The organism is Blastococcus sp. SYSU DS1021, assembly GCF_054050995.1.
In genome coordinates, this window is the sequence record NZ_JBJHAL010000009.1 from 1 (window position 1) to 111,011 (window position 111,011).

At 74.5% G+C, this 111,011-nt stretch carries 109 protein-coding genes, 3 tRNA genes, 1 other RNA gene and 1 riboswitch (1 of these 114 running past the window's edge); of the genes, 67 read left to right on the forward strand and 46 right to left on the reverse strand.

The genetic code is table 11. The features are described from left to right. Nucleotides 1-176: 176 nt before the first annotated feature. The 6 genes from ACI8AP_RS08505 (at nucleotide 177) to ACI8AP_RS08530 (ending at nucleotide 4,981) form a co-directional block, all read left to right on the forward strand. Entirely contained in the window at nucleotides 177-536 is a 360-nt protein-coding gene (locus ACI8AP_RS08505) for a histidine triad nucleotide-binding protein (RefSeq protein ID WP_456588904.1), read from the forward strand. 61 nt (nucleotides 537-597) lie between these two features. After that, nucleotides 598-1,419 carry an enoyl-CoA hydratase/isomerase family protein gene (locus tag ACI8AP_RS08510; protein ID WP_456588905.1) on the forward strand — a complete coding sequence of 274 codons (822 nt, stop codon included), beginning with the start codon at nucleotides 598-600 and terminating at the stop codon, nucleotides 1,417-1,419. Nucleotides 1,420-1,672: 253 nt separating this feature from the next. After that, nucleotides 1,673-2,695, forward strand: a complete 1,023-nt coding sequence (locus ACI8AP_RS08515; RefSeq protein ID WP_456588906.1) for a PhoH family protein — start codon at nucleotides 1,673-1,675, stop codon at nucleotides 2,693-2,695. Nucleotides 2,696-2,700: 5 nt separating this feature from the next. Next, nucleotides 2,701-3,204 (forward strand): rRNA maturation RNase YbeY, encoded by a 504-nt coding sequence (gene ybeY / locus ACI8AP_RS08520; protein ID WP_456588907.1) that lies wholly within the window; start codon nucleotides 2,701-2,703, stop codon nucleotides 3,202-3,204. After that, nucleotides 3,201-4,562 (forward strand): hemolysin family protein, encoded by a 1,362-nt coding sequence (locus ACI8AP_RS08525; RefSeq protein WP_456588908.1) that lies wholly within the window; start codon nucleotides 3,201-3,203, stop codon nucleotides 4,560-4,562. Before ybeY ends, ACI8AP_RS08525 begins: the two co-directional genes overlap by 4 nt. An 86-nt stretch (nucleotides 4,563-4,648) precedes the next feature. Further along, a complete protein-coding gene (locus ACI8AP_RS08530) occupies nucleotides 4,649-4,981 on the forward strand; it encodes a cytidine deaminase (protein WP_456588909.1) in 333 nt (110 codons plus the stop codon). On the opposite strand, the gene ACI8AP_RS08535 is transcribed toward ACI8AP_RS08530, so the two are convergent. After that, nucleotides 4,978-5,565, reverse strand: a complete 588-nt coding sequence (locus ACI8AP_RS08535; protein WP_456588910.1) for a hypothetical protein — start codon at nucleotides 5,563-5,565, stop codon at nucleotides 4,978-4,980. The two genes, ACI8AP_RS08530 and ACI8AP_RS08535, sit on opposite strands and share 4 nt — an antisense overlap. A gap of 129 nt (nucleotides 5,566-5,694) precedes the next feature. On the opposite strand from ACI8AP_RS08535, the gene ACI8AP_RS08540 reads away from it, so the two are divergent. The 9 genes from ACI8AP_RS08540 (at nucleotide 5,695) to ACI8AP_RS08580 (ending at nucleotide 13,332) form a co-directional block, all read left to right on the forward strand. Continuing rightward, complete coding sequence (locus ACI8AP_RS08540) at nucleotides 5,695-5,895, forward strand: hypothetical protein (protein WP_456588911.1); 201 nt, start codon at nucleotides 5,695-5,697, stop codon at nucleotides 5,893-5,895. A gap of 81 nt (nucleotides 5,896-5,976) precedes the next feature. Beyond that, a complete protein-coding gene (gene era, locus ACI8AP_RS08545) occupies nucleotides 5,977-6,891 on the forward strand; it encodes a GTPase Era (protein WP_456588912.1) in 915 nt (304 codons plus the stop codon). Between the two features lie 2 nt (nucleotides 6,892-6,893). Next, nucleotides 6,894-7,685 (forward strand): DNA repair protein RecO, encoded by a 792-nt coding sequence (recO, locus tag ACI8AP_RS08550; RefSeq protein ID WP_456588913.1) that lies wholly within the window; start codon nucleotides 6,894-6,896, stop codon nucleotides 7,683-7,685. Further along, the gene (locus tag ACI8AP_RS08555) at nucleotides 7,675-8,439 is read left to right on the forward strand and encodes an isoprenyl transferase (RefSeq protein WP_456588914.1); all 765 of its coding nucleotides are present in this window, start codon (nucleotides 7,675-7,677) and stop codon (nucleotides 8,437-8,439) included. The genes recO and ACI8AP_RS08555 overlap by 11 nt, the downstream gene beginning before the upstream one ends. A 72-nt stretch (nucleotides 8,440-8,511) precedes the next feature. Continuing rightward, nucleotides 8,512-9,387 carry a hypothetical protein gene (locus ACI8AP_RS08560; protein WP_456588915.1) on the forward strand — a complete coding sequence of 292 codons (876 nt, stop codon included), beginning with the start codon at nucleotides 8,512-8,514 and terminating at the stop codon, nucleotides 9,385-9,387. A gap of 69 nt (nucleotides 9,388-9,456) precedes the next feature. Next, nucleotides 9,457-9,732 carry an antibiotic biosynthesis monooxygenase gene (locus ACI8AP_RS08565; protein WP_456588916.1) on the forward strand — a complete coding sequence of 92 codons (276 nt, stop codon included), beginning with the start codon at nucleotides 9,457-9,459 and terminating at the stop codon, nucleotides 9,730-9,732. A gap of 23 nt (nucleotides 9,733-9,755) precedes the next feature. Next, complete coding sequence (locus ACI8AP_RS08570; RefSeq protein WP_456588917.1) at nucleotides 9,756-10,136, forward strand: HNH endonuclease; 381 nt, start codon at nucleotides 9,756-9,758, stop codon at nucleotides 10,134-10,136. Nucleotides 10,137-10,208: 72 nt separating this feature from the next. Next, on the forward strand, nucleotides 10,209-11,606 hold the full coding sequence (locus tag ACI8AP_RS08575) for a glycine--tRNA ligase (protein WP_456588918.1): 1,398 nt from the start codon (nucleotides 10,209-10,211) through the stop codon (nucleotides 11,604-11,606). Between the two features lie 274 nt (nucleotides 11,607-11,880). Beyond that, the gene (locus tag ACI8AP_RS08580; RefSeq protein ID WP_456588919.1) at nucleotides 11,881-13,332 is read left to right on the forward strand and encodes an aldehyde dehydrogenase; all 1,452 of its coding nucleotides are present in this window, start codon (nucleotides 11,881-11,883) and stop codon (nucleotides 13,330-13,332) included. A gap of 106 nt (nucleotides 13,333-13,438) precedes the next feature. Here the strand turns inward: ACI8AP_RS08580 and ACI8AP_RS08585 are convergent, their stop codons facing one another. After that, nucleotides 13,439-14,512, reverse strand: coding sequence for a type IV toxin-antitoxin system AbiEi family antitoxin domain-containing protein (locus ACI8AP_RS08585; RefSeq protein WP_456588920.1), 1,074 nt, complete (start codon nucleotides 14,510-14,512; stop codon nucleotides 13,439-13,441). A 222-nt stretch (nucleotides 14,513-14,734) separates the two neighbouring features. Here ACI8AP_RS08585 and dusB point away from each other — a divergent pair, with 222 nt between their 5' ends. From dusB to ppdK, 3 genes are all read left to right on the forward strand, one after another. Continuing rightward, complete coding sequence (dusB, locus tag ACI8AP_RS08590) at nucleotides 14,735-15,898, forward strand: tRNA dihydrouridine synthase DusB (RefSeq protein WP_456588921.1); 1,164 nt, start codon at nucleotides 14,735-14,737, stop codon at nucleotides 15,896-15,898. After that, the gene (locus ACI8AP_RS08595) at nucleotides 15,895-16,335 is read left to right on the forward strand and encodes an Rv0361 family membrane protein (protein ID WP_456588922.1); all 441 of its coding nucleotides are present in this window, start codon (nucleotides 15,895-15,897) and stop codon (nucleotides 16,333-16,335) included. The genes dusB and ACI8AP_RS08595 overlap by 4 nt, the downstream gene beginning before the upstream one ends. Nucleotides 16,336-16,493: 158 nt before the next feature. Further along, nucleotides 16,494-19,196: a pyruvate, phosphate dikinase gene (ppdK, locus tag ACI8AP_RS08600; protein WP_456588923.1), complete on the forward strand. Its 2,703-nt coding sequence runs from the start codon at nucleotides 16,494-16,496 to the stop codon at nucleotides 19,194-19,196. A gap of 85 nt (nucleotides 19,197-19,281) precedes the next feature. Here ppdK and ACI8AP_RS08605 read toward each other — a convergent pair whose 3' ends face one another. Beyond that, nucleotides 19,282-20,154 carry a metal ABC transporter substrate-binding protein gene (locus ACI8AP_RS08605; RefSeq protein WP_456588924.1) on the reverse strand — a complete coding sequence of 291 codons (873 nt, stop codon included), beginning with the start codon at nucleotides 20,152-20,154 and terminating at the stop codon, nucleotides 19,282-19,284. Further along, nucleotides 20,151-21,437, reverse strand: a complete 1,287-nt coding sequence (gene aztD, locus ACI8AP_RS08610) for a zinc metallochaperone AztD (protein WP_456588925.1) — start codon at nucleotides 21,435-21,437, stop codon at nucleotides 20,151-20,153. Before aztD ends, ACI8AP_RS08605 begins: the two co-directional genes overlap by 4 nt. Before the next feature lie 209 nt (nucleotides 21,438-21,646). Between aztD and ACI8AP_RS08615 the strand changes: the two genes are divergently transcribed. Genes ACI8AP_RS08615 through ACI8AP_RS08630 form a run of 4 tightly spaced genes read left to right on the forward strand, consistent with a single transcriptional unit; the run spans nucleotide 21,647 to nucleotide 25,197 of the window. Next, nucleotides 21,647-22,270, forward strand: a complete 624-nt coding sequence (locus tag ACI8AP_RS08615; protein WP_456588926.1) for a YdcF family protein — start codon at nucleotides 21,647-21,649, stop codon at nucleotides 22,268-22,270. Between the two features lie 10 nt (nucleotides 22,271-22,280). After that, entirely contained in the window at nucleotides 22,281-22,760 is a 480-nt protein-coding gene (locus ACI8AP_RS08620; RefSeq protein WP_456588927.1) for a hypothetical protein, read from the forward strand. Next, nucleotides 22,760-24,646 (forward strand): DNA primase, encoded by a 1,887-nt coding sequence (gene dnaG, locus ACI8AP_RS08625; RefSeq protein ID WP_456588928.1) that lies wholly within the window; start codon nucleotides 22,760-22,762, stop codon nucleotides 24,644-24,646. Before ACI8AP_RS08620 ends, dnaG begins: the two co-directional genes overlap by 1 nt. Beyond that, entirely contained in the window at nucleotides 24,643-25,197 is a 555-nt protein-coding gene (locus ACI8AP_RS08630) for a hypothetical protein (RefSeq protein WP_456588929.1), read from the forward strand. Before dnaG ends, ACI8AP_RS08630 begins: the two co-directional genes overlap by 4 nt. A gap of 13 nt (nucleotides 25,198-25,210) precedes the next feature. Here ACI8AP_RS08630 and ACI8AP_RS08635 read toward each other — a convergent pair whose 3' ends face one another. After that, the gene (locus tag ACI8AP_RS08635) at nucleotides 25,211-25,420 is read right to left on the reverse strand and encodes a hypothetical protein (RefSeq protein WP_456588930.1); all 210 of its coding nucleotides are present in this window, start codon (nucleotides 25,418-25,420) and stop codon (nucleotides 25,211-25,213) included. A 137-nt stretch (nucleotides 25,421-25,557) separates the two neighbouring features. Between ACI8AP_RS08635 and ACI8AP_RS08640 the strand changes: the two genes are divergently transcribed. Then, a tRNA-Asn gene (locus ACI8AP_RS08640) sits at nucleotides 25,558-25,630 on the forward strand. Between the two features lie 121 nt (nucleotides 25,631-25,751). Here ACI8AP_RS08640 and ACI8AP_RS08645 read toward each other — a convergent pair. After that, the gene (locus ACI8AP_RS08645; protein ID WP_456588931.1) at nucleotides 25,752-26,036 is read right to left on the reverse strand and encodes a dihydrofolate reductase family protein; all 285 of its coding nucleotides are present in this window, start codon (nucleotides 26,034-26,036) and stop codon (nucleotides 25,752-25,754) included. A gap of 185 nt (nucleotides 26,037-26,221) precedes the next feature. On the opposite strand from ACI8AP_RS08645, the gene ACI8AP_RS08650 reads away from it, so the two are divergent. Together ACI8AP_RS08650 and ACI8AP_RS08655 are read left to right on the forward strand one after the other, a co-directional pair. Continuing rightward, on the forward strand, nucleotides 26,222-26,833 hold the full coding sequence (locus ACI8AP_RS08650; RefSeq protein WP_456588932.1) for a TetR/AcrR family transcriptional regulator: 612 nt from the start codon (nucleotides 26,222-26,224) through the stop codon (nucleotides 26,831-26,833). Next, nucleotides 26,830-27,969, forward strand: a complete 1,140-nt coding sequence (locus ACI8AP_RS08655) for an FAD-dependent monooxygenase (protein ID WP_456588933.1) — start codon at nucleotides 26,830-26,832, stop codon at nucleotides 27,967-27,969. Before ACI8AP_RS08650 ends, ACI8AP_RS08655 begins: the two co-directional genes overlap by 4 nt. Nucleotides 27,970-27,989: 20 nt before the next feature. Here ACI8AP_RS08655 and ACI8AP_RS08660 read toward each other — a convergent pair whose 3' ends face one another. Continuing rightward, entirely contained in the window at nucleotides 27,990-28,394 is a 405-nt protein-coding gene (locus ACI8AP_RS08660) for an MmcQ/YjbR family DNA-binding protein (RefSeq protein ID WP_456588934.1), read from the reverse strand. Between the two features lie 90 nt (nucleotides 28,395-28,484). Here ACI8AP_RS08660 and ACI8AP_RS08665 point away from each other — a divergent pair, with 90 nt between their 5' ends. Together ACI8AP_RS08665 and ACI8AP_RS08670 are read left to right on the forward strand one after the other, a co-directional pair. Continuing rightward, nucleotides 28,485-28,862, forward strand: coding sequence for a nuclear transport factor 2 family protein (locus tag ACI8AP_RS08665; RefSeq protein WP_456588935.1), 378 nt, complete (start codon nucleotides 28,485-28,487; stop codon nucleotides 28,860-28,862). Nucleotides 28,863-28,957: 95 nt separating this feature from the next. Then, the gene (locus tag ACI8AP_RS08670) at nucleotides 28,958-30,649 is read left to right on the forward strand and encodes a flavin monoamine oxidase family protein (protein ID WP_456588936.1); all 1,692 of its coding nucleotides are present in this window, start codon (nucleotides 28,958-28,960) and stop codon (nucleotides 30,647-30,649) included. Nucleotides 30,650-30,730: 81 nt separating this feature from the next. On the opposite strand, the gene ACI8AP_RS08675 is transcribed toward ACI8AP_RS08670, so the two are convergent. Both ACI8AP_RS08675 and ACI8AP_RS08680 read right to left on the reverse strand, forming a co-directional pair. Then, entirely contained in the window at nucleotides 30,731-31,642 is a 912-nt protein-coding gene (locus ACI8AP_RS08675; protein WP_456588937.1) for a hypothetical protein, read from the reverse strand. A 94-nt stretch (nucleotides 31,643-31,736) separates the two neighbouring features. Further along, nucleotides 31,737-32,480, reverse strand: a complete 744-nt coding sequence (locus ACI8AP_RS08680; protein WP_456588938.1) for an SDR family oxidoreductase — start codon at nucleotides 32,478-32,480, stop codon at nucleotides 31,737-31,739. 80 nt (nucleotides 32,481-32,560) lie between these two features. Here ACI8AP_RS08680 and ACI8AP_RS08685 point away from each other — a divergent pair, with 80 nt between their 5' ends. Further along, nucleotides 32,561-33,034: an RrF2 family transcriptional regulator gene (locus ACI8AP_RS08685; RefSeq protein WP_456588939.1), complete on the forward strand. Its 474-nt coding sequence runs from the start codon at nucleotides 32,561-32,563 to the stop codon at nucleotides 33,032-33,034. A 126-nt stretch (nucleotides 33,035-33,160) separates the two neighbouring features. Here ACI8AP_RS08685 and ACI8AP_RS08690 read toward each other — a convergent pair whose 3' ends face one another. The 3 genes from ACI8AP_RS08690 to ACI8AP_RS08700 all read right to left on the reverse strand — a co-directional run bounded on the left by ACI8AP_RS08690 (nucleotide 33,161) and on the right by ACI8AP_RS08700 (nucleotide 37,296). After that, nucleotides 33,161-34,141, reverse strand: coding sequence for an ADP-ribosylglycohydrolase family protein (locus ACI8AP_RS08690; protein WP_456588940.1), 981 nt, complete (start codon nucleotides 34,139-34,141; stop codon nucleotides 33,161-33,163). A gap of 41 nt (nucleotides 34,142-34,182) precedes the next feature. Further along, on the reverse strand, nucleotides 34,183-35,868 hold the full coding sequence (locus ACI8AP_RS08695; RefSeq protein ID WP_456588941.1) for a ribonuclease J: 1,686 nt from the start codon (nucleotides 35,866-35,868) through the stop codon (nucleotides 34,183-34,185). A 120-nt stretch (nucleotides 35,869-35,988) separates the two neighbouring features. Further along, nucleotides 35,989-37,296 carry a class I SAM-dependent methyltransferase gene (locus tag ACI8AP_RS08700; protein WP_456588942.1) on the reverse strand — a complete coding sequence of 436 codons (1,308 nt, stop codon included), beginning with the start codon at nucleotides 37,294-37,296 and terminating at the stop codon, nucleotides 35,989-35,991. A 189-nt stretch (nucleotides 37,297-37,485) separates the two neighbouring features. Between ACI8AP_RS08700 and ACI8AP_RS08705 the strand changes: the two genes are divergently transcribed. Next, a complete protein-coding gene (locus ACI8AP_RS08705; protein WP_456588943.1) occupies nucleotides 37,486-38,154 on the forward strand; it encodes a hypothetical protein in 669 nt (222 codons plus the stop codon). Between the two features lie 24 nt (nucleotides 38,155-38,178). Here ACI8AP_RS08705 and ACI8AP_RS08710 read toward each other — a convergent pair whose 3' ends face one another. Further along, complete coding sequence (locus tag ACI8AP_RS08710; RefSeq protein WP_456588944.1) at nucleotides 38,179-39,336, reverse strand: AI-2E family transporter; 1,158 nt, start codon at nucleotides 39,334-39,336, stop codon at nucleotides 38,179-38,181. Between the two features lie 378 nt (nucleotides 39,337-39,714). Between ACI8AP_RS08710 and ACI8AP_RS08715 the strand changes: the two genes are divergently transcribed. After that, a complete protein-coding gene (locus ACI8AP_RS08715) occupies nucleotides 39,715-39,975 on the forward strand; it encodes a hypothetical protein (RefSeq protein ID WP_456588945.1) in 261 nt (86 codons plus the stop codon). A 111-nt stretch (nucleotides 39,976-40,086) separates the two neighbouring features. Beyond that, complete coding sequence (locus tag ACI8AP_RS08720; protein ID WP_456588946.1) at nucleotides 40,087-41,370, forward strand: phospholipase D-like domain-containing protein; 1,284 nt, start codon at nucleotides 40,087-40,089, stop codon at nucleotides 41,368-41,370. Between the two features lie 40 nt (nucleotides 41,371-41,410). Here the strand turns inward: ACI8AP_RS08720 and ACI8AP_RS08725 are convergent, their stop codons facing one another. After that, a complete protein-coding gene (locus ACI8AP_RS08725) occupies nucleotides 41,411-42,175 on the reverse strand; it encodes a metallophosphoesterase (protein WP_456588947.1) in 765 nt (254 codons plus the stop codon). A gap of 333 nt (nucleotides 42,176-42,508) precedes the next feature. On the opposite strand from ACI8AP_RS08725, the gene ACI8AP_RS08730 reads away from it, so the two are divergent. After that, nucleotides 42,509-44,104 carry a sulfite oxidase gene (locus ACI8AP_RS08730; RefSeq protein ID WP_456588948.1) on the forward strand — a complete coding sequence of 532 codons (1,596 nt, stop codon included), beginning with the start codon at nucleotides 42,509-42,511 and terminating at the stop codon, nucleotides 44,102-44,104. On the opposite strand, the gene ACI8AP_RS08735 is transcribed toward ACI8AP_RS08730, so the two are convergent. Next, the gene (locus ACI8AP_RS08735) at nucleotides 44,071-44,985 is read right to left on the reverse strand and encodes an alpha/beta fold hydrolase (protein WP_456588949.1); all 915 of its coding nucleotides are present in this window, start codon (nucleotides 44,983-44,985) and stop codon (nucleotides 44,071-44,073) included. The two genes, ACI8AP_RS08730 and ACI8AP_RS08735, sit on opposite strands and share 34 nt — an antisense overlap. Before the next feature lie 159 nt (nucleotides 44,986-45,144). Then, nucleotides 45,145-46,692 (reverse strand): phosphatase PAP2 family protein, encoded by a 1,548-nt coding sequence (locus tag ACI8AP_RS08740; protein WP_456588950.1) that lies wholly within the window; start codon nucleotides 46,690-46,692, stop codon nucleotides 45,145-45,147. Nucleotides 46,693-46,930: 238 nt separating this feature from the next. Here ACI8AP_RS08740 and ACI8AP_RS08745 point away from each other — a divergent pair, with 238 nt between their 5' ends. From ACI8AP_RS08745 to ACI8AP_RS08755, 3 genes are read left to right on the forward strand one after another with little or no spacing between them, the layout of a single operon-like run. Next, the gene (locus tag ACI8AP_RS08745; RefSeq protein ID WP_456588951.1) at nucleotides 46,931-47,260 is read left to right on the forward strand and encodes a hypothetical protein; all 330 of its coding nucleotides are present in this window, start codon (nucleotides 46,931-46,933) and stop codon (nucleotides 47,258-47,260) included. Beyond that, on the forward strand, nucleotides 47,257-48,063 hold the full coding sequence (locus ACI8AP_RS08750) for a TIGR02587 family membrane protein (RefSeq protein ID WP_456588952.1): 807 nt from the start codon (nucleotides 47,257-47,259) through the stop codon (nucleotides 48,061-48,063). Before ACI8AP_RS08745 ends, ACI8AP_RS08750 begins: the two co-directional genes overlap by 4 nt. 15 nt (nucleotides 48,064-48,078) lie before the next feature. Then, nucleotides 48,079-48,486 (forward strand): TIGR02588 family protein, encoded by a 408-nt coding sequence (locus ACI8AP_RS08755; protein ID WP_456588953.1) that lies wholly within the window; start codon nucleotides 48,079-48,081, stop codon nucleotides 48,484-48,486. A gap of 78 nt (nucleotides 48,487-48,564) precedes the next feature. Here ACI8AP_RS08755 and ACI8AP_RS08760 read toward each other — a convergent pair whose 3' ends face one another. Then, nucleotides 48,565-49,590 (reverse strand): acetamidase/formamidase family protein, encoded by a 1,026-nt coding sequence (locus tag ACI8AP_RS08760; protein ID WP_456588954.1) that lies wholly within the window; start codon nucleotides 49,588-49,590, stop codon nucleotides 48,565-48,567. 181 nt (nucleotides 49,591-49,771) lie between these two features. On the opposite strand from ACI8AP_RS08760, the gene bluB reads away from it, so the two are divergent. Genes bluB through ACI8AP_RS08775 form a run of 3 tightly spaced genes read left to right on the forward strand, consistent with a single transcriptional unit; the run spans nucleotide 49,772 to nucleotide 52,820 of the window. After that, the gene (bluB, locus tag ACI8AP_RS08765) at nucleotides 49,772-51,472 is read left to right on the forward strand and encodes a 5,6-dimethylbenzimidazole synthase (protein ID WP_456588955.1); all 1,701 of its coding nucleotides are present in this window, start codon (nucleotides 49,772-49,774) and stop codon (nucleotides 51,470-51,472) included. Continuing rightward, nucleotides 51,469-52,014 carry a bifunctional adenosylcobinamide kinase/adenosylcobinamide-phosphate guanylyltransferase gene (locus ACI8AP_RS08770; RefSeq protein ID WP_456588956.1) on the forward strand — a complete coding sequence of 182 codons (546 nt, stop codon included), beginning with the start codon at nucleotides 51,469-51,471 and terminating at the stop codon, nucleotides 52,012-52,014. Before bluB ends, ACI8AP_RS08770 begins: the two co-directional genes overlap by 4 nt. Continuing rightward, the gene (locus tag ACI8AP_RS08775; protein ID WP_456588957.1) at nucleotides 52,011-52,820 is read left to right on the forward strand and encodes an adenosylcobinamide-GDP ribazoletransferase; all 810 of its coding nucleotides are present in this window, start codon (nucleotides 52,011-52,013) and stop codon (nucleotides 52,818-52,820) included. Before ACI8AP_RS08770 ends, ACI8AP_RS08775 begins: the two co-directional genes overlap by 4 nt. 36 nt (nucleotides 52,821-52,856) lie before the next feature. Here ACI8AP_RS08775 and ACI8AP_RS08780 read toward each other — a convergent pair whose 3' ends face one another. Next, nucleotides 52,857-53,921 carry an AraC family transcriptional regulator gene (locus tag ACI8AP_RS08780; protein ID WP_456588958.1) on the reverse strand — a complete coding sequence of 355 codons (1,065 nt, stop codon included), beginning with the start codon at nucleotides 53,919-53,921 and terminating at the stop codon, nucleotides 52,857-52,859. A 61-nt stretch (nucleotides 53,922-53,982) separates the two neighbouring features. Here ACI8AP_RS08780 and ACI8AP_RS08785 point away from each other — a divergent pair, with 61 nt between their 5' ends. Together ACI8AP_RS08785 and ACI8AP_RS08790 are read left to right on the forward strand one after the other, a co-directional pair. Beyond that, nucleotides 53,983-55,482 carry a flavin-containing monooxygenase gene (locus ACI8AP_RS08785; protein ID WP_456588959.1) on the forward strand — a complete coding sequence of 500 codons (1,500 nt, stop codon included), beginning with the start codon at nucleotides 53,983-53,985 and terminating at the stop codon, nucleotides 55,480-55,482. 44 nt (nucleotides 55,483-55,526) lie between these two features. Further along, on the forward strand, nucleotides 55,527-56,462 hold the full coding sequence (locus tag ACI8AP_RS08790) for an alpha/beta hydrolase (RefSeq protein WP_456588960.1): 936 nt from the start codon (nucleotides 55,527-55,529) through the stop codon (nucleotides 56,460-56,462). A gap of 54 nt (nucleotides 56,463-56,516) precedes the next feature. Here the strand turns inward: ACI8AP_RS08790 and ACI8AP_RS08795 are convergent, their stop codons facing one another. Continuing rightward, nucleotides 56,517-57,293 carry an esterase/lipase family protein gene (locus ACI8AP_RS08795; RefSeq protein WP_456588961.1) on the reverse strand — a complete coding sequence of 259 codons (777 nt, stop codon included), beginning with the start codon at nucleotides 57,291-57,293 and terminating at the stop codon, nucleotides 56,517-56,519. Nucleotides 57,294-57,322: 29 nt separating this feature from the next. Then, a complete protein-coding gene (locus ACI8AP_RS08800; RefSeq protein WP_456588962.1) occupies nucleotides 57,323-57,628 on the reverse strand; it encodes a hypothetical protein in 306 nt (101 codons plus the stop codon). A 186-nt stretch (nucleotides 57,629-57,814) separates the two neighbouring features. Here ACI8AP_RS08800 and ACI8AP_RS08805 point away from each other — a divergent pair, with 186 nt between their 5' ends. After that, nucleotides 57,815-58,075, forward strand: a complete 261-nt coding sequence (locus tag ACI8AP_RS08805) for a hypothetical protein (protein WP_456588963.1) — start codon at nucleotides 57,815-57,817, stop codon at nucleotides 58,073-58,075. 43 nt (nucleotides 58,076-58,118) lie between these two features. On the opposite strand, the gene ACI8AP_RS08810 is transcribed toward ACI8AP_RS08805, so the two are convergent. After that, the gene (locus ACI8AP_RS08810) at nucleotides 58,119-59,306 is read right to left on the reverse strand and encodes an acyl-CoA dehydrogenase family protein (protein WP_456588964.1); all 1,188 of its coding nucleotides are present in this window, start codon (nucleotides 59,304-59,306) and stop codon (nucleotides 58,119-58,121) included. Between the two features lie 164 nt (nucleotides 59,307-59,470). Between ACI8AP_RS08810 and ACI8AP_RS08815 the strand changes: the two genes are divergently transcribed. Next, on the forward strand, nucleotides 59,471-60,505 hold the full coding sequence (locus tag ACI8AP_RS08815) for an NAD-binding protein (RefSeq protein ID WP_456588965.1): 1,035 nt from the start codon (nucleotides 59,471-59,473) through the stop codon (nucleotides 60,503-60,505). Here the strand turns inward: ACI8AP_RS08815 and ACI8AP_RS08820 are convergent. The 4 genes from ACI8AP_RS08820 to ACI8AP_RS08835 form a co-directional block, all read right to left on the reverse strand. Beyond that, entirely contained in the window at nucleotides 60,502-60,648 is a 147-nt protein-coding gene (locus tag ACI8AP_RS08820; protein WP_456588966.1) for a hypothetical protein, read from the reverse strand. The two genes, ACI8AP_RS08815 and ACI8AP_RS08820, sit on opposite strands and share 4 nt — an antisense overlap. A 43-nt stretch (nucleotides 60,649-60,691) precedes the next feature. Further along, nucleotides 60,692-61,750, reverse strand: coding sequence for a hypothetical protein (locus ACI8AP_RS08825; RefSeq protein ID WP_456588967.1), 1,059 nt, complete (start codon nucleotides 61,748-61,750; stop codon nucleotides 60,692-60,694). 369 nt (nucleotides 61,751-62,119) lie between these two features. Next, nucleotides 62,120-63,769, reverse strand: coding sequence for an AMP-binding protein (locus ACI8AP_RS08830; protein ID WP_456588968.1), 1,650 nt, complete (start codon nucleotides 63,767-63,769; stop codon nucleotides 62,120-62,122). Nucleotides 63,770-63,779: 10 nt separating this feature from the next. Next, nucleotides 63,780-64,748: a cyclase family protein gene (locus tag ACI8AP_RS08835; protein WP_456588969.1), complete on the reverse strand. Its 969-nt coding sequence runs from the start codon at nucleotides 64,746-64,748 to the stop codon at nucleotides 63,780-63,782. Between the two features lie 139 nt (nucleotides 64,749-64,887). Here ACI8AP_RS08835 and ACI8AP_RS08840 point away from each other — a divergent pair, with 139 nt between their 5' ends. Next, on the forward strand, nucleotides 64,888-66,180 hold the full coding sequence (locus ACI8AP_RS08840; protein ID WP_456588970.1) for a hydroxyacid-oxoacid transhydrogenase: 1,293 nt from the start codon (nucleotides 64,888-64,890) through the stop codon (nucleotides 66,178-66,180). Nucleotides 66,181-66,186: 6 nt separating this feature from the next. Here ACI8AP_RS08840 and ACI8AP_RS08845 read toward each other — a convergent pair whose 3' ends face one another. Continuing rightward, complete coding sequence (locus ACI8AP_RS08845) at nucleotides 66,187-66,603, reverse strand: PaaI family thioesterase (protein ID WP_456588971.1); 417 nt, start codon at nucleotides 66,601-66,603, stop codon at nucleotides 66,187-66,189. Between the two features lie 132 nt (nucleotides 66,604-66,735). Between ACI8AP_RS08845 and ACI8AP_RS08850 the strand changes: the two genes are divergently transcribed. Genes ACI8AP_RS08850 through ACI8AP_RS08865 form a run of 4 tightly spaced genes read left to right on the forward strand, consistent with a single transcriptional unit; the run spans nucleotide 66,736 to nucleotide 70,197 of the window. Beyond that, a complete protein-coding gene (locus ACI8AP_RS08850; RefSeq protein ID WP_456588972.1) occupies nucleotides 66,736-67,158 on the forward strand; it encodes a hypothetical protein in 423 nt (140 codons plus the stop codon). After that, nucleotides 67,155-68,555, forward strand: coding sequence for an alpha/beta fold hydrolase (locus tag ACI8AP_RS08855; RefSeq protein WP_456588973.1), 1,401 nt, complete (start codon nucleotides 67,155-67,157; stop codon nucleotides 68,553-68,555). Before ACI8AP_RS08850 ends, ACI8AP_RS08855 begins: the two co-directional genes overlap by 4 nt. A 27-nt stretch (nucleotides 68,556-68,582) precedes the next feature. Then, the gene (locus ACI8AP_RS08860; protein ID WP_456588974.1) at nucleotides 68,583-69,500 is read left to right on the forward strand and encodes an AEC family transporter; all 918 of its coding nucleotides are present in this window, start codon (nucleotides 68,583-68,585) and stop codon (nucleotides 69,498-69,500) included. 34 nt (nucleotides 69,501-69,534) lie between these two features. After that, nucleotides 69,535-70,197 carry an SGNH/GDSL hydrolase family protein gene (locus tag ACI8AP_RS08865; protein ID WP_456588975.1) on the forward strand — a complete coding sequence of 221 codons (663 nt, stop codon included), beginning with the start codon at nucleotides 69,535-69,537 and terminating at the stop codon, nucleotides 70,195-70,197. Nucleotides 70,198-70,306: 109 nt separating this feature from the next. Here ACI8AP_RS08865 and ACI8AP_RS08870 read toward each other — a convergent pair whose 3' ends face one another. Together ACI8AP_RS08870 and ACI8AP_RS08875 are read right to left on the reverse strand one after the other, a co-directional pair. Next, entirely contained in the window at nucleotides 70,307-71,614 is a 1,308-nt protein-coding gene (locus tag ACI8AP_RS08870) for a heparin lyase I family protein (RefSeq protein WP_456588976.1), read from the reverse strand. A gap of 401 nt (nucleotides 71,615-72,015) precedes the next feature. Next, nucleotides 72,016-72,089 (reverse strand) — tRNA-Ile (locus ACI8AP_RS08875). Between the two features lie 160 nt (nucleotides 72,090-72,249). Next, nucleotides 72,250-72,405: riboswitch (cyclic di-AMP (ydaO/yuaA leader) on the forward strand. Nucleotides 72,406-72,415: 10 nt separating this feature from the next. Here ACI8AP_RS08875 and ACI8AP_RS08880 point away from each other — a divergent pair. Together ACI8AP_RS08880 and ACI8AP_RS08885 are read left to right on the forward strand one after the other, a co-directional pair. Continuing rightward, nucleotides 72,416-73,642, forward strand: coding sequence for a murein hydrolase activator EnvC family protein (locus tag ACI8AP_RS08880; RefSeq protein ID WP_456588977.1), 1,227 nt, complete (start codon nucleotides 72,416-72,418; stop codon nucleotides 73,640-73,642). A gap of 32 nt (nucleotides 73,643-73,674) precedes the next feature. Beyond that, complete coding sequence (locus ACI8AP_RS08885; RefSeq protein WP_456588978.1) at nucleotides 73,675-74,424, forward strand: TVP38/TMEM64 family protein; 750 nt, start codon at nucleotides 73,675-73,677, stop codon at nucleotides 74,422-74,424. On the opposite strand, the gene ACI8AP_RS08890 is transcribed toward ACI8AP_RS08885, so the two are convergent. Continuing rightward, on the reverse strand, nucleotides 74,358-75,251 hold the full coding sequence (locus tag ACI8AP_RS08890; RefSeq protein WP_456588979.1) for a maleylpyruvate isomerase family mycothiol-dependent enzyme: 894 nt from the start codon (nucleotides 75,249-75,251) through the stop codon (nucleotides 74,358-74,360). The genes ACI8AP_RS08885 and ACI8AP_RS08890 overlap by 67 nt on opposite strands. 783 nt (nucleotides 75,252-76,034) lie before the next feature. On the opposite strand from ACI8AP_RS08890, the gene ACI8AP_RS08895 reads away from it, so the two are divergent. Beyond that, entirely contained in the window at nucleotides 76,035-76,535 is a 501-nt protein-coding gene (locus ACI8AP_RS08895) for a DUF3145 domain-containing protein (RefSeq protein ID WP_456588980.1), read from the forward strand. 184 nt (nucleotides 76,536-76,719) lie between these two features. On the opposite strand, the gene ACI8AP_RS08900 is transcribed toward ACI8AP_RS08895, so the two are convergent. The 6 genes from ACI8AP_RS08900 to ACI8AP_RS08925 all read right to left on the reverse strand — a co-directional run bounded on the left by ACI8AP_RS08900 (nucleotide 76,720) and on the right by ACI8AP_RS08925 (nucleotide 83,407). Continuing rightward, nucleotides 76,720-78,132 (reverse strand): acyl-CoA carboxylase subunit beta, encoded by a 1,413-nt coding sequence (locus ACI8AP_RS08900; RefSeq protein ID WP_456588981.1) that lies wholly within the window; start codon nucleotides 78,130-78,132, stop codon nucleotides 76,720-76,722. 77 nt (nucleotides 78,133-78,209) lie between these two features. Then, nucleotides 78,210-79,451 carry a beta-ketoacyl-[acyl-carrier-protein] synthase family protein gene (locus ACI8AP_RS08905; RefSeq protein WP_456588982.1) on the reverse strand — a complete coding sequence of 414 codons (1,242 nt, stop codon included), beginning with the start codon at nucleotides 79,449-79,451 and terminating at the stop codon, nucleotides 78,210-78,212. 88 nt (nucleotides 79,452-79,539) lie between these two features. After that, the gene (locus tag ACI8AP_RS08910) at nucleotides 79,540-79,782 is read right to left on the reverse strand and encodes an acyl carrier protein (RefSeq protein ID WP_347060094.1); all 243 of its coding nucleotides are present in this window, start codon (nucleotides 79,780-79,782) and stop codon (nucleotides 79,540-79,542) included. Nucleotides 79,783-79,915: 133 nt separating this feature from the next. Beyond that, a complete protein-coding gene (locus ACI8AP_RS08915; protein ID WP_456588983.1) occupies nucleotides 79,916-80,884 on the reverse strand; it encodes a beta-ketoacyl-ACP synthase III in 969 nt (322 codons plus the stop codon). Then, nucleotides 80,881-82,083 carry an acyltransferase domain-containing protein gene (locus ACI8AP_RS08920; protein ID WP_456588984.1) on the reverse strand — a complete coding sequence of 401 codons (1,203 nt, stop codon included), beginning with the start codon at nucleotides 82,081-82,083 and terminating at the stop codon, nucleotides 80,881-80,883. The genes ACI8AP_RS08915 and ACI8AP_RS08920 overlap by 4 nt, the downstream gene beginning before the upstream one ends. Before the next feature lie 145 nt (nucleotides 82,084-82,228). Then, nucleotides 82,229-83,407 (reverse strand): PucR family transcriptional regulator, encoded by a 1,179-nt coding sequence (locus ACI8AP_RS08925; RefSeq protein ID WP_456588985.1) that lies wholly within the window; start codon nucleotides 83,405-83,407, stop codon nucleotides 82,229-82,231. 92 nt (nucleotides 83,408-83,499) lie between these two features. Between ACI8AP_RS08925 and ACI8AP_RS08930 the strand changes: the two genes are divergently transcribed. Together ACI8AP_RS08930 and ACI8AP_RS08935 are read left to right on the forward strand one after the other, a co-directional pair. Then, nucleotides 83,500-84,048 carry a pirin family protein gene (locus tag ACI8AP_RS08930; RefSeq protein WP_456588986.1) on the forward strand — a complete coding sequence of 183 codons (549 nt, stop codon included), beginning with the start codon at nucleotides 83,500-83,502 and terminating at the stop codon, nucleotides 84,046-84,048. A gap of 2 nt (nucleotides 84,049-84,050) precedes the next feature. Further along, nucleotides 84,051-85,304 carry a M20 metallopeptidase family protein gene (locus ACI8AP_RS08935; protein WP_456588987.1) on the forward strand — a complete coding sequence of 418 codons (1,254 nt, stop codon included), beginning with the start codon at nucleotides 84,051-84,053 and terminating at the stop codon, nucleotides 85,302-85,304. On the opposite strand, the gene ACI8AP_RS08940 is transcribed toward ACI8AP_RS08935, so the two are convergent. Continuing rightward, on the reverse strand, nucleotides 85,301-86,335 hold the full coding sequence (locus ACI8AP_RS08940; RefSeq protein WP_456588988.1) for a LacI family DNA-binding transcriptional regulator: 1,035 nt from the start codon (nucleotides 86,333-86,335) through the stop codon (nucleotides 85,301-85,303). The genes ACI8AP_RS08935 and ACI8AP_RS08940 overlap by 4 nt on opposite strands. A gap of 216 nt (nucleotides 86,336-86,551) precedes the next feature. Between ACI8AP_RS08940 and ACI8AP_RS08945 the strand changes: the two genes are divergently transcribed. Beyond that, nucleotides 86,552-87,949: a GH1 family beta-glucosidase gene (locus tag ACI8AP_RS08945; protein WP_456588989.1), complete on the forward strand. Its 1,398-nt coding sequence runs from the start codon at nucleotides 86,552-86,554 to the stop codon at nucleotides 87,947-87,949. A gap of 94 nt (nucleotides 87,950-88,043) precedes the next feature. Here ACI8AP_RS08945 and aceE read toward each other — a convergent pair whose 3' ends face one another. Next, nucleotides 88,044-90,860 carry a pyruvate dehydrogenase (acetyl-transferring), homodimeric type gene (aceE, locus tag ACI8AP_RS08950; protein ID WP_456588990.1) on the reverse strand — a complete coding sequence of 939 codons (2,817 nt, stop codon included), beginning with the start codon at nucleotides 90,858-90,860 and terminating at the stop codon, nucleotides 88,044-88,046. A 141-nt stretch (nucleotides 90,861-91,001) separates the two neighbouring features. Here aceE and ACI8AP_RS08955 point away from each other — a divergent pair, with 141 nt between their 5' ends. The 4 genes from ACI8AP_RS08955 (at nucleotide 91,002) to ACI8AP_RS08970 (ending at nucleotide 92,394) form a co-directional block, all read left to right on the forward strand. Then, nucleotides 91,002-91,166, forward strand: a complete 165-nt coding sequence (locus ACI8AP_RS08955; protein WP_456588991.1) for a hypothetical protein — start codon at nucleotides 91,002-91,004, stop codon at nucleotides 91,164-91,166. An 88-nt stretch (nucleotides 91,167-91,254) separates the two neighbouring features. After that, on the forward strand, nucleotides 91,255-91,674 hold the full coding sequence (locus ACI8AP_RS08960; RefSeq protein ID WP_456588992.1) for a DUF3052 domain-containing protein: 420 nt from the start codon (nucleotides 91,255-91,257) through the stop codon (nucleotides 91,672-91,674). Between the two features lie 107 nt (nucleotides 91,675-91,781). Beyond that, a complete protein-coding gene (locus tag ACI8AP_RS08965) occupies nucleotides 91,782-92,246 on the forward strand; it encodes a peroxiredoxin (protein WP_456588993.1) in 465 nt (154 codons plus the stop codon). A gap of 76 nt (nucleotides 92,247-92,322) precedes the next feature. Further along, nucleotides 92,323-92,394, forward strand: a tRNA-Val gene (locus tag ACI8AP_RS08970). A 54-nt stretch (nucleotides 92,395-92,448) separates the two neighbouring features. Here ACI8AP_RS08970 and ACI8AP_RS08975 read toward each other — a convergent pair. After that, nucleotides 92,449-93,273, reverse strand: coding sequence for an esterase/lipase family protein (locus ACI8AP_RS08975; RefSeq protein ID WP_456588994.1), 825 nt, complete (start codon nucleotides 93,271-93,273; stop codon nucleotides 92,449-92,451). A 190-nt stretch (nucleotides 93,274-93,463) separates the two neighbouring features. Between ACI8AP_RS08975 and ACI8AP_RS08980 the strand changes: the two genes are divergently transcribed. Next, nucleotides 93,464-94,375 (forward strand): alpha/beta fold hydrolase, encoded by a 912-nt coding sequence (locus ACI8AP_RS08980; RefSeq protein WP_456588995.1) that lies wholly within the window; start codon nucleotides 93,464-93,466, stop codon nucleotides 94,373-94,375. Here the strand turns inward: ACI8AP_RS08980 and ACI8AP_RS08985 are convergent. The 4 genes from ACI8AP_RS08985 to ACI8AP_RS09000 form a co-directional block, all read right to left on the reverse strand. Further along, nucleotides 94,372-95,385, reverse strand: a complete 1,014-nt coding sequence (locus ACI8AP_RS08985; protein ID WP_456588996.1) for an NAD-dependent epimerase/dehydratase family protein — start codon at nucleotides 95,383-95,385, stop codon at nucleotides 94,372-94,374. The two genes, ACI8AP_RS08980 and ACI8AP_RS08985, sit on opposite strands and share 4 nt — an antisense overlap. Then, nucleotides 95,382-96,830 carry a WS/DGAT/MGAT family O-acyltransferase gene (locus ACI8AP_RS08990; RefSeq protein ID WP_456589065.1) on the reverse strand — a complete coding sequence of 483 codons (1,449 nt, stop codon included), beginning with the start codon at nucleotides 96,828-96,830 and terminating at the stop codon, nucleotides 95,382-95,384. Before ACI8AP_RS08990 ends, ACI8AP_RS08985 begins: the two co-directional genes overlap by 4 nt. Nucleotides 96,831-96,986: 156 nt before the next feature. Then, nucleotides 96,987-97,952: an alpha/beta fold hydrolase gene (locus tag ACI8AP_RS08995; RefSeq protein WP_456588997.1), complete on the reverse strand. Its 966-nt coding sequence runs from the start codon at nucleotides 97,950-97,952 to the stop codon at nucleotides 96,987-96,989. Nucleotides 97,953-97,996: 44 nt separating this feature from the next. Then, nucleotides 97,997-99,958 (reverse strand): FUSC family protein, encoded by a 1,962-nt coding sequence (locus ACI8AP_RS09000; protein ID WP_456588998.1) that lies wholly within the window; start codon nucleotides 99,956-99,958, stop codon nucleotides 97,997-97,999. Nucleotides 99,959-100,019: 61 nt separating this feature from the next. Here ACI8AP_RS09000 and ACI8AP_RS09005 point away from each other — a divergent pair, with 61 nt between their 5' ends. Beyond that, on the forward strand, nucleotides 100,020-100,847 hold the full coding sequence (locus ACI8AP_RS09005; protein WP_456588999.1) for a Nif3-like dinuclear metal center hexameric protein: 828 nt from the start codon (nucleotides 100,020-100,022) through the stop codon (nucleotides 100,845-100,847). Between the two features lie 18 nt (nucleotides 100,848-100,865). Here the strand turns inward: ACI8AP_RS09005 and ACI8AP_RS09010 are convergent, their stop codons facing one another. Beyond that, complete coding sequence (locus ACI8AP_RS09010; RefSeq protein ID WP_456589000.1) at nucleotides 100,866-101,642, reverse strand: hypothetical protein; 777 nt, start codon at nucleotides 101,640-101,642, stop codon at nucleotides 100,866-100,868. A gap of 64 nt (nucleotides 101,643-101,706) precedes the next feature. On the opposite strand from ACI8AP_RS09010, the gene ACI8AP_RS09015 reads away from it, so the two are divergent. From ACI8AP_RS09015 to ACI8AP_RS09030, 4 genes are read left to right on the forward strand one after another with little or no spacing between them, the layout of a single operon-like run. After that, nucleotides 101,707-103,509: a carbon starvation CstA family protein gene (locus ACI8AP_RS09015; protein WP_456589001.1), complete on the forward strand. Its 1,803-nt coding sequence runs from the start codon at nucleotides 101,707-101,709 to the stop codon at nucleotides 103,507-103,509. Next, nucleotides 103,506-103,901, forward strand: a complete 396-nt coding sequence (locus ACI8AP_RS09020; RefSeq protein WP_456589002.1) for a hypothetical protein — start codon at nucleotides 103,506-103,508, stop codon at nucleotides 103,899-103,901. The genes ACI8AP_RS09015 and ACI8AP_RS09020 overlap by 4 nt, the downstream gene beginning before the upstream one ends. A 59-nt stretch (nucleotides 103,902-103,960) precedes the next feature. Then, complete coding sequence (locus ACI8AP_RS09025; RefSeq protein ID WP_456589003.1) at nucleotides 103,961-104,701, forward strand: zinc ribbon domain-containing protein; 741 nt, start codon at nucleotides 103,961-103,963, stop codon at nucleotides 104,699-104,701. Further along, entirely contained in the window at nucleotides 104,698-105,792 is a 1,095-nt protein-coding gene (locus tag ACI8AP_RS09030) for a bifunctional RNase H/acid phosphatase (RefSeq protein WP_456589004.1), read from the forward strand. The genes ACI8AP_RS09025 and ACI8AP_RS09030 overlap by 4 nt, the downstream gene beginning before the upstream one ends. Nucleotides 105,793-105,806: 14 nt before the next feature. Here the strand turns inward: ACI8AP_RS09030 and ACI8AP_RS09035 are convergent, their stop codons facing one another. Next, nucleotides 105,807-106,580 (reverse strand): sulfite exporter TauE/SafE family protein, encoded by a 774-nt coding sequence (locus ACI8AP_RS09035; protein ID WP_456589005.1) that lies wholly within the window; start codon nucleotides 106,578-106,580, stop codon nucleotides 105,807-105,809. Between the two features lie 78 nt (nucleotides 106,581-106,658). Between ACI8AP_RS09035 and ACI8AP_RS09040 the strand changes: the two genes are divergently transcribed. Beyond that, nucleotides 106,659-106,964 carry a DoxX family protein gene (locus tag ACI8AP_RS09040; RefSeq protein WP_456589006.1) on the forward strand — a complete coding sequence of 102 codons (306 nt, stop codon included), beginning with the start codon at nucleotides 106,659-106,661 and terminating at the stop codon, nucleotides 106,962-106,964. Nucleotides 106,965-107,011: 47 nt separating this feature from the next. Beyond that, nucleotides 107,012-107,731, forward strand: a complete 720-nt coding sequence (locus ACI8AP_RS09045) for a PIG-L deacetylase family protein (protein ID WP_456589007.1) — start codon at nucleotides 107,012-107,014, stop codon at nucleotides 107,729-107,731. A 9-nt stretch (nucleotides 107,732-107,740) separates the two neighbouring features. Here the strand turns inward: ACI8AP_RS09045 and ACI8AP_RS09050 are convergent, their stop codons facing one another. Next, nucleotides 107,741-109,300 (reverse strand): DUF222 domain-containing protein, encoded by a 1,560-nt coding sequence (locus tag ACI8AP_RS09050; protein WP_456589008.1) that lies wholly within the window; start codon nucleotides 109,298-109,300, stop codon nucleotides 107,741-107,743. A 99-nt stretch (nucleotides 109,301-109,399) separates the two neighbouring features. Here ACI8AP_RS09050 and rnpB point away from each other — a divergent pair. After that, an RNA gene (rnpB, locus tag ACI8AP_RS09055) (RNase P RNA component class A) lies at nucleotides 109,400-109,801 on the forward strand. A gap of 147 nt (nucleotides 109,802-109,948) precedes the next feature. Here rnpB and ACI8AP_RS09060 read toward each other — a convergent pair. After that, complete coding sequence (locus ACI8AP_RS09060; protein WP_456589009.1) at nucleotides 109,949-110,197, reverse strand: hypothetical protein; 249 nt, start codon at nucleotides 110,195-110,197, stop codon at nucleotides 109,949-109,951. Nucleotides 110,198-110,455: 258 nt separating this feature from the next. Between ACI8AP_RS09060 and ACI8AP_RS09065 the strand changes: the two genes are divergently transcribed. Further along, nucleotides 110,456-111,011 carry the 5' portion of a choice-of-anchor I domain-containing protein gene (locus ACI8AP_RS09065; protein WP_456589010.1) on the forward strand. Its footprint extends 728 nt past the window's final position, so only the first 556 of its 1,284 coding nucleotides appear in the window; its start codon is at nucleotides 110,456-110,458; its stop codon lies beyond the right edge, outside the window.

Here is a 111,011-nt window from a genome sequence, read left to right on the forward strand (position 1 = left end):
GAGCGCAGCGAGTGGTGGGGAGCAGGTGACGTCCTGGAACGGCCCCCGTGCCGGGTCCCGCCGTGAGCGCAGCGAGTGGTGGGGAGCAGGTGACGTCCTGGAACGGCCCCCGTGCCGGGTCCCGCCGCGAGCGCAGCGAGTGGTGGGGAGCACGGGGGTCCTCCTAGGGTCGGGGCGTGACCGACTGCCTGTTCTGCCGCATGGTCGCCGGCGAGATCCCCGCCGACGTCGTCCACGAGACCGACCGGGTGCTCGCCTTCCGCGACATCAACCCGCAGGCCCCGACCCACGTGCTCGTCATCCCCAAGGAGCACCACGCGACTGTCGGTGCTCTGGTGACGGCCGACCCGGCCCTGCTCGGCGAGGTGGTCGCCGGGGCGCACGCGGTGGCCACCCGGGAGGGCCTGGTGACCGACGGCGGTGCCGCACCCGGCTACCGCCTCGTCACCAACACCGGTCCGCAGGCCGGGCAGAGCGTCCACCACGTCCACCTGCACGTCCTGGGTGGCCGCGACCTCGGCTGGCCGCCCGGCTGAGCAGCCGCCCTCCCGGACGGCCGTCGCTGCGGCCCGCGGGGTGGGCTGAGAGGGTGAGGGCATGGCCGATCCCACCGCACCCCTCCGCGTCGAGCGCGACGGTGACGTCGCCGTCGTCGTCCTGGACAACCCGCCGCTGAACCTGTTCGACGCCGCGACCTTCGACGCGATGGAGACGGTGGCGGGCGAGCTGGTCGCGCTGACCGATCCGTCCCGGGCCGACCGGGCCCGTGCGGTGCTGGTCGAGGCGCGCGGCAAGGTCGTCTCGGGCGGGGTGGACGTCACCTATTTCCGCGACATCGCCGAGGGGCCGGAGCCGGCGGAGCGCGGCGGTGAGCTGTGGGCCCGGCTGTTGCGCGTGGCCAACGCCTTCGAGGACCTGCCGGTGCCCACCGTCTTCGCCGCCCACGGGCTCTGCCTGACCGCGGCCTTCGAGCTGGCGCTCTCCTGCGACATCCTGCTGGCGGCGGAGAAGGCGTCGTTCGGGCTCGTGGAGATCGTCGTCGGGCTCACCCCGTCGATGGGCGGCCCGCAGCGGCTGGCCGAGCGGGCGGGGCCGGCCCGGGCCAAGGAGCTGATCTACACGGGGGAGCGCTACCCGGCCGCCGTCCTGGAGCGCTGGAACGTCGTCAACCGGGTGCTGCCCGACGAGGGCTTCGCCGAGGCGGCGCGGGAGTACGCCCGCCGCGTCGCGGCCGGCCCCACTGTGGCGCACGCGGCGACGAAGCGGCTGGCCACCGTCGCCGTCCGCGAGGGCGCCCGCGCCGCCGACGCCCTGGTGCCGGAGATCTCCGGTCCGCTCTTCGCCACCGAGGACCTCCGCGGCGCCGTCGCCTCGTTCCTCACCGACGGCCCGGGCAAGGCGACCTACCGGGGGCGCTGACCCCTTCGGGCGAGCCGGGGTTCGCGGGTCCGGGCGCGGGTAGAGTCGAACGGTCACCAGTGCGGGTCCCCCGCACTTCGCCGTCGCAGGAAGGCAGGGTCGAGGGTTCTTGCCCGACACCTCCCCGAACGTCCCCGTGCCAGGTGCTCCCACGTCGCGTGAGGCCTCGGCGCAGGCCGCCACGGCGGACGGCACGCTCGTCGCTCCGTCCGCCGCGCCCGCCGGTACGCCGGCAGGCGCCGTCCCCCCGCCCGTGCGGGCCACCATCGCCGTGCCCGACGGCGTGTCCATGGTCTCCCTGCTCGGCTCGGGCGACGAGCTGCTCCGGCTCGTGGAGGCAGAGCTCGCCGCCGACGTGCACGTGCGCGGCAACGAGATCGCCGTCACCGGGCAGCCGGCCGACAACGCCTTCGCCGTCCGGGTCTTCGACGAGCTGATCGCCCTGCTCGGCACGGGCCAGGTGCTCCGGCCCGACTCGGTGCGCCGGGTCATCGGCATGCTCAAGGCCGGCGGCGCCGAGCGCCCCGCCGACGTGCTGAGCCTGGACATCATCAGCCGGCGCGGCCGCACCATCCGGCCGAAGACGCTGAACCAGAAGCGCTACGTCGACGCGATCGACGAGCACACGATCGTCTTCGGCATCGGCCCGGCGGGTACCGGCAAGACCTACCTGGCGATGGCCAAGGCGGTGCAGGCCCTCACGACCAAGCAGGTCAACCGGATCATCCTGACCCGCCCCGCCGTCGAAGCGGGTGAGCGGCTGGGCTACCTGCCCGGCACGCTCTCGGAGAAGATCGACCCCTACCTGCGGCCGCTGTACGACGCGCTGCACGACATGGTCGACCCGGAGTCGATCCCGCGGCTGATGCAGGCGGGCACGATCGAGGTCGCCCCGCTGGCCTACATGCGTGGCCGGACGCTGAACGACGCGTTCGTCATCCTCGACGAGGCGCAGAACACCACCGCCGAGCAGATGAAGATGTTCCTCACCCGGCTCGGCTTCGGTTCCAAGATCGTCGTCACCGGTGACGTCACGCAGGTCGACCTGCCCGGTGGTGCGCAGAGCGGGCTGAAGATCGTCCGCGAGATCCTCGACGGCATCGAGGACGTGCACTTCGCCAACCTGAGCAGCTCCGACGTCGTCCGCCACCGGTTGGTCGGCAACATCGTCGACGCGTACGAGCGCTGGGACGCGACCCGTCAGTCACCCACCAGCCGATCGGCCGCCGGCGCGCCACCGGTCCGCACCTCCCGACCGCGCCGGCAGGGGAGCTGACCGCCGTGCCCGTCGAGGTGTCCAACGAGTCCGAGATCGCCGTGGACGAGGCCGAGCTGGCCGGTGTCTGCCGCTTCGTGCTCGGCGAGATGAAGATCAACCAGATGGCCGAGCTCTCGGTGCTCTGCGTCGACCCCGACTACATGAGCAGCCTGCACGAGCGGTGGATGGGCGAGAAGGGCCCCACCGACGTGCTGGCCTTCCCGATGGACGAGTTCGACGGCGGCCGGCCCGACGACCCCGAGCCGGGGCCCGCGCTGCTCGGCGACATCGTGCTGTGCCCCGCGGTCGCCGTCCGGCAGGCCCGGGCCGCCGGGCACTCGATGGACGACGAGCTGGTGCTGCTGGCCACCCACGGCGTTCTCCACCTGTTGGGCTACGACCACATGGAGCCCGACGAGGAGAAGGAGATGTTCGGCCTCCAGACGAAGCTCATCGACGCCTGGCGGGCGGCCCCCCGTGAGCCGGTGACGGGCGCGCCGACGGGTCAGGAGACCGGTTCCCGATGAGTACCGGCGCGATCACCACCCTGGTGATCGCCATCTGCCTGGTTCCGCTCGCCGGCCTGTTCGGCGCGATGGAGGCGGCTCTCCAGCGGGTCTCCAAGGCCCGCGTCGAGGAGCTGCGCCGGGACGGGGTGAAGCGCGCGGCGGCGCTGGAGGAGATCGTCGCCGAGCGGGCGCGGCACGTCTCGCTGCTCCTGCTGCTGCGGATCGTCTGCGAGATGGTCTCCGCGGTCATCGTGGCGCTGCTCTTCTTCGACCTGTGGGACAGCACGCTGCAGGCGGTCCTGGCCGCCGCAGGGGTCATGACGGTGGTCAGCTACGTGCTCGTCGGCGTCGGGCCGCGCACCCTCGGCCGCCAGCACGCCTACGGGACGGCGCTGGCCTCCGCCGGGGTCGTCCGGCTGCTGGGCCGGGTGCTCGGGCCCGTGGCGAGCCTGCTGATCCTGGTCGGCAACGCGATCACCCCCGGGCGCGGCTTCCGGGACGGCCCGTTCTCCTCGGAGGTCGAGCTGCGCGAGCTGGTCGACATGGCCGAGGAGCGCGGTGTCGTCGAGTCCGGCGAGCGCAACATGATCCACTCGGTGTTCGAGCTGGGCGACACGATCGCCCGCGAGGTCATGGTCCCGCGCACCGACGTCGTCTGGATAGAGCGCACCAAGACGGTGCGCCAGGCGCTGGCGCTGGCGCTGCGCAGCGGCTTCAGCCGGATCCCGGTGATCGGCGAGAACGTCGACGACGTGGTCGGCGTGGTCTACCTCAAGGACCTGGTCCGCCGGTCGCAGAACCTGCCGGACCGCAGCGGGCCCAAGGTCGAGGAGCTCATGCGCCCGCCGACGTTCGTGCCGGAGTCCAAGCCGGTCGACGAGCTGCTGCGGGACATGCAGGCGCAGCGCATCCACATCGCGATCGTGGTCGACGAGTACGGCGGGTTCGCCGGCCTGGTCACCATCGAGGACATCCTGGAGGAGATCGTCGGGGAGATCGCCGACGAGCACGACGCCTTCCAGCGGCCGGAGATCGAGCAGCTGGAGGACGGCTCGGCGCGGGTCACCGCCCGGCTGCCGGTGCAGGACCTCGCCCAGGTGTTCCCCGGGGTGGAGCTGCCTGAGGACGACGACGTGGAGACCGTCGGCGGGCTGCTCGCCCGCGAGCTGGGGCGGGTGCCGATCGAGGGGGCGGCGGCTGAGGTCGGGGGACTGCGGCTGGTCGCCGAGAGCACCGGTGGGCGGCGCAACCGCATCGACACCCTGCTGGTCTGCCGGCTGCCCGAGCCGTCGGAGGACGGCGAGGAGGCCGCCGACGAGCAGCAGCCCTCGGGGGCCACCCGGGCGGAACAGCCGGCGGGCGTGGTGGAAGGCTGAGGAAGGACCCTCCCACCCCCCACTGCTCGCAGGCTCGCACCGGGCGCCTGTGAGAGGGCTGGACCGACCGGTAGGAGACTGATTCGGTGGCTGATCTGCACCCCGAGGACGCGAAGCTCGTCACGCTCGCCCGGTCGGCGCGGGCGCGCGCCGGTGCGACCGAGGGCGCCGCGGTGCGCGACACCGACGGCCGAACCTACGTCGCGGCGAGCGTGGCGCTGCCCTCCCTGACCCTCACCGCGCTCCAGGCCGCCGTCGCGGCCGCCGTCTCCAGCGGGGTCGAGGGGCTGGAGGCCGCCGTCGTCGTCTCCGCGGCCGAGGCCGTGGAGCCGGCCGGGCTGGCCGCCGTCCGCGACCTCGCCGCCGGCGCCCCCGTGCACCTGGCCGGCCCCGACGGCATCCTGCGCAGCTCGGTCTAGCGGGTCAGCGGGATCCCGAGCGCGTCGGCGAACGCCGCCGGGTCGCGCACCCACAGGGTGAGCGCCTGCTCGCCGTCGTCGCCCAGGTACCGGACGGCGATCCGGTTGCGCCCCGGCCACCACCCGCCGCGCTTCTCCGGCCGGGGCCAGTCCGCCGGAGCGGGGCCGACGCGTACCTCCTGCACCAGCGCGGACGGGACGACGGCTTCCGGATCGGTGCGGCTCCCGGCCACGTCGAACGACAGCCCGTGGTCGGAGACGGTCACCCGGCGGGTGTTCAGCAGGTACACCGCCAGGCCGGCGAGGAGCGCCAGCGGCAGCTCCTCGCGGACGGCCGGCCAGCCGCCGACCCAGCCGAACAGGCCGAGCCACAGGACGACGACGAGCACGGCGGCACCGGCCGCGAACGGACCTCCGGGCCGGTACTGCCAGTAGCGCAGCGGCGCGGGGACGACGGTCGCCGAGCGCTTCGGGCCCCAGCCGGCCACGAACCGGTGGCCGCGCACCTGCTCGACGTGCAGCCGCCGGGCGCGGTCCGCCGCCGCCCGGGGTGGGCGCGACCGGTTCCGCTGACGTCCTGGCACGCCCCCGATCATCCCAGCCGGCCGATCGTGCGCGTCCGCGGTGTGCCGGCCGGACGCTGGCAGGTTTCTTGCGCACGCAGTCGTTCCCGCCGCTTCCGCCGCGGGCGGGGAGCGCCGAGGGTCGACGGTGTGGCGACGCTGCTCTTCCTGCTCCTGCTGGTGCTCGTCCTGCGGTCGCTGGGGCGGCCGGCGGGCGGGGACCGCCGGGAGCCGGCGGACTCCTGGTCCGCGGCGGGCCGGCGGCTGGCCGGGGACGTCCTGGCGGGCGTGCGCGTCCTCGGCCGGCTCGACGCCGCCCGCCGTGACCGGATCGGCCGCCCCTGGTCCTGACGGGGCATCCCGGGGATCGCGGCGCCGCGCGTCGGACTCCGCCGCGCGGCGTTGTCGGTCGCCGGTGGGAGACTTGCCCGCGTGACCGACCCTGACCAGCCGTACCGCAGTGGCTTCGTCGCGCTGGTCGGGCGTCCCAACGCCGGCAAGACCACGCTGACCAACGCGATGGTCGGCGAGAAGGTCGGCATCGTCAGCAACCGCCCGCAGACCACCCGGCACGCCATCCGCGGCGTCGTCCACCGGCCCGGCGGCCAGGTCGTGCTGGTCGACACCCCGGGCCTGCACAAGCCCAAGAGCCTGCTCGGCCGCCGGCTCAACGACGTCGTCCGCGACACCCTCTCCGACGTCGACGTGGTCGTCTTCTGCGTCCCGGCCGACCAGCCCGTCGGCACCGGGGACCGGTTCATCGCCCGCCAGCTGCAGGAGGTGAAGGCCCCGATCGTGCTCGTGGTGACGAAGACCGACGCCACGGGCAAGAAGCAGGTCGCCGAGCAGCTCATGGCGGCCAGCCAGCTGGTCGAGGCCGCCGAGGTGGTGCCCGTGAGCGCGGTGAAGGGCGAACAGGTCGAGCTCCTGGAGGACCTGCTGATCGGACTGCTGCCCGAGGGGCCGCCGCTGTACCCGGAGGAGCAGACCACCGACGAGGACACCGAGCGCCAGCTGGCCGAGCTGGTCAGGGAAGCCGCGCTGGAGAAGGTGTTCCAGGAGGTGCCGCACTCCCTGGCGGTGACGATCGAGGAGCTGCACCGCCGCCCCGACCCGAAGTCCCCCGGGCGCGAGCTGGTCGAGGTGCACGCTCTGCTGCACTGCGAGCGGCCCAGCCAGAAGCCCATGCTGCTGGGCAAGGGTGGCTCGATCATCAAGGCGATCGGCACCGAGGCCCGCCAGGGCATGGAGACGCTGCTGGACGCCCGCGTGCACCTGGAGCTGCACGTCACCGTCCTCGGGGAGTGGCAGGACGACCCGAAGAAGCTCAACCGGCTGGGGTACTGAGCATGAGCGCGCACACCCCGAAGGCGCTCTACCGGGACGAGGGCATCGTCCTGCGCACCCAGAAGCTGGGTGAGGCCGACCGGATCGTCACCGTGCTCACCCGCCGGCACGGCAAGGTGCGGGCGGTGGCCAAGGGCGTGCGCCGCACCAAGAGCAAGTTCGGTGCCCGCCTCGAGCCGTTCACCCACGTCGACCTGCAGCTCTACACCGGCCGCAACCTCGACATCGTCAGCCAGGCCGAGTCGATCCGGTCCTACGGCCAGGAGGTCGTGGCCGACTACCCGGCCTATACCGCCGGCACCGCCGTCCTGGAGACGGCCGACCGGCTCACCGCGGAGGAGAAGGAGCCCTCGCTGCGGCTGTTCCTGCTGGTGGTGGGCGCGCTGCGGGCGCTGGGGGAGCGGGCGCACCCCGCGCCGCTGGTGCTCGACGCGTTCCTGCTGCGGGCGATGTCGGTGGCCGGGTGGGAGCCCGCGCTCGCGGAGTGCGCCCGCTGCGGCGAGGCCGGACCGCACCGGCACTTCTCGGTGCCCGCCGGCGGCACCGTCTGCCCGGCCTGCCGGCCCACCGGCTCGGCGATGCCCAGCCCGGTCACCATCGAGCTGCTCGACGCGCTGCTCACCGGCGACTGGACCCGGGCCGAGGCCAGCCAGGGCATCAACCGGCGGGAGGGCAGCGGGCTGGTCGCCGCGCTGCTGCAGTGGCACCTGGAGCGCGGGCTGCGCTCGCTGCCGTTGGTGGACCGGACCGAGTCGGCGCCCCGCCGGGAGATGAGCCTGCTGCATGAGGCGTGAGGTGAAGGCGCCGAATCCGCACCCGTCCGGCGCGCGCCCGCCGCAGCTGCCGAAGGACAAGGTCCCGCGGCACATCGCACTCGTCATGGACGGCAACGGCCGGTGGGCCAAGCAGCGCGGGCTGCCCCGCACCGCCGGGCACGAGGCGGGGGAGTCCTCGCTCTTCGACTGCGTGGAGGGCGCGATCGAGCTGGGGGTGAAGGCGATCAGCGCCTACGCCTTCTCCACCGAGAACTGGCGGCGCAGCCCCGAGGAGGTCCGCTTCCTCATGGGCTTCAACCGCGACGTGATCCGCCGGCGCCGCGACGAGATGCACGAGCTCGGGGTGCGGGTGCGCTGGGCGGGGCGGCGTCCGCGGCTGTGGCGCAGCGTCATCAAGGAGCTCGAGATCGCCGAGGAGCTCACGCAGGACAACGACGTCCTGACCCTGACCATGTGTGTCAACTACGGCGGCCGCGCCGAGATCGCCGACGCCGCCGCGGCGATCGGCCGCGAGGTCGCGGCCGGGCGGCTCAACCCCGACAAGATCGACGAGTCCACCGTCGCCCGGTTCCTCGACGAGCCGGACATGGAGGACGTCGACCTGTTCGTGCGCAGCTCGGGGGAGAACCGCACCAGCAACTTCCTGCTGTGGCAGTCGGCCTACGCCGAGTTCGTCTTCCTCGACACGCTGTGGCCCGACTTCGACCGCCGGCACCTGTGGGCCGCGTGCGAGGAGTTCGCCTCCCGGCAGCGCCGATTCGGTTCCGCCTGACGCCATGCGGCCGTACCGTTTCCGCTCAGCCGGGCAGCCCGCCGGCCGCGGCGCCGAGCGGAAGCGGAGACGATGACCCACCCCTCGACCGGTGACCAGCCCGCCGGCCCACCCGACCCGGCCGGCCGGCCGGGACCCGGTCCGGCCGACGGCTCCGGGGCGACGGCCTGGACGCCGCCGACCGGGGCCTTCCCGGCCGCTCCGGTGCCGGGCGAGAGCGGCGGGTGGCCGCCGCCCTACGGGCACCAGCCCCCGGGCCAGCATCCGCCCCTGGGCCAGCAGCACTGGCACGGCGGGCCACCACCGTCCGGACCACCGCCCTACGGCCCGCCCCCGTACGGCGGTCCCGGCGTGCCGCCGGCCGACCGCCCGCGGAAGCGCACGCTGCTCCCGTGGCTGATCGGTGCCGCGGTGCTGCTGATCGCCGGTCTCGGCTTCCTGCTGGTCGTCCTGCTGAGCGGGGACGACGGCGAACGGCGCAGCGCCGAGCAGTCGGCGGGCGGGACCAGCGGGCCTGCCACGCAGCCGAGCCGGTCCCCGTCGGCGCCCCTCGGCGGAACGGGTCAGCTGCCCGGGGGCGCGCGGGGAGCCGAGCCCGTTCCCGCGCAGGAGGGCCGGTACGCCGGCTCGGGTGACGTCGCCCTCGCCTGGGTGGAGGCGATGGGCCAGGGCGACTTCCGGAACGCGTTCGACCTCTCCTGCGTGGAGGTCCAGCAGGGGGCGGTCGTCGCCGCGGCCGGTGGTGACCCGGCGCAGGTGCTGGGTGACTACTTCTACCGCGTCACCCTCGGCGGCCAGGGCTTCACCAGCGGGACCTCCGACGGGGTCGAGCACCAGGAAGAGTCCGCCACCGACCTGGCCTCGTTCACCCTGGAGCTCGACGACGGCGCACCCTTCCTGCTGCTGGTCCACGTCGGCGCCGACGGGACGGTCTGCGACTTCCGCTGACCGGCGGGGTGCCGACCCGGCGGGACGATGACGGAGGATGCCGGGCGTGGACCGGACGGGGGAGCGCGCATGTTCGCGGTGACACGGCTGCGGGTGGCCGCGGACGAGGCGGGCGCGCTCGCCGACGCGGTGGCCGGGCTGCTGGCGGCGCTCGCGGCCCGGCCCGGCTTCCGCGGCGGCGAGCTGGGCCGGGCCGCCGACGACCCGACCCTCTGGGCGCTGGTGACCCGCTGGGACGGGGTCGGCGCCTACCGGCGGGGACTCTCCGCGGCCGAGGTCAAGGTCGCCGGAGCGCCGGTCTGGGTGCACGCCCTCGACGAGCCGGGCGCCTACCTCACCGACTGACGGGCAGCGCCTACGGTTCGGCCGTGGTCAGCCGCACCCGCACCGCCCGGTACGCCCGTCGGCGCAAGCGCCGCATGGACGCCGTCGAGCACGACCTCACCGATGCCCAGTGGGCTGCGCTGTCGCACGCCTGGGGCGGGTGCGCGTACTGCGGAGCCGCCGGGCCCCTGCAGCGCGACTGCGTGCTCCCGATCTCTCGGGGCGGGCGGTACACGTTCGGCAACGTCGTCCCGGCCTGCGGCCCCTGCAACGCCAGCAAGTGCAACGACGAGGTCACCGGCTGGCTGCGGCGCAAGCGACTGGACGAGCGGGCCTTCCTCGTGCGGCACGCCGAGATCCGGGCCTCGCTCACGCTGCTGTTCTGCCCGGAGACGCCCGGGCGACCGGATGCGGCCACCGACTGAGAGCGCCGCACGACCGGCCAACTACCGTGGGCAGGTCAACCGCCGACCGCCAGCCGGATGGAGCCTCTCCGCGTGAGCACCGCCAAGCACGACGCCGCCCGCCTCGACAAGGTCGTCAACCTCTGCAAGCGACGGGGCTTCGTGTTCCCGTCCGGGGAGATCTACGGCGGCACGCGCTCCGCCTGGGACTACGGCCCGCTGGGCGTCGAGCTCAAGGAGAACATCAAGCGCCAGTGGTGGCGCACCGTCGTGCAGAGCCGCGACGACATCGTCGGCCTGGACTCCTCGGTGATCCTGCCGCGCCAGACGTGGGTCGCCTCCGGCCACGTCGGGGTCTTCACCGACCCGCTGACCGAGTGCCAGAGCTGCCACAAGCGGTTCCGCGCCGACCACCTCGAGGAGGAGTTCGAGGCGAAGAAGGGCCGGCTCCCGGAGAACGGGCTGGCCGACATCGCCTGCCCGAACTGCGGCACCAAGGGCGCGTGGACCGAGCCGCGCGACTTCAACATGATGCTCAAGACCTACCTCGGCCCGGTCGAGGACGAGTCGGGGCTGCACTACCTGCGCCCGGAGACCGCGCAGGGCATCTTCGTGAACTTCGCCAACGTCATGGGCGCCGCGCGCAAGAAGCCCCCGTTCGGCATCGGCCAGATCGGCAAGTCGTTCCGCAACGAGATCACCCCGGGCAACTTCATCTTCCGCACCCGCGAGTTCGAGCAGATGGAGATGGAGTTCTTCGTCGAGCCGGGCACCGACGAGGAGTGGCACCAGTACTGGATCGACGAGCGCACCCGCTGGTACACCGACCTGGGCATCTCCCCGGACAACCTGCGGCACTACGAGCACGCGAAGGAGAAGCTGTCGCACTACTCGAAGCGCACCGTCGACATCGAGTACCGCTTCGGCTTCCAGGGCTCGGAGTGGGGTGAGCTGGAGGGGATCGCGAACCGCACCGACTTCGACCTGTCCACGCACACCCAGCACTCGGGCACCGACCTGTCCTACTTCGACCAGGCCAGCAACACCCGCTGGACGCCGTACGTCATCGAGCCGGCGGCCGGGCTCACCCGCTCGCTCATGGCGTTCCTCGTCGAGGCCTACACCGAGGACGAGGCGCCGAACGCCAAGGGCGGCGTCGACACCCGCACGGTGCTCAAGCTCGACCCGCGCCTGGCGCCGGTGAAGGCCGCCGTCCTGCCGCTGTCGCGCAACGCCGACCTCTCGCCCAAGGCCCGCGACCTGGCCGCTGCGCTGCGGCGGAACTGGAACGTGGACTTCGACGACGCCGGCGCCATCGGCCGTCGGTACCGGCGCCAGGACGAGGTCGGGACGCCGTTCTGCCTCACCGTCGACTTCGACACCCTCGAGGACCAGGCCGTGACCATCCGGGAGCGCGACTCGATGAGCCAGGAGCGCGTCGCGCTGGACCAGGTCGAGTCCTACCTCGCGGCCCGGCTCCCCGGCTGCTGACCGCTCTCCGCGTCCACCGACGCCCGGCTCCGCACGACGGGAGCCGGGCGTCGGTGCGTTCCGGGGGCCGACCGGCCGGCGTCGGCCCTCCACCCGACATTCGGCGGCTCGGAATGGCGGACCACGGGACATCGCCGTCCCGGACGACCCGCCTCCGCGGTCGCTGCGCGCCGTGGCGGACGATGACGTGGATTCCCCGTGGTCCGCCGGTCGTTGCGCCGGCCACCCAGCCATCCGTCCCCGCCCCGGGACAGCGCTCCAGGAGCACGACACAGTGTTCGAGACCAGCCTGATCATCGGCGCCGAGCAGCTGCCCGCCGGCAGCGGCCGGACGTTCGACCGCGCCAACCCCGTGAGCGGCGAGGCCGTGACGCGCTCGCCGGCCGCCGGGGTGGAGGACGCCGTCCGGGCCGTCGACGCCGCGGCATCGGCGTTCCAGAAGTGGGCGGCGACGACGCCGGGCGAGCGCCGGCGGCTGCTGCTGAAGGCTGCCGACCTCCTCGAGGCGAACACCGACCGCTTCGTCGAGCGGATGGCCGCCGAGTGCGGCGCGACCGCGGGCTGGGGGCACTTCAACGTCCACCTCGCCGCGGGCATGCTGCGGGAGGCCGCGGGTCTCACCACGCACGTGGGCGGGCAGGTGATCCCCTCGGACGTCCCCGGCAGCCTGAGCATGGGCATCCGCCAGCCGGCGGGCGTGGTGATCGGCATCGCGCCGTGGAACGCGCCGGTCATCCTGTCGACCCGCGCGGTGGCCTTCCCGCTCGCCGCCGGCAACACCGTCGTCCTCAAGTGCTCGGAGCTCTCGCCGGCCACGCACATGCTGCTTGGGGAGATCCTGGTCGAGGCCGGCCTCGGCGACGGCGTCGTCAACGTCATCACCGTGGCCCCGGAGGACGCCGCCGAGGTGACCGAGGCGATGGTGGCCCACCCGGCGGTCCGCCGGCTCAACTTCACCGGCTCCACCCGGGTCGGCCGCATAATCGGCGAGGTCTGCGCGCGCCACCTCGTGCCGGCGCTGCTCGAGCTGGGGGGCAAGAACCCGCTCCTGGTCCTCGACGACGCCGACATCGACGCCGCCGTCCAGGGGGCGACCTTCGGCGGCTTCGTCAACCAGGGCCACGTCTGCATGTCGACCGACAAGATCATCGTCGACGAGTCGATCGCCGAGGAGTTCGTCGCGAAGCTGGTCGCCCGGGTGGAGTCGCTGCCGATCGGCGACCCGCGCACGGGCGACGTCGTCCTCGGCTCGGTCATCGGCACGAGCACCGTCGAGCACATCCAGCGCCTCGTGGACGACGCCGTCGCCAAGGGCGCGAAGGTGCTGACCAAGGGCGAGCCGCAGGGCACGATCATGCCGGGCGTGGTGCTCGACCACGTCACGCCGGACATGGAGATCTTCCACGAGGAGATCTTCGGCCCGGCCGTCACGATCACCCGGGTCGCGAGCGAGGAGGAGGCGGTCGCCGCGGCCAACGACAGCGCCTACGGGCTGTCGGCCGCCGTCTTCACACGCGACGCCGCACGCGGGTTCCAGGTCGCCCGGCGGATCGAGTCCGGCATCTGCCACATCAACGCGCCCACCGTGCACGACGAGGCGCAGATGCCCTTCGGTGGTGTGAAGGACAGTGGGTACGGGCGGTTCGGTGGGCTCGCCGGCATCGAGGCCTTCACCGAGCTGCGCTGGATCAGCATGCAGGTGGAGCCGCGCGTCTACCCGTTCTGAGCTCGTGTCGTCCCACCGGTGAAGCCGGTCGGCCGTGCGGCGGGTCAACCCGCACGGCCGACCGGTGCGCCGCGCCACGGCGCGGCTTCCGGGGCGCCGGTGCGGCTCAACCCGGTCGGCCGACGCCGTCCGCGACCCGGGCGAGCCATCCGTCGTCCCCAGCGTCGTGACCGCGCGCGCGGCCCGCGGGCCGCGGCACCGCCAGGAACTCCCGCACCTCGGGGCCGGGGACGGCGAGCAGCCGCCGTGCCGACCGGTCCAGTCGTCGACGCCCCCCGTTGAGGTCCTCGTACAAGACTCGGAGGAACCGCACCCCGACCGAGCGGAGCAGATCCTCCCGGCGCTTCTCCTCCCACAGCTCCTGCTCCGCGGTGCGGCCGAACTGCGGTCGGCGGTACTTGATCCGGCCGTCGAACTCCACCGCCACCGCGGCCGCGGGGTACCAGCCGTCGACCACCTTCACCAGCTGACCGTCGACACGCAGCTCCACCTGCGGTACGAACGGCGGCAGCCCGAGCGCGGCGAACGTCAGCCGGCCGCAGGTCTCCAGCCACGACTCGGCCCGGCCGTCGGCGAGGCCCAGCGCGCGGCCGGCACGCGGGATCCCGGGCACGTTCACCTGCCGGTCGATGACGCGGCGCACGTCGTCGTGGGTCGTCAGGCCGCGCAGCAGGGCGGCGTCGACGGCGGCGACGGCGTGGATCTCCGGCCAGGCCCTGGCGACGTCGACCAGCGTGCGTGCCACCGTCGTCACCCGGTAGGCGCCGCGGACGGTGACGTCGTCGTCGGGCAGCGCAGCCCGGGTCATCAGCCAGCCGCGTCCCCGGCGCCAGTGGTGCGGATCGGTCAGGTGCACGGCGACCGGAGCCGGGAACGGGCGGGGCAGCCCCCACACCCAGGCCGCGCTGTCCCGGCTGAGGACGGCGGACGGACGGGCCAGGGCGGTCGTGACGGCCAGCGCCTCCAGGCCCGGTCGACGATCGGTGCGCTCCACCTCGGCGAGGTCCGCGGCGCTGACGAAGACACCGGTGCGCAGTCGCACCCACGCGCCCGTGCGGGTCGCCGTCCGGACTTCGCGCTCGGTCACGCCCCGAGCGGCGAGGTCGGCGGTGGTGAAGATGCCCAGGCGCCGCCGTGCGGGTTCGTCGACGGCGAGCGGGACGTGCAGGTGCGTGGTCACGGGACGACCGTCGGGCAGCCAGCCATTCCCGGGACGCGCCCTGCCCGGTCTGTGGGCCGGCGCCGGCCTGGGGACGGCGTGCGGCTCGAGTCGCGCCGCCGACCGTCGACCCGGGTCGTGGCGCGGCTGGACGGGCGACCAGGCGGCTCGAGCCTGCTGGCGGCTCACCCGGCCGGGCGGCGGAGGTCCGAGTGACGGCGGTCGCCGCCTACTCTGGGTGCCGTGACCGCCACGCTCGAGCCGACGACGACGGCGCCCCTGCCGCCGCTGCGGCTGGGTGCGCTGACCGTCGACCCCGCCGTCGTCCTCGCGCCCATGGCCGGCATCACCAACCCGGCCTTCCGCACGCTGTGCCGTGAGTTCGGGGCCGGCCTCTACGTCTGCGAGATGATCACCACGCGGGCGCTGGTCGAGCGGAACGACAAGACGCTGCGGATGATTCGCGCGACCGCCGACGAGAAGGACGCCTTCTCCGTCCAGCTGTACGGCGTCGACCCGGCGACCGTCGGCCGCGCCGTGGAGATGCTCGTCGACGAGGGCGTCGCCGGCACCCGGCCGGGGCACATCGACCTGAACTTCGGTTGCCCGGTGCCGAAGGTGACCCGCAAGGGCGGCGGCTCGGCGCTGCCGTGGCACCGCGTGCTGCTGCGGGACATCGTCCGGGAGGCCGTGCGCGCCGCGAAGGACGTGCCGGTCACCATCAAGACCCGCATCGGCATCGACGCCGACCACGTCACCTACCTCGACGCCGGCCGCATCGCCCAGGACGAGGGCGCCGCGGCGATCACGCTGCACGGCCGGACCGCCGACCAGCTCTACAGCGGCACCGCCGACTGGGCACCGATCGCGCGGCTCGTAGAGGCCGTCGACATCCCGGTGCTCGGCAACGGCGACATCTGGGAGGCCGACGACGCGCTGCGCATGGTCGCCGAGACCGGCTGCGCCGGCGTCGTGATCGGCCGCGGCTGCCTGGGGCGGCCCTGGCTGTTCGGCGACCTCGCCGCCGCCTTCGCGGGGCAGGCGCGGCGAGCGCTGCCGACGTTCCGCGAGGTCGCGGCGATCATGCACCGGCACGCCACGCTGCTGGCCGAGGAGCACGGCGAGCGCCACGGCTGCAGCGACTTCCGCAAGCACGTCGCCTGGTACCTCAAGGGCTTCTCCGTGGGCGGGGACGTGCGCCGGGCGCTGGCGATGGTCAGCAGCCTCGACGAGCTGGCCGGGCTGCTCTCGGGCATCCCCGACCAGCCGTACCCGACCGCCGTCCTCGGTGCGCCGCGCGGCCGGACGAGCACCCCCCGCCCCGTCGCCCTTCCCGAGGGCTGGCTCGCCGACCGGGACGACCCCCGCCCACCCGTGGGCGCAGAACTGGAGACGAGCGGCGGATGACGCAGGGCCCCTTCCTCTACGACGACGACCCCGCGCCGCTGCACACCGGCACGCCGCGCGCCCGGCAGGGCTGGCTGATCGGCGGCCTGGTGGGCACCGTGGTGGTGGCCGTCGGCATGGTCGGCGTCCTGTACCTGGTCCGGGGCGGGCCCGCCGACCAGGCCACCGAGGTCACCGGGGTGTTCCTGGCGGCGCTCGCGAACGGGGACACCGAGACGGCGTACGGGCTGCTGTGCGAGGACGAGCGCGGTCGGCTGGACGGCACCGGCATGGAGGCCGAGTACTCGCGCCCGGGGGACGCCGAGATCGTCGAGGTCGAGGACGACCCGGGCGAGGGCGCCCGGGTGCAGCAGGTGACCGTCCGCTGGGACGACGGCGGATCGGCACAGCTCGCCGTGGTCAACGAGGACGGCCCGCGCATCTGCGGGATCGACTGACCCCGACCGGCGCCACCGCGGCCAGGGCTCGCGCCGGCTGCTCTTGTACGCCAGGATCGACGGACGTCGGCGGGGTGGACGTTTAGGACGTCTGCTCCGCGCGGCATTGTCTCCTCTGGCGGATCGGCCCCGGAGGGCTGACGGATGCGGAGGTACGGGTGGCTGGCGGGAAGTGGGTCTACGACTTCAGCGAGGGCAGCAGGGACCAGAAGGACCTGCTCGGCGGCAAGGGCGCCAACCTGGCCGAGATGACCAACCTGGGTCTGCCCGTGCCGCCCGGCTTCACCATCACCACGGACGCCTGCCGGTACTACCTGGAGCACGGGAGCACCCCGCCGGAGCTGGACGAGCAGGTCAGCGGGCACCTGGCGGCGCTGGAGAAGTCGATGGGGAAGACCCTCGGCGATCCGGTCGACCCGCTGCTGGTGTCGGTCCGGTCCGGTGCCGCGGCGAGCATGCCGGGGATGATGGAGACGGTCCTGAACGTCGGCCTCAACGACGACTCCGTCCAGGGTCTGGCGGCGCAGTCGGGGAGCGAGCGCTTCGCCTGGGACTCCTACCGCCGGCTGATCCAGATGTTCGGCAAGACCGTGCTGGGCATCGACGGCGCACTCTTCGACGACGCCCTCGACGCGGCCAAGGAGGAGCAGGGCACCGATCTGGACCTGGATCTCGACGCCGAGCACCTGCGCGACGTCGTCGTCCGGTTCAAGGCCATCGTGCGCGAGCACACCGGCCAGGACTTCCCGCAGGACCCGCGGGAGCAGATGGATCTCGCGATCAACGCCGTCTTCGACTCCTGGAACTCCGACCGGGCGATCATCTACCGCCGTCGCGAGCGCATCCCCAGCGACGCCGGCACCGCCGTGAACGTCTGCGCCATGGTGTTCGGCAACCTGGGCATGGACTCCGGCACCGGCGTGGCGTTCACCCGCGACCCGGGCAGCGGCGAGCAGGGCGTGTACGGGGACTACCTGCAGAACGCGCAGGGGGAGGACGTCGTCGCCGGCATCCGCAACACCGTGCCGCTGGCGGACCTGGAGACCATAGACAAGGGCGCCTACGACGAGCTGATGGCAACGATGTCGCGGTTGGAGTCGCACTACCGCGACCTCTGCGACATCGAGTTCACCATCGAGCGCAACAAGCTCTGGATGCTGCAGACCCGTGTCGGCAAGCGGACGGCGGGGGCGGCGTTCCGCATCGCGACCCAGCTGGTCGACGAGGGGCTCATCGACATGGACGAGGCGGTCCGCCGGGTCACCGGTGACCAGCTCGCCCAGCTGATGTTCCCGCGGTTCGTCTCCGGGGGCGACGCCCAGCAGCTGACCCAGGGCATGAACGCCTCGCCCGGTGCGGCCGTCGGCCGGGCCGTGTTCAGCTCGGAGGCAGCGGCGCAGTGGGCCGACCGGGGCGAGAAGGTCGTGCTCGTCCGCCGGGAGACCAATCCCGACGACCTCTCCGGCATGATCGCCGCCGAAGGCGTGCTGACCAGCCGCGGCGGCAAGACCTCGCACGCCGCCGTCGTCGCCCGGGGTATGGGCAAGACCTGCGTCTGCGGCGCCGAGGAGCTGCGGGTCGACACCAGGGCGAAGGAGTTCACCGCCCCCGACGGCACCGTCGTCCGCGAGGGCGACGTCATCTCCATCGACGGCTCCACCGGCAAGGTCTGGCTCGGGGAGGTGCCGGTGGAGCCGTCGGCGGTGGTCCGCTACTTCGAGGGCGAGATCGACCCGGCGTCCGACGACGCGGACGACCTGGTGAGGAGCGTCCACCGGATCCTGAGCCATGCCGACGAGAAGCGGCGGCTCGACGTCCGCACCAACGCCGACACCCCCGAGGACTCCGCTCGTGCCCGGCGGTTCGGCGCCCAGGGGATCGGCCTGTGCCGGACCGAGCACATGTTCCTCGGCAGCGACCGCCGGAAGCTGGTCGAGAAGCTGATCCTGGCCGACGGCGACGAGGAACGGCAGGCCGCCCTGGACGCCCTGGAGCCGCTGCAGAAGCAGGACTTCCTGGAGATCTTCGAGGCGATGGACGGGCTGCCGGTCACCGTTCGGCTGCTGGACCCTCCGCTGCACGAGTTCCTCCCCGACCTCACCGAGCTGTCGGTACGGGTCGCGCTGGCCGAGGAGCGCGGCGAACCCGACGAGGGCAATCTGCGGCTGCTGACCGCGGTCCGCCGCCTGCACGAGTCCAACCCGATGCTGGGCCTGCGGGGCGTGCGGCTCGGTCTGGTGGTGCCCGGGCTGTTCGCCATGCAGGTGCGGGCCATCGCCGAGGCCGCCTGCGAGCGGAAGCAGGCCGGGGGCGATCCGCGGCCGGAGATCATGATCCCGCTGGTGGGCGCGGTGCAGGAGCTGGAGGCCATCCGCGAGGAGTCCGAGCGGGTGCTCGCCGAGGTCTGCGAGGAGTGCGGCATCGACCTGCGGCCGCTGATCGGCACCATGATCGAGGTGCCCCGCGCGGCGCTGACCGCCGCCGAGATCGCCGAGCACGCCGAGTTCTTCTCGTTCGGCACCAACGACCTCACCCAGATGACGTGGGGCTTCTCCCGCGACGACGTCGAGGCCGCGTTCTTCCACCAGTACCTGGACAAGGGGATCTTCGGCATCTCGCCGTTCGAGTCGCTGGACCGGGACGGCGTCGGCCGGCTGGTGCGGATCGGCGCCGAGAGCGGCCGGGCGGCCCGGCCGGACCTCAAGCTCGGCATCTGCGGCGAGCACGGGGGCGACCCCGACTCGGTGCACTTCTTCCACGAGGTCGGCCTGGACTACGTCTCCTGCTCGCCGTTCCGGGTGCCGGTGGCGCGGCTGGAGGCCGGGCGCGCCGCGCTCGGCGGAGGGCGCGCGGGCGCCTGAGAGAGGATCCCGGAGCCCCCGCGCCTCGCGAGCTCGGCCCCGGGCCCCTGCACGGCGGCTGCGGTGCAGGGGCCCGGGCTCGCCGTCAGCCGTCGCAGGCGAGCCCGCGACGCAGCGCCGCCAGGTTGGCCGCCATGAGCTCGGGATAGGTCTCCTCCGCCTGCACCCGCTCGACCGGGTGCAGCACGTCGGTGGCGAGCCCCAGGTCGCCCGCGAGGGTCCGGGCGACGCGGTCCCCGGCGGTGGCCTCGAAGAAGATCGTCCGGGCGCCGGTGCCGGTGACCTCCTCCGCGACCTGCCGCAACCGGCTGGGCGAGGGCTCGACGTGCGGGTCCAGCCCCGCCACCCCGACCTGCCGCAGGCCGTACCGGTCGGCGAGGTAGCCGAACGCCTCGTGCGAGGCGAGCAGGGTGGCCCCGCGACAGGGCGCGAGGGTGTCGGCGTACTCCCGGTCGATCTCCTGGAGCGCGGCCGTCAGCCGTTCGGCGCCTTCTCGGTAGGCGTCGGCGTGACCGGGGTCCGCCTCGGCGAACTCGCCCGCGAGGCGGTGACCGAGGTCGGCGAGGCGGGTGGGGTCGAGCCAGAAGTGCGGATCGGCACCCCGGTCCGCCAGGGCGGCGGCGTCGACGACGTCCTCGGGGCGCTCCTGCTCGAGGACGGCGTCGACCGCCGGCTGCAGGCCGCCCGACTGGTGGACCACGACGTCGGCCTCGCCGAGGACCGCGACGTCCCGGGGCGCCGGTTCCAGCCGGTGGCTGTCCCCGCCGGGTGGGACCAGGTTGGTGACCTCCACGTGCGGTCCGCCTACCTCCTCGCTCACGTACGCGAGGGGGTAGGAGGTGACCACGACGTCCAGCCGTGCGTCGTCGGCGCCGTTCGCCGCGTCCCCGCAGCCGGCCAGGGCGGTGAGCAGGCCGGCCGCGACGAGGCCGGCCGGCAGGGCCGCCGGCCGGATCACTCGCCCTGCTCGTCGTGCTCGTGGTCCTCCTCGTGCGCGCCGTGCGCCTCGACGTCCCCGGAGACGCCGGCGAGCTCGTTGGGCGTGACCTCCAGCTGCGCCGACTTCCACACCTCGCCGCCCTCGACGTCGACGGCGTGGATCTCCCGGGTGGCGGGCTCGGTCACGTAGGCGATGCCGTCGACCACGAAGACCTGCGGGTGCGGGTCCTGCCAGTTCTCCGACTCCTCCCACGGCCCGGTGACCGGGATGGAGTCCGTGACGGTGCCGGACACCGGGTCGATGACCTGCAGCGCGCCGTCGTAGGTCAGGACCAGCCCCTCGCCGTTCGGCCCGCGGCCGAAGGAGCGGTACCAGTACGGCGCCGGCAGGTCGACCAGGCGCAGCTGCGCGGTGGTGGTGTCGATCAGCGCCACGGTGCTGGAGCGGTCCTCCGCGCTGCGCTCGTAGTCACCGAGCACGATCGGCGAGTTCTCGGTGCCGAACTGGTTGCCGATGCGGCCGTACTCGTCCGGGCTCTCGATCTTCACCAGCTCGCCGCCGGCGTACAGGACGGCGCCGTCCTGGCAGCCGATGACGACCGCCTCGTCGGCGGCCACCGTCTCGCCGTGCACGGCGGGGCAGTCGTCCCGGGCGGCGATCTCGTCCCCGTCCGCGTCGAGGATGCGCACCCCGGAGCGCTCCTCCTCCGTGCCGTCGGAGACGAGCATCGTGCCGTCCTCGAGCTCCACCGCGACGCCGTGGTGGGCCGCCGGCGTGGCGAACTCGCGCACCTCGCGGTCCGGGTCGGCGAGGTCGGCGCTGTCGAACGCGGTGACCTCCCCGGTGCCGTCGTCGAACAGCACGGTCCGCCCGGCGTGGGCGACGACGTGCCCGGGCTTCTCGGCGGGGAGGACGACGTCGGTCAGCTCCGGGTCGGCGGCGTAGTAGTGCTCGTGGTCGCCGTGCGGCTCGGCCCAGGCGCCGCCGTCGAGCAGGCGGAAGCCCTGCTGGGTCGACACGAGGAAGTGTCGGCCGTCGCCGGCGGCGTTGAGCCGGTTGAAGCCCTCGAGCGGCTCGTCGGCGAGCACCTCGAGCGTCTCGCCGTGCAGGACCAGGAGGCCGCCGTCGTAGGTCAGGGCCAGGCGCGGCGAGCTGGCGCCCAGCTCCGCCGGTCCGGACGCGGTCGGCGCGCTGCTGGCCGACGCCGGCCCACCGCCGTCGGTCGACGCGCAGCCGGTGGCCAGGGCGAGGGGTACGGCGGCCGCCAGGGCGGCGGCGCGGAGGGAGGGGAGGGGAGGCACGGGTGCTCCTGTCGTTCGGGGATCGGACGACGTGACCGTACCCATAACGAGAATCATTCTCATATAGGGGGGTGTGTGGACGCGCCTCCCCGTGGTGCGGTCGCGGGGCGCCGGCAGCGCGGCGAGCCGCCGGCGCGACGCGAGGCGGCGCGCCGGTGCCCCGTCCCGGGCCGCCGCGCGCCGTCGTCCCCGCGTGGTACCCATGACGGGTGGGTGTGCGGAGTCTGCTGTCGCGGGTGGTCGGGGCCGGGGTCCTGGCCGCCGTGCTGCTGGTGGCCTCCACGGCGCTCGCCATCTGGTGGACGGCGCGGCAGGACGCCCGGCCGCAGTCCGACGCGATCGTGGTGCTGGGCTCGGCCCAGTACAACGGCGTCCCGTCGTCGATCTTCGCGGCCCGGCTGGAGCACGCGCGGGCCCTGTACGAGCAGGGCGTCGCACCGGTGATCGTGACCGTCGGCGGGAAGGCGGCCGGCGACCAGTTCACCGAGGCGGAGGCCGGGCGCGACTACCTCGCGGCGGCCGGGGTGCCCACCGAGTCGCTGCTCGCGGTGCCCGAGGGTGTGGACACCCTGGAGAGCATGCGCGTGGTCGGCGCGGCGTTCGACGAGCGCGGCTGGGAGCGTGCCGTGCTGGTCACCGACCCCTGGCACGCGATGCGCGCCGAGCGGATGGCCGAGGACGCGGGGATCGAGGCGGAGAGCTCACCGACCCGCCAGGGCCCGGCGGTGCAGACCCGCGCCACCCAGTTCCGCTACATCCTGCGGGAGACTGCTGCCTACCTGCTCTACCGCGTGACCGGTGAGAGCATCGCCGGCGCGCCCGGCATCGGCTGAGGGAGGAACGGTGCTCGAACTGGGCAGGGCCGGTACGCAGGGCGCGCCGAAGGGCGTCCTGCCGGTGCTGCGCGACGGCCGGGTCGTGGCGACGCTGCGCCCCGCGACGTGGACGGAGGCCGCCACGGTGGCGGTCGACGGCGACACCTGGGAGTACGCCCGGCGCAAGCGCGAGCTCACCGGTCACCGGTCGGGTGACCCGGAGGGCACCGCCCGGCTGCGTGCCCGGCAGACGTCGAGCTGGAGGGGCACCTGGGCGATCGACCTGGAGGGGGCGACGGTCGAGGTGCGGCCCGCCTCCCGCTGGAAGGGGACCCACCGGTTCCTGCTGCACGGGCGTCAGGTGGCGGAGAGCGGCACCACGCCGGGCTGGACCCCGCGGCCCGCGATCACCCTCGACGGCGCCCTGCCGCTGGACCAGCAGCTGTTCCTGCTGTGGTGGGAGCACGTGATCCGCCGGCGGGTCACGGCAGCGGCGGCGGTCGCCTGATGGCCGGCCGGGGGCGCATTCGCGCCGCGGACATCGCGCTGGTGCGCGACCGCAGCAAGATCGACGAGATCGTCGGCGAGCACCTGCAGCTCAGGCGCGCCGGTGGCGGGAGCCTCAAGGGGCTGTGCCCGTTCCACGACGAGAAGTCGCCGTCGTTCCAGGTGACGCCGAGCCGCGGGCTCTACCACTGCTTCGGTTGCGGGGTCGGTGGCGACGTCATCCGCTTCGTCCAGGAGATCGACCACCTGTCGTTCACCGAGGCCGTCGAGCTGCTGGCCAACCGCGCCAACATCGAGCTGAAGTACGAGGACGACGGCGGCCGCCCCACCGCGGGCCCCGACCGGGCCTCGGTCGGGCAGCGGGCGCGGCTGGTCGCGGCCAACACCGCGGCGGCCGCCTTCTACGCCGAGCAGCTCGGCACGCCGGAGGCCGCGCCCGCCCGGCAGTTCCTCGCCGACCGCGCCTTCGACCGGCAGGCGGCGCTGGACTTCGGCTGCGGCTACGCACCCGGCGGCTGGGACGGGCTCACCCGCCACCTGCGAGCCAAGGGCTTCAGCCAGCAGGAGCTGGTCACGGCCGGGCTGGCGAAGGAGTCCTCCCGGGGCACCCTGATCGACCGCTTCCACCGCCGGCTGGTGTGGCCGATCCGCGACATCACCGGCGACGTCATCGGCTTCGGTGCCCGCAAGCTGATGGACGACGACCCCGGCCCCAAGTACCTCAACACCCCGGAGACACCGCTCTACAAGAAGAGCTCGGTGCTCTACGGCATCGACCGCGCCAAGCGTGACATCGCCAAGCGGCACCAGGCGGTCGTCGTCGAGGGCTACACCGACGTCATGGCCTGCCACCTGGCCGGGGTGACGACGGCGGTGGCCTCGTGCGGTACCGCCTTCGGCGCCGAGCACATCGGGGTGCTGCGGCGGCTGCTGATGGACCAGGACGAGTTCCGCGGCGAGGTGGTCTACACCTTCGACGGCGACGCGGCCGGCCAGGCGGCGGCGATGAAGACCTTCGCCGAGGACCAGCGCTTCGTCGGTCAGACGTTCGTCGCGGTCGAGTCGGAGGGGCGTGACCCGTGCGAGCTGCGGCAGGAGCACGGCGACGCCGCCGTCCGCGACCTGGTTGCCCGCCGCACCCCGCTGATCGCCTTCGTGCTCAAGACCACGCTGGCCGGCTACGACCTGGACACCGTGGAGGGCCGGGTCGCCGCCCTGGAGAAGACCGTGCCGCTGGTGGCCCAGATCAAGGACCACGCGCTGCGCCCCGCCTACGCCCGCGAACTCGCCGGGATGATCGGCAACACCGACGAGGCAGAGGTGCTCGAGCGCGTGCGCCGGGCGACCGGTGACGGGGGAGGAGCGCCCTCCCGGGGCCGCCCCCGCGCGCCCCAGCGCACCCCCGACGACGCCGCGGTCGCCGTGGAGCGGGAGGCGGTGAAGGCCGCGTTGCAGGCGCCCGAGCTCGCCGGCCCCGAGTTCGACGCCATCCCCTCGAACGCCTACACCGACCCCGACTACGCCGCCGTGGTGGCCGCCATCGCCGCGGCCGGGGGTGTGGCTGCCGTGACCGTCACCGGGCCGGCCTGGCTGGACGAGGTCGCCGCGCACTGCGAGCGGGAGAGCGCCCGCGCCCTGCTCACGGCGCTGGCGGTGGAGCCGATGCGCTCGGTGAGCGGCGAGTGCGACGCCGGCTACGTCAACGCGCTCCTCGCGCGGGTGCAGGAGATGGCGACCGTCCGCGAGATCACCGCCCTGAAGGGCCGGCTGCAACGGACGAACCCGGTCGACTCCGGCGACGAGTACATGAAGGCCTTCAAGCAGCTGATGGATCTCGAGCAGCTGGCGATCTCGCTGCGCAAGCGTGCGATGGGCGGCCTGGCATGAGCCTGCTGGCCGAGCTGCGGCGCCGGTTCGCCCGCCCGCCGGAGGAGGTGCGGGCCGCGGTGGCCGACCCCGACGAGCGGGTGCTCGCCTGGGGCGTGCTCGCCCGCGGGGCCGGCTGGCTGGTGGCCACCTCCCGCGGTCTGCGGGTGATCGGCCCGGCGGCCGGGGACACGGTGCTGCCGTGGCACGAGGTGGGTCACGCCCGCTGGGCCGCGACCGCCGACGGCGGCGGTTCCTTCACGGTCACGCCGCTCGCCGAGGTGGAGCCGGGTGTGCAGTCGCGGCTGCCGGTGGTGCGGCACGTGCTCGCGGACGCCGGCGACCTCCCCGCGGTCGTGCGGCGCCGGGTGGACCAGACCATCGTCACCAGCCGCCGCGTACCGCTGCCGGACCGGGGAGGGCTGCTGCTGGTCGCCCGCCGGGTGCCCGGTCAGGCCGTCCGGGAGTGGACCGTGGTGTTCGACGACGACGCCGACCGCGACGACCCGGGTGCCAGGGAGACCGCACGGCAGAAGCTCGCCGAGGTGCTGGCCGCCGAGCTGCCGGACTGAGCCGGCGCGCGGATCAGCGAGGGGCCTCGCTGCCCAGCTGGGCCTTCAGCGTGGAGACGGCGTCGTCGGCCTTCGCCTGGGCCATGCCCGCGAGGCTCTGCAGGCGCGGGTCGTCCTTGGCCTGCTCCCAGGCGCGCCGGAGCTGCTCGTAGCGCTCGCGGCCGGCCCGCGACCCGAGGACGTAGCCAGCCCCGAATCCGGCGAGGAACGACAGCTTGGCCACGGAAACCTCCAGAGTGAACATGCGGTGAACGACGGCCACCGTACCTGTGGTGCACAACGCTTCGCCCCTCGTGAGCCGCGTGCGGGGGGCGTCCGCGCGTGGGGTACTCTCGTCGGGCCAGCGGTTCGCACCGCTGATCCCCCGTAGCTCAATTGGCAGAGCATGCGACTGTTAATCGCAGGGTTATTGGTTCGAGTCCAATCGGGGGAGCAACCCAGGCCTCCGACCAGCGCGCATGCCGGTCGGGGGCCTTCGTCGTTCCCGCACCGCGCCCGACGTGCTCCCGGGAGAGCAGTGGCCGCCTCCGCCTCGTGACCGAGGACGGCAGCAGTCAGGGCCGTCGTACGGCGTAGCGCAGCAGGGCGACACCGTTGCCGAACCGCCGGTTCTCCACCAGTGCCAGGTCGGTCGGGTGGTCGGCTGCCTCGAACAGCCGTCGACCGCGGCCGACGACGAGCGGGTTGATGTAGAGCCGGTACTCGTCGACCAGGTCCAGACGTCGGAAGGTCCCGACCAGGTCCACCCCGCCGAGCGCCGTGTCGCCGCCCGGTTGCTCCTTCAGCGCGCGGAGCTCGTCGGGGTCCACCTCTGCGCGCAGCGAGGCATCGGGTCCCACTTTTCCAGCGTGTTCCCGCCCTGCGCCGGACTGGTGACTGCTCCGCCGGCACCGCTCCCGGGACGCAGGGTGGCGACGCGCCCGGTGACGCGTCGTCGGCCGGGCGCGACCGTTCCGCCCGCCGTCCGCTCGGCCTAGCGTCTTGGGCGACCGACCAAGACGATCGCCCAACCCAGGGAGGCGCGATGGCCCCGTCCGCCCCGTCCGGCCCGTCCGCCCCGACCGCACCGAGCGCCGACGTCCGGTTGCGGCTCCTGCAGGCCGCGGCCGAGCTGATCCCCGAGCTCGGGTGGAACGCGGTGAGCACCCGCGTCGTGGCCCGGCGGGCCGGGGTGACGCCCGGCCTGGTCCACTACCACTTCGCCTCGGTGCAGGCGCTGCTGACGCAGGCGTCGCTGCGGGCGATGCGGCAGGTGCTGTCCTCGCTCGCTCCCGCCCTGTCGTCGGCCGGGCCGGGGGAGGACGGGCTGGCCGGGCTGCTCGCCGCGCTCGACGAGCACGACGGCGCGGACCCGACCTCCATGCTCTTCCTCGAGGCCTACCTGGCCGCGACCCGGGACGCCGACCTGCGGGCGGAGCTCGGCCGCGTCCTCGACGAGTTCCGCGGCGTGCTGACCTCCTGGCTCACGGCGCGGGGCACGGAAGCGCCCGCCGGGACGGCCGCCGTCCTCGCCGCGGCGGTCGACGGCGTGCTGCTGCACCGGGTGATGGACCCAAGGCTGACCTCGACCGCCGTCACGCCGGTGCTGCACCGGCTCCTGGACGGCCCGGGCCCCGGAAGGGCGGGCCAGCGATGAGGGCCGTCGTCTGCGGAGCCGGGATCTCCGGTCTCGCGCTCGCCGGACGCCTCGCCGACCACGGGTGGGACGTCACCCTCGCCGAGCGCGCGCCCGGCCCCCGGGAGCAGGGCTACATGATGGACTTCTTCGGCCCCGGCTACGACGCCGCCGAGGAGATGGGCATCCTGCCCCGGCTCCACGAGCTGAGCTACCGCGTCGACGAGCTCGCCTACGTCGACGCCTCCGGACGGCGCAGGGCCGGCCTCGACTACCAGCGCTTCGCCCGGGCCCTCGACGGGCGCCTGCTGAGCATCATGCGCCCTGATCTGGAGCGCGCGCTGCGGGAGCGGCTCGGGGACAGGGCCGACCTGCGCTTCGGCTGCTCCGTCGCGCGCATCGACGCCGGGACCGACGGCGTGGGCGTCGCCCTGACCGACGGCACCGAGCTCGATGCAGACCTGCTGGTCGGGGCCGACGGCGTCCACTCCGCGGTGCGGGAGACGGTCTTCGGCCCGGAGCCGCGGTTCCTGCGCTACCTGGGCTGCCACACCGCCGCCTACGTCTTCGACGCCCCGGAGGTCCGGGCGCAGGTGGGCAACCGGTTCGCCATGACCGACTCGGTGGACCGCGCGATGGGGTTCTACGTCCTGCGCGACGGGCGCGTCGCCGCCTTCGCCGTGCACCGGGATCCCGAGCCCCGGCTGCCGTCGGACACCCGCGCCGAACTGCGCAGCCGCTGCGCCTCGCTCGGGTGGGTCGTCCCCCGGGCGCTCGACCACTGTCCGCCGTCCGCCGAGCTCTACTACGACCAGGTGGCCCAGGTCGAGGTGCCGGAGTGGCACCGTGGCCGCGTCGTCCTGCTCGGTGACGCCTGCCAGGCGGTCTCGCTGCTCGCCGGTCAGGGCGCCTCGCTGGCAATGGCCGGCGCGCACGTCCTCGCCGGGCAGCTGGCGGGCGGTGGCGCGGTCGAGGACGCCCTGGCCCGGTACCAGCGGATCTGGCAACCGGTCGTCCGGGTCAGGCAGGAGGCCGGGCGGCGAAGCGCGAAGTGGTTCCTCCCGTCGTCGACGACGCGGCGGCTGCTGCGCCGGGCGGCCCTGGGGCTGTCGGTCCTGCCGGGCTGGGACAGGGTCGTGCCGCGGCTCGCGGGGTAGCCCGGCCCCGATACCTGCCGTCAGGACGGACGACGGCGGCCGTCGCGCTCGGCGAGCAGGCGCCGGGGCGCACGCGCCCGCCACGCGTCCTGCACCAGTTCGGTGAGCTCCCCGACATCGATCCGGTCGAGCCGTACGAGCACCACGGCGTACCCGTCGAAGTGCGGGGTGGTGAGGAAGACGTCGGGCGCTCCGGCGAGCAGCGCGGCCTTCTCGCCCTCGTCGGGCACGCGCACCCCCAGGAGCGGTTCGTCCTCGTGCGGGGCTGCGGCGCCGAGCGCCGCGCGTTCGGCCTCCCGCAACGGCCGCGCCCACGCGAAGCCCTTGCCGTGCACCCGCCACGAGGGGTGCCCGCCGTACGAGGGGTGCTCATCGGTGCCCGGTAGCGACGCGACCAGGCGCCGGACGTCCTCCCAGGTGGCCACACCGCAGTGTGGTCCCGGCGAGGCGCTGGTGGAAGGGTGCCTGCGGTGGTGCGGGGCCCCGCATCGCGACGATGGACCGTGGAGAGAGGGATGACCGTGCCGACCGACCCCTTCGCCGCCTTCCGGGCGGCCGTCGAGAACCGCGACGTCGATGCCGCGGTGCGGCTGTTCACCGACGACTGCGTCTTCCTGTCGCCGATCGTCCACGAGCCCTACCGCGGCACCGGACCGCTGCGCGCGATCCTCACCGGCGTCATGTCGGTCTTCGAGGACTTCCGCTACACCGCCTCCTACGCGGGCGACGACGGGCACGTCCTCGCTTTCGACACCAGGGTCGGCGGCCGCGTCCTCCAGGGCGTGGACATCCTGCGCGGCCGCGACGGCGTGCTCACCGAGCTGACCGTGATGGTCCGGCCCTACTCGGCCGCGACCGCGCTCCGCGAGCGGATGGCCGCCCTGCTCGCCTGAGCGTGGCGGGCCGCACCGGGCGCCCCCGTAGGGTGCGACACCGCGCGCCTGGACACCAGCCGCGAGCAGCCGGTGCAGGTGAGGAGGAGGACGCCGTGACGATCGGGCCGGACCGTGAGGCCGCTCGCGACGAGGACCGGCCGCCGGTCACGATCTTCGGCCCGGACTTCCCGTTCGCGTTCGACGACTGGATCACGCACCCGGTCGGCATCGGCGAGATCCCACCCGAGCGGCACGGCGAGGAGGTCGCCATCGTCGGTGCGGGGATCTCCGGTCTGGTCGCCGCCTACGAGCTCATGAAGCTCGGGCTCAAGCCGGTCCTCTACGAGTCGTCGCAGATGGGCGGCCGGCTGCGGTCGGCGCGGTTCGAGGGCGCCCCCGCGGAGATCGTCGCCGAGCTGGGCGGCATGCGGTTCCCCGTGTCGTCGACCGCCTTCTACCGCTACGTCGACCTGCTCGGCCTGGAGACCAGGCCGTTCCCCAACCCGCTGACGTCGGCGTCGGGCAGCACGGTCATCGACATCGAAGGCGAGACGCACTACGCCGAGTCGTCCGAGGCGCTGCCGCCGCTGTTCCGGGAGGTCGCGGCGGCGTGGGCCGACGCTCTCGGGACCGTGGGGTTCGACGAGATCCAGGACGCGATCCGGGCGCGCGACGTCACGAAGCTGAAGTCGCTCTGGGACGAGCTCGTGCCGCTGTGGGACGACCGCACCTTCTACGACTTCATCGCGAGCTCCGAGGCGTTCTCCCGGCTCTCTTTCCACCACCGGGAGGTCTTCGGCCAGGTGGGGTTCGGCACCGGCGGGTGGGACTCCGACTTCCCGAACTCGATGCTCGAGATCTTCCGCGTCGTGATGACGAACTGCGACGACGACCAGCGCTTCGTCGTGGGTGGCGTGGAGCAGGTGCCGTGGGGGCTGTGGAACCACGCGCCGTCCCAGCTCGCCCACTGGCCGGCCGGGACGACGCTGGCGAAGCTGCACTCCGGCGGGCCGCGCGCCGGCGTCGCCGCGATCGCCCGGGACGCGGACGGGCGCTTCGCCGTCACGGACGCCTGGGGCCACGTCCGCCGCTACCCCGCGGTGCTCGTCACCTGCCAGAGCTGGCTGCTGACGACGCAGATCGACTGCGACGAGAGCCTCTTCTCCCAGAAGATGTGGACGGCGCTGGACCGCACCCGGTACATGCAGTCGTCGAAGACCTTCGTGATGGTCGACCGGCCCTTCTGGAAGGACAAGGACCCGAGGACCGGCCGCGACGTCATGAGCATGACGCTCACCGACCGGCTGACCCGCGGCACCTACCTGTTCGACCACGGCGACGACCAGCCCGGCGTCATCTGCCTGACGTACTCGTGGATGAGCGACGCGCTGAAGATGCTGCCCTACCCGGTGGACCAGCGGGTGCGCCTCGCGCTCGGCGCGCTGAGGAAGATCTACCCCGACGTCGACATCGCCCAGCACATCATCGGTGACCCCATCACCGTCTCGTGGGAGGCGGACGCGAACTTCCTCGGCGCCTTCAAGGGCGCCCTGCCCGGGCACTACCGGTACAACCAGCGGATGTACGCGCACTTCGTGCAGGACGACCTCCCGCCCGAGCAGCGAGGGATCTTCCTGGCGGGTGACGACGTGTCGTGGACGCCGGCCTGGGTCGAGGGCGCGGTGCAGACCTCCCTCAACGCGGTCTGGGGCATCATGCGGCACTTCGGCGGCGGCACCCACGAGCAGAACCCGGGCCCCGGCGACGTGTTCGCCGAGATCGGCCCCATCGCCCTGCCGGACTAGGTGTGCTGCCCGGGGACGTCAGTTCCGGTCAGGCGGTGCCACCGTCGTCCAGGCAGCTGGGCCAGCCGGAAGCCCCGCATGTCAGGGGGCTCTCCTCCGGAGACCCGTCTCCAGGCTGATCTCCGCGAGACGCTCGTGCACGACGGCGAGTCCGTACGCCACGCTTCCCGTGAGCGTCACGAGCGCCATCAGGATCATCGCTGGGCCCGGATCACCCTGGTGGGCGAGCAGCACCTGGGTCGGACCCTGCAGCGCGGCGGTCGTGCATCCCACCCACGTGAGCACCCAGGCGGTGCGGGGTCGGAGAGCTCCTCGCCTCACGAGCGGAACCACCCACCCGACCAGCGCGAGCAGTCCGGTCACGGCGAGGACGGTCCGCTGGGACAGGGCATCCATGCCTCGGGGACCGCTCGCCCCGGGGCCGAACAGACCCCAGCAGGTCATGGCCATACCGAAGGGCACCATGCTCAGGGCACCGACGGCGATGGCCCAGCCTCGCGGACGAGGCGGGGGGTAGCTGAGAACGCGCCCCCACCGACCGAGGGTGTAACACCAGGCGAGGACTGCGATGCCGATGGCGAGCAGGCCGAATCCGCCGTACGTCAGCGCGAACACCCACGGGCTCAGATGGTCCATCCCGTCGGTGTGCAGCTCGCCCGTCCCCACCAGCTGGAGCGCACCGCCCAGGGGGAGCCCGACGAGGATCGGAGCCAGCAGGCCGGTCGCTCCGCCCGCGAGCGCCACCACGATCCACCCGGGGACGCGCCGCCCCCACGGACGGACCAGCGCGATCGCCAAACCGACGGCCATCAGCTCGAGCAGGATGGTGACGACGTTGCCGACGACCACGCGGGTGCTGTGGAGCTCTGCTGCCCCGGCGGAGCTCTCCACTCCGACCGTGCTGCCGGTGAGCCACAGGATCTTCAGCGCCGTGTACGGCGCGACCGCGGCCACGACCAGGCACAGAGCGATGCGCTGAGCACGGGGATGCATGTCCGGCCTCCGGCTACCTGCCGCGGCGCTCGACCACGGCGTGGACGTGATCGGACGACCAGGCAGGCGCGGTCGTCCGATCTGACCGGCTGGATCACCGCTGCGCGGCGAGCCAGTCGTCGAAGGTCGTGGGTGCGATGCGCGCGCCGTCCGCGGGGAGGAGCACCTCGCCGGCCATCTCGGGGCCGAACACCGTCGACCAGCTGGGGCGGAGCTTCACCTGACGGCCCAGCGCGTCGTTGGTGCGGCGAACCATGTCGACCAGGTCCTGTGGTTCCGGTCCGGCGACGTCGACGTAACGTCCCTTCGGCTCACCGACCGCCAGCTCCACGAGGATGCTCGCCACGTCGTCGGGTGCCACGGGCTGCAGCAGGAGCGGTGCCACGGTGGCGTCCCCGTCCTTCTCCGTCCAGCCGGCGACCATGGCCGGGAAGTCGTGGAACTGGGTCGCCGGCACGATCGTCCACGGCACGGGACCTTCCTCCACGAGGCGCTCCTGGAGTCGCTTGCCTGCGTAGTGGGCGTTCCCCTGGACGCGGTGCAGGCCGGCGATCGAGAGCAGCACGTGGTGTCGCACACCGGCGCGATCCTCGGCCGCCAGGAGATTGCGGGTGGCCGAGCCGAAGTAGGTGAGCGCTTCGTCCACCTCGGTGGCTGCCGAGTTGGTGACGTCCACGACGGCCTGCACCCCGGTCAGGGCCTCGTCGAGACCCTCGCCGGTGAGCAGGTCGACCCCGGACGACCGACTGACGCGGACGGCCTCGTGGCCGGCGTCCTCCAGCACCCTCACGACCCTGGCGCCGATGCTGCCCGTGGCGCCGGCAACCGCGACCCGCATGATTCCTCCCTCGTTCTCCGGGCTCGGCGGGACCTTATCTCGGAGGAAACATCTCCGCAATGTCCTGTTACGCTCCCCCCGTGAGGCTGCCGGCGAGCACGGAATGGCTCCTGCACTGCGCGACGACGCTCGCGCAGCTCGAGCGGGGCGCCTCCGCGACGGCCGCGCAACTGGCCGAGTACTACGACCTCCCGCCGGCCTCGCTGGCCAAGCAGCTCCAGTCGCTGGTCAAGGCGGGCGTCCTGCGCGCGAGCACCGGCCCCCGGGGTGGGTTCGAGCTGGCGAGACCGGCGGAGCAGATCACCTTGCTCGACGTCGTCGAGGCCGTCGACGGAGCGGTCTCCCCGTACGTCTGCCGGGAGATCCGACGGCGCGGGACCGGGGCTCTGCCCCCCGAGGAGTGTGCCCGCGCCTGCGTCCTCGCGGTGAAGATGGCCGAGGCCCACTCCGCGTGGCGGGAGAGCCTCGCGTCCTGCAGCCTCGCCGACATCATCGCCTCGCTGCCGGCCTCCGCGCCGGCGCGGACCCGACACCGCATGCGGCGCGGTTCCTGACCCGGCCCGTGGTCGGTTGTGGCGGCGGCCGACGCTGCCGACCCGGACATCGTGCGCGTGCGCGCGGACGGGTGGGTGACCGCTGCCCCCTGGGGCGCAGGAGGTCGTCGCCGACGTCGGGAGCGCTCAGCCCGGATCGACGGGCCCCCGGGTTCGGGTGGCGAGCCGGTGGGCCACCGATTCGATCCGTTCCCGGCCCTCCAGCCGGGCGAGCAGGTGCTCCGGCATCGCCCGGGCGCCGGCGAAGGCGCCGGCGATCGATCCGGCCATCGCCGCGATGGTGTCGGTGTCCCCACCCATCCGCACGGCGAAGGTGACGGCAGCCACCGGGTCCTCGAGCCGGGGGAGTGCGGCGCACAGAGCGGCCCCCACCGCCTCGTGGGCCGTGATGCCGTTCCCGGTCATCGCCGCCGCCTGCTCGGGCCCGGTCGCCCGGGCAGCCGATGCGGCCGCGGCCACGGCGCCTTCCAGCTCAGCGGTCGCGAGGTGCCGGCGGCACGCCGCCAGCACCTCGTCGACCGGCGGTGGCGCTCCCCGGGGAGCGGCGAGCAGGTGGTGGACCGTCACCGCGATCGCGACGGCACCGTCCCGCCCGACGGGATGGGCGTGGGTGATCTCTGCGCTCCGCCTCGCCACCTCCGCCACCCGCGCCGGTCCGCCGCTCAGCGTGCCCACCGGCGCGGCCCGCATCGCGCCGCCGTTGCCCAGCGAGCCGGAGCCGTCGAACGACTCCCGGGCCACCGGGCGCCAGTCCCGACCGGCCAGCGCGGCGGCGAAGATCCGCGGGGGGTTGCCCCCGTATCCGCGCCACGGTTCCCGATCCCAGGTCCGGGCGAAGGCCAGCGCCAGGGCGTCCTGGTCGAGGTCGTCCGGACCGAGATCCGCGAGGTGATCGGCGAGCGTCACCTGCAGGGCCGTGTCGTCGGTCCAGCGCAGCAGCCCGTCGGAGGTGAGCGACCGGTGGAGTTCGTCGGCCGGCACCCGGGCTGAGCCTTCGAACCGGGCACCGACGGCGTCCCCGACGGCGCCCCCGAGCAGCAGGCCGAGGACCCGGTCCTCCCAGGGCGCCGGCGCGGCGCCCGGCTGCGGGCGTGACCGAGCTGCCATTCCTCGGCCTCCGTGTGCTGACGCCGGGGCTGACCTCCTGCTCAGGCGTCGATGACGATCGGGATGATCAGCGGGCTGCGCCGGTAGCTCCGGTCCGCCCACCGGCCGACGGCCCGCGCGATCAGCTGTTCCAGCTGCACGGCTCCGCCGACCCCCTCCTCGGCCGCCTTGGCCAGCGCCTTCTCGATCAGGGGCACGACCTCGTCGAACGTCGTCTCGTCGTGCACGAAGCCGCGGGCCAGGAAGTCCGGCTCCTCGGCCAGCGCGCCGGTGTCGGCGTCCACGATGGCCACGACGGTGATGACGCCCTCCTGGGCCAGCGTGCGCCGGTCGCGCAGGTGGGCCTCCGTGGCGCCTCCGACGGTGGCGCCGTCGACGTAGACGTTGCCGGCGGGCACCTTCCCGGTGATGCGCACCTTGCCGTCGAGCAGGTCGACGGCGACGCCGTCCTCGGCGATGACCACGCCCCGCGGGTGGACCCCGGTCCGCACCGCGATGTCGCCGTTGGCCTTGAGGTGCCGCCACTCGCCGTGCACCGGCATGACGTTGCGCGGCCGCACGAGGTTGTAGACGTAGGAGAGCTCGCCCGCGCTGGCGTGCCCGGAGACGTGCACCTTGGCGTTGCCCTTGTGCACGACGTTGGCGCCCCACCGGGTGAGCTCGTTGATGACGCGGTAGACGGCGTTCTCGTTGCCGGGGATGAGCGAGCTGGCCAGCAGCACCGTGTCGCCCTCGGTGATCCGGATGACGTGGTCGCGGTTGGCCATGCGGGACAGCGCCGCCATCGGCTCGCCCTGCGACCCGGTGCAGACCAGGCACACCTTCTCCGGGGGGAGCTTCTCGAGCTCCTTCATGTCGACCAGCAGGCCGGGCGGCACGGTGAGGTAGCCGAGGTCCTTGGCGATGCCCATGTTGCGGACCATGGAGCGGCCGACGAAGGCGACCTTGCGGCCGTGGGCGTGGGCGGCGTCCAGGACCTGCTGGATGCGGTGCACGTGGCTGGCGAAGCTGGAGACGATCACCCGCCGGGGCGCGGTCCGGAACACCGTCTCCATCGCCGGGGTGAGCTCGGCCTCGGACGTCGTGAAGCCCGGCACGTCGGCGTTGGTGGAGTCGGTGAGGAAGAGGTCCACGCCCTCCTCGCCGAGCCGGGCGAACGCGCGCAGGTCGGTGATCCGCCGGTCGAGCGGGAACTGGTCCATCTTGAAGTCACCGGTGTGCAGGACCAGGCCGGCGCCGGTGCGGACCGCCACGGCGAGGCTGTCCGGGATGGAGTGGTTGACGGCGACGAACTCGCAGTCGAAGGGCCCGAACGAGGCCCGGTCCCCCTCGCGCACCTGGCGGGTGACCGGCCGGACCCGGTGCTCCTTCAGCTTGGCCTCGATGAACGCCAGGGTGAGGCGGGAGCCGACCAGGGGGATGTCGGGACGTTCGCGCAGCAGGTAGGGGACACCGCCGATGTGGTCCTCGTGACCGTGGGTCAGCACGATCGCCTCCACCTCGTCGAGGCGGTCCCGGATGGCGGTGAAGTCGGGGAGGATCACGTCGACCCCGGGCTGGTGCTCCTCGGGGAACAGCACTCCGCAGTCGACGATCAGCAGCCGGCCGGCGTGCTCCAGCACGGTCATGTTGCGACCGATCTCCCCGAGACCGCCCAGGGCCACGACCCGCAGGCCGCCTTCGGGCAGCGGAGGGGGGAGGCGGAGCTCAGGGTGCGCGCGACTCATGCCCTCACGCTACGGGCGACCCCGGTCGTCGTGCGTGCCGCGTCCCCGTCGACCGGTCCGGGGTCGTCTCCCCGCACGCGCGGGCAGGGCCGGAGGGGTGGTCGGCGCGACAGCTCCCGGTCACGAGCCCGCGTCGTTCCCGGCGGGTGGCACCGTGGCCCCGGCCCAGTCCGGGCGGCGCAGCGGAAGCCGGTTCTCCCCGCCCGGTTTCACCGCCAGCACCTGGTTCACCCCGACGCGGTGCCGTTCGAAGGCCAGGGCCGAGCCCGCGAGGTACAGCCGCCACACCCGGGCCCGGCCGGGGGAGGCGAGCCGGACGGCCTCGTCCCAGTGGTCCTCGAGGTTGCGCACCCAGGCCCGGCAGGTGAGCGCGTAGTGCCGGCGCAGCGCCTCGACGTCGCACACCTCGAAGCCGGCTTCCTCCAGCACCTGGACGTGCGTGGCCAGCGGCTGGAGCTCCCCGTCGGGGAAGACGTACCGCGTGAGGAACGAGCCCGGGTCGGGGCGGTCGGGGCCGGCCGCGGGGCCGCGCGCGATCGCGTGGTTGAGCAGCCGGCCGCCGGGGCGCAGCAGCTCGTGCAGCCCGGACGCGTACGACGGCAGCTGGGCGCGGCCCACGTGCTCGGCCATCCCGACCGAGGCGATCGCGTCGAACGGCCCGTCGGCGACCTCGCGGTAGTCCTGCAGCCGGACCTCGACGCGGTCGGCGAGCCCGGCGTCGGCGACCCGCCGGCGGGCAAGGTCGGCCTGGGCCTCGGAGATCGTCACGGCGACCACCGAGACGCCGTAGCGGGACGCCGCGTGCAGGGCGAGCGAGCCCCAGCCGCAGCCGACGTCGAGCAGCCGCATGCCCGGCTCGAGCCCGAGCTTGCGGCAGACCAGGTCGAGCTTCGCCTCCTGCGCCTCCTCCAGCGTCGCACCGGGGTCAGGGAAGTAGGCGCAGCTGTAGACCAGCGAAGGCCCCAGCAGCAGGCGGTAGAAGTCGTTGCCGACGTCGTAGTGGTGGCTGATCGCCTTCCGGTCCCGCGACAGCGAGTGACGGATGCCGCGCACGCGGGACTCTTCTGCCGGCGGCGCGGGCGGCGGTCCCAGCACCCCGAGCCGGAGCAGCGGGCCGGCCAGCCGGGCCAGCGCCCGCCGGTCCAGGCGCAGCTCCGGCCGGGCGGGCAGGTCGTCGGGAAAGCTCAGCACGGCGTAGAGGTCGCCCTCGACGTCGAGGTCGCCGCTGACGTAGGCCCGGGCGAGCCCGAGCTCGCCCGGCGCGTGGACGAGGCGGCGCAGGGCACGTCGGTGGCGCACGACCAGCGTGGGTGCTCCGTCGACGACGGTCTCGGAGCCGTCCCAGCAGCGCACCGACAGGGGCAGCGGGGCCCCCAGGAGGAGGGTTCCCAGCTCCTCGACCAGCTGACTCGCGCCTCGTCGTGCCATGCCCCGACCCTGGCAGAAGGACCACCGGCACCGCGAGCGTTCTCACCCGCCCGCGCCACCGGTTCTCCGGGCGTCGTGTCGAACGGGTAACGGAGGCTGGGCCCGGTCCGCTCCAGGGGTGCAGGCTGGTGGGTGGCCGGCAGCCGGTCCGAGCGGCGTCGGCACACCGGCCGAGGGGAAGGAGGAGGCATGCGCAGCCACCAGGGAACGCGGCCCGGGAGGAGAGCGGTCGTCCCCGGGACCGTGCTGACCCTCGCCCTGGCGGTGGGGGGCTTGACCGGCTGCGGGAACGAGGCGCCGGAGCCGTCGACCGACCCGGGAGCCGCGGAGGAGCTGGAGGAGCTGCGGGACGACATCACCGCCCTCCGCGAGCGCGTCAGGGCGCTGGAGGAGCGGTCGCGCCCGTCGTCGGAGCCGACTCCGCCACCGTCCGACGACGGCGGCGCGGACTCCGGCGACGGCGCGACGCCCGGAACGGAGGCGCCACCGCGGCCGGTCGAGGACCCCGCCGGCGTGTTCCAGGATCCGGCAGCCCTGATCGGCCGGGACGTCACCGTGGTGGCCGAGGTCTCCGACATCGTCGCGGTCAGCGAGGTGGGGGCGGCCTTCCGGCTCGCCGACGGGGCGGGCAACACCGTCGGCGTGATCACGGCCACCCCGCCGGGCGACCTGGAGGTGGGAGACGTCCAGCGGGTGACCGGCACGGTCGGCCGGGTCTCCCGAGACCGCTTCGAGGCCGTCTTCGGCATCGCCGCCGACGTGCTGGTCGACGACCCCGAGGCCTTCTTCACCGACCTCGGGGGCGAGATCGCCATCGCGGCGCGGGACGTCGAGGCCGTGCCGCAGCCCGCCGGCTGAAACGCCCGGCGCCCGCCGGCGAGATCAGCGAGCGCCCGGCGCCGGCTGCCGGGGGAGGGCGGCCGGTGGGGGAGCCGGGGGTGCGACCGGGTGCTCGCGCAGGTAGCCGAGGACCCGGTAGGCGACGGCCACCAGCGGAACGGCCAGCAGCGCACCGGGCAGCCCCCACAGCATCGTGCCCGCGGTCACCGCGACGAGGATCACGGCGGGGTGCAGCCGGAGCGTCCGCCCGACGATGATCGGTTGCAGGATGTTCCCCTCGACCTGCTGCACCACAAGGACGGCGATCAGCACGATCACGGCGTCGGCGAAGCCGTTGGTCACGAGGGTGACGAGCACCGCCACGGCCCCGCTCACCGTTGCCCCGAACAGCGGGACGAAGGCGCCGATGAAGGTCAGCAGGGTCAGGGACGCCCACAGCGGGACGCCCAGGACCAGCAGCGCGGCACCGATGCCCACCGCGTCGATGAGCGCCACGATGATGATCCCGCGCACGTACTGCGACAGCACCGTCCACGCCGAACGCCCCGCGCCGTCGATCTGGGCGCGCCGCCGGTCGGGGGCGAGCCGCAGCGCCCAGGCCCACATCGATGCGCCGTCCTTGAGCAGGAAGAACGTCAGGAAGAGCACCAGGAGGACGGCGGCCAGGCCGTAGAGCGCCATGCTGGCCGCGGCCGTCGGTTCGGGCGCGAACTGGTAGATGCGGTCCACCACGGCGTTGCGGGCCTCGGTGACCTGCTGGGGATCCAGGCCCAGCGGCCCTTCGATCAGCCAGACCCGGATGCGGTCGATCCCCGCGGCCAGCGGCCGGGTGAGGTTCCGCAGCTGGTCGGCGGCACGGAACCCGATGAGGAAGCCGACGCCGACCAGGACGCCCAGCAGGAACAGGACCGACAGCAGCGCGGCGAGCGCACGGGGGAGTCCCCGGCAGAGCCACCGGGCGATCGGTTCCACGATGGCGGTCAGCAGCAGTGCGACGGCGATGGCCACCGTCAGGAGCGGCAGCCGCAGCAGGAACCAGAACAGCAGCCAGCCGATCCCGGCCAGCGCGAGCAGGGCAGCGCTGATGACGAGGGTCCGCACCGCCCACGCCGGTGCGGTGGGCAGCGCGGCGGGGACGTGACCGCTGCCCGCCCGCGCGTCGGCCGGGACCGCGGGCGCGTCGGGAGGGTTCCTCGGCATCTCGCCCGACCCTCGTCTCGACCACCGTCTCACCGAAGCCATCCCGTCCGCACCGTGCGTCCTCCGATCCATGGGTGCCCGTCCCGCGGTTCTCGCCCCGGCACCGGGCGCCGGGCACGTGCGCATCTTCGGCCACCAGGGCGCTGGCGGCCGGTCGAGCGGGCTGATCAGCCGTCCTGGCTGCTGGTGCCGCACGTCGACGCGGCCCGCGGGGACGGCCGCCGAGCCCTCCTCCTCGGACCACCCCCGCCGGCTCTGTTGCGATCGCCTTGCAGCTCTGTGTCAGACGGGGCGACGCCCGTGCCGGCCGGCACCCGGGAGGGCAATCCGACGACGCGCCACCCGATGCAGTCGCCGCCCGTACCGCCGGAGGAAGCCATGTCCCAGCCCGTCCTGTCGCGCCCCGTCGGGTCCCCACCCTCCACCAGGAGCATCGCCGCCATCGACGGGGACCTGCACTGCTGCCGCGGCATCCGGCGGGACGCGGAACGCGAACTCGCCGAGGTGCGGCGGCGTCAGGAGGAGCTCGCCGATCTGGAGGCCACGTTGCTGGTCACGATCGACAGCCGGTCACGGATGGTCGACCACCTCCTCGACGAGCGTCTGCGGGCGGTCGCCGTCGCGGCGGGGCGCGGGTAGCTCCCGCGCCTGACGGTGTCGATCCGTTGACGGTCCCCGGGGGCGCGGTTCAGCCGCAGCGTTCCCGGACACCCCGTCGGCGACCGACGTGCGGATCGAGAGGAGCGTTGCGTGCCTGCCGGACGTGCGGTGGACGGGGTGGCCCCGGCCGGGGTGCGATCGGGGGAGCGCGGCCGTCGGGCCGCGAGCGCCGCCACGGAGGCGAGCCCCCGGCGGGTGCTCGAGGCGCTGGTCGGCGTTCCGTTCACCGAGGGCAACCGGGTCGACGTCCTGAAGGACGGCGACGAGACGTTCCCGGCGCTGCTGGCGGCCGTCGCCGCGGCGCGGCGGACCGTCGACCTCCTGTGGTTCTCCTGGCGCGGCGGTGAGATCTCCCACCAGATGGCCGGGGCGCTCGCCGACCGGGCCCGGGACGGCGTCCGGGTGCGGATCATGCTCGACGGTTACGGGGCCAAGCAGATCGACCGGGCCGACCTCCGGGTGCTGCGGGAGGCCGGGTGCACCGTCTTCTTCTACCGGCCGCTCCACACCGCGCGCATCAGCGTCTTCAACCTGCGCACGCACCGGCGGGTGCTGCTCTGCGACGAGACGGTGGCGTTCACCGGCGGCACCGGGGTGGACACGACGTGGACCGGGGACGGTCGGCACCCGGGGAGCTGGCGGGACACCGCCGTCCGCGTCGAGGGCCCCGCGGTCGCCGGTCTGCGGTCGGCGTTCCTCCAGACGTGGATGCAGGCCCAGGTCCGGCTCCCCGGGGGACTGGTGTCCGACGACGACCGGTTCCCCGAGCTCGCCGCGGCGGGCGGCACGGCGGTCCAGGTCATCCGGCCGCCGTCCCAGCCGGGCTGGAGCGAGGCCGCCGTGGCCGTCGCCGCGCTGCTGCGGTCGGCGCGCCGGCGCGTCCGTGTCACCACCCCCTACATCCGGCTGCCGCGCTGGCTCCGCGAGCTGGTGGTCGCCACCGCCGAGCGGGGCGTCCAGGTGCAGGTGCTGGTCGCCGGACCCCGCGTCGAGCGGTCGTCGGTACACCTCCAGGGGGAGCTGGACTTCCAGCCGCTGCTCGATGCCGGGGTCGAGATCTGGCGGTACCAGCCGTCGCTGCTGCACGCGAAGGTCGTCACGGTCGACGGCGCGGTCGCGATGCTGGGCACGGCGAACCTCGACACCCGGTCCCTCGCGCTGAACGAGCAGGTGTGCCTGGTGGCCGACGATCCGTCGGTGGCCGCCCTGCTGGATGCGCACTTCGACGAGGACGTGGGCCGCAGCGAGCGCGTCGACCCGGTGCAGTGGCGCGCGCGGAGCCTGCGGAGGCGGGCCCTGGAGGTGGCGTCCGACGTCGTCGGCCGGCCGCTGCGCGGCTGGGGAGCGATCGGGCTCGCCGGCCGCCGGCCCTGATCCGCTGCGGGACGTGCCGATGGCGCGGGGCAGTGCGGACTCAGCCCTCCCCGCGCCGGAGGTCGAAGAAGACCACCTGCGGGGGCGCGTTGATCCGCACCGGTACGACGCTGAAGCAGAGCCCGCACGTGACGAAGAGGCGGTTGCCCTCCGCCCCGTAGCCCTGCCTTCCCCACGCGTCGGCCACGATCTTCTCCTCCGCGGTCACCTCCAACCAGGACCAGTGGTCGGAGAAGGGCAGGGCGATCTGGCCGCAGTGGGTGTGCCCGGCCACGGCCAGCGGAGCGGAGCCCGCCGGCAGCTCGGGAAAGCTCAGCGGGTTGGGCATCAGCACCAGCCGCGCCGCATCCTCCGGAACCCCGGCCAGGGCCGCCTCGGCATCGGCGAGACCGGGTCGCACCGGGCCGATGCCCACCAGGTACAGCGGCTCGGCGCCGTCGGGCCCGGGGATCGTCAGCGCCTCGTTCTGCAGCACCGGGATGCCGGCGTCCTCCAGGGCGCGGGTCATCTCGTCGGCTCCGCCGGCGTGGTAGTCGTGGTTGCCGAGGACCGCGTAGGTCGGGATCCCGGCGTCCACGAGCGGGGCGAGGATCTCCATGACCGCGTCCACCTTCGGCCCCGGAGGGCTGTCCTCGCCGTAGATGAAGGCTCCGCCGAGCAGGACGACGTCCGGCTGCTCCTCGACGATCCGGTCGACGGCGCGCTCCACCATGCCGACGTTGGCCAGCCACATGCCGATCTGCAGGTCGGCGACGAGCGCCGCCTCGGTGCCGGTCCACTCGTGGCCGAGCCGCGGGAGCGCCACGTCCTCGCGTTCGGTGTCGAGGATCAGCCGCGGCTCGACGAACGTGCCGTACGCGAGGACGGGTGAGGAGCAGACCGGTCACCGCGAGCGCCGTCCAGGTCAGCCACCGTTTCACCTGGCGTCCCCTCCTCGTTCTCGCGGCCTCCCGGCTCCGTGGACCGTGCCGGCCGATGGGGGCGGGACGCGCCGGCGCCGGGACTACCCGCCCCTGTCCCGGCGATACCGGGCGTCACGGGACCGCAACGACCCCGGGCTGAGGGTTCGTGACGGTTCGGCGTCGATCTCGGCCACGGCGGTGTCCGGTGACGGCAACCGGGACATCGGGCGGGGGTGGTGGACGACGCGGCGCGCGCAGCAGGAGCCCCGGGTGGCACCCGGCCGTCGAGCCGCGGCGGCGCCGCAGCGGCCGGCCTGGCCGCGGTCGCCGTCGCGCTCGGCGTGGAGGAACTGGCCGCGGGGGCGATCCCCCGGGCGCCCTCGCTGATCATCGCGGTGGGCGACACGGTCATCGACAGCGTGCCCGGGTGGCTGGAGCAGTGGGCCATCGCCACCCTCGGCACGGCGGACAAGCCGGTGCTGATCGGGGGCATCCTGGTCGTGTCCGCACTCCTCGGGGCCGGCCTGGGGCTGCTCGCCCGGCGGCGGTTCGCCCTGGCCGCCGGCGGCATCGCCCTGTTCGCGGCCCTGGGCGTCGTGGTCGCACTGACCGACGACCGCACCCCGGGGCTCCTCAGCGCGCTCGTCGGCGCGATCGGCGCCGCCGCCGGCGTCGCCGTGCTCTACGTGCTGCTGCGGGCGCTGCCCAGCCGGGCACTGCTCGCGGAGCCGAGAGCCGGCGCAGACGGCGCACCGGTCCTCAGCTCGCTCGACCGCCGTCGCTTCCTGGCCGTCACCGGCGGCGCCACCCTGCTCGGCGTCCTCGCCGGCGTCGGCGGCTACCTGCTGTCCGGGCGCGAGCGCCTCGACAGCCTGCGCGCCGCCATCCGGCTCCCCGTGCCGGCGCGGCCGGCCGGGCCGGTTCCCGCCGAGGCGGACCTGGAGATCCCGGGGCTCACCCCGCTCTTCACCCCGAACGCGGAGTTCTACCGGATCGACACGGCGCTGCGCGTGCCCACCGTCGACCCCGACGACTGGCGGCTGGAGATCCGCGGGATGGTCGACCGGCCGTTCAGCCTGACCTACGCCGAGCTGATGGCGCTCCCGCAGATCGAGGCCGACGTGACGCTGGTCTGCGTCTCCAACGAGGTGGGCGGGGACCTCGTCGGCAACGCCCGCTGGCAGGGCGTTCCGCTCCGGGCGCTGCTGGACCGGGCCGGTCTGCAGCAGGGGGCCACCCAGCTCGTCGGCCGCTCCGTCGACGGCTTCACCGCGGGCTTCCCGGTGCTCACCGCCCTCGACGTCGAGGAGGCCATGGTCGCCGTCGCCATGAACGGCGAGCCGCTGCCCGCCGAGCACGGCTTCCCCGCCCGGCTCGTGGTGCCCGGCCTCTACGGCTACGTGTCGGCGACCAAGTGGCTCTCGGCCATCGAGCTCACCGACTGGGGCGTCGACGGCTACTGGATCCCCCGCGGCTGGGCCAAGGAGGGGCCGGTCAAGACGCAGGCGCGCATCGACGTGCCACGCTCCGGTGCCGCGGTCGAGCCCGGGCGGCGGCCGATCGCCGGTGTCGCCTGGGCACCGACCCGTGGGATCGAGCGGGTCGAGGTCCGGATCGACGACGGGCCCTGGCAGCAGGCCGAGCTCGCCGAGTCGCTCGACGTCGACTGCTGGCGGCAGTGGTACCTGCCGTGGGACGCGACGCCCGGCCGGCACCGCATCGCCGCCCGGGCGACCGACGGAGGCGGTGAAGTGCAGACCGACCAGCGGACCCCGGTCGCGCCGGACGGTGCCGCCGGCTACCCGGTGATCGAGGTGGCCGTCGACGGCTGAGCCGCCGCGTCCTGGCGACCGGCGACCCGCTGGGCCCACCGGGACACCTGGTCGACCACGACGTCGGGGTTGGTCAGGGGGAGCATGTGGCCGGCGCCGGGGACCGTGACGAGCTCGCCGTCGGGCAGCTCGGACAGCAGTTCGTCGATCTCATCCTGGGGGACCTCGGGGTCCCGACTGCCGTGCACCAGGAGCGTGGGCACCCGCAGGGACGGCGCCAGCTCCACGCCGTTGTGCGAGAGGCTGGCCAGGGTGGTGCCGGCCAGCGCGAGCGGCCGGGTGCTCAGGAAGTCGTCACGGACCCGCTCGACGAGCTCGACCGGCTCGCCCGGGGCGAAGGCGAAGCGCCGGATGGCCCGGTCGGACACGGTGCGCACCGGCCGGATCCGCCGGCCCAGCCGCGCGCCGGTGCGCAGCAGCGAGAACCAGGTCGACCGCAGCTGTGCCTGTGCCCGCCGGGGGAGGCGCCGCGCCGGGAACCCGGGAGCGGTCACGCCCGAGCCACCCGAGCCGACGAACACCACCCCGCCGATGCGTTCGTCACCGGAGCGGTCCACGTGGGAAAGCAGGATGCCGCCACCGAGGCTGTGCGCCACGACCACCGCGGCGCCCCCCTCGGGCACGACGGCGCCGAGCACCGCGGAGAGGTCCTGGGCGTGCGCGGCGAGGCCGTAGCTTCCCGAGCGCGCGTCCCCGCTCTGCGCGTGCCCGCGCAGGTCGTACCCGACGACGCGGTAGCGCGCGGCGAGCCGCTCGGGCACCTCCCCCCAGGAGTCGGTCGACATCCCCAACCCGTGCACGAGGACCAGGAGGGGGGCGTCCTCGGCTCCCCAGGAGTGGAGGGCCAGGCGGGTGCCGTCGAAGGAGGTCACGTCGGTCATGCGGCAGGAGTACCCCGGGACCGCCAGGGGCGGTGTGTCGATGTGATGACGATCCGGTCGTGCACAACCGGCTTTGGCGTCGCCGGACGCCTGCGGGGCCGAGCCACGTCGGCGGGTGCGGGGAGGGCCCGCGGTGGATGCCCGGCGTGGTGGACGGCTCTACCCCGGACCGGAGCGCGACAGGGTCAAGCCGCCTCGCGGTTCCGTGACGGCGACCGAGCGGCCCGCCGGCTCACCGGCCACCCGGGACCGGGGGTAGCGCACCTCGTCCGCCACCCCGCGCAGGAGCAGGCGGCAGCACACCAGCACCCACACGGTGCCGAGGACCAGCCCGGCGAGCACGTCGGTCGGGTAGTGCGCCGCGGTGTAGATGCGGGCCAGCGCGACCGCCGGGGCCACCAGGACGGGCACGGCGAGCGCCGCCCAGCGCCACCGGCCGCGGCCGAAGGTGATGACGAGCGCGGCAAGTGCCCCGTAGAGCGCCACCGCGGCGGCCACGTGGCCCGACGGCCAGCTCGCCTGGGTCACCAGACCCGACGTCAGGTCGGCCACCGGCGGCCGGGCGCGTTCCACGGTGCGCGAGACGACGAAGTAGATGCCGAGCTCCCCGAGCACGGTGACGAGGACGAAGAGCACCGGCCGCCGGCTGCCGGTGATCGCGAGCGACACGACGGCGAGGGTGAGGGACACCGCGATGAACGCGGGTGTCCCCGCCAGCCGCTCGACCGTGGTGGCGACGTCGGTCCAGGTGGGGGTGCGCAGCTCGACGACGGTGCGGACGACCTCCCGGTCGAACCGGCCGAGGGGGCTGTCGCCGAGCACCGCGGTGACCAGCAGCCCCAGCGCGATCAGCACCAGGGAGAGCGCGGTGGCAGCGCCCATCAGCCGGAGCGCCGTGCGACGACCGTCCGGTAGCGCGGACTGGCCGGAGGTGGCCAGGTGCGGCACCTCGTGGGGGTCGACGTCCAGGGGGTCCGGCGCCGCCGCCGTCCGCCGGCGGTGGTCGTGCTGCCAGCCGCGGAAGGCCGCCGTCGTGACCGCCAGCAGCCCCGCCCCCAGGAACCACCCGGCGAGGACGTCGGTGACGAAGTGGACACCGAGGGCCAGCCGGGTGAAGCCCACGGCGAGGGTCAGCAGCAACGCCGCGGCCACGACCCACGGCCGCGCGCGGCGGCGCACCGCGGGCAGGACGAGCAGCGCCAGCATCCCGAAGGTCACCAGCGAGAGCGTCGCGTGGCCGCTGGGGTAGCTGGCGTTGGAGGGCAGCTCGTTGACCGGGCTCGCCACGACCGGCCGCGCGCGGCCGATGAGCGCCTTGGTCAGCGGTACCAGGATCGCCATCCCGACGCCGGTGGTCACGACGAAAGCGGCCAGCCGGCGCTGACCCCGGATCAGCAGGAAGGCGGTGGTCAGCGTGAACAGCAGGATCACCGCCGCGTTGCTGCCGAGGTCGGTGACCGCCTGGAGCACCCGGACCAGCGCGGGGGAGTCGCTCACCACCGCGTTGAGGTCGGCGGCCACCTCGCCGTCCAGCGAGGCCAGCGGCGACCACTCCTGCTGCACCAGCAGCAGGAGCAGCAGGAACGGCACGGCGCCGACCAGCAGCGCGGCCCACCCCAGCAGGGCGCGGACGCCGAACCGGCCGACCCCGTCGGCGGCCTCGGCGCGCGGGCGGGAGGGGCGGTGCTGCTCGGCGTCCCGGTCCATGGCAGGGATCGCTACCCGGCGTTCCCCACGGGGCAACGGGGGTCGACCCGACGATCCTGTGACGGCCCGGTCGGCTGCCACCGGTCGGCGCTCCCGCGCCGCCGCCGGTCGTCCCCAGCCGGAGGGCGTCGAGCGAGAGGTGCTGCTGCTCGCCGCAACCGCCCCCTCACGCCTACCGGGGCTTTCGTCCGGAAACCGTCATGAGGTCGACGGGCGGGACCGGGGGTAGGGGACGGCCGTGGAGCTCCTCCTCGCCTTCGCGCTGCTGCTGTTCGCCGCTGTGCTCTTCTCCGGGCTGGCGAACCGGACCGTGCTCTCCACCGCCGTCCTCCTCCTGCTCGCCGGGTTCGTCCTCGACGCCGGGGTGCCCGGGGCAGACGCGATGTTCCACCTCGTGGCGCTGGTCGTCCTCGCCTCGATCCTGGCGCACTCGTCGACCGACGTCCCCATCGCGCACGCCTTCGCCCGCGCCCAGGGGCGACCGGAGCCACCTCCCCCGCAGCCGGTCGTGGGGGAGGCGACGAGCCCGGTTGCCGGCCCCGGTGCGGGCGGAGCGGGGGCGGGGTGACCGCCACCCGCGACCACGAGCTGGCGAGGGGGGTCGGCCGGGCGTTCGGTGGGGCGCTGCTGTTCGCCCTGCCGTTGATGATGACGATGGAGCTGTGGCGGCTGGCACACACCGTCGAGCGGTACCGGCTGGCGCTGCTGGTGGCCGCGACCGTCGCCCTGGTGATCGCCCTCTCCCGGTACTTCGGCACCGGGCCCGGCGGCGTCGGCGTGGGGGGTTACCTGGCCGACGCCGGCGTCGCCCTCCTGGTCGCCGCGGGAGCGACGGCGCTGGTGCTCGGGGTGCTGGGCATCATCGACCCGATCCAGAACTGGGAGGACGCGTTCTCCGTGGTCGCGATCGAGGCCCTGCCGGCTGCCGTCGGCGCGTCGTACGCCCGGAGCCAGCTGGGGCTCGGCAGCCGGCGGCGGGAGCCGGGCCACTACGGGCACGAGGTCTTCCTCATGCTCGCCGGTGCGGTGGTCTTCGCCGCGAACATCGCGCCGACCGAGGAGGTCGTCCTCATGGCCGCGAGGACCAGCATCCTCGGCACCCTGGCCCTGGTCGTCCTGAGCCTGGCCGTGATGCACGGCTTCGTCTATGCCGTCGGCTTCAGCGGGCAGGAACGGTCCACCGGCGGGTTCGTTCGGTCGTTCCTCACCCTGACGGTGGTCGGGTACGCCGTGGCGCTGCTGGTCGCCGGCTACGTGCTCTGGACGTTCGGCCGGTTCGACGGCGCGGGGCCCGCCGTCGTCGTCGGCCAGTGCGTCGTGCTGGCCTTCCCGGCCAGCATCGGAGCCGCGGCAGCGCGGCTCATCCTGTGAGTGGGAGGGGATCGAATGGCGGAGTCCGGGGACCGGAGCGCCCGGCAGGAGCGGACGACGGCGGGGGAGTACGTCCTGGGTGCCCTGGGCGGTCTGCTGGTCGTGGCCCTGCTGGGGTTCCTGGCTCAGCAGGCGGTGACCGGACGGGGTGCGGACCCCGCCCTCTCGGTCACCGTGACGGCGGTCGAGCCACGGGGGGACGGCTACGCCGTCCACTTCCGGGTCGAGAACAGCGGTGGCCGGACCGCCGCGCAGGTGCAGGTGTCGGGTGCCCTCTCCCGGGACGGCCGGGAGGCGGAGCAGGCCTCCGCCGTCGTCGACTACGTGCCGCCGGACAGCCGGCGCGACGGCGCGCTGCTGTTCTCCGAGGACCCTCGCGACGGCCGGCTCGAGCTCCGGCCGTCGGGCTACGCCGCCCCCTGACGCTGCTGCACGACCGCCGGTCCGGGGTCGTCGCCGTGCCGGTCGGGCGGCACGACGACGACCCGATCCGACTGCGCCTCAGCGCTGGGCGAGATAGGCCGACGCGGTCTGCCGCAGCCGGTCGTGCACGCCGTCGGCGACGGTGACGCCGTCGCGGCCCAGGTACCGCTTGGCCAGCTTGGCGACCATCGTGTAGTTGGTGTCCACGACGTTGCCGGTCGGCGCGAGGCCGGCCTGGCTGACCAGCTGGTAGGCGTCGAGGGTGTCCCAGCCGGTCAGCTCGGCGGCCCAGGTCACCAGGTCGTGCTGGCTCACCCGGTAGGCGTCCTCCAGCGGGCGGGCGGAGCCGGTGGACATGAGGAAGTCGTCGGTCTCCAGCCGCGGCCACGGCGTGGCCGCGCCCTTGACCAGGTCGACGACGACGACGGTGCGCATCGCCGCCTCCACCGCGGTGCCGCAGACCTCGCCCTCGCCCTGGCGGCAGTGGCCGTCCCCGATCGCCAGCTGCGCGCCGGGCACGTTGACGCCGAAGTACGCCGTCGTCCCCGCGCGCAGCTCGGGGGTGTCCATGTTCCCGCCGTGCGCGCCCGGCGTGATGCTGGCGAACACCTCGCCGCCGGCCGGTGCGACGCCGGCCGTCCCGTGCATCGGATCGAGCGGCAGCTCCACCTCCGGGCCGCCGCGGCGCGGGCGGAACAGGCAGATGCCCCGCTCCCGGTCGACCTCGTAGACCCACACGACCTCCTCGAGGGGGTCGTGCAGCATCGCCGTGCTGTGCGTCGCGGTCAGCGCGCCGAAGTGCGGGAACGTCGTGGACACCGCCCGGTCCCGGGCCGGCGCGATCTCCACGAAGTGGACGGCGACGGTGTCACCGGGCTCGGCGCCCTCCACGTGGATCGGGCCGGTGACCGGGTTCAGCTGCGAGAAGTCGCAGACCCGGCTGGGCAGGTCGTCGGGGCCGGTCACCCGGCCGCCGAAGCAGTCCTCGGTGGTCAGCTCGACCACGGTGCCCGGCCGCACCCGCAGCAGGGGCTCGACGGGGCCGCCGAAGCTGTAGCGGTACTGGTCGGGGGTGGGGTCGAGTCGGACGACCTCGAGGCTCACGGGTTCCTCCTCCGTGGGAGTCCGGCCGGGGCCGGTGCAGCGGGACGGGGCAGCGGGTGGCGCGGGCACCGGGATCGCCGGCCCCGCCCGGGGGAATCATCCGGCCCGGTGCCCGGATCGGCGCGCCACCGTGCGAGGGTTGTGCCGGCGGGAGGCGGAGCACCTGAGGGAGGTCGCAGGCATGACCTGGCCCCGGCCGGTCCCCGTGATCGGCGATCGCACCCATGCCGCCGAGCGGGCCGCGGACCCGGCGGGCTGGGCCCTCGACCCCGGCACGGTCGAGGCGCTGCACACGGTCATCGGCGCGCGCCGCGACATCCGCCGCTACCGCCCCGACCCGGTGCCCCCGGAGCTGCTGCGATCGGTCCTGGAGGCCGGTCACCGGGCGCCGTCGGTGGGGCACTCGCAGCCCTGGCGCTTCGTCGTCGTCACCGAGCAGGCCACCCGCGACCGCGCGGCCGTGCTCGCCGACCGCGAGCGGCTGCGCCAGGCCGAGCTGCTCACCCCCGACCGCCGGGCCCGGCTGCTCGACCTGCAGCTGGAGGGCGTCCGCGAGGCGCCGCTGGGCGTCGTCGTCGCCTGCGACCGCCGCACCCACGCCACCGGCGTGCTGGGCCGCGCGACCTTCCCGGACGCCGACCTGTGGAGCTGTGCCTGCGCCATCCAGAACATGTGGCTGGCCGCCCGCGCCGCCGGCCTCGGCATGGGCTGGGTGACGCTCTTCCAGCCGGCCGACCTGGCCGAGCTGCTGCACCTGCCCGACGGCGTGCAGACCCTCGGCTGGCTGTGCCTGGGCTGGCCCGACGAGCGGCCGCCCGAGCCCGGCCTCGTGCGGCACGGCTGGTCCACCCGCGCCGCGCTGGACGACGTCGTCCTGCACGAGCGGTGGCCGGCCGACGACAGCCCGGCCGCTCCGGTCAGCCACCTCGCCGGGCCGCGGCCGGAGGCCGTGGTGGCCGCGCGCGACACCGGAGACGACCTGCTCGCCGTGCCCGGGTCGCTCGGGGTGCTCGACCGCGCGGCCGACCGCGTGCTGGCCCTGCCCGGACCCGTGCCCGCCGCCGGCACGCTCGTGGTCGTGGCCGGTGACCACCCCGTCGCCGGCGCGCACGCCGTCTCCGCCTACCCGCTCACCGTGACCGCCGACGTGCTGGCCGCGACCCGCAGCGGTGAGTCGCTCGGTGCGACGACCGCCCGGCAGGCGGGGTTGCGGGTCCGCGCCCACCACGCGGTCTCGCCGGAGGCCCAGGGCGACCTGCTGACCGCGGACGCCCTCACCCCGGCCGTCGCCGAGGCGCTGGTCGAGGAGGGGCGGGCGCTGGGGCACGAGCTCGCCGCCGACGGCCTGGTCTGCCTCGGTGAGGTCGGCATCGGCAACACCACGGTGGCGGCCGCGCTCGCCTGCGGCCTGCTCGGCCTGGACCCCGACGACGCCGTCGGCCTGGGGGCGGGCGCCGACGCGGCCATGCTCGACCGCAAGCGGGCCGTCGTCCGCGGCGCCCTGGACCGCGCGCGGACCGAGCACGGCCCGGCGCTCGACGAGCCGCTGACGGCCCTGGCGGCGCTCGGTGGGCCGGAGCTGGCCGTCCTCACCGGGATCACGCTCGGCGCGGCGGCGGCCGGGGTGCCGGTGGTCCTCGACGGGCTGGTCACCTCGGTCGCGGCCGTCGTCGCGGTGCGCCTGGAGCCGGCCGCGCAGCCGGCGCTGGTGGCCGGCCAGCGCAGCCGCGAGCGCGGGCACGCCGCGGTGCTCACCGAGCTGGGGCTCGAGCCGCTGCTCGACCTGCGCCTGCGCGCGGGGGAGGGCATCGGCGCCGTGCTCGCCGCGCAGCTGCTGCTCACCGCGCTGCGCGCCCGGCACACCGCCGGGCGGGTCCGGTGATCCCGCGGCGACCGCGCCGCGTGCTGGTGCTCGGCGGGGCGCGCTCGGGCAAGTCGCGGTACGCCGAGCAGCTGCTGACGCGCGCCAGGGGCGTCGAGTACGTGGCCTGCGGACTGCCGGCCGACGGCGGTGACCCCGAGTGGGCCGACCGCGTGGCCCTGCACCGCGACCGCCGCCCGGCGTCCTGGCGCACCGTCGAGACCGTCGACCTCGTCGGGGTGCTGGGGGAGCCGGGGCCGCCGTTGCTCGTGGACTGCCTCTCCACCTGGCTGGCCCGGGTCATGGACGACTGCGGCGTCTGGACCGCGGCCGAGGGCGCCGATGCGCGGCTGGCCACCGCGGTCGACGACGTCGTGGACGCCTGGTCCGGCACCCGCCGCCGGGTGGTCGCGGTGAGCAACGAGGTCGGGTCCGGAGTCGTCCCGGCCACCGCCTCGGGCCGCCGCTACCGCGACGAGCTCGGCATCCTCAACGCCCGCGTCGCCGCCGCCTCCCAGCGGGTCTGGCTGGTCACCGCCGGGCTCCCGCAGCGGCTGCGGTGAGCGCGGCACCGCGGTCGGTGGCGGGCAGCGGGGGGCTGCTCGCCGCGCTGGGCCTGTTCAGCGTGCTGCCCGTGCCGGAACGGGCGCGCACCCCGGGGGCGGGCGTGCTGCGCTGGCTGCCGGTGGTCGGCCTGGTGCTGGGCGGGCTCGCCTCCCTCCCCGGGCTGGCCGTCTGGCGCGGTGGCGCGGAGGGGTCGCCGCTGCTGGCCGCGGCGCTGGTCGTCGTGGCGCTCGCCCTGCTCACGCGGGGGCTGCACCTGGACGCGACCGCCGACCTCGCCGACGGCCTCGGCAGCGGGCGACCGGCCGAGCAGGCGCTGGCCATCATGCGGCGCCCGGAGGTGGGCGCCTTCGCCGTCGCGGCGATCGCCTGCACCGTGCTGGTGCAGGTCGCCGCGCTGGCGGCCGTCCTCGGCGGGGCCACACGGGGTGAGGGCGTGCTCGCCGTCGTCCTCGCGACGGTCACCGGCCGGGTGGCGGTGCTGCACGCGGCGGCGCGGCGACCGGCAGCGGGGTCCTCGCTGGGGGTGCTGGTGGCCGGTGCGGGTTCGGCTGCGGTGCGGGTGGTCGCGACCGCGGTGCTGGTCGTCGCGGTGGCCGCGGCGGTGCCGGCTGCCGGCGGATCCGCCGCGGAGACGGCGTGGTCGGTCGCCGCGGTCGCGGTGGCGCTCACCGCGACCGGTCTGCTGACCCGGCACGCGGACCGGCGGCTCGGCGGGGTCAACGGTGACGTGTTCGGCGCCCTGGTGGAGGTCGGCACGACGGTGGCGCTGGTCGTGCTGGCCGCCGGGGAGGCGTGGACCTGAGCCGCCGGGCAGGTCGTCCGAGGGCCGGCGGGCGCCTCAGGTGTGCGCGTCGGCGCGGGCCGACCGCGCCCAGCGCCGCGGGCTGACCCCGGTCCAGCGCCGGAAGGCGTGGACGAAGGCCGAGGCCTCCGAGTAGCCGATGCGCTCGGCGACCTGCTCGACGCTCAGCCCCACGGTGACGAGCAGCTCCTCGGCGAGGTGCCGCCGGGTCTGGTCCACGACGGCGCGGAAGCTCGTCCCCTCCTCCTCGAGGTGGCGGCGCAGCGTCCGCACGCTCATGTGCAGCTCGGCGGCGACGGCCTCCTGGCCGGGCATCTCCTGCGGGCGGCGGAGCAGCAGGTCGCGGACCTGGCCGCTCAGCCCGCGGCGGGAGACCCGTCGCTCGAGCAGCTCCCGGCACTGCGCCTCGCACAGGGCGGCGGTCAGGGGCGCCGCCTGCGGCAGCGGCTGGTCGAGCAGCGCGGCGTCGAAGACCAGGACCGAGCGGGCGGCGCCGAACCGCGGCGGCACCCCGAACGCGGCGTGGTACGGCGCCGGGTCGGCGGGCTGCGGCAGCCGCAGCTCCACGCGCAGGGGGACGACGGGGCGGCCCAGGGACTCGCGCCACAGCTGCAGCGCGGCCGACGCGTCGCGCAGCAGGACGAACCGGCGCACCGGCTCGGGCAGCTCGAGGTCGTCGAAGAAGAGGGCGAGCTCGCCGTGGTGCTCCTGGGCGCTGACCCGGGTGAGCGCGTAGGTCAGGTCGAGGAAGCGCATCGAGACCTCGTGCCCCTCGCGCAGCGTGCGGCTGGAGAGGAGGGCGAAGCCCCAGATGCCGTACGTGGCCAGGCGGTAGCGCACCCCGGCAGCCAGGCCGCCGTGCTCGGGCAGCTCGGCGGCCAGCGCGGCGACCAGCCGGACCTCCTGCTCGGCGGTGATCTCGGCAGCCGGGTCGTCCAGGGCCGCCGCCGGGATGCCGGCGGCCCCGAGGAGGCGGCCGCGCGGCAGCCCGTGCTCCTCGGCCAGCGCGCACAGCAGCGCCGCGCTGCCCGTGCCCCGGGCCGCGGCGTGGACGGGGTTGGCCGAATACATCAAGGTGCGGCCGATTGTGTCATGGCTCACAGCGGCTCCGCGTCGTTACGTTCGCGAGTGATACCGGTCACGCACGAAGGGGAGTACGGGCATGACGGCGATCGCGGAACAGCCGGTGACGACGGGGACGACCGAGCACGTGGACGTGCTGATCGTCGGCGCGGGGATCTCGGGGATCGGGGCGGCGCACCACCTCCGGGAGCGCTTCCCGGACCGGAGCTTCGTCATCCTGGACGCCCTCGACAGCCGGGGTGGCACGTGGTGGACGCACCGCTATCCCGGCGTCCGCTCCGACAGCGACCTCTTCACCTTCGGGTACCGGTTCAAGCCGTGGCGGGGTGCCTCGATCGCGACGTCGGAGGAGATCCTGTCCTACCTGGACGAGGTCATCGACGAGGACCGGCTGGGCGAGCGCATCCGGTACCGGCACCGGGTCACGACCGCGTCCTGGTCGTCCGCGGAGCGCCGGTGGACCGTCCAGGTCACGCGTGAGGACACCGGCGAGCAGCTCGCCCTCACGACCGACTTCCTGTGGATGTGCCAGGGCTACTACGACCACGACCGGCCCTACCGGCCGCAGTGGCCGGGCATGGACCGGTTCCGCGGGGCGGTCGTGCACCCGCAGCAGTGGCCGGCCGACCTGGACACCACCGGCAAGCGCGTCGTCGTCATCGGCTCCGGGGCCACCGCGGCCACGCTGGTGCCGGCGCTGGCCGACACCGCCGCGCACGTGACGATGCTCCAGCGCTCCCCGACGTTCTTCTTCGCCCGGCCCAAGACCCACGAGCTGGCCGAGACCCTGCGCGCTCTGGACGTGCCGGACGAGTGGACGCACGAGATCCTCCGGCGGGCCTACATCGCGGAGGGCGACGAGATCACCCGGCTCTCCTTCGAGGCGCCGGACGAGCTGCGGGAGCTGCTCATCGAGTCGATGCGCCCGCAGCTGCCCGAGGGGTTCGACATCGACAAGCACTTCAACCCGAGCTACCGGCCCTGGCAGCAGCGGCTGGCGCTGCTCCCCGACGGCGACATGTTCACCGCCATCCGGGAAGGGCGCGCCTCGGTCGTCACCGACACGATCGAGACGTTCACCGAGACGGGGATCCGGACGTCGTCGGGGGAGGAGCTCGAGGCGGACGTCGTCGTCACCGCGACCGGCTTCGACCTGAGCCTCTTCGGCGGCATCGCGTTCACCGTCGACGGCGAGCCGGTCGACTTCACCCAGCGGGTCACCTGGCGCGGCACGATGATCAGCGGTGTGCCGAACATGGCCTACGTGTTCGGCTACTTCCGCGCCAGCTGGACGCTGCGCGCGGACCTGGTCAGCGAGCTCGTCTGCCGGCTGCTCGCCCACATGCAGGAGCGCGGGGCCACCGTGGTCGTCCCGACCCTGCGCCCCGAGGACGCCGACATGCCGCTGCGTCCGTGGGCCGACCCCGAGAACTTCAACTCCGGCTACGTCATGCGCTCGGCGGGCCGCATGTTCAAGCAGGGCGACCGCGAGCCCTGGACCCACCTGCTGGAGTACGCGGAGGAACGGACGGCGCTGCCCGCCGTCGACCTCGACGACTCGTCCCTCGTCTACCGCTGACCGCCCGCACCGTCCCCCCCATCCACCCAGAACAGGAGTCGCCCGTGCCCGTCGACCCGAACATCGCCGCGATGCTGACCATGATGGAGCAGGCCGGCATGCCGCCCATGTACGAAGGCACCCCCGAGGCCGGGCGGGCGCTGTACCTGGCGCTCACCCACGGCGCCCGCACCCCGGAGCAGCTGGTGCCCGTGGGGAGCACCGAGGACCGCACCGTCCCCGGCGCCGAGGGCGACCTGGGGGCCCGCGTCTACCGCCCGGAGGGCGAGGGGCCCTTCCCGACGGTGATCTTCTTCCACGGCGGCGGGTGGGTGATCGGAGACCTCGACACCCACGACAACATGGCCCGCAACGTGTGCCGGGGGAGCGGCGCCGTGGTGGTCGCCGTCGACTACCGGCTGGCCCCGGAGCACCCGTTCCCGGCCGCGGCGGACGACGCGGTGGCCGCCGCGCGCTGGATCGCGGCGCACCTCGACGAGTTCGGTGGCGACCAGCGGCTGGGCGTCGCCGGGGACAGCGCCGGTGGCAACCTCGCCGCCGTCGTGGCGCAGGTGCTGCACGCCGACGGCACGCCGCTGGCGGCGCAGTTCCTGATCTACCCGGCGGTGGACGCCGAGGGCGAGTACCCGTCCCGCATCGAGAACGCCAAGGGGTACTTCCTCGAGAAGGACACCATGGACTGGTTCTACGGCCACTACGCCGGCGCGTGGGACGACGCGCAGGATCCGCGGCTGTCGCCGCTGCACGGCGCCGAGCTCTCGGGCCTGCCCCCGGCGGTGGTCGTCACGGCGGAGTACGACCCGCTGCGGGACGAGGGCGAGGCCTACGGCGAGGCGTTGCGCGCCGCGGGCGTTCCCGCCGACGTGCGGCGCTACGACGGCATGATCCACGGCTTCTTCGACATGGGCACGATCTCGCCGGCCGCGCAGACGGCGATCGACGAGACCAGCGCCCGCTTCGGGGAGCTCCTGCGCAGCTGAGCCGGCCGGCCGCGCGCGGGGCCAGTGCCCCTGGCCCCGCCCGCGCCCCGTCGCTCACCCGGTGGGGAAGAAGGCGCGCAGTCCGAGACGGGTGGGTCGCCGGAACGGCCGCCAGGCGCCGCGGGGCTGGGCCAGCCGGTCGGCGACCACCCACAGCACGGCCGGGTCCAGCCCCATGCCCAGGTGGCTGGCGTGCACGGCGACGTTCTCGCTGATCGGCCCCTCCTGCTGCAGGCAGGTGCGCCAGTCGACGACGCCGTCCCAGCGCGAGTAAACCGAGGTGCTCGGCACCGGCAGCGCCGGGGCGGGACGCACGTCCCGCACCGCACGCAGGCGCCGGTACTCCTGGTACATGCCGGCGCCCACGGCGGCGCGGCGCGGCCGGGACGGCACGCCGGCGACCGGGGAGCCGAGCGAAACCACCTGCCGCACCAGCTGCGGGGATCGCTCGGCCAACCGACGGGCGAAGATGCCACCGAGGCTCTGGCCGACGATGCTCACCGGGCCGCCGTGCTCGTCGGCGAGCCGCTGCACCAGCGCCCGGACGCCGTCCACCACCTCCGGCCGGGGCCCGTGGTTGCGGCCGAGGTCCCAGCCGACCACGGGGTGACCCAGCCGGCCGATCCAGCGGCGCAGCGTCCGGGTGGAGGCGTCGGAGGCCAGCCAGCCCGGCAGGACGACGACCGGGTGCGGCTCGCCGCGCGGGGCGAACCGGAGCAGCGGGGACCCGGCCGCGAGCGCGCCGGCGCTGACCAGTGCGCGGGCCGGCTCGGTGAGGGCCAGCAGGTCGTCGGTGCGGGTGCCCCGAGGGCGCCCGGACGGGGTGCTCACCGGAGGTGCATGCCCGGCCGGAGGCGGGATCAGTCGCTCGGCGGCAGCACGCGCGGGACGAACACCTCGTCGATCGGCCGGGGGCCGACGTACTGGCGGCAGGTGCACGGCACCCAGCTGTGACCGGACCAGCGACCGCGCTTGTCGTAGGTGTCGCGCCGCAGCTCGGCGTAGCAGGTGTTGCTCTCGGTGTCGTGCTGGCTCAGCGTGTGCCCGCAGCCGCAGAGCGGGGTCATCGGTGCGGGCGGGGCGCTCCGCCGCCCCCGGCCCAGTCGCCCGGCGACGAAGCCGGCGCCGAGCAGCGCCGCGCCCACCAGCAGGCTGATCGGATCCATCTACGTGCACCTCCTGCGCGAGACATCGACGGTAACGCGCGAACGCCGTCCCCCGGCGGGGTGACCGCCGGTGACGGCGGCACCGGCGGGTCGGTCGCGCAGCGTGGTGGCGACGGCGGTCGGCGGGGAGCCGCTTTCGCCCGATCGTGGTGATTGACCGGCCGTGACGTGGGGCACTGGTTGCAGGTGAGCACGTACGCCGTGGGTTTCGCCCGTCCCGACCGCTGGTCCGGCGGGCCGCGCACCGAACCGAGCTACCCGTGGCACGCCGTGGAGGCCCACCGCCCGCCGGCCGAGCTCGACGGCGAGGTGGAGCTGGCCGTCTGCGGGGCCATCGTCCAGGTCTGGGGCACGCAGAAGTGGCAGCGCGTCGGCGTGGGCCGCACCGGCTGCCCGGAGTGCGCGCGCCTCACCGCCGTCGACAGCCGGCTGACCACCGCCCGCTGACCCCGGGGCCCCCTGGTCGGCCGGCCGGAGCCGGCCGACCGGCTCAGCGCTGCTCGGGCTTCCGGCCGCTGATCGCCGACAGCCCGGTGATCGCCCGGCCGACGATCAGCGCCTGCACCGAGTCGGTGCCCTCGAAGGTGAAGATCGCCTCCATGTCGGCGTGGTGACGGGCGACGTGGTGGTCGAGCAGGATCCCGTCACCGCCGAGGATGTCCCGCGCGTCGGCGACGATCGCCCGGGCCTTGGCCGCGTGGTTCATCTTCGCCAGCGACGCCATGGCGGCCGTCATCCGGCCGGCGTCGGCGAGCTTCGACAGCCGCCAGCACATCAGCTGCATCGACGTGATCTCGGCCAGCATGCGGGCGAGCTTGTCCTGCACCAGCTGGAAGCCGGCGATGGGCTGCCCGAACTGCTCGCGCTGCAGGGCGTGGGCGAGGGCCAGCTCGTAGGACGCCGTCGCCAGGCCGAGCGCCCGCCAGGCGACCGTGTAGCGGGTCCGGTCGAGCATCGAGGAGACGTCCTTGAACGAGTGGCAGTTGGCCAGCTTGTTCTCGACCGGAACCCGGACGTCGGTGAGGGTGATCTCGGCCTGCCACACCGCGCGCAGCGCTGTCTTGCCGGTCATCACCGTCGCCTCGTAGCCCGGCGTGCCCTTCTCGACGACGTAACCGCCGACCTTCCCGTCCTCGCCGCGTGCCCAGATGATCACGTAGTCGGCGATCGTGCCGTTGCCGATCCACTTCTTCTGCCCGTTGAGCACGAAGGCGTCACCGTCACGGCGGGCCGAGGTCTCCAGGCCCACGGCGTCGGAGCCGTGCTTGGGCTCGGTCAGGCCGAACGCCCCGATCTTCTCGAGGCGCACCATCTCGGGCAGCCAGCGCTCGCGCTGCTCCTCGTCGCCGAGGACGGCGATCGACTGCATCGCCAGGAAGCTGTGCACGCCGTTGAAGGTGCCGATGCTGCCGTCGGCGCGCGCCAGCTCCGCGGCGACCAGGCCCGCGGCGACGTTGCTCATGCCGGGGCAGCCGTAGCCCTCGATGGTGCCGCCGACGACGCCGAGCCCGGCGAGCTTCTGCGCCATCTCGAAGGGGAACTCCGCGCGTTCCCAGTAGTCGTTGATGTGCGGGGTGACCTCTGCGTCGCAGAAGGCCCGGACCCGGTCGCGGATCTCGATCTCCTCCGGCTCGAGGAGGTCATCGATGGCGTAGAAGTCAGGGCTGTCGACGGTCACGGTCCCGAACGTACGACGAACAGGTACATGCCGCCCGTCGTCCGGTGCGTCGCCGGGGCGGCGCGGCTGCTGATCGCGCTGGTCGCGGCGCGTGGTCGGTGCGGCACTGCCCGGGGCGCGCCGCGGTAGCTTGCGTCGTCCCGGTCCCTGCCCCTGGAGCTCCGTTGCCGTTCCTCCTCCACCGCTTCACGCGGTTCGTCCGGCTGCGCCTGACCGGCTGGCGGCTGCCGCTGGCGGTCGCGGTGTTCGTCTTCCTCTCCAGCTGGCTGGCGATGGCGCTGGTCGAGCCCGTGGGCAGCGACATCACCGCGCCGGGCACCTACTGGTGGTACTTCCTCGTCACCGCCGCGACCGTGGGCTACGGCGACGTCTTCCCCAGCTCCGTCGTCGGCCGGGTCATCGGCGCCTACGTGATCGTGGGCGGCATCGTCACCCTGACCCTGTTGTTCACCCGGCTGTCCGAGGCCCTGCAGTCGTTGCGGGGCCGCCGTCTGAGAGGTGTGGTTCCCCTGGACCTGTCCGACCACGTGGTGCTGCTGGGCTACTGGCCCGGGCGCACCGAGCGGATCGTCGCCGAGCTGACCGCCGAGGGGCGGACCCAGGTCGCGCTGTGCGCCTGGGAGGACGTCATGGAGAACCCCATGCCCGACCAGCCGGCGGTGCACTTCGTCCGCGGCGACCTCACCCACGAGGACGTCATGCAGCGGGCGTGCGTGCCGCGGGCCCGGACGGTGGTCGTCGACGTGCGGGATGACAACGAGACGCTCGCCGTCGTGGTGGCCGCCGAGCACGCCCACCCCGGGGTCCACCTCGTCGCGGCGCTGCGCGACCTCGAGCGGCGAGACACGCTGCGCTACGTCAGCGCCGGCGTGCAGGGCGTCCAGTGGCACATGCCGTCCCTGCTCACCGAGGAGGCCAACGACCCTGGCATCACCCAGGTCTACAGCGAGCTGATGACCCACGGCGGGCGCAACACCTACTCGCTGACCGTTCCGCCGGGCTTCCCGCACGCGACGTTCGGCGGGTGCCAGCGGCACTTCGGCGAGGCCTTCGGCGCGACCGTGCTGGCGGTGCGCGGCCACGGCGGGCTCGCGGTGAGCCCGCCGTGGGACACCCCGCTCGAGGTGGGGACGACGCTGTACTACGTCGCGGCCGGCCGCATCCCGGCCCGGCAGCTGACCGCCGTCCGGCGCACCTAGGAGGGGTGGCCCTCGACGTCGCCCTCGTCGCCCTGCGGGGCCTCGCGGGGCGCGCTCTGCTCCTCCAGGGATGCCGCCATCTCGGGCGACTCCTGCTCCAGGGCGATGTCGCGGGGCTGCGGCGTCTCGTGCTCCGTCGTCATGCCCCCACCCTGCCGCAGTGCGGCGCCCGCCGCCCCCCGGTCGTCACTCGTCTCCGGGGGCCAGCCACCCCGGGCGGTAGAGCACGGTCCCCGACAGCCCGGGCACGTCCAGCACCACCGTGCCGGTGAGCTCCTGGGTCGGTCCGAGCGGAGCCGCCGGGAAGGGCGCCGCGCCGGTGTCGCACACCCCGGCCGGGGAGCCGCCGGCGACGACCGTGCCGTCGTCCCCGACCAGGCGGAAGTCCCCGGCCGCCACGCTGCGCTCGCTCCCCAACGCGGAGAGGTCGGCGCCGGTGGTCACCGTGATCCGGACCGCGACCAGCGACCCGTTGCTGGGGACGACGGCGGCGTCGGCGCAGCTCACGCCGGGCAGCACCTCCTCCACCGTGACGGTGAGGACCAGGTCGCTCGTCGCGGGATCCCGCACCTCCAGCGGCGCACCGGGCACGAGGACCACGGCCGGCTCGGGGGTCTCGGTGGGTGGTGGCTCGGGGGTCTCGGTGGGCTGCGGTTCCGTGGGTGGTGGCTCGGGCGTCTCGGTCGGTGGTGGCTCGGTGGACGGCGGTGAGGGGGGCTCGGTGGGCGGCTCGCCGGGTGGCGGCACCGCCGGCGATGCCGGGGTGGTCAGGGGTGCCGGGGCGGGCAGCGGTGGCGAGGACGCCGGGTCCGGGGACGCGGACGGAGCTGACGTGGGGCCGGGGGAGGGTGTGGCCTCGACGGCGGCGGGGACCGGGTCGCCGGCGGGTTCCTCGTCGAGCGGCTCGCCCGGGTCGTCGTGGGATCGCTCCGGCGTCTGGGTCGGCGACGGCGACGGAGACGGCGGCGCGGGCCGCCCTCCCGCGTCCCCGGGGGCCGGCGGTACGGGGCGGGGAACGCCGGCGGTGGGAGCACCGGGCAGGAACCAGTCCTCGTCGCCGGGTGGGAGAGCGCCGATGGTCGGGATCACCAGCGGCCCCATGCCGCTGCCTCCCTCAGGGGGGAGCAGCCAGATCCGCGTCTCCGCCCGGTCGTCCGCCGCCACCTGCAGGCCGGCGGACCCGGCCGCGGGCAGGCCGGCCCCGCTCAGCGCGACCAGCGCGGCGGACCCGAGCCCGCCCGTCACCACGCCCAGGGCACGCAACCGGCGGAGGGCCGCCGCCTCCGCGGCGCGGCGGGTCGATGGCGAGGTCGGAGCCGTCGCCCGCCTCGGCACGAAGCGCCCGCGTGCCGGCGCCGCGTGCCGGACGGCCGAGGGATCCCGGGGAACCGGCGACGGCCGCTGCACCCCGGGGGCGCCCGAGGTGGGTGCCGCGGCATCCACCCCCGGGACCGGGACATCCCCGGCGGGGGGCTGGGGCGGGGTGGTCATCGTCATCACCGCCAGGATCGACGAGCCGGGGGAACGGCCGAGAAGGAGCAGCTGGACGCTAGCCGTCCGGTGGGCGATCCGGGAGGGCTTCCGAAACGGCACCGCCCTCGTTTCTCGGAGGCGTCACCGACCCCGCAGTTCCCGGCGCAGGATCTTGCCGGTCACCGTCTTGGGCAGCTCGTCGACCAGCTCCACGCTGCGCGGGTACTTGTAGGCGGCCATGCGCTCCTTGCAGTGCGCGATCAGCTCCTCCGACGTCGTGCTCGCCCCCGGCTTGAGGCTGACGAACGCCTTCACGGTCTCGCCGCGCTTCTCGTCGGGCACGCCGACCACCGCCGACTCGCGGACGGCGGGGTGCTCGGCCAGCACGTCCTCGACCTCCCGCGGCCACACCTTGTAGCCCGAGGCGTTGATCATGTCCTTCTTGCGGTCGACGATGAACACCCAGCCCTCGTCGTTCATGAAGCCGACGTCGCCGCTCTTGAGCGCACCGCCGGGCAGGCCGGCCGCCGTCTCCTCCGGCTTGCCCCAGTAGCCGGCCACGACCTGCGGCCCCTCGGCGACGATCTCGCCGATCTCGCCCAGAGGCAGGTCGCGGCCGTCGTCGTCCTGGATGCGCACCACCGTGTTCGGAGCGGGGACACCGACCGACAGCGCACCCGAGACCGGGTCCACCGGCGACGGCGACCCGAACGGCGTCACCGTCATCGGCGAGGTCGTCTCGGTCAGGCCGTAGGCGTTGTGCACCTGCTTACCGGTGGCGGCCAGGAAGTTCTGCTCGGCGGTCGGCGAGATGGCCGCACCGCCGGAGTAGATCGAGGTGAACGAGTCGAAGTGGTCACGCGTGAACCCCGGGGCGTTGAGCAGTGCGCTGAACGCGGTGATCGCCCCGATGGTGAACGCCGGGCGGTGCTCGGCGAAGGCGTCGAGCACGACCTGGGGCTCGAACCGGTAGGCCAGCACCAGCGGCGCCGGCACCAGCAGGCTGACCGCGATGTGCCCGATCAGCCCGGTGATGTGGAACAGCGGGGCGACGCCGAAGATCGCGCCGTCCCGGCCGGCGTGCACCCAGTCGCGGTAGACCTGTGCCGTGAAGACCACGTTCCGGTGGGTGTTCATCGCGCCCTTGGGCACGCCGGTGGTCCCCGAGGTGTAGGTCAGGAACGCCACGTCGTCGGAGCGCAGGCCGACCGGCGGTGGCACCCGGCCGCGGTGGACGGCGACGAACTCGGCGAAGTCCGTCGTCCCCTCGTGCCGCTGCCGGCTGATGCCGGCGAAGAGCCGCTCGTCGTCCCGCGTCTGGAACTCCAGTTCGCTCGTGGTGAGGACGAGGCGGACGTCGGTGTCCGGCACGACCTCGCGCGCGACCTCGTCGTAGAGCGTCTCCAGGGCCAGCAGCACCGTGGCCCCGGAGTCCGCGAGCAGGTAGGAGAGCTCGCGGGCCCGGCTCATCGGGTTGATCGACACCATGATCCCGCCGGCCTTCCAGGCGGCGACCATGGCGATCACGAACTGCGGCACGTTCTGCAGGTAGACCGCCAGCCGGTCGCCCGGCCCGAACCCGCGCTCGAGCAGGCCGACGGCGAGCGCGTCGCTGAGCTCGTCGAGCTCCCGGCGGGTGATCGTCCCGTCGAAGTACCGCAGCGCGACGCCCAGCGGGTCCCGCTCGACCCCGGCCCGGAACATGTCCAGGGCGGTGTCGTACTCGATCGGGTAGTCGGCCGGCTGGTCGCCGTAGAGCGCCAGCCAGGGCCGGTCGTCGTAGCCGGTCACGACCGCGGCCTCACTTGATGACGACGGGGTTGACGGGGGTGCCGGCCGCCTTCGCGACCTTCAGCGGGGCGGCGACGTACAGGAACGCGTACTGCCCGTCCTCGGCGCAGTCGGCGGCCAGCTTCTCGAGGTCGGCGATCTCGGTGAGGGTGACCCCGAGGTTGCGCATCAGCGCGTTGTGCAGCACCAGGGCGACGCCGTTGTTGGGGTCGAAGGTGACCTCGTTGGCGATCGTGTCGGTGACCAGGTTGGGGATCTCCATGTCCTGGAACCACCGCACCAGCTCGGGGGAGTAGACCAGCCCCGGCTCGTTGAAGCCCTCGTAGAAGGCCTCGCCCTGCTCGTGGAAGAGCTGCAGGAAGTTGGTGCGGATGACGAGGATGTCGCGCTTCTGGATGGGCGTGCCCTGCGCCTCGGCGCAGGCGACGAGGTCCTCGTGGGTGAAGGTCTCGCCCTTGTCGAGGGTGGGCTTGCCGCGGAAGCGCGCCATGTCCAGGAGCACGGCACGGCCGACGACGCCGCGCTCGGCGATCGGCGCGACGCTGGCCTTCTCCAGCCCGCCGACCGTGGTCCGGGCGTCGTAGCCGTTGTAGATCTTCCCGTCGTACCAGAGGTGGCCGAGGGCGTCGTACTGGGTGGAGCCCTGGAGGTAGGCGTCGATCTTGTCGTCGGCGTAGTGCAGGCCGCCGGGGTACTGGGCGCCCTTGCCCCCCTCGTCCCAGTCGCTCTCGTCCAGCACCTGGGTGCGCACGGCGGGGGTGCGGCCGGGCCACACCGGGTCGCCCTTGGGGTCACCGATGAGGCGCTGCAGCGTGAAGACCTTGCCCGAGCGGACCAGCTTGACCGCGGCGAGCACCTGCTCGGGACCGAGGTAGTTCAGCGCGCCGACCTCGTCGTCGGGCCCCCACTTGCCCCAGTTGGTGGGCGCGTCCTTGAGGAGCTCACCGAGGTAGGGCGCGGTCGCGGGGGTGTCGGTCACAGAGGCCTCCGGGCTGGTCGAGGGGCCCGTCCGTCGACGGGCGGGGCGGTGACCTGGACTATTCGCCGCTGTGGTGCCGACCACAACCGGCGTGCAACATTCGGTGCAACCGACGCCGACCGAGCCGCAGGGAGCCCCCTTGACCACCAGCACCGTGCCCGGCAACCCCGAGTCCGTCTTCACCTACGGGGCCCCGCAGCTGAAGTTCGGCAACGGCGCCTCCGACGAGATCGGCTTCGACCTCAGCCGGTACGGCGTGCGGCGGGTCCTCGTCGTGACCGACCCGGGGGTCGCGGCCACCGGGCACCCGCAGCGGGTGGCCGACCAGATGGCGCAGTTCGGCATCGAGGCGCGGGTGTTCGACGGCGTCCACGTCGAGCCGACCGACCAGAGCCTGGTCGCTGCCATCGACGAGGCCCGGTCGTCGGGTCCCTGGGACGCGTTCGTCGCCGTCGGTGGCGGGTCGAGCATCGACACGGCCAAGGCGATCAACCTGCTCACCACCAACCCCGGTGAGCTGATGGACTACGTCAACGTCCCGGTCGGCAAGGGGCAGGCGCCGTCGGAGCCGCTCAAGCCGCTGGTCGCCGTCCCGACGACGACGGGCACCGGGTCGGAGAGCACGACGATCTGCGTGATGGATGTGATCTCGGCCCGGGTGAAGACCGGCATCAGCCACGCCCGGCTGCGCCCCACCCTGGCCGTCATCGACCCCGACCTCACCCGCAGCCAGCCCTCCGGCGTGACCGCGGCGTCGGGCATGGACATCCTCTGCCACGCGCTGGAGAGCTACACCGCCCGCTGGTACACCACCTACGAGCACAAGTCCCCCGAGGAGCGGGTGCCCTACTGCGGCTCCAACCCGATCTCGGACATGTGGTCGGAGAAGGCGCTCACCCTGCTCGCCGGGTCCTTCCGCACCGCCGTCCGCAACGGGGACGACGTCCAGGCGCGGTCGGACATGGCGATCGCGGCCACCTTCGCCGGCATGGGCTTCGGCAACGCCGGCGTGCACATCCCGCACGCCAATGCCTATCCCATCGCCGGGCAGGTGAAGGACTTCCACCCCAAGGACTACCCGGGCGACGAGGCGATGGTCCCGCACGGGATGTCGGTCGCCCTCACCGCGCCGGAGGCCTTCCGGTTCACCTTCGAGGCGTCCCCGGAGCGGCACGTCCGGGCGGCCGAGCTGCTGGCGCCGGGTGCCGACCGCCCCGCGGACCTGGCGGAGTTCCTGCCCACCGTGCTCGCCGACCTGATGCGCGACATCGACATCCCCAACGGGGTGGGTGCCGTCGGCTTCGGCGAGTCGGACATCCCCGACCTCGTCGACGGCGCGATGAAGCAGCAGCGGCTGCTGGCCACCTGCCCGCGCGCCGTCACCGAGGACGACCTCGCCGGCATCTTCCGGCGGTCGCTCTCGCTGTGGTGAGGCCCCTCAGCGAGGGGGGACGACGGTCTTGGTGACCTGACCGGTCGCCACGAGGACGCCGTCCACGGTGGCCTCCGCCCGCATGAACGCGACCGCCCGGCCGCGGCGCAGCACGGTCGCCGTCACCTCCACGGTGGAGTCGGCGGCCACCGGTCGCAGCAGCGAGGCGGAGACGTCGTGGGTGACCGCGTGCTCGCCGTCGCCGAGGGAGGGCAGCAACGCCAGGAACGAGGCGACGTCGAGGAGGGCGTAGACGACGCCGCCGTGCAGCAGCCCCGCCGGGTTCTGCGCGGCGGGGCCCACCGGGAAGCGGATGCCGGCCGCCGGGTTCCCGGCGTCGCGCAGCTCCACCCCGAGGAACCGGTGGAGCGGGATGTCCAGGACGGCCTGCACGTGGGCGTCGGTAACGGGTTCGCCGGTCACCCGGTCAGCATCCATCAACAGCCCCGGTGGCTTCCCACAGGCCCGACCGGAGCCCGTCGCGGGGTGCGCCCGCGCTCCTAGCCTCCGCCTCGACGTCTCCGCCTCGATCGCGGGACCAGGGGAGGAGCGGCGGTGATCCGGTACGGGGACCCCGAGGCGCTCGACGCGCTGGCGGCCGAGCTCGTGCGGCGTGCGCGGGAGGTGCGGGAAGCGGGGGAGGAGCACCGGCGCGACGGCCGGCGGGCCCAGTGGGTGTCCGACGCCGCCACGGCGTACCGGCGCCAGCAGGCGCGGGACTGCGCGGACGTCGACGCCGCGGCCGAGGCGATCGAACGGGCCGCGGAGCTGCTGCGCCGGCACGCCGACGAGGTGCGCGCCCGGCTCGCCGCGATCGCCCGGGCGGAGCGGGCGGTCCGGTCGTGGCTGGCCGAGCGGGCCGCCCGCGGGGAGAACGCGCTCGAGCAGGTGGGTGAGGTTCTGGGCGAACTCCCCGAGGCGGGTGCCGACGCCTGGCGCGCGGTGCCGGCCCGGCTGAGCGGCGCGGGCCTGTGGTGACCGCCCCCGAGCTCTCGGTCAGCGGCGGGGCCGGCGGCGTCGAGGCGGAGCTCGCCGACCTCGTCACCCTGGGCCGGAGCAGCGCGGGCCTGGCCGAACTGCTCGCCCGCACCAGCGCGGCGTGCCACCTGGTGCTCGCCGACCCCGACCTGCTGGCCTCCGCGCTCCTGGACCCTGCGGGCGGGGCGCGGGTGGGTGCCGCCCTGCTGGAGGCGCTGGACGGTCCGCGCGCACTGACCGCGCTCGCGGTGCGGTTCGCGGCGCGGGCCGTCGCGCTGGAGGACGCGGCCGCGGCCTACGAGGCGGCCGACCGCGCGCTCGCCGAGCTGGCCGACGACCTGGAGTGGGCGGCCGGCTGCCTCTGGCCGGTCACGGCGGCGGCCCTCGTCCTGGGCACTGCCGGGCGGGCCGTCAGCGACCCGACCGGCGCGGCCGCCGACGTCACCGCGCTGCTCGCCGACCCCGAGCGCTGGCTGACCGACCGCCCGGGGCTGGTCGACGACGCGATGGGCGCGCTGCCCGGTGCGGCCACCATGGCCGGCGGTCTCGCGGTCGGCCCCACCGGCCGCTGGCTCGGCGGTGAGGACGTCGGCGCCGCGGCCCGCCGGCTCGGACGGCTCTGGCCCGACGGAGCCCCGGTGGTCACGCGGCTGCCCGACGACGTCAGCGGTCCCGCGACCGCGCCACCCCGCGGGATCGACGACCTGCTGGGCGCGCTCGAGGTCCGGGCACGGAAGTCCGGCCCGGCGCGCGACACGATCGCCGTCCGGGTGCTCACCCGCGCCGACGGTGGCACCGCCTACGTCGTCGACATCCCCGGCACCGGCGTCTGGAACGCGCCGTCGGGCACGGTCCACCCGCGGACCCACGACCTCGGGACCAGCCTCCGGGTGCTCGGCGGTGACACGACGACGCGCCAGGCGGGGATCGCCGAGGCGCTCCACCGGGCCGGTGCGGAGCCGTCGGACCCCGTGCTGCTGGTCGGGCACAGCCAGGGCGGGATGGTGGCCGCGCAGGCGGCCGCGGACGCCGGCGGCCCGGGCTTCGGGTTCGACGTGCGCGCCGTGGTCACCGTCGGGGCACCCGTCGCCCGCGTCGACGTCCCGCCGGAGGTGCAGCTCCTCGCGCTGGAGAACCGCCACGACCTCGTCCCGCAGCTGGACAGCCGCGCCAACGACGACAGCCCGAACGTCACCACCGTGACCTTCGCGGCGCAGCACGGCAGCGTCGCGGACAACCACGCCATCGGGGCGGCGTACCGGCCCGCCGCCCGGGCGGTCGATGCCGGGGAGGACCCGTCGCTGGCCGCGTTCCGCGCCGCCGCCGCGCCCTTCCTGGTGCCGCCCGGCGAGCCGGCGACGGTCGTCGCGCACGTCTACGAGATCGGCCGGAGGTGACGTGGCCGCGCTGGCTAGTCTGCCGTGGTGCAGGGGGCGGCGGTGGTGCTGCCCGAGTTCTCCCTCATCGTCCTGGGGCTGCTGCTGCGGCGCTGGGCCTGGCGGTCCCCGGAATTCTGGGCCGAACTCGAGCGCCTCGTGTACTTCGTGCTGTTCCCGGCCCTGCTGCTGCGCACCACGCTCGCCGCCGACGTCGCCGCGGCCGGTACGGGGGTGGCCCTGCTGGCGGCGGTGGGGGCGATCGCGGCGGGCGCGCTGCTCGGCGCGCTCGTGCGGTGGTTCCCGGGCATCGACCGGGTGACCGCGGCCTCGGGGTGGCAGACGGCGTTCCGCTTCAACTCCTTCCTGGCGCTGGCCCTCGTCGACGACCGCGGGCCGGCCGCGCTCGCGCTGATGGGCGTCCTGCTGGGCGTCACCGTGCCCGCGGTCAACGTCCTCGCGGTGCTGGCGCTCGCGGGAGGCACCACTGCGGCGAGCGGACGCGGCGCCGTTCTCGGCGTGCTCGGGGCCGTCGTCCGCAACCCGCTGATCGTGGCGACCGTCGCCGGGCTCGCCGGCAACGCCGCCGGCGTGGTGCTGCCGGAACCGGTCGACGCCACGCTCGGCCGGATCGCCGCCGCGGCCGTGCCCATGGGGCTGCTGACGGTGGGTGCGGCGCTGCGGATCGGCGAGCTGGCCCGCCGGGAGTGGGCGCTCTCCGGCTACCTGACGGCGGTCAAGCTGCTCGCGGTGCCCGCGGCGGCGCTGGCCCTCGTGGCGCTCCTGGGCATCGAGGGCGACCAGCGCGCCGTCGTCCTCGCGTTCGCCGTCGTGCCGCCTGCCACGGCGTCCTACGTGCTGACGGCCCGCATGGGCGGCAACGGCGGGTTCGTCTCCGCGCACATCTCCCTGGCGACGACGGCCGCGCTCGGGACCGTGCCGCTGTGGTTGCTGGTCGCGGGCTGAGGAGGAGGCGTGCGGTCCGCTAGCGTCCTGAGGCATGTCGCGGCGGCGCACGATCGCGATCACCGGCGGGATCGTCGGGCTCGCCCTGGTCCTGTCGGTCCTGATCCCGGGCAGCCCGACGCGGGTCGTCGCCCGGGGCGCCGTGCACGCGGAGTGCGTCACGTGGGTGGGCGACGAGGGGAGCCGGTCGCTGGCGGTGTACGGGGACTCGATCAGCCGCGCGGACAGCGAGCCCCGGTTCGGCTTCCACGGCGGCCGCTCCTGGTACTCCCACCTCGTCTGCTCCGACGAGTTCACCGACGGCGCGAACGCGGCCGTGGCCGGGGAGACGGCGGCGGAGGTGCTGGGGCGTCTGGAGGCCGACGCGCCGCGGGTCGATGTCCTGGTCATCCAGGCCGGCACGAACGACCTCCGCCTCGGGGTGCCGACGAGGGAGACGGTGGCGAACCTGCGCCGGGCGGTCCGGCTGGGGCAGGAGGCCGCGGGCACGGTGCTGCTGGCGACGGTGCAGCCGTGGACGGACACGGACGCCACGGCCCTGAACGCCGCGGTCCGCCGGCTGGCGGACAGGACGGGCGTCGAGCTGGTGGACTTCGCCGGCGTGCTGGGTGACCGCGACCTGACCCGGGACGGGGTCCATCCGACGGAGGCGGGCGCCCGCGCCCTGGCCGACCTGGTGGCGGAGGCCGTGACCTAGACGCCGACCGCAGGGGCCGCGCGCTGCCCGCAGTCCGGAGAGCTCCGGACTGCGGGCAGCGACCCCATGACGGTCGGGCCTGCTCGCCGGACCCGGCGAGCCGAGCAGGTCAGTCCATCGCGTTCAGTGACGCGACGGACTCGCGCGTCGGGCCGAAGCCGATCGGGGAGTGCTGGAGGTAGTGCGTCCGGTAGGTCCCGGCCGCCGAGTAGATGCCCTGCTTGATGTAGACGGACTGCCCCTCGTACAGGTTGGCGACCCGCTCGGACAGGACCTTCTCGCCCTGGTGCCAGACCTCGATGAGGCCCTTCGCCGGGTCGGGGGACCAGATGAACCGGACGGTGTGGTCGTTCCAGGCGCCCTTGTCGATCGTGCCGAGGTTGAAGGTCCGGACGTACTGCGCGTCGCCGGCGGTCCTGCCGCCCGTGCCACCCCGGACGTCGACCATGAGGTTCTCGTTCACGTCCGACCAGAAGTGCACGTTGGGGTTGCCGGAGTTCACCGTCTGGTGCCACTGCGTGTAGATCAGGAACTGGCCGCGCTCGTCCCAGTCGAAGTCGGCCGGGAAGAACGTGGACCAGGCCCACCACTGCTCGTCGCCGGGCCGGACGTCGCCGGAGGCGGCGATCGAGTCGCGGACCTCGGAGCGGAGGGTGCCGTGCGTGCCGTTCCAGCCGGTGTCGCCGCGCTGCACGGTGAAGAAGGCGGTGCGCTCCGAGCCGGGGTACGGGTTGGCCGTGGTGGTGCCGTACTGGTCCGACCGGAGGGCGTGGATCTCGGGCCAGGGGCCGGGGACCAGCGTCGTGGCGTCGTAGCCCCAGACCCGCGTGGGCTGGACGGCGGGCAGCTCGGGCTCGGGGTCGGACTCGGGGTCGGTCGCGGGCGGGGGCGTCGTGGTCGTCGGCGTCGTGGTCGTCGGAGGCGTGGTGGGCTCCGTGGACGGCGCCGGCGGCTCGGTGGTGGTGGGCTCGGGCGGGGGCGTCGTGGTGACCGGGGCCGCCTCGGCCGGGGTGGTCGGCTCGGCCGGCTGGCCGCCGGGGTAGATGTGCACCGGCTCCGTCCGCTCACCCTGCACCTTGGCGTGGTCCCGCGGCACGACCACGAAGGCGTACCGCGGGGTGGACAGCGGCAGCCGGGGCGACGTCCAGGCGGTGGCGCCGGTGGAGCCCACGATGCGACCGGCGGCGCCGGAGGTGACGTCGATGACGAGGTAGTCGCGGGCCCCGGGCACCCCCGTCCAGTCCAGCGAAGCCCGCTGATCGACGGCCTCGCCGATGAGATCGGCCGGGGCGAGCAGCACGGCGGCGGCCTGCGTGTGCGATGTGACGGGCCGAGGGGCTGCCAGGACGGCGTCGGCGAGTCCGGCGCCGCCGATCAGGGTCAGGGCCGCCAGGACGGCCAGGTTGCGCTTGTTCATGGCGTCGGTCCTCAGATCAGGTCGAGCGGGGTCTGGACGAGGCGGTCGGCGGCATGGACGCCGCCGCCGGCATCGGTCAGGACGGCGGTGGCGACGGCGAGCACGAGACCGGCCCTCGAGGGGAGCCGGGCAGGCGCTGCAGATGCCGCTCGGACGCCGCGTCCGGGGCTGCGGCGGTGACACCACCGGTCGAACCGACGACGGCTGAACGTTCTGTCACGCATCAATTACGCCACGTCATGAAGGCGGCGGTGCAGAGGCGCGCCGGTCGCCTTCCGGCCGCGGCGCCGGTGTGGCGCACCGCTGACGCCGAGGCGCCTACACCCATTGGGAGCCGTGTCCTTGCTCACGCGGACAGGGAGGCGCGAGCGCCAGGCACGACACCGCTGGCATGGGAGAGGTGGGGCGGGTGGGGCTCGAACCCACGACCCAGGGATTATGAGTCCCATGCTCTGACCAGCTGAGCTACCGCCCCGGACCCGCCAGCCTGCCAGACGGCGCCGCGGCGCCGCAGCCACGTCCTGGGGCCGGTGGGGCGAACTGACAAGGTCCGTTACCCCCCTGTGACATTCGGACGATCCGCTTGTACCGTCTCTCGCGGCCCATCCGATCCCGCTCCCGAAACCCGGGGGCTCGGACGGGCCCCGCCGAACTCTGCGGCCTCACCGCCGCGGGGACCGGGGACCCACGTTCTCTGGGGTGAATCCCGCCTGCGCCACCACGGGCAGGCAGGTAGGGCATGTTCCGGCCCGAACCCGTCAGCTGACCTGGTAGGCGGATAGAGGAACGGAGACCGTCGCCTTGGCGACCTCGCACCACCTGCGCCACCACGTCCCGGCCGCGCCCGCGCGCCGGGCCCTCAGCCGCACCCGTCGGGCGGCCACCGCCGCCACCGCACTGCTGGCGCTCGCACTGCTCGGGACGTCGACCGCGGCGGCCGCGCCGGGCGACGCGCGCAGCGAGCATGACCGCGTCGAGGCGGAGGTCGCCGACATCGAGCAGCGCGTGCGCGACGCAGAGGAGCGCCTGCAGCAGCTCACCCTCCGGGCAGAGGAGGCCAGCGGCGCCGTGCTCGCCGCGCAGGCCGAGCTCGACCGCGCCCGCGAGCACGCCGACGCCATCGCCGCCGAGCTCGCCGCCGTCCGGGAGGCCGTGGCGAGTACCCAGGGTGAGGTAGCCGCCCTCGGCCGGGAGGCCTACATGGGCAGCGACAAGTCCATGAAGCAGCTGGAGATGGTGCTGCACGCCGACGGCCCGGGGGAGCTCCTCCAGCAGGCCGCGACGCTCGACCTCCTCGGTGAGGATCGCGCGCAGGTGCTCGAGGACCTGCGGGTGGCCGAGGCCCGCGAGGCCCGGCTCGACCAGGAGGCGAAGGCCGCCGTCGCCGAGCGGGATGCCGCAGCGCGCAAGGCCCAGGGCATGCAGGCGGAGGTCGACGCCCTCCTCGCGGCCGCGCAGACCGACTTCGATGCGCTCACCGCCGAGAAGGCGGCGCTGGACGAGCAGCTGCGCGAGGCGGAGATCCGCATGCTCAGCCTCCGCGGCACGGCCGACCCCGTCGCCGCCTGGTCCGAGCAGCAGGCCACCGAGCAGGCGGCCGTGGCGGCGGCTCCCGCGACCGCCGGGGCCGGCCGGCTCACCCAGGGGCGGGTCACCTCCTGCTACGGCAGCCGGTGGGGTACCCAGCACCTCGGCGTGGACATCGCCGCGCCGATCGGCACCCCGATCTTCACGCCGGAGCCCGGGGTCGTGCTGCAGGCCGGGCCGGCCAGCGGGTTCGGCCTCGCCGTCGCCATCCAGCACCACGACGGGGCCATCACCGTCTACGGGCACGTGAACCAGTTCTTCGTCTCGCCGGGCCAGGTCGTCAGCGGTGGGCAGCAGATCGCCGAGGTGGGCAACCGGGGCCAGTCCACCGGCCCGCACCTGCACTTCGAGGTGCACCTCGGTGGCCTGTACGCCAACCGGTCCAACCCGGTGCCGTGGCTGGCCCAGCGCGGCATCACCCTCGGCGGCAGCTGCGGCTGAGGCTGGTTGACGCCATCGGTCAGGATGAGCACGTGCGGACGACGGCGGGGGCGAGCCCGTGGCTGCGGGCGTGGCTCCTCGTCGCGCTGCTCGCGGCCGGCGTGGTCGCCGCCCTCGCCGTCGACGTGCCCACCCTGGCGCAGGTCCGCTCGTGGGCCGACGGCGGCGGCCTCCGGACGTGGCTGCTGCTGATCGCCGCGCAGGGGGTGGTCCTGCTCGCGCCCGTCCCACGGTCGGTGCTGGCGGCGCTGACCGGAGCGGTCCTGGGGTTCGGCGCGGGCTTCGCGGTCGCCTACACCGGTGCCTTCCTGGCGGCGACCGGTGCGTTCTGGCTCGCGCGGGGCCTGGGTCGCCCGGCCGTGGAGCGGCTGGCGGGGCCGCGGCTCGGCCGCGTGGACCGGTTCTCCAGCGACCGGGGCTTCGTCGCGGTGGTGCTGAGCCGGGTGGTCCCGATGGTGCCCTTCGTCCTGGTCAACTACGCGGCGGGCCTGAGCGCTGTACGGCCGCTGACCTACGGCGTCGCCACCGCCGTCGGACTGGTACCCGGCACGGTGTTGCAAGTGGGCGCCGGCGCCTCGGCCGGCGCGGTCGTCGCCTGGATGCCGACCGCCACGGTCGCCCCGGTGGTCGTCGTGCTGGTGCTGCTGCTGCTTGCCGGTGCGGCCGTGTCGAGGTACCGATCCCGCACCGGCGAGCAGGTGGGCGAGGACGCGGGTCAGCGCCCGCCGAAGAACCGCCCCAGCGCGCCGCCGGCCCCGCCCACGGTGCGGGCGGCCAGCTGAAGGATCGGTCCGCCCGGGATGCCCGGCACCTGCTGGACGATCGGCGCCAGCTGCAGGAGCCCGGGCACGTCGTGGACCTTCAGTCTGCGGCGGGCCACCGCCGGTACCGGGTTCACCCGGCCGGCGGCGGCGTCGAGCAGGAGCTCGGGGGTTGCCTCCACGGCCGGGCCCTCGACGACACCCGGCGGCACCCGTCGCACCCGCCACCCGTCGTCGTCCGCGGTGAACCCCCAGCCGCCGTCGGGTGTCACCAGGCTGACGCGGCCGACGATGCCCGACGAGGCGGCCAGTGCGCCGGTCACGTCGGTCAGCGCCGCGAGCCCTGACTGCAACACGGGGCCAGGCGGTGGTGGCGCACCGCAGGACACCAGGTCCAGCCCGTGGACGGCGAGCTCGTAGGCCTGTCCGAGGACGACGCTGAGCAGCGGCAGCCGGCCGACGACCGAGACCGCGGGTGCGGTGTCGAGCTCCACCGGCTCGTCGGCCAGGTAGCGGGCCGTCGCCTCGCGGTTGCGGCGCAGGGCGGCCAGCACCTCCGCCCGGGAGGTGTCGCGGTGGGCGGCGGTCACCCGAGCGTTGACCGCGTCCGGGTCGGGGGGCGTGCCGGCGCCGCCGGTCCGGGCCGAGGCGATGAGGTCGAGCAGGGCGGTGTGGTCGTCCCAGCAGCCCAGGTGCACGCAGATCTCGTGGGCCCGCCATCCGGGGAGCCGGGACCGGCGGTCGAGGTCCACCGATTCCGCCTGCGCGAGGAAGGCGTCCCACGCGTCCAGCACCATCCCCGCGACCGCGTCGCGGCCCGCCTCGGCCATGCCCTGGTGTCCGCCCACGCGGAGGCCCTACCCGGAGGCCGCGCGAGGCAGGCACGGCGCACCGTGGCGCCGGTCACCCGCCCGGGTGAGCGCGCCGTCACGCGGCGGCGGGCGCGGACCGATCGCCCCTCCGTGAGCGAGACACCGGCGCGCGACCGCCGAGCGGGCTGGGGCCACGCCTGCGGACGACGGTCGCGCCCGGCGGTCCCGGCCGTGCTGGTCGGCCTGCGGTCCGGCCTGTACCGAGCCGGGCGACGACGTCGAGGACCTGTGCACCGGGCCGACGTCGCCATGTACCGGGCGAAGAGCACCGGCGGCGACCGGGTGGGGGTCCTGGACTCCTGAGCCGGATCCGTCCACGCCGCGTGGCCCTGACGCTACGCACCGTGGTCGGCGGCGAGAAGGACGCGCTGGTCGCAGGCGTCTGGGGGTGGATGAGCGCCCCGGACGCCGACTACCGTGCGTAACGACGCTCTGGGGCGCGGCCGCTCGCGTTCCGAGCCCTCGTGGGCCGGTATGGTTCCGGCCCACCGGGCGGACCTGTGAATTCGCTGACGCATGTGGACGCCGCCAGTAACAGATGGTATTGCCCGCTGACCAGCGACAAAGCGGTGCACCGGCGGCCGGGCGAGCGCAACTGTCACTTTCGTCCCAGGAGTCGCAGCCGGGCTGGCGCGATGGGGGCACCATCGTGCAAACTTGTCGCGGGAGCCCTGCTCCGCCACTGCCGATAACGGCGCGTCACCGAATCGATGGGTCCGTAGGGGAAGACGAGACCGATCGAGTCGATGGAGGTGCCCGGTGCAGCGACGGTCAACCCAGGGTGTCGTCTTCGTGCACTCGTGCCCGAAGGCGCTCTGCCAGCACGTCGAGTGGGCGCTGGAACGCGTCGTCGGCGCGCCGGTCTCCCTGTCGTGGGCTGAGCAGCCCGCGGCGCACGGTGCCTACCGTGCCGAAGTGGCGTGGACCGGTTCGCCCGGTACCGGCGCCAAGCTGGTGGCTGCGCTGCGCGCGTGGCCGATGCTGCGCTTCGAGGTGACCGAGGAAGCCAGCCACGGCAACGACGGCGAGCGCATGTCCTACGTGCCCGGGCACGGGGTCTTCCGCGCGCCCACCAGCGCCAACGGCGACCTCATCGTCACCGAGCAGCAGCTGCGGCACCTCGCGGCGACGGCGTCCTCCGTCGAGGCGTTCCGGCACGGCGTCGACCAGCTGCTGGGCGCCGCGTGGGACGCCGACCTGGAGGTCTACCGGCACGCCGGCGACGGCAGCCCCGTCACCTGGCTGCACCAGGTCGTCTGAAGGTCACGATCGGGGCACGACACTCCCGGCCTGGTCGGGGAGCCGTCGTAGCCTGGAGCGGGCCGTCCGGGCGCCGTCGGGGAAGCGGCGCCGGGACGGCCTTTCCACGTGGTGAGGTACTGGAACGGCCCCGTCCAGAGGCTCGCGCCGAGCGTGCGAGGCGTGAGGAGGACGGGGTCCTTCGTCAGAGCGGGATGTTGCCGTGCGCCCCGCGACCGAGCGGTGCTCCGGCGAGCGCCTCGATGAGCCGCTGCCGCGTCCGGGCCGGCTCGACCACCTCGTCGACGACGCCGATCTGCAGCGCCCGGTTGACCCCGCCGGCGATCCGCTCGTGCTCCTCGGCCAGCTGCGCGTGCAGCGCCTCGCGCTCACCGGGCGGGGCGGCGGCCAGCTTCTTCCGGTGCAGGATGCCGACCGCCGCCTTGGCGCCCATGACGGCCACCTCGGCGCCGGGCCAGGCGAACACCTTCGTGGCGCCCAGCGAGCGGGAGTTCATCGCGATGTAGGCGCCGCCGTAGGACTTGCGGGTCACCAGCGTCACGCGCGGGACCACGGCCTCGGCGAACGCGTGCAGGAGCTTGGCGCCGCGGCGCACGACGCCGTCCCACTCCTGGCCCACGCCCGGCAGGTAGCCGGGCACGTCGACCAGCACCACCAGCGGGATGCCGAAGGCGTCGCACATGCGCACGAACCGCGCCGCCTTCTCCGCCGACGCGGAGTCCAGGCAGCCGCCGAGCCGCAGCGGGTTGTTCGCGATCACGCCGACCGTCCGCCCGGCGAGCCGGCCCAGGGTGGTGACGACGTTGGGCGCGAACCGGGGGTGCAGTTCCAGGCCCGGCTCGTCGAGCACCGAGGAGACCAGCGGCTTCACGTCGTAGGCCCGGTTGGTCTGCTCGGGCAGCAGCGCCGCCAGGTCGTTCCCCGCCTCCTCGGCGGCCGGGGCGAAGCTGCCCTGCGCCGCGAGCAGGTCGACGGCCAGCCGGGCGGTCTCCAGGGCGGCGGGCTCGGAGTCGGTGACCACGTGCACCACCCCGCTGCGCCGGCCGTGCGTGTCGGGGCCGCCGAGGCTCTCCATGTCGACGTTCTCGCCGGTCACCGAGCGGACGACCTCCGGCCCGGTGACGAACACCCGGCCGGCCGGACCCATGATCACCAGGTCGGTCAGCGCCGGGCCGTACGCGGCCCCACCGGCCGCGGGGCCGAGCACCACGGAGATCTGCGGGATGCGCCCGGACGCGCGGACCATGGCCGCGAAGACCTCGCCGACGGCGTGCAGCGCGGTCACGCCCTCGGCCAGGCGGGCGCCGCCGGAGTGCCAGATCCCGATGACCGGCACGCGCTCGCGCAGGGCGGTGTCGAGGGCGTCGACGATGTGCCGGCAGCCGTCGATGCCCATCGCGCCGCCCATCACCGTGGCGTCCGTGCAGAAGGCGACGGCGGGGCTGCCGGACACCGCGCCGCGGGCGGCCAGCACCCCGGAGGTGTCCCGGGTGCCGAGCAGCTGCATGGAGTCGGCGTCGAAGAACCGCCGCAGCCGGTCCTCCGGGTCACGCGGGTCGGGGGCCGTCACGGCGGGCGCGGCCTGGACTGTCGTCACGGGTTCCTCCGGATCGTGTGGCCCCGTCCGGAGGCTCGCCCCGAGCCTGCGAGGGGTGAGAGGGACGGGGTCCTTCTTCAGGCGGTGGTGAAGACCAACGCGATGTTGTGCCCGCCGAAGCCGAACGAGTCGTTGACCGCCGCGGTCAGCTGCGCCCGGCGCGGCTCCCGGCGGACGATGTCGAGGGCCTGCACGGCGGCGTCGTCGTCGGGGTCGTCGAGGTTCGCCGTCGCCGGCACGATCTGCTCGCGCAGCGCCAGGATCGTGAACACCGACTCCAGGGCGCCGGCGGCGCCCAGCAGGTGGCCGGTCTGGCTCTTGGTGGCGCTCACCAGCACGTGCTCGCCCAGCGAGGAGCGGATGGCCGCAGCCTCGGCGGTGTCGCCGACGGGGGTGGAGGTCGCGTGGGCGTTGACGTGCCCCACGTCGGCGGGGGAGAGGCCGGCGTCGCGCAGCGCGGCGGCGATCGCCCGTCCGGCGCCCTCGCCCTCCGGGTGGGGGGCCACCAGGTCGTAGCCGTCGGCGGTCGCGCCCGCGCCGGCCAGGCGGGCGTGCACGCGCGCTCCGCGGGCGGCGGCGGAGTCGGCCCGCTCGAGCACGAGCGCGGCCGCGCCCTCGCCGAGGACGAACCCGTCCCGGCCCTTGTCGAACGGGCGGGAGGCGCGCTCGGGCTCGTCGTTGCGGGTCGACATGGCGCGCATGGCGGCGAACCCGGCCATGGGCAGCGGGTGGACGCAGGCCTCCGCGCCACCGACGAGCACGATGTCGGCGCGGTCGAACCGCAGCAGGTCCAGCCCCCAGCGGATGGCCTCGGCGCCCGAGGCGCAGGCGCTCACCGGTGCGTGCACGCCGCCCCTGGCCCCGACGGCCAGGCCCACAGCGGCCGCCGGCCCGTTGGGCATCAGCATCGGGATGGTGAAGGGGGAGACCCGCTTGGGCCCCTTCTGCTCGAGGACGTCGTCCTGGCCCAGCAGCGTCAGCGCCCCGCCGATGCCGGTGCCGAAGACGACCGCGATCCGCTCGGGGGCGACACCGGCGTCGCCGGCCCCGGACTCGGCCCACGCCTGCTCGGCGGCCACGACCGCAACCTGCTGGCTGCGGTCGAGCCGGCGGGCGCGGACCCGGTCGATCTGCTCGGCGGGTTCGGTGGCCAGGCGGGCGACGAGCTGGGCCGGGAACTCCTGCACCCACTCCTCGGTGATCCGGCTGACGCCCGAGCGCCCGGCGAGCAGGGCGTCCCAGGTGCTGGCCACGTCGCCGCCGAGCGGCGTGGTGGCGCCCAGGCCGGTGACGACGACGTCGGTGGTGGACGGGCTCATGGGATCTCCTCGTGCGGACGACGGCCGGGTGGGCCGGATCGGGGGGGATCGGGTCCCGCCGGCGGTCGGCCGGCGGGACCCGAGGGGGTCAGCCCTGGTTCTTCTCGATGAAGCTGATCGCGTCGCCCACCGTCTTGATGTTGGCGAGCTGGTCGTCGGGGATGGCGACGCCGAACTTGTCCTCGACGGCGGTGGCGATCTCGACCATCGACAGGGAGTCGACGTCGAGGTCCTCGGTGAAGGACTTCTCCGGGGTGGCGTCCGCTGGGCTCACCCCGGCGACCTCCTCCAGGATCTCGGCCAGACCGGACTGGATCTCCTGGGTGCTCACGCGGGTCCTCTCTCTCGGATGGTGCGGTAGAAGGACCCCGTCCTGCCCGCCACTCGCACGCTCGTGGCGGTGCCCTGGACAGGGCCGTTCGTCGTCCGGGACACGGTGTCCCGGCGAACTGGGGTGGGGCGGCTCACGGGAGCACGACCACCTGGCCGGCGAAGGTGAGGCCGGCGCCGTAACCGAGCAGGAGGGCGACGTCCCCGCTCCTGGCCTCGCCGCTCTCGAGCAGGGCCGCCAGCGCCAGCGGCACGGACGCCGAGGACGTGTTGCCCGAGCGGACGATGTCGCGGGCGATGACCGTGCGCTCGGGCAGCTTCAGCCGCTTGGCCATGAGCTCGATGATCCGCAGGTTCGCCTGGTGCGGCGCGAACACGTCGATGTCGTCGGGGCCGACGCCGGCGCGGCGCATGGCCTCGGCCAGGGTGTCGGTGAGTTTCGTGGTGGCCCAGCGGTACACCGCCTGGCCGGCCATGCTCATGCCGGTCTCGTTCTCGGGGATGGCGATCGCCTCGTGCAGGTCGCCGTCGCTGCCCCACACGGCCGGCCCGATGGCCGGCTCGTCGGACGCGGTCACGACCGCGGCGCCGGCCCCGTCGGCGAAGATGACCGCCGTCGCCCGGTCGTCGAGGTTGGTGTAGTCGGTCAGCCGCTCGCCGCCGATGACGAGGGCGTTGCGCGCGGTGCCGCTGCGGATGGCGTCGGCCGCGGCGCTGAGCGCGTAGCACCAGCCGGCGCAGCCGGCGTTGACGTCGAAGGCGCCGGGCCGGGGCACGCCGAGCTGGTGGGCGATCCGCGGAGCGAGGCCCGGGATCGCCTTCGGCGGGCTGGTGGTCGCGAGCAGCACCAGGTCGATGTCGCCGGCGTCGAGGCCGCTGGCGGCCAGCGCCTTGCCGCCGGCTGCGACCGACATCTCCACGAGCGTCTCGTCGGGCTCGGCCCAGCGGCGCTCCGCGATGCCGACCCGTGCCTGGATCCACTCGTCGTTGGTGTCCATCCGCTCGGCGAGCTCGGCGTTGGTCACCCGACGGCGGGGCCGGTAGCTGCCGAAGCCGAGGATGCGGGCACCGGGGGCGCCGACCGGGAGCTGGAGTCGGGTCACGAGGACACCTCCGGGTAGAGCCGGGCGATCGGGTCGCCGGCGTCGACGAGGTCACCGTCGTGCACCAGCCACTCGGCCAGCACGCCGTCGTAGCCGGCGGAGACGTTGACCTCCTCCCGGCGGCCGCGGATGCAGCCGAGCGGGGTGCCGGCGGGCAGGTGGGTGCCCTCGGCGATCTTCGCAGGGCTCACCGTCCCGCGGGCGGGCGCGACGACCATCCGCCAGTCGGGCAGGTGCTCGGCCTCCGCGCGGCCGCGCTCGGCCTCGATCAGCTCGCGGGCCCGGTCGAGGTCGGCGGGCGTGCTCACGGCGAGCACCTCGATGCCGGCGCCCTTCCACTCCCGCTTGGCCAGGCCGGCGAGGGCGCCGGCGGGCGGCAGCTCGATCACGGCGGTGACGCCCAGCTCCCGCATGGTCGCCAGGCACGCGTCGAACCGCACCGGGCTGGTGACCTGGGTGACCAGTCGGGAGAGCACCTCGGCGCCGCTGTCGACCGCGGCGCCGTCGGCGTTGGACAGCAGCAGCCGGCTCGGGTCGGCCGGGCGCAGCCCACCGACCAGGCCCTCGAGCTCTTCGCGAGCGCGGGCCATGTACGAGGTGTGGAAGGCGCCGGCGACCGAGAGCGGCATGATCCGCGCCTTCGCCGGCGGGTCGGCCTTGAGCGCGGCGAGACCCTCCAGCGATCCGGCGGCGACGATCTGGCCGGCGCCGTTCATGTTGGCGGGGCTCAGGCCGTGCTCCTCGATGGCGGCCAGCACCTCGTCGGGGTCGCCGCCGAGGACGGCGGACATGCCCGTGGGGGTCTGTGCGCAGGCGGCGGCCATGGCACGGCCGCGGACGGCGGTGAGCGCGATGGCCGCCTCGACGCTCAGCACGCCGGCGAGCGCCGCGGCGGTGAGCTCGCCGACGCTGTGCCCGGTGATGACGACGTCGCGCCCGGTGTGCGGGGTGTGGGCCACCGGCCCCGGCAGCCCACCCAGCTCGCGGGCGACGAACAGGCTCATCGCGACCACGAGCGGCTGGGTGACCGCGGTGTCCTTGATCGCCTCCGCGTCGCCGGTCGTGCCCAGGGAGAGCAGGTCCGCGCCGGCGATCGCGCCGGCCCAGCGGAAGAACGGTTCGGCGCCGGGGAGGTCGAGCCAGTCGGTCAGCATCCCGGGCTTCTGCGCACCCTGACCCGGGGCGAGGACGGCGAGCACCCCACCACCGTGCCAGTGATCACCGGTCCCGCGCGCGGCGGCCGGGCACGAAAGCACCCTGGTGATCTTTGTCGAGTTCCTCCAAAACACGCGCGGGTTCAGGGGCTCGAGGCGCGTTCCTGTGGTGGGAACCGGACCGTCCGGGTCAGTGCCAGAGGGAGCGGTCGTGGTCCAGCGCGGCGAGCGCGAGGGCCACCTGCAGGGTCCAGCTGCCCCGGGGGTCGGTCGCCGACAGCCCGGTGAGCTCCGCGGCCCGCCGCAGCCGGTACCGCACGGTGTTGGGGTGCACGAAGATCGCCCGGGCGCTCGCCTCGAGGTTGCCCCCGCTGCTCAGCACCGCGCGCACCGTGTCCAGCACCCCGCCACCGGCCGAGCGCAGCGGCGCGGCCACGTGCTCGTGCAGGGCGGTGCGGGCCAGCGGGTCGCCGTCGAGCGCGCGCTCGGCGAGCAGGGCGTCCGCCGCGACCGGGCGCGGCGCCTCCGGCCAGGCGGCCGCTGCCCGCAGCCCGGCCAGCGCCGCGGCGGCGGAGACGGCGGCGCGTCCCAGCCCGTCCACGACCGGGCCGGTGACCACCGGACCCGCACCGAAGTCGTCCGCGACCCGCTCCGCAGCGGCCTCGAGGTCGCCGGTGCCGCCCAGGACGACCACCAGCTGGTCGGCGTGCACGCCGACCAGCACGTCGCAGCCCAGCCCGCGGGCGGCCCGGCGCACGGCCCCGTGCGGATCGTCGTGCCCGGTCGGCGTCGCCCCCACGACGACGAGCGCCGGCGTGCCGGCGGCCCAGCCCAGCGCCGCGGCCCGGCCGGAGAGCTCCTCGGAACGCTCGCCACGCACCAGCGCGTCGACCACCAGCGCCTCCAGGCGCGCGTCCCAGGCGCCCCGGTTCTCCGCGAAGGTGGCGTAGACGTGTGCGGTGGCGAAGGCGACCTCGCGGCTGAACTGCAGCACGGCGAGCCGCAGCGCCTCCTCGTCGCCGGGCTCGGCGACCGATGCGACGCGTTCCTCCGTCACCTCGACCGTGACCTTGATGAGGTCGACGGTCTGCTTCAGCGCCACGGCCCGCACCAGCTCGCGCGGTGCCGCCCCGAACACCTCGCCGGTGAGGCGGGGCGGCCGCCCGGGGTTGCGGCACCACTCGACGAGCGATGCGATGCCGGCCTGGGCGACGAGGGTGACCCACGAGCGCTGGTCGGCCGGCATGGCCCGGAACCAGGGCAGGTCCTCGTCCATCCGGGCCACGGCCTGGGTGGCCAACGACCCCGACGCCCGCTCCAGCCGCCGCAGCGTCGCGTCGCTCGGCGGGCGGTTGCTCACCCGGCTCACCGGGTCAGCGTGTCACGCCCCCCGGGATCGGGGAGAGTGCAGGTGTGGACCATGCCTCGGCCGGTGCTCGCGGGGACGGCGGGAGCGCCGCGGTGAGCGGCCTCGACTCCCGCGTGGTGCTGGCGCCCGACGACGGCTCGCTGGGCCCGCTGCTGCGGATCGCCGACGACCGGCTCGGGCCGGGCGCCGGCTACGGCCGGCACGAGCACCGGGCGGTCGACGTCGTCGCCGTCGTCCTGGACGGGGCCCTGCACCACCGGTGGGGCCCGGGGGTCGACCTGACCGCCGGTGACGTCGCGGTGGTCCGCGCGGGGGATGGGCTGGTCCACGACGAGGTGGCCGGCGACCGGGGAGCGCGGGTGCTGCAGTGCTACCTGCGCAGCGCCGCTCCCGCGGAGCCCGCGACGCACGCGGTGCACCGGTCGCCCGGTGGGTGGCTGGACCTGGGCCGCGGGGACGCCCGGCTGTGGGTGGCCCGCCCGCAGGCGGGGGAGGAGGTCGCGCCGCCCCCGGGGCTGGTGCTCGTCGCCGACGCCTCCGGCGTGCGACGGCACGACGCCGGGCCGGTGGGCACCGGCCCGGCGTCCGCGGTCCTCGTGTGGCAACTCGACGCCGGCCGCCCCGACTGGGCAGAGTGGTGAGCATGGAATCGGCCTCCTCGCAGGATCCCGCCGCGAGCGCGCGAGCGGAGGGGGCCGAGGAGGTCCTTCCGCTGCTCGCCGCCGCGTACTCGGACGCCGACCGCACCATCGAGCTGCGGCGGCAGCTGCACCGCCACCCGGAGATCGGGCTGCACCTGCCCCGGACGCAGGCCACGGTGCTGGAAGCGTTCGCCGAACTCCCGCTGGAGGTCACCACCGGCACCACCACGAGCTCGGTCGTGGGCGTGCTGCGCGGGGCACGGCCGGGCCCCACGTTCCTGCTCCGCGGCGACATGGACGCGCTGCCCGTGCACGAGGACAGCGCCCTGCCCTTCGCCTCCGAGGTCCCCGGCGTGATGCACGCCTGCGGGCACGACACCCACGTGGCGATGCTGGTGGGCGCCGCCCGGCTGCTCGCCGCCCGCCGGGACGAGCTGGCCGGGCAGGTGGTGTTCATGGTGCAGCCGGGGGAGGAGGGCTTCCACGGTGCGCGCTACATGCTCGAGGAGGGCCTGCTCGACGTCGTCCCCGAGGCGCCGGTGAGCGGCGCCTTCGCGCTGCACATCTCCTCGACGCTGCCCAGCGGGACGGTGAACGTCCGGCCCGGGCCGATGATGGCCGCCGCCGACCAGTGGCGGATGACGCTGCGCGGCCGGGGCGGCCACGCCTCGGAGCCGCACGCGGCCGCCGACCCGATCCCGGTGGCGGCCGAGATCGTGCTGGCCCTGCAGGCGATGGTGACCCGCCGGGTCGACGTCTTCGACCCGGCCGTCGTGACCGTCGCGCACATCGAGGCGGGGTCGACCAACAACGTCATCCCCGACACCGCCTACCTCGAGGGCACGATCCGGACGCTGTCGGCCGAGCGTCGTGCTGACGTGGTCGCCTCGGTGCGGCGGGTCGCCACCCACGTCGCCGCCGCCCACGAGATGGAGCTGCACTGGGAGCACTTCGAGGGCTACCCGGTCACCATGAACGACCCCGGCATGGCCGCCCACGTGCTGACCACGGCGGCCGAGCTGCTGGGCCGGGACGCCGCCGTGCTGATGCCGGCCCCGCTGATGGGTGCCGAGGACTTCGCCTACGTGCTGCAGCGGGTGCCCGGCGTCATGGCGTGGCTCGGCGCCCGCCCGCACGGCATCGACCCGGCCACGGCGCCGCCCAACCACTCCAACCTGGTCGTGTTCGACGAGGAGCCGCTGCCGGCCGGCGTGGCGCTCTACGCCCAGATGGCGCTGCGCGCCCTCAGCGGTTAGGCGGAGCCGCGGCGCACCAGGGAGGTGCCGCAGACGCGAGCCGCTGCCTCGGCCCCGGACCCGGCCGAGCCGATCTGGTCGAGCAGCAGGTCGACCAGCCCACTGGTCATCTCCTCCAGCGGCTGGGCCACGGTCGTCAACGGGGGGTCGCAGGCCGCCGCCACCTCGGCGTCGTCGAACCCCACCACCGCGACGTCGTCGGGCACCCGCCGGCCGGCTGCCCGCAGGACGCGCAGCGCCCCGACCGCCATGGGGTCGGAGGCGACGAAGACGGCGTCCAGGTCGGGGACGTCGGTCAGGAGCCGGGTCATGGCGCGTGAGCCCCCGGCCTCGGTGAAGTCGCCCTCGGCGACCAGCTCCGGCCGGGCGGGCACGCCGGCGGCGGCGAGCGCGGCGCGGTACCCGGCCAGCCGGTCCAGACCCGCCACCATGTCGAGCGGGCCGGTGACCGTGCCGACCCGGGTGCGGCCCAGCGACAGCAGGTGAGCGGTGGCGGTGGTGGCCCCGCCGACGTTGTCGGCGTCGACGTAGGGCACCGGCCGGCCGTCGAGCGGCCGCCCGGACATCACGAGCGGCACGGGGGAGCGGGCGAGCAGGTCGGGCAGCAGGTCGTCGCGGTGCAGCGAGATGAGGATGACGCCGTCGACGTGCCCCTGCTGGACGTAGCGGGCGACCTTCTCCTGTTCCCGTCGGCCGCGGGCGGCCAGCAGCACCAGGTTCAGGTCGGTCTCGGCCAGCCGGGCCGACAGCCCGCGGACGATGCGGGCGAAGAAGGGGTCGGCGAAGATCTGGGTGTTGGACTCCGACAGCACCAGTGCGAGGGTGTCGGTGCGCCGGGTGACCAGGCTGCGGGCCATCCGGTTGGGGACGTACCGCAGCGCCTCGACGGCGGCGTGCACCGCGTCCCGGGCCTGCGGGCTGACGCGCGGCGAGTCGTTGATGACCCGCGACACCGTTGCCCGGGAGACCCCGGCGAGCGCGGCCACCTGCTCCAGCGTGGGCGTCGGAGGTCGCGCACCGGCGGTGGTCATGGCACCTCCTCCGCGATCACGGGCGGCGACCGGTACCGGGCCGCCGGGAGGTCACGGTAGTGCGCGCCGGTCGTCCGCACGAGGTCTGCGAGGAGCTCCGCCCGTCCGGGCGAGACGACCGGGCGCTCGGTGTGAGAGCGTTCTCACCGCGTCACCGGCGCACGCCCGCCGGCCGGCGCTCCGGTCCCACCGACCCGCCCAAGGAGCAGTGTGCCCATGTCCTCGACCGACAGCCGCCCGGAGCTCGCCGAAGGGCTCACCTTCCCGCCCGGGTTCTTCTTCGGCGCCGCCACCGCGGCCTACCAGATCGAGGGCGCCGTCGACGTCGACGGCCGGGGCCCCTCCATCTGGGACACCTTCAGCCACACCCCGGGTCGGACCTTCCGGGGCGACACCGGGGACGTCGCCGTCGAGCACTACACCCGGTATCCCGAGGACATCGCGCTGATGAAGGAGCTGGGCCTGTCGGCCTACCGGTTCTCCGTGGCGTGGCCGCGAGTGCTGCCCGAGGGCGCCGGCCGCGTGGAGCAGCGGGGCCTGGACTTCTACCGCCGCCTGGTCGACGAGCTGCTGGAGCAGGGCGTGGACCCCTGGCTGACGCTCTACCACTGGGACCTGCCGCAGGCGCTGCAGGACCGCGGCGGCTGGACCGACCGGGAGACCGCAGCCCGCTTCGCCGACTACGCCGGCATCGTCCACGACGCGCTCGGGGACCGGGTGCGGCACTGGTCGACGCTCAACGAGCCGATGGTGAGCGCCCTGCTCGGCCACCAGTCGGGGGCGCACGCGCCGGGCATCCGCGACGCCGTCTCCGCCTCCCGCGCGGTGCACCACCTGCTGCTCGGCCACGGGCTGGCCAGCCGGGTGCTGCGCGACAAGGGCGTCGACCACCTGGGCATCACGCTGAACTTCACGCCGATGTCCCCGGCCAGTGACCGGCAGGAGGACGTCGACGCCGCCCGTCGGCTCGACGGGCAGCAGAACCGGATGTTCCTCGTGCCGATCGTCTCCGGTGCCTACCCCGAGGACGTCGTCGCCGACCTGGCCGCTGCCGGCGCCCCGCTGCCGGTGGAGGACGGCGACCTCGAGGTCATCTCCGCGCCGCTGGACTGGCTGGGCGTCAACTACTACTTCGAGCAGACGGTGCGGGCCGGCGCGCGACCCGAGGACATGCCGCCGACCTCGTTCATCGGGGGAGAGGACGTCGTCGAACTGGACCCGGAAGGGGTCACGACGACGATGGGCTGGGGGGTCAGCCCGGAGGCGTTCACCCGGCTCCTGCTGTGGCTCGAGGAGCAGGCGCCCGGGCTCCCCCTGGTCATCACGGAGAACGGCTCGGCCTGGGACGACGAGGTGTCCGCCGACGGGGCCGTGCACGACCCCGAGCGCACCGACTTCCTGCTCCGGCACCTGGCGGCGCTCCAGGCGGCCATGGACGACGGCGTCGACGTCCGCGGCTACTTCGCCTGGTCGCTGCTGGACAACTTCGAGTGGGCCCGCGGCTACGCCCAGCGGTTCGGCCTCGTGCACGTCGACTACGAGACCCAGCGGCGCACGATCAAGGACAGCGGTCGCGCCTACGCCGAGGTCATCCGCCGCCACCGCGCACGCTGAACGGACGGCGGGGCACTCACCGTGCCCCGCCGTCGGCCCCCTCGCAGGGTCCCGCCGCGAGCGTGCGAGCGGTGGGGGGCGAGGGGGTCCTCTTTCAGGTGGCGGGGCTGGGGTCCGACCGCTCGTCGGCCGGCGCGGCCTGCACGTCGCGCACCCGGTACTTCTCCACCGCTTCGCGCACCCGTGCCCGGTCCACCTGGCCCTCGTCGGCCAGCGAGGCGAGCGTGCGCACCACGATCGACTCGGCGTCGACGTGGAAGTGCCGCCGCAGCGCCGGGCGGGTGTCGGAGAGCCCGAACCCGTCGGTGCCCAGCGTCGCCATGCCGCCGGGCACGTACGGCGCGATCAGGTCGGGGACGGCGCGCATCCAGTCCGACACCGCCACGACCGGACCCACAGTCTCCTGCAGCCGCGCGGTCACGAACGGCGTCCGCGGCTCCTCCTCGGGGTGCAGGAGGTTCCACTCCGCGCACTCGTCGGCCTGCCGGCGCAGCTCGTTCCACGACGTCACCGACCAGACGTCGGCGCTCACGCCCCAGTCCTGGGCCAGCAGTTCCTGGGCCCGCAGCGCCCACGGCACGGCGACGCCGGAAGCGAGCACCTGCGCCTTGACCTCGCCGGCCGCGCCGTCGTCGGCCCGCGGGCCCTCGGCGTAGCGGTACATGCCGGCCAGCAGGCCCTGCACGTCCAGGTCCTCCGGCTCGGCCGGCTGGCTGAACGGCTCGTTGTAGACCGTCAGGTAGTACATGACGTCGGGGGAGCGGGAGCCGCCCAGCGGGGCGCCCGGGTCCTCGCCGTACATGCGCACGAGGGCGTCGCGGGTGATGTGCGCGACCTCGTAGGAGAACGCCGGGTCGTAGGACACCACCGCCGGGTTGGTGTGCGCCAGAAGGAGCGAGTGGCCGTCCTCGTGCTGGAGCCCCTCGCCGTTGAGCGTCGTCCGCCCGGCGGTGGCACCGAGCAGGAAGCCGCGGCTCATCTGGTCGGCGGCGGCCCAGATGGAGTCGCCGGTCCGCTGGAACCCGAACATCGAGTAGAAGATGTAGATCGGGATCATCGGCTCGCCGTGGGTCGAGTACGACGTGGCGGCGGCCGTGAACGACGCCGTCGAGCCGGCCTCGTTGATCCCCTCGTGCAGGATCTGGCCCTGCTCGGACTCCTTGTAGGTGAGCATCAGCTCGCGGTCGACCGAGGTGTAGCGCTGGCCGGCCGGGTTGTAGATCTTCTGGGTCGGGAAGAGGGAGTCCATCCCGAAGGTGCGCGCCTCGTCGGGGATGATCGGCACGAAGCGCGGGCCGAGCTCGGAGTCCTTGAGCAGCTCCTTGAGCAGGCGGACGAACGCCATCGTCGTCGCCACCTCCTGCTTGCCCGAGCCGCGGCGCAGGACGTCGAGGGCCTTGTCCTCGGGCGCCTTGAGCGTCTTGAACTCCGCCCGCCGGCGCGGCACCGCCCCGCCGAGCGCCCGGCGCCGCTCGAGCATGTACTGCATCTCGTCGGAGTCGGGGTCGGGCTTGTAGTAGGGCGGCAGGGTCTTGTCCAGCGCCGAGTCGGGGATGTCCAGGTAGAGCCGGTCGCGGAAGGCGGCGAGGTCCTCGGCGGTCAGCTTCTTCATCTGGTGCGTGGAGTTGCGGCCCTCGAAGTGGCTGCCCAGGGTCCAGCCCTTGATGGTCTTGGCGAGGATGACCGTCGGCTGGCCCTTGTGCTCCATCGCGGCCTTGTAGGCGGCGTAGACCTTGCGGTAGTCGTGGCCCCCGCGGGCGAGGTCCCAGACCTCCTTGTCGCTCATCCCCTCGACGAGCTTGCGGGTGCGCGGGTCGCGGCCGAAGAAGTGCTCGCGGACGAAGGCGCCGTCCTCGGCCTTGTAGGTCTGGTAGTCGCCGTCGGGCGTCTGGTTCATCAGGTTGACCAGGGCGCCGTCGCGGTCGGCCGCCAGCAGCTTGTCCCAGCCGCGGCCCCAGATCACCTTGATGACGTTCCAGCCGGCGCCGCGGAAGAACGACTCCAGCTCCTGGATGACCTTGCCGTTGCCGCGCACCGGGCCGTCGAGCCGCTGCAGGTTGCAGTTGATGACGAAGGTGAGGTTGTCCAGCTCCTCGCGGGCGGCCAGTCCGATGGCGCCCAGCGACTCGGGCTCGTCCATCTCGCCGTCGCCGAGGAACGCCCACACGTGCTGGTCGGAGGTGTCCTTGACCCCGCGCGCGTGCAGGTAGCGGTTGAACCGCGCCTGGTAGATCGCGTTGAGCGGGCCGAGCCCCATCGAGACGGTCGGGAACTCCCAGAACTCGGGCATCAGCCGGGGGTGCGGGTAGGACGACAGCCCGCCGCCGGGGTGGCTGACCTCCTGCCGGAAGCCGTCGAGCTGCTGCTCGGTGAGCCGGCCCTCGAGGAAGGCGCGGGCGTAGATGCCGGGGGAGGCGTGCCCCTGGAACCAGATCTGGTCGCCGCCGCCGGGGTGGTCCTTGCCGCGGAAGAAGTGGTTGAACCCGACCTCGTACAGCGACGCCGACGAGGCGTAGGAGGAGATGTGCCCGCCGACGCCGACCCCGGGACGCTGCGCCCGGTGCACCATGATCGCGGCGTTCCACCGGATGTAGGCGCGGATGCGCCGCTCGGCGTCCTCGTCACCGGGGAACCAGGGCTCGCGCTCCGGCGGGATGGTGTTGATGTAGTCGGTGCTGCGCAGGGCCGGCACGCCCACCTGCTGCTGCCGGCTGCGCTCGAGCATCCGGAGCATGAGGTAGCGGGCCCGGTTGCGGCCCGCGTGGTCGACGACCGCGTCGAGGGACTCCAGCCACTCCTGGGTCTCTTCGGGGTCGGTGTCGACCAGCTGGCTGGGGAGCCCGTCGGTGATGACCGCGCGGGCCTGTCCTGCGCGGGCGGGGTCGCCGTCCGGCTGCTGCGGTGCGCTCATGGCTCCATCGTCTCCTGCCGACGTCCTCCCCGTCACGTCTGTGTCCGCTCTGCGGAAAAGTCGTGTCGGACGCGCGCCCCCGGTGCGCCCGGTGCACGCAGGCTTGCGCCCCGCCCCGTATGCCCTACGCTTCCGCCTGCGGTGCATCGACGAGACGGCGCCGCCCCGGATGCCCGGCCACGACGGCCGGACGACGGCGTCGACGACAGCGAGAGGGGTGACATGACCGGGGTGCGGGTGGTTCTCCCGCTGGTCGTGTCGATCTCCGCCGCGTGCCCGTCCGTCGCCCGCTCGGTCTTCCCGTGACGCCTTCGTGCGTGATCACCGGCCGGGCCGGGCACCGGACACCCCACACCTGGCCAGCAGTAGGCCGACCCATGGAGGAGCAGCAGGGATGAGCGTCGACAGCGCCGGCATGGCGGCCCGGCTGGGCATCAAGCCGGGCATGGTCGTGCAGGAGCTCGGCTGGAGCGAGGACGCCGACGAGGACCTGCGCGACTCGATCATCGAGGCGTCCGGCAGCGAGATGGTGGACGAGGACACCGACGAGGTGGCCGACGTCGTCATCCTCTGGTGGCGCGAGGACGACGGCGACCTGTTCGACGCCCTCACCGACGCGCTGACCTCGCTGGGCGACGAGGGCGTCGTCTGGCTGCTGGTCCCGAAGTCCGGCCGGCCCGGGCACGTGGAGCCCGGCGACGTCACCGAGGTCGCCCCCACGGCCGGTCTCTCGCAGACCAGCAGCATCTCCGCGGCCAAGGACTGGTCCGGCATCCGGCTGGTCACCCCGAAGGCGGCGCGCAGCCGCCGCTGAAAGAGGACCCTGTCCTCCTCATCCCTCGCACGCTCGGGACGAGCCTCTGGACGGGGCCGACGGGGGCCGTTCCAGCCGGTCACCACGGGTGGGGCACGATCACGGGCATGAGCCTCTCCGTCGGTGACCGCGCGCCCGAGTTCAGCCTGCCCGACCAGGACAAGCAGGTCGTGTCCCTGGCCGACCTGCGCGGCACGCCCGTGCTCCTCGTCTTCTACCCCTTCGCCTTCTCCGGCATCTGCACCGGCGAGCTCTGCCAGCTGCGCGACGAGCTGACCTCCTACACCGGTGCGGGGGTGAAGGTGCTGGCCATCAGCACCGATCCCGTCTTCAGCCTCAAGGCGTTCAAGGCGCAGGAGAACCTCGAGTTCCCGCTGCTCTCGGACTTCTGGCCGCACGGCGAGGTCGCGCAGGCCTACGGGGTGTTCAACGAGAAGGCCGGCATGGCCCTGCGCGGCACGTTCCTCGTCGACGCCGAGGGCGCCATCGCCTTCGCCGAGGTCAACGCCCCCGGCGACGCCCGCCAGCAGTCCGGCTGGAAGGACGCGGTCGCGCAGCTCGTGGCTGCCTGACCGGCCGCCCGGCCAGGGGTCTCCCCGCGCGCTCGCGAGTGGCGAGCGGCGGGGAGGTCCTTACGCTGGGCCGGCGGGGCGCGTAGCTCAGCGGTAGAGCTCTCGCCTTACAAGCGAGCGGTCGCAGGTTCGAACCCTGTCGCGCCCACCCCGTCGTCCTCGGAGCAACCGGTGGCGCAGCGGGCGATGCCGCGTACGCCGGTCAGGCGGCGACGGGCGCCTCGGACGCCGGGGCCGGCTCGGCGGGCTTCGGGAACGCCGGCCGCAGGAACGCCGGCGCCCGGAACGGGGTCCACTCGCCCTCGGGCTGCGCCAGCCGGTCGGCGATCGCCCAGAGCGCCGCCGGGTGGTGGCCGATGCCGAGGTGGCTGGCCATGACCGCGATGTTCTCGCAGCGCTCACCGGGCACGTTCAGGCAGGTCTGCCAGTGCACGATGCCGTCGAGGTGGGAGTAGATCGACGTCGCGGGCACCGGCAGGGGGCAGCCCTCGGACTCCAGCGGGAACTGGCGCTGCTCCACGTGCAGGTGGGCGTAGCGGTCGAACGCCTTCGACGCCCGGGTCTGGCTGTGCCGCTCGATGCGGAACGGGCTGCCGAGGGTGATCACCTGGCGCACCTGGTCGGGGCACTGCCGGGCGAGGTCGCGGGCGAAGATGCCACCGAGGCTCCAGCCGATGACCGTCACCTCGCGGCCGTAGCGGCCGTGCAGGTAGTCGAGCTTGTCGCGCAGGCCGTTGACGCAGACGGCGGTCGGGCCGATGTTGCGCCCAAGCCCCCAGCCGTGCACCCGGTAGTCCAGCCGCCGGAGCGTCGCGCGGAGGACCCGGGTGGAGGAGTCGTCGGCGAGCAGGCCGGGGAGGACGAGCACGGGGTGGCCGTCTCCCTTGGGCAGGCGAGCCGTGAGCGGGCGGGCCGCCAGGTAGAGGCCGTAGTCGGCGAACGCCCGGCCGGGCTCGGTGAGGTAGAGCGGGAGTGCGGGGCCGTCACCCTGCTGTCGTGCCACGTCGTCCTCCAGGCTGCCGTCCATGTGTGCACGGGCTCTACCAAGATGCGGCCTGGCTCACACCTGAGGTGGCTGCACGCGCGGGCACATGTTGCCGAACTGTGTCCTGCGTCATAGCGGACGTTCGCGTACCGCCACGTGACGCGGCCTGCCCGCGCTGCGACCGGTGGCACCACGTGCCACCGTACGGACGACGGCAGGGGAGAGGAGCGGGATGGGCGAGGACGGCATGCCCGGGCGGAGCCGCACGGTGGACCTCGACGGACCGGTGCACTACCTCGACTTCGGGGGCCCGGAGGAGGGGCCGGTGGTCGTGCTGGTGCACGGGCTGGGCGGCTCGCACCTGAACTGGGACCTCGTCGCCCCGGCGCTGCGCGAGCACGCGCGGGTGCTGGCCCTCGATCTGCCGGGTTTCGGGCGCAGCGAGCCCGGCGGCCGCAGGGCCAGCGTCCCGGCCAACGTCGCCGTGCTGAACCGCTTCCTCGCCGAGGTCGTCGGGGAGCCCGCCGTTCTCGTGGGGAACTCGATGGGCGGCATGATCTCGATCCTCGAGGCGGGGGAGCACCCCGAGGCGGTGCGCGGGCTGGTGCTGCTCGACCCGGCCGTCCCCGGCCCGCGGCGGGCGCTGGACCCGCTGGTGGCCGTCACGTTCGCGCTCTACGCGATCCCGTTCGTCGGGGAGCGCTTCCTGTGGTGGCGGCGGCAGCGCACGTCGGCCCTGGTCCGCGTGCACGACATGCTGGAGCTGGTGGGCGTCGACCCCGAGCAGGTGCCCGCCGACGTCATCGACCGGTCGGTCACCCTGATCGAGGAGCGCCGCGACGTCCAGGGGATGGACCGGGCGTTCCTCGCGGCGGCCCGCTCGGTGCTGCGGGTGCTGGCCGATCCGCGTCGCTACCGCGCCGCGATGGCGTCGATCGACGTCCCGGTGCTGCTGGTCCACGGCGACCGCGACCGGCTGGTGCCGGTGCAGGCGGCGCGGGACATCGCGCGGCAGCACGCCGCGTGGCGGTACGCCGAGTGGGCCGGCGTCGGCCACGTGCCCCAGCTGCAGGAGCCGGAGCGCCTGGTGGCCGAGGTGCTGGACTGGATGCGCGACGCGCGGCTCGTCGGCTCCCGCGCCTAGCTCCCTCCGTCCGGGCGGAGCGTGTCGCGCAGCGCCTCCAGCCCGGTGTAGCGCGGCCGCCAGCCGAGCTCCTCGTGGGCCCGCGTGGTGTCCATGATCGCCGGCCGGGTGGCCGCTTCGACCCACTCGGCCACCGGCGGCAGGAACGGCAGCCGGGAGACCGCACGCGCCGCGGCCTGCGCGGGCGCGGCGGGTGTCGGGATCGCGATCGCGCCGAACTCCCGGGCCACGTCCGCGGCGGTGAGGACGCCGTCGCCGGCGATGTTGTAGGCGCCCGGCGGTCCCGCGCCCAGGACGCACAGCAGCAGCGCCTGCCCGACGTCGTCCTCGTGGACGAACTGCAGCGGGTGGCGTGGCACCAGCAGCGGCACGGGGACCGGCAGCCGCCGCGGCCGGTCGAACAGCAGGCGGCCCAGCGGGGCGAGCGGGCCGGGCAGCACGTCCTTCCCGCCGATGGCGTGCGGACCCACCACCACCGGCGGGCGGAGCAGGTAGAGCGCCAGATCGGGGGCCGCCGCCACCTCGTCCTGCAGCAGGTGCTCGAGCTCGGCCTTCTCCTGGGCGTAGAACAGCCGCGCCGCCGGGCGCACCGGCCACTCCTCGGAGATCAGCTCCGGGTTGTCGCGGTGGAAGCCGTAGGCGGCGACCGAGGAGGCGTAGACGAACCGCCGGGCGCCGACCGCCGACGCCGCGCGGAAGACGTTCAGCGTGCCGTCGACGTTGATCGCCCGGGTCGTCTCCCGGGAGGCGTTGCCGGTGATCAGGAAGGCCAGGTGGACGACGGCGTCGGCACCGGCGAACGCCTCGCGCAGCCCCTCCGGCTCGCGCACGTCGCCCTGCCGGTAGCGCATCTTGGTCCAGCCCCGCTCGGCCGGGTCGAACGGGCGGCGGGCGATGCCGATGATCGACTCGACGCGGTCGTCGTCCTGCAGCAGCGGCACGAGCCCGGCGCCGAAGGTGCCGGTCGGCCCGGTGACGGCCACGGTCAGCCCGCGCCCCCCGGCGCTCACCGGGCGGCTGCCCGGGCCTTGGTGGTCCCGCCGGTGGGCTGCTCCACGTCGGGCGTGGCCTCCGCCGCGCGGGCGAGCTCGAGCAGCTCCTCGATGCCCCGCCGGATGCCCCCGGAGAGGACGTCGACGTCGGGGAAGGCGTCGAAGTCGGCGTTGAGGCCGAAGGTCATCGTGTCGAGGTAGCTGAAGATCCCGATCGAGCAGCGGATGCCGCCGGCGATCGGCACGTAGGCGTGGGCGGAGCACATCCGCTTGCCGAGGACGTACAGCGGCACCCGGGGGCCGGGCACGTTCGTCGTCACCGCCTGGCACCACATCTGCCCGGCCTGCATCGCCGAGCGCACCCCGACGGAGAGCAGGGTGGGGGCGACGAAGTCGCCCATCGAGATGATCGTCGGGACGTCGACGGCCTGCATCGCCCGCTTGTACTCGTCCATCTGCCCGCGGATCGAGCGCAGCCGCGACACCGGGTCCGGGTCGCCGACGGGCAGGTCGACGAAGACGCAGGCCACCCGGTTGTTCAGCGATCCGCGCTGCTGCTCGGAGCGGACCGAGACCGGCACCATCGACCGCACGACGAGGTCCTCGGAGGAGAGCTCGCCGCGGCCCTGGAGCAGGTCGCGGAAGCCCTTGGTGATCGCGGTGAGGACGACGTCGTTGACCGTGCCGCCGAGCGCTGTGCGCACCGACCTGAACTCCTCGAACCGGCCCTGGGTCCACGCCCAGCGACGGTGCGGCCCGATGTGCCCGTTGAGCGAGCGGGCGGTGGGGGTGACGGCCTGCTTGGCCAGCGACGGCAGGGCGCCGGCCAGCGTGCGCCCGGACTCGGCGAGGCCGCGGACGTTGCGGGCGGCGCTCCCGACGGAGGGCAGGCTGGTCAGCGTGCGCAGCGGCTGGGTGGCCGCCTCGGTGACCGCGCCGGCGACCAGGGCCAGCGAGGAGGGGTCGCGCCGCGGCGTCCAGTCGCGGGGGTCCTCGTGGGTGGCGTCGGGGTCCAGGTCGAACATCAGCTGCATGAGGTCGGTGCCGGCGACGCCGTCGACCATGCAGTGGTGGACCTTGGAGATGAGCGCCCAGCGCCCGTCGGCCAGGCCCTCGACGAGCCAGAGCTCCCACAGCGGCTTGGCCATGTCCAGCCGCTGGCCGAGCACCCGGCCGGCCAGGTTGCGCAGCTGCTCGTCGCCGCCCGGGGAGGGCACCGCGGTGTGCCGGACGTGGTACAGGATCTGGAAGTGCGGGTCGTCGACCCACATCGGGCGGCCCAGCTGCAGCGGCACCTCCCGCACCCGCTGCCGGTACCGCGGCACGCGCGGCAGCTTGCTGAGCAGCAGCCGGACCACGTCGCCGTAGCTGGGCGCCGGCCCGTCGAACACCGCCACCGACCCCACGTGCATGGGGGTGTTCTCGCTCTCGGCGAAGTAGAACCCGCTGTCGAGGGCACTCATGCGGTCCACGTCTCACTCCTCGCCGCCCTGGTCGCTCTGCTCGGACCTGGGCCTCGCACGTCCGGATGGTGGCCGCCGAACGAATCTGCGCCCCTCCGTGCACGCACTCGACGGTGTGGCGGCGGCCACATCTTCCCGTGCCCCGTATCCAGCAGGTCAACCGGCCTTCCGGCGCTCGACCTCGATCCGGTCGAGCAGGTCGGTGAACGCGCGGTCGACCACCGCCGCGCGGGTGAGGTTGACGCTGTGCCCGGCCCCGGGGACGACGACCAGCTCGGCGCCCGGGCCGACCGCCTCGGCGATCCGCCGCCCGTGGGCCTCGGGGGTCAGCCGGTCGTGCGTCGCGGCCACCACCGTCACCGGCACCCGGCGGAGGACCTCCAGCGCCGCCGTCTCGTCGTGGTCGAGGAAGGTCGCGTAGAACGCCATCGTCACCGGTAGGGGCGTCTCCTCCAGCAGCTGCTGCACCAGGCGCACGCTGCGCGGGTCGGCGTCGTCCTTGCCGAACAGCAGCCGCCGGATGGCCCGCCGGCCGAGGAAGGTGCCCCGCCGGCGACGTCGCTCCAGCGCCGGGGCCAGCCGTTGCAGCAGCCAGAGGTAGAGCGGGAGCAGCCGCAGCCGGCGCATCAGCGTGACCACCGTGGCCAGGACGCCGGTGCTCACCAGTCCACCGGCCGAGGTGGCCAGCAGGAAGGCGCCGACGATGCGGGTGCCGAACAGCTCGGGCCGCTGCCGGGCCAGCGCGAGGATGCTCATCCCGCCCATGGAGTGGCCGGCGAGCACCACCGGCCCGGTGGGGGCGACGGCGTCGAGCACCTCGCCGAGGTCGCGGCCGGTGCGGTCGATCGTGGCCCGGGTCAGGGGCGTCCAGCCGGAGCGGCCGTGGCCGCGCTGGTCCCACAGGACGAGCCGGGCCCGGTCCCGCAGCGCCGCGCGCTGGGGCTCCCACTCCGCCAGCCGCGCGGTGAACCCGTGGCAGAGGACGACGGTGAGCGGGGCGTCCTCCCTGCCGTCGAACTCCACGTGCAGGTCGCAGCCGTCGTCGGTGGTCACCGTCCGCGAGCCCGGAGGGGGCGGTCCGTCGAGCGGGGGCAGGGGCAGCAGCGGGGGGTCGGCGGGCACGGCGCCATCCCATGGCCTCGGAGCGGGCCGCGCAACCGGCCGGCTCAGTGGCCCCCGCGGCGCCCGGGTGCGGTCTCCCGCACCAGGCGACGGGCGGCGTCGACCTCGCGGGCCACCGGGGCCAGCACCCCCTCGGCGTGCAGCTCCGCGTCGTCGGGCACGACCGACCGCCGGACGTCGTCCTCCAGCCCGCGGATCGCCCGGCGCAGGACGGCCACCTGGGCGAGATCGGGGGCCGGCTCCCCGCCGCGGCTGGCGATGACGGCCTCGGTGACAGCGTCGGACGCGCGTTCCAGCTGCACGATCACCGGCCACCACGCGGCCGCCCGCGTGCTGATCGGCGGTGGCTCGGCCAGGCGCCGCTGCAGCTGGGTCTGCAGCTCGGTGAGCGCGCGGTAGCTGCGCCTGCGGGCGCGGCGGCGCTCGGCCGGGCTGCCGGTGAAGGCGGCCGCCACGAACGCGTCCAGGGCGCGGGCGGCGTCGCGCAGCGCCTCGTCCAGCGGGGCGCGCCAGGTCTGCGGCCACAGCAGGTAGCCGAAGACCAGCACGATCGCGCAGCCGATCAGCGTGTCCAGCAGCCGGGCACCGACGAGCCCCGGCCCGGCAGGCAGCGCCAGATCGAGCAGCAGGATGATCAGCGGCGTCTGGAAGACGGAGAACAGGCCGAAGTTGGCGTTGCGCGCCCACGGCAGCACCGCGGCCGCGCCGGCCAGCGCCACGAGCACCCACCCGTTGCGGGGGAGGGCCGCGAGGAGGGCGGAGCCGAGCAGCACGCCGAGGAGGGTTCCGGCGCCCCGCTGCACCGCCCGGGTGAACACCGAGCCGAAGTCGGGCTTCAGCACGATCGCGACGGTCAGCAGGACCCAGTACGGCCGCTCGATGGGCAGGTACTGGCGGGCGATCTCCGCGACGGTCATGCAGAGCGACAGCCGGACGGCGAAGCTGCGGGCGTCGGCGCTGGCGAGCGTGCGGTCGGCCAGATCGTGGAGGCGGGTGCGGAGGTCGGGCCGGGCCACCGCCGCGGCCGCCGCGCCGGCCCGTTCCTCCGGGTCGCCCACCACGTTCCACACGAGCCGGACGCCGTGCCGGACGGCCCGCACGGCCGGATGGCCCTGCTCGAGGGGGGCGGGGCGCTGCTCGACCAGCTCGCCGCGGCCCGAGACTGCCGCCGCCAGCGCGTGCGCGGCGGCGACGTCCTGCGGATCCGGGGGGATGCCCGCGCGCGCGGCGGCCACGGCGCCCTCCACGAGCGGCGCCGCCGCGTTGAGGACGCCGGCGAGTTCCGAGAGCTCGCGGCTGCGGCCCGCCGACCGGCTGCGGCTGCGGATGACCCGGTCGTAGGCGGCGTTGAGGGCCGTGGTGAGCGCCCGCCGGGCCTCGGGGGCCGCGTCGCTGCCGACCGCCGCCAGCAGCTCGCCGATGCGGGTGAAGACGGCGGCGACGGCGGACCGGTCGGGGTCCAGCGGCTCGGTCCGGTACTGCACCAACGCCGTCAGGGTCGCCCACGCCGCACCGCAGAGGAAGAAGCCGACCTCCGCGGCGGCCGTGAGCGGGGTGCCCAGCCCCGAGGCGAGCGCCGTGTAGATCAGCAGCTGCAGCGCGCCGAGCGACAGAGCCGCGTTGACCGCGCTGACCAGCGCCGCGGCCGCCGACAGCGCCGCGATGACGGCCACCGGTGCCCACCCGCCACCGGTCGCGAACTGGCCGGCCAGCAGGCCCAGCATGCCGAAGAGGGTCGCCGCCCCGATCCGGCGGAGCCGGTCCCGGAGCGGGCCGGGCTGGGGCGCCAGGCTCGCCGCCAGCGCCCCCATCGTGCCGAACACGCCGGCGCCCAGCGTGACGGCGGAGTCCAGGCCGCCCATGGCGACGGCGAGGGCCAGGGGGGCGGGGATCGAGACGGCGAACCGGGCGACGTCGCGCCACGGGACCGGCGGGGGCGTGGTGCGCACCAGCTCCTCGAGCCAGGCGGGGGCCCGCAGCGATCGCTCCCCACGCCGCCGCACCACGCTCCGAAGCTTGGCACTCCACCGGACCGGCCGTGCGCACCCCCGCCTACCCTGACCAGCCGTGACCGTGCAGCTCGGGAAGGTCCTCGCCGCCCTCGATGCCCGCTACGACCCGGCCCTCGCCGAGGGGTGGGACGCCGTCGGGCTGGTCTGCGGCGACCCCGCGGAGGAGGTGCGGCGGGTGCTGTTCGCCGTGGACCCGACCGCCGCCGTCGTCGACGAGGTGGTGCGGACCGGTGCGCAGCTGCTGGTCACCCACCACCCGCTGTTCCTCAGCCCGGTGCACGGTGTGCCGGCCGACGACCCGCGGGGGCGGCTGGTGCACCGGCTGGTCCGGGCGGGCGCCGCGCTCTTCGTCGCGCACACCAACGCCGACCGGGCCCCGCGCCACGGGGTCAACGACGCGCTGGCGGCGGCGCTCGGCCTCGCGGAGGCCGTGCCACTGGAGCCCACCGCCGCGGATCCGCGGGCCGGGCTCGGCCGGGTGGGCCGGCTGCCGGAGCCGATGACGCTGCGCCGGTTCGCCGAGCACGCCGCTGCCGCGCTGCCCGCCACGGCCGGAGGTGTCCGGGCGGCCGGTGACCCCGACCGGCGGATCGCCACGGTCGCGGTCTGCGGCGGCAGCGGTGGCTCGCTGCTGGGCGCCGCCGCCGCGGCCGGAGCCGACGTGCTGCTCACCAGCGACCTGAAGCACCACCCGGTGTCCGACGCGCTGGAGATGGCCGGGCCGGCGCTGTGCGACGTGGCGCACTGGGCCTCCGAGTGGCCCTGGCTGCCGGTGGCCGCCGACGTGCTGCGCCGCGACCTGGGCGGCCGGGTGGAGGTCGCCGTCGCCACCCCGCGGACCGATCCGTGGAGCTGCCGGGCCGACGCCCCGGCCGCGGGCTGACCGGGGCGGTCCGCGCGGTCAGCCGTGACCGGCGGCCCGCAACGCCCGCACGCAGCTGCGCTCGAGCGCGCGCTGGCGGCGGATCCGGGCGAGCAGGCCGGGGACCGGCTCCAGCTGCCTGGTCGCGGCCGGGCGCACGTCGGTGAGCCGGCCGTCGGCGTAGCGGCCGGAGGTGGTGTGCACGGTCCACCGCTCGACGTCCGGCACGGAGAGCTCCTGCCCGACCAGCACCGCCGGGCCGGCCACCGCCGGCGGTCCACCCGGCAGCGCGAGCGGATCGGCGTCCCAGTCGGGGACCCGGACGGTGCGCACGTGCAGGCCACCGTCGTCGACGGCCAGGACGGCGTCGGCGGGGCCCTCGCGCCGGTCGACCGGGACGACGGCGTCCGGGTCGAGGACCAGCACCAGGCGCGGCAGGTACCACCAGTGCTCGCGGCGGAGCATGTGCGAGTCGGCCAGCGCCCGCGACGGTGGGTGCTTGCGCAGCTCCTGGTCGAGCAGCTCCTCGCTGAACAGCTCGCCGTCGCCGTCCTCCACGAGCGTGAGCCGCCCGGTGAACGCCAGGGGTGACCACCGCACCCCGGTGAGCCGTGGCTCGGAGAGGACCAGCGCGGCCGAGCCGGCGGCCGCGGCGGCGCGGGCGGTCGCCACGTGCGCCCAGGGCAGCGCGACCGCCGGCCGGCCGCCGAGGGCCAGCGGGACGACGCCGGTGGCCCCCGGGGGCCCGTCCGGCGTGGACCACAACAGTTCGGCCACACCCGCGGCGTGGAGCGCGGCCAGACTTGTGGGGTCCATGGGCTGAGTGTTCACTCCCTCCGACGGCGGCGACGAGGCCGCCCGTGGACCAGGGGGTTCTGCCGTGCCCGCGTTCGTCGTGGCCGCCGTGGTCGGGGTGCTGTTCTTCCTCGGCTACCGGTACTACTCCAGCTACCTGGCCCGGAAGGTGTACGCCCTCGACCCGGCGTTCGTCACGCCGGCCCACCAGTTCAACGACGGCAACGACTTCGTGCCGACGAACAAGCACGTCCTGTTCGGCCACCACTTCACCTCGGTGGCCGGGGCGGCCCCGATCGTCGGCCCGGCGATCGCGGTCTTCTGGGGCTGGGGCCCGGCCCTGACCTGGATCGTCCTGGGCACCATCTTCGCCGCCGGCGTGCACGACTTCGGCGCGCTCGCGGTGTCGGTCCGGCACAAGGCCAAGAGCATCGGCACGCTGGCCGGCGAGGTCATCAACGGCCGGGCCCGGAAGCTCTTCCTGGCGATCATCTTCTTCCTGCTCACCCTGGTGAACGCGGTCTTCGCCGTGGTGATCGGGAACCTCCTCGTCGCCAACCCGGGTGCGGTCATCCCGATCGTGCTGGAGATCCCGCTGGCGATCTTCATCGGCGTCTACATCTACCGGACGCGGTCGTCGGCGCTCATCCCGTCGATCGTCGGCGTGATCGTGCTGTACGCCCTCATCCTGGTCGGGAACGCCTTCCCGATCTCGCTCGACGGGCTCGCCGACGCGCTGGGGGTGGAGCAGACCCGCAACGTCTGGGTGGTCCTGCTCTTCGCCTACACCTGGATCGCCTCGCGCATCCCGGTGTGGGTGCTGCTGCAGCCGCGGGACTACATCAACAGCCACCAGCTCTTCATCGCGCTCGGCGTCATCGCCCTGGGCGTCATCGTCGGCATGAACACCATCCAGGCGCCGGTGGTCAACGACGTGCCCGAGGGCTCGCCGAGCTTCTTCCCCTTCCTCTTCATCACCATCGCCTGCGGGGCGATCTCCGGCTTCCACTCCCTGGTCTCCTCCGGCACGACGTCCAAGCAGCTGGACCGCGAGACCGACGCCCGCTACGTGGGCTACATGGGCGCGGTCGGCGAGGGGTCGCTGGCCACCGGTGCCGTCCTGGCCGCCACGGCCGGCGTCGCCGCCTCGCAGGCGGACTGGGAGGCGCTCTACCCGGACTTCGCGACCGCCTCCAGCGGGGCGACCGGCAACTTCGTCAACGGCGTGGCCCAGTTCGCGAACAACATCGCGATCCCGCTCGACCTCGCGACCATCTTCGCCGCCGTGGTCGTGATCAGCTTCGCCGCCACGACCATGGACACCGGCGTGCGCCTGCAGCGCTACGTCGTCCAGGAGATCGGCGAGCTCCTCGGCATCCGGGCGCTCTCCCGCAACCTCACGGTCGCGACCACCATCGCCGTCCTGATCCCGCTCGGCATGGCGCTGATCCCCGGGGAAGGGGAAGCCGGGTACACCTTCGGGGTCCTGTGGCAGCTGTTCGGGACCACCAACCAGCTCACCGCGGGCCTGGCGCTGTCGGTCATCGCCGTGTGGATCACCCGCCGGGGCCGCAACCCCCTCGCCGCGCTCATCCCGCTGGTGTTCCTGCTGGTCATGACGTCGTGGGCGCTGATCGTCAACCTGCGCAACTTCATCGAGGCCGAGGACTGGGTGCTGGCGCCGCTGGACGCGCTGATCTTCGTCCTGGCGGTCTGGCTGATCGTGGAGGCGGCGCTGGCCCTGCGCACCGCCTACCGCGAGCGGCCGTCGACCCCGGTCGACGGATTCGGGACGGGGGAGCCGGACGCCGTGGCGAAGGCCAACCCCGAGGTCGGCGAATCGACGGCCGGGCCCACGGAGGGGCCGGCCGGGACCTCGCGCAGGTGACCTCGCGGGTCGTCCTCGTCCGCGGCTCCCGGGCCGCGGGCGGGGGCGGCGGCTGCTGCAGCGGGGACGTGCGCCCCTTCGACGACGGCGGCTCGCACGCCCACGCCCCCCGGGCGGACCCGGTGGGGGAGGTGTACCGGGCGCTGCGGGCGCGGCTGCCGGCCGACGTCGCGATCGAGGTCGTCTCGCCGTCGAACTGGCTCTGGCTGCTGCCGGAGCTGGTGAGGGCCGGGCGCCGCCGCGGCCTGCGGGGCGCCGCGCTGCGCCGCTCGGTGCGTGCGGGGATGGCGGTCGAGTCGCTCGTCGTCGACGGCGCGGTGCTCGCCTCCGGTGGCCTGCCCGCGCCCGCGGCCGCCGTCGCCGCGGTGGAGGCGGAGCTGGCGCTGCGGTGACCCGGCCGTCGTCGGGTCACCGGCGCGGGACCCGACCGGGGCGCGGGTAGGTTGAGCGCGTGAAGGTCGACCATTTCGAGCAGCAGAAGCTCCTGGAGCTCGCGGCGGAGGACGTCGCCCTGACCCAGCTCGCGCACCGGAAGCGGACGCTGCCCGAGGCCGCGGCCGTCGAGGCCGCCGCGGAGACCGAGCGGTCGCTCGGGGACGACGTCGTCCGGGCCGAGACCGAGGTCCGCGACCTGCAGCGGGAGGTGTCCCGCCTGGAGGCCGACGTCGAGACGGTCCGGCAGCGCGCGACCCGTGACCAGCAGCGCCTGGACGCCGGTGGCATCACCGCGCGGGAGACCACCAGCCTGCAGCTGGAGCTGGAGTCGCTCGCCCGGCGCCAGGCGACCCTGGAGGACCAGGAGCTCGAGCTGATGGAGCGCCTGGAGACCGCCGAGTCCACCCTGCGGGCGGCGCAGGAGGCGCTCGAGCAGGCGCGGGCCGATCGGGAACGCGCCGAGCAGCTGCGCGACGACGCGCTCGCCGACGTCGCCGACTCCACCACCCGGCACGAGAGCGCGCGCGCCGCGGTCGCCGGGGGCCTCTCCGCCCCGCTGCTGACCCTCTACGACCGGGTCCGCGCCCAGACCGGCAGCACCGGGGCGGCGATGCTCCGGGCGCGGCAGTGCCAGGGGTGCCGGCTCGAGCTGAACGGCCGCGAGCTGGCGGCGGTCCAGAAGGCCGACCCCCACGAGGTGGTCCGCTGCGAGAACTGCGGGCGGATCCTGGTGCGCACGGCCGAGTCCGGGCTGTGACCCGCCGGTTCGTCGTCGAGGCCGACGGCGGCTCCCGCGGCAACCCCGGGCCGGCCGGCTACGGCGCGCTGGTGCGGGACGCGGACACCGGCCGGGTGCTCGCCGAACGCGCTGCGTCCGTGGGGCGGGCCACCAACAACGTGGCCGAGTACGGCGGCCTGGTCGCCGGGCTGCAGGCGGCGCTGGACCTCGACGCCTCCGCCGAGGTCGAGGTGCGGATGGACTCCAAGCTGGTCGTCGAGCAGATGTCGGGCCGCTGGAAGATCAAGCACCCCGACATGCAGCAGCTGGCGCTGCAGGCCCGCGCGATCGCGCGGAAGCTGGGCGGGGTCCGCTACACCTGGGTGCCCCGCGCGCAGAACGGTGCCGCCGACGCCCTCGCCAACAGCGCGATGGACGGCAAGCCCGTGCACCGCGACGCCGCCGCCGAGCCCAGCGTGGCCGAGGACGACGTCCAGCCCACGGCGGAACCCGCCCCGGTGGTCACCACGGTCACCCACCTGCTGCGCCACGGGCAGACCGAGCACACCCCCGAGCGCCGGTTCAGCGGCCGCAACGAGCTGCCCCTGTCGCGCACCGGGCGGGCCGAGGCCGAGGCGGCGGGGGAGCGGGCCGCCCAGCTGGGGATCGAGGTGGTCGTCGCGTCACCGCTGCGCCGGACGCGGGAGACCGCCGAGATCGTCGCCGCGCGGCTCGGGCTGCCGGTGGAGTTCGACGACGACCTGCGGGAGCTGGACTTCGGCGACCTGGAAGGGCTGACCTTCGACGAGGCCCGCGCCCGGCACCCGCTCGCGGTGCGCCGGTTCATGGCCGACGTGACGGTGGCGGCGCCCGGCGGGGAGTCGATCGCCGAGGTCAGCGCCCGGCTGGCCGGTGCGCGCCGGCGCATCCTGACCCGGCACGCCGGGAGGACGGTGCTGGTGGTCAGCCACGTCACGCCGATCAAGCTGCTGCTCGCGGCCGGGCTCGGGGTCGGCGACGACGTCGTCCACCGGGTCTTCCTGGAGGCCGCCTCGTTGTGCACCGTCGCCTGGAGCTCCGACGGGCGCACCTCGGTGCGGCTGGTGAACGACACCGCGCACCTGCGCTGACCGCGGTACGGCGTTCAGACCCCCACGAACAGGTACACCGACACCGCGACGCCGAAGGTCACGATCGTCACGCGCAGCGGCGTGGTGGGGATGCGGCTCGCCAGCCGCGCTCCGAGGAACCCGCCGACGAGGCCGGCCGGGGCGGCAACGGCGACGACGGTCCACTCGACCGGCCCGAAGACGCCGAACACCACCAGCGTCACCGTGGCGGTGACCGCGGACAGCGCCGACTTCAGCGCGTTGGCGAGCTTGAGCCGGTGCAGCCCGATGCCGAGGACGCCCACCAGGATCACCCCGAGCGCACCGCCGAAGTAGCCGCCGTAGACGGTGGCCAGGAACAGGGCCAGGTACAGCCAGGCCGGGTCGCGGCCGGGCCCGGCGGCGAGCTGACCGGCCAGCCGTCGGGTCACCAGCGGCTGGAGGGCGAGCAGCAGGCTGGCCAGCAGCACGAGCACAGGGACCACGGCGTCGAAGGCGTCGGACGGCGTGGTGAGCAGCAGGACGCTGCCGCCGAGCCCGCCCAGGGCGGCCACCGCGCCGAACCGGAGCAGGCGCCGGCGCTGGCCGGCGTACTCGGCGCGGAAGCCGGCGACCCCGCCGAGGTAGCCGGGCCACTGCGCCAGCGAGTTGGTGACGTTCGCCGCGACAGTGCCCAGCCCCAGCGCGACGAGGGTGGGGAAGAGGATCAGCGAGCCGCCGCCGGCGATCGAGTTGACCCCGCCGGCGAGGAACGCGACGCCCGCGACGACGAGCAGGTCGACGGCGGACACGGCGGACACGGCGGACACGGCGGTGCAGCCTACGGTGGGCGCGTGCGGAGGCCGGCGAGCGCGACGTGGCTGGGAGCCCTCCTGGGTGGGTCGTGAGTGCTGCACCTGGTGCGTCCGCGTACCTACGAGTGGCTGGTGCCGCCGGAGCTGGGAGACGCCCGGTCGTGGGTGCTCGCCAGCGGGGTGGCCGAGATCGGTACCGCCGCCCTGCTCGCGGCGCCGCGCACCCGGCGGGCCGGCGGCTGGTCGGCCGCCGCCCTCTTGCTGGCGTTCGTGCCCGCGCACCTGCACCACGTCCGGCTCGGTCGCGGGAAGCCAGCGGTGCTGGCCGCCGCCGCGGTGCGGCTGCCTCTCCAGGTGCCGATGGTCTCGGCGGCGCTCCGGGTGGCCCGCGGCGGCTGAGGGCCGCTGACCGCCCGCGGCCGACGCCGGCACGGCAGACTCGACCCGTGCCCGCACCCATGCCGGACGACTGGCAGCGCGCCCTCGTCGTCGCCGCCCACCCCGACGACATCGAGTACGGCCTCGCGGCCGCGGTCGCCGTGTGGACGGCGGCGGGCAAGGAGGTGCGCTACCTGCTCGCCACCCGCGGCGAGGCGGGGATCGCCGGGATGCCGCCGGCGGAGGCCGGGCCGCTGCGCGAGGCGGAGGAGCGTGCGTCGGCCGCCGTCGTCGGGGTGAGCGAGGTGGAGTTCCTCGACCTCCGGGACGGCGTACTGGTGGCCGGACCGGACCTGCGGCGCGAGCTGGCGGGCGGCATTCGGCGGCACCGGCCCGACCTGGTGGTGACCACCTGGGGCGGGGACACCTGGACCCTGCCCGGGGTCAGCCCCGCAGCCCTGAACTCGCCCGACCACCGGGCGCTGACCCGCAGCGTGCTCGACGCGGTCGCCGACGCCGCCAACGAGTGGATCTTCCCGGAGCTTGCGGAGGACCCGTGGCCGGGCGTGCAGTACATCGCGGTGCAGGCCATGGGCGGTGAGCCGCCGCACGCGATGGACGTCAGCGGGGGAGTGGAGCCCGCGGTCGCATCGCTGGCCGAGCACCGGCGGTACCTCGCGGCGCTGTCCGACGAGCCGGTCGAAGAGCAGGCACGGAGACAGATCGACATGTCGACCCTGACCGAGGACGGCGGCCGGCAGGTGGGCTTCACGCTCTACTGGGGATGACGCACGCGGTCAGAACGGTGGTGGGTCCTCCGCCGGTGGTGGCGGTGGTGGTTGCGGTGGTGCGGTGAGGACGCGGTAGCCGGGTGGTCGGCTGGTGCGGGTGACCCCGGTGGGGGTGATGACGGTGAGGACGCCGTCGTCGCTGAGGGTGTGCTGCCAGCCGGGGGCGAAGGTCTTGAGCCGGTGGTGGTGGCGGCACAGGCAGCACAGGTTCTCGCAGGCGGTGGCGCCGCGGTCGGCGTGCGGGATGACGTGGTCCAGATCGGCCCAGCCGGCGGGCACGGTGCAGCCGGGGTGCCGGCAGGTGCGGTCCCGCGTTGCGAGGAAGCGTTGCTGGGCGGCCGAGGGCCGGTAGCGGTCCACCGGCCCGGGCGGGCCGAGCAGCGGGCAGCCGCAGGACCGGTCGGGGTGGTCGGGGTGGTCGGGGCAGCCGCGGGTGGCCAGCCGGGCCAGTTCGGCGCGGCCGGTGACCGCCCGCAGTTTGCCGGTGGCGTCGGTGAGCGCGATCTGCAGGCTGCCGCCGGGTGGGGCCTGCACGCCTGCGGCATCCAGGGCGGCGAGTAGTTCGCGCAGGTGGGCGGCGGTGATCGGCTCCCCGTCCACCTCCCCGACCGGCGCGGGCGTGCCGGGCGGGGTGAAGGCGGCCGGTGCCGGGGCGCCGGCGGCCAGGAACCCCGCCGGGGTGAGCGCGGGCAGCGGTGCGACCACGGTCAGGTGCGCGGTCACCGCCGGTTGCTGCTGCCAGGGGCGCAGCAGCAGGTCGGTGAGGGCTCCGGTGCGCAGCATGCCGATCGGCCGATCGTCGCCGGCGTCCTTCGCCGCCCGGGCGTGGGCATCGACCGCCTGGCGGCAGGCGCGGGCGTCGGGGTGGGGCAGCAGGGCGCGCAGCTCGCTCATCCCGTCCCCGACCGGGCGCACCGTCACATCCGCTGCCCGCTGCCGGGCCCGCCGGCGGCGGTCGGCCGCGGCGGCGTCGCGGGCGATCAGCTCGGCGCGCACCGCCTCCCGCAGCTTCCCCACCCCCAACTCGGTGGCGGTGGGCAGGACGGCTGCCTCCATGGCGGCGATCACGCCCGGGTCGGTCTCCCGCCCGGTGACGGCGACCTCCGCGGCCATCGCCCGGGCACGGGGCCAGTCCAGCCGCCCCAGCCGCAGCCGTGTGTACGTCGCGGGCAGCAGCGTGGTGAGCACCTCGGCGTGCTCCAGCTGCGTCACCGCCGCCGTGCGGCTGCAGTTCTGCACCGCGGCCAGCTCATCGGGCACGAACTCACTGACCTCTGGCGGCCCCACGGTGCCGGCGCGCTCGCCGCCGGGCAGCGGATCGGCCGGAGCCGGGCGGGCGGCGGCCAGATCCATCACCAGCTCCGCCCGCAGCGCCGCCAGCTGCGCCTCCGCGGCCACGATCTGCCCCAGCAGCTCCGCCGCCTCCGCCGCACCCCGCCGGGCCGGCAACCACGCGCTCAACGGTTCACCCAACCGCGGCAACGGATCAGGGTCGGCCAGCTCCCACTCCGACGGCGGGCTCACCGGCATCACGGTCACCCCGACCGCGAACCCGACCACCGACATACCCGCAGGTTAGGACGGGGGTACGACACTTCCGGCCGGCCTTCGGATCGCCGTGGCCGGGCGTGGGTCCGGGCCTCGTAGACTGGCCGGTACGACGGACGAGTCGGCCGGGCGGTCGCGTCGGCGGGGGAGACCCCGTCGCCGAGGAACGTCCGGGCTCCACAGGGCAGGGTGGTCGTTAACGGCGACCCGGGGTGACCCGCGGGACAGTGCCACAGAAAACAGACCGCCAGCGCTCGCGCTGGTAAGGGTGAAACGGTGGTGTAAGAGACCACCAGCACGCCGGGTGACCGGCGTGGCTCGGTAAACCCCACCCGGAGCTAGGTCAAGAAGGAGCGGCGGTTCGCCGCCGTTCCGCGCAGGCGTTCGAGGGCGGCCCGCCCGAGCCTGCGGGTAGACCGCTGGAGCCTGCCGGCAACGGCAGGCCTAGATGGATGACCGCCCATCGGGAGGCCGCAAGGCGCCCGTGGACAGAACCCGGCGTACAGGCCGACTCGTCCGTCGTCCTTTCCTCCGGAGCGCCCGCGTGCGGCCACTCGGGGCCGGTGATGCCGCCGAGACGACGTTTCGGCGGGAACGCCTGCGGACAGCGGCCCGCCTCGGCTGCCGGTGGAGACGGCGGCAGCGCCACGGGATCTCCGGTAGGGCTCACCGTCCCTCGAGGTCACCGCCTGCGTCGGCTCGGTCCCCGCGCTCGTGACGGCGGCCGACCACTCCGGTGACGAGGAGCACGAGCCAGCCGGCCACCGTCGCGGCCCTCACCGCGATGTCGAAGGCCGACGTGTCGCCGGCGAGGAGGTCCCGGATCAGGAACGCGGCCGCGCCTACGAGGAGCAGAGACGCCACCGCCAGGAACCACGGCTCGCTGCGGACGTCGCGTGCGCCTCGACCCGTCACGCAGCACAACCTAGAAGGCCGACGGTGCTGGCAACCAGCGCACGAGGCGCTTCCGGCCGACGGTGGGAGCGGCAGGCGGCACGAGTCGTCACCGCGTGGCGGGTCCGGCGCTTGCGACGTCCGGGAACGCGCCCGTGCGGGCAGTCGGTGTCGGGCGCTGGTCGGGTGGCGGTCACCCGGGGTTGGCCCATCGGCTGCCCGGGCGCCGTCTTCGCTGGTGAGGGTCGGGGCATCTGTCCCGCTACCCCTGGAGCTCCCGTGTCACCCCGCGCCCGGCGTCTCGCCTGCACGTTCCCTGCCGCCGCCCTGATGCTCGCCGTGACCGTCGCCCCTGCTGGTGCGAAGCCGGCGCCCGCGCCGGTCTTCACCGAGCTGGCCACGTTCGAGGTGACCGGTGAGGTCGCCGAGATCCTCGCGGTGACCCCCGACGGCCGGACGCTGCTCTACACCGACTCGGCCACCGGCGAGGTCGGGCTGGTCGACCTGACCAGACCCGCCGAGCCGACGGCGATCGGCAGCGTGCAGCTGGGTGGGGAGCCCACGTCGGTGACCGTCACCCGCGACGGGCGCCACGCCCTCGCCGTGGTCGACACCAGCACCTCGTTCACCGCCCCGTCGGGGGAGCTGGCCGTCATCGACCTGCGCACCCGCGCCGTCGTCCGGACCATCGACCTGGGCGGCCAGCCCGACTCCATCGCGATCAGCCCCGACGGTGCGGTGGCGGCGGTCGCGATCGAGAACCAGCGCGACGAGGACCTGGAGGTCGACGGCGTCGAGGGCGGTCTGCCGCAGGCGCCTGCCGGTTTCCTGGCCG

What these genes read in the sequence shown, in the direction of transcription:
- ACI8AP_RS08680 (WP_456588938.1), bottom strand. Translation starts at nt 32,480, where the DNA reads ATGCGGGTCGCGGTTGCCGGCGCCACGGGCAGCATCGGCGCCAGGGTC.
- ACI8AP_RS08740 (WP_456588950.1), bottom strand. Translation starts at nt 46,692, where the DNA reads ATGGACCGGGACGCCGAGCAGCACCGCCCCTCCCGCCCGCGCGCCGAG.
- ACI8AP_RS08980 (WP_456588995.1), top strand. Translation starts at nt 93,464, where the DNA reads ATGGGCGAGGACGGCATGCCCGGGCGGAGCCGCACGGTGGACCTCGAC.
- ACI8AP_RS08865 (WP_456588975.1), top strand. Translation starts at nt 69,535, where the DNA reads ATGTCGCGGCGGCGCACGATCGCGATCACCGGCGGGATCGTCGGGCTC.
- ACI8AP_RS09010 (WP_456589000.1), bottom strand. Translation starts at nt 101,642, where the DNA reads ATGGACCCCACAAGTCTGGCCGCGCTCCACGCCGCGGGTGTGGCCGAA.
- recO (WP_456588913.1), top strand. Translation starts at nt 6,894, where the DNA reads ATGAGCGCGCACACCCCGAAGGCGCTCTACCGGGACGAGGGCATCGTC.
- ACI8AP_RS08555 (WP_456588914.1), top strand. Translation starts at nt 7,675, where the DNA reads ATGAGGCGTGAGGTGAAGGCGCCGAATCCGCACCCGTCCGGCGCGCGC.
- ACI8AP_RS08665 (WP_456588935.1), top strand. Translation starts at nt 28,485, where the DNA reads ATGACCGTGCCGACCGACCCCTTCGCCGCCTTCCGGGCGGCCGTCGAG.
- ACI8AP_RS08695 (WP_456588941.1), bottom strand. Translation starts at nt 35,868, where the DNA reads ATGAGTCGCGCGCACCCTGAGCTCCGCCTCCCCCCTCCGCTGCCCGAA.
- ACI8AP_RS08655 (WP_456588933.1), top strand. Translation starts at nt 26,830, where the DNA reads ATGAGGGCCGTCGTCTGCGGAGCCGGGATCTCCGGTCTCGCGCTCGCC.
- ACI8AP_RS08675 (WP_456588937.1), bottom strand. Translation starts at nt 31,642, where the DNA reads ATGCATCCCCGTGCTCAGCGCATCGCTCTGTGCCTGGTCGTGGCCGCG.
- ACI8AP_RS08870 (WP_456588976.1), bottom strand. Translation starts at nt 71,614, where the DNA reads ATGAACAAGCGCAACCTGGCCGTCCTGGCGGCCCTGACCCTGATCGGC.
- ACI8AP_RS08945 (WP_456588989.1), top strand. Translation starts at nt 86,552, where the DNA reads ATGTCCTCGACCGACAGCCGCCCGGAGCTCGCCGAAGGGCTCACCTTC.
- ACI8AP_RS08935 (WP_456588987.1), top strand. Translation starts at nt 84,051, where the DNA reads ATGGAATCGGCCTCCTCGCAGGATCCCGCCGCGAGCGCGCGAGCGGAG.
- ACI8AP_RS08755 (WP_456588953.1), top strand. Translation starts at nt 48,079, where the DNA reads ATGGCGGAGTCCGGGGACCGGAGCGCCCGGCAGGAGCGGACGACGGCG.
- aceE (WP_456588990.1), bottom strand. Translation starts at nt 90,860, where the DNA reads ATGAGCGCACCGCAGCAGCCGGACGGCGACCCCGCCCGCGCAGGACAG.
- ACI8AP_RS08975 (WP_456588994.1), bottom strand. Translation starts at nt 93,273, where the DNA reads ATGGACGGCAGCCTGGAGGACGACGTGGCACGACAGCAGGGTGACGGC.
- ACI8AP_RS08940 (WP_456588988.1), bottom strand. Translation starts at nt 86,335, where the DNA reads ATGACCACCGCCGGTGCGCGACCTCCGACGCCCACGCTGGAGCAGGTG.
- ACI8AP_RS08705 (WP_456588943.1), top strand. Translation starts at nt 37,486, where the DNA reads ATGCGCAGCCACCAGGGAACGCGGCCCGGGAGGAGAGCGGTCGTCCCC.
- ACI8AP_RS08630 (WP_456588929.1), top strand. Translation starts at nt 24,643, where the DNA reads ATGAGCCTGCTGGCCGAGCTGCGGCGCCGGTTCGCCCGCCCGCCGGAG.
- ACI8AP_RS08510 (WP_456588905.1), top strand. Translation starts at nt 598, where the DNA reads ATGGCCGATCCCACCGCACCCCTCCGCGTCGAGCGCGACGGTGACGTC.
- ACI8AP_RS08565 (WP_456588916.1), top strand. Translation starts at nt 9,457, where the DNA reads ATGTTCGCGGTGACACGGCTGCGGGTGGCCGCGGACGAGGCGGGCGCG.
- ACI8AP_RS08560 (WP_456588915.1), top strand. Translation starts at nt 8,512, where the DNA reads ATGACCCACCCCTCGACCGGTGACCAGCCCGCCGGCCCACCCGACCCG.
- ACI8AP_RS08965 (WP_456588993.1), top strand. Translation starts at nt 91,782, where the DNA reads ATGAGCCTCTCCGTCGGTGACCGCGCGCCCGAGTTCAGCCTGCCCGAC.
- ACI8AP_RS08735 (WP_456588949.1), bottom strand. Translation starts at nt 44,985, where the DNA reads ATGACCGACGTGACCTCCTTCGACGGCACCCGCCTGGCCCTCCACTCC.
- ACI8AP_RS08905 (WP_456588982.1), bottom strand. Translation starts at nt 79,451, where the DNA reads ATGAGCCCGTCCACCACCGACGTCGTCGTCACCGGCCTGGGCGCCACC.
- ACI8AP_RS08710 (WP_456588944.1), bottom strand. Translation starts at nt 39,336, where the DNA reads ATGCCGAGGAACCCTCCCGACGCGCCCGCGGTCCCGGCCGACGCGCGG.
- ACI8AP_RS08690 (WP_456588940.1), bottom strand. Translation starts at nt 34,141, where the DNA reads ATGGCAGCTCGGTCACGCCCGCAGCCGGGCGCCGCGCCGGCGCCCTGG.
- ACI8AP_RS08785 (WP_456588959.1), top strand. Translation starts at nt 53,983, where the DNA reads ATGACGGCGATCGCGGAACAGCCGGTGACGACGGGGACGACCGAGCAC.
- ACI8AP_RS08595 (WP_456588922.1), top strand. Translation starts at nt 15,895, where the DNA reads ATGACGCAGGGCCCCTTCCTCTACGACGACGACCCCGCGCCGCTGCAC.
- ACI8AP_RS08990 (WP_456589065.1), bottom strand. Translation starts at nt 96,830, where the DNA reads ATGAGTGCCCTCGACAGCGGGTTCTACTTCGCCGAGAGCGAGAACACC.
- ACI8AP_RS08715 (WP_456588945.1), top strand. Translation starts at nt 39,715, where the DNA reads ATGTCCCAGCCCGTCCTGTCGCGCCCCGTCGGGTCCCCACCCTCCACC.
- ACI8AP_RS08800 (WP_456588962.1), bottom strand. Translation starts at nt 57,628, where the DNA reads ATGGATCCGATCAGCCTGCTGGTGGGCGCGGCGCTGCTCGGCGCCGGC.
- ACI8AP_RS08960 (WP_456588992.1), top strand. Translation starts at nt 91,255, where the DNA reads ATGAGCGTCGACAGCGCCGGCATGGCGGCCCGGCTGGGCATCAAGCCG.
- ACI8AP_RS09050 (WP_456589008.1), bottom strand. Translation starts at nt 109,300, where the DNA reads ATGTCGGTGGTCGGGTTCGCGGTCGGGGTGACCGTGATGCCGGTGAGC.
- dnaG (WP_456588928.1), top strand. Translation starts at nt 22,760, where the DNA reads ATGGCCGGCCGGGGGCGCATTCGCGCCGCGGACATCGCGCTGGTGCGC.
- ACI8AP_RS08525 (WP_456588908.1), top strand. Translation starts at nt 3,201, where the DNA reads ATGAGTACCGGCGCGATCACCACCCTGGTGATCGCCATCTGCCTGGTT.
- ACI8AP_RS08820 (WP_456588966.1), bottom strand. Translation starts at nt 60,648, where the DNA reads ATGACGACGGAGCACGAGACGCCGCAGCCCCGCGACATCGCCCTGGAG.
- ACI8AP_RS08700 (WP_456588942.1), bottom strand. Translation starts at nt 37,296, where the DNA reads ATGGCACGACGAGGCGCGAGTCAGCTGGTCGAGGAGCTGGGAACCCTC.
- bluB (WP_456588955.1), top strand. Translation starts at nt 49,772, where the DNA reads ATGACCTGGCCCCGGCCGGTCCCCGTGATCGGCGATCGCACCCATGCC.
- ACI8AP_RS08650 (WP_456588932.1), top strand. Translation starts at nt 26,222, where the DNA reads ATGGCCCCGTCCGCCCCGTCCGGCCCGTCCGCCCCGACCGCACCGAGC.